This is a genomic window from Klebsiella sp. 141251 (genome assembly GCF_050600725.1).
GTDB lineage: Bacteria > Pseudomonadota > Gammaproteobacteria > Enterobacterales > Enterobacteriaceae > Klebsiella > Klebsiella aerogenes.
This window is the reverse complement of record NZ_JAQIRG010000008.1, coordinates 114,709-229,816: the sequence shown is the minus strand read 5'-3', so window position 1 is coordinate 229,816 and position 115,108 is coordinate 114,709. Positions and strand designations below refer to the sequence as shown.

The window sequence follows — 115,108 nt, the reverse complement described above, 5'->3', positions numbered from 1 at the left end:
TGTGAAGGCGTCGGTTAACGGGCGTCTGAAAGGCGCGCATATCGTGATGGATAAGGTCAGCGTAGGCGCGACCGTGACTATCATGAGCGCGGCGACGCTGGCTGAAGGCACGACCGTGATTGAAAACGCCGCGCGCGAGCCGGAAATCGTCGATACCGCCAACTTCCTTAACGCGCTGGGCGCAAAGATTACGGGTCAGGGTTCCGACCGTATCACCATTGAGGGCGTTGCGCGTCTGGGCGGCGGCGTTTATCGCGTGCTGCCGGACCGTATCGAAACCGGTACCTTCCTGGTCGCTGCGGCGATCTCCGGCGGTAAAATTATGTGCCGTCATGCGCAGCCTGATACCCTGGATGCGGTACTGGCTAAGCTGCGTGAAGCTGGCGCGGACATTGAAGTCGGTGAAGACTGGATTAGCCTCGATATGCACGGCAACCGTCCGAAAGCGGTCAACGTGCGTACCGCGCCGCACCCGGGTTTCCCAACCGACATGCAGGCGCAGTTCACCTTGCTGAACCTGGTGGCTGAAGGAACGGGTGTTATCACCGAAACCATCTTCGAGAACCGCTTCATGCACATTCCGGAACTGATCCGTATGGGCGCGCACGCGGAAATCGAAAGTAATACCGCGATTTGCCATGGTGTCGCGAAGCTGTCCGGCGCACAGGTCATGGCGACCGACCTGCGTGCATCTGCAAGCCTGGTGCTGGCGGGTTGTATTGCGGAAGGGACGACCATCGTCGACCGTATCTATCATATCGATCGCGGCTATGAGCGCATCGAAGATAAACTGCAGGCTCTGGGCGCGAATATCGAACGCGTCAAAGGCGAGTAATTCTGCTGCGGTAGCAGCCCTCTGACGTCCGTCCGGGGGCTGTTATCGATCTCTCCCTCACGTTAGGTCTTATTTCTCTTCTGACGCATCATCTGCGTTCTGTCGATGAACTGATGGGTAATGGGGTCGTGGTAACGCGATGGCCAGATAACCCACGGATCGGTTCCCAGCGCGTTCGCAATAATCAATTCGCCTTTAGGCCACGGACGGGTTAGCGCGTTGGCAAGCGTAGAAGAGCTTAATCCGTGACGTCGCGACTCAGCTGCGAGGGACGTCCCCTTTTTGCGAAGGCCGGCAATAATATCCGCTGAATGCCAGTCGATGAACTTATCCATAAATTCTCCCGGTGATAACTGTCTGCGCGTCAATACGGACGGCCGAAATACTATACCCTGGTTCTTATATGGTTTTAACAAGTTCCCGTATTGTTCTTGTACATTCAGAATATATTAAGGTTTCTGGCGTTATTTGAAGAATATTGGATTTTATTGGAACTCTCCCGCGCGGTGAGCACGGGAGAGAGGAGGGATTAGTGGTCGCGCTGAACGGCGATATGCGCAAGGCCGATGAGGGCATCGCGCCATGGCGTATCCGGCAGAACCTGCAGTGCGGCGATAGCTTTATCAGCTTCTTCTTCCGCACGTTTCTGCGTCCACTCCAGCGAACCGCAGGCCGCCATGGTTTCAAGTACCGCGTCAAGCAGATGACGCCCGTTACCCTGCTCGATAGCGCCGCGAATCATTGCCGCCTGATCCGGGGTACCGTGATGCATAGCGTGTAGCAGAGGCAGCGTTGGTTTGCCTTCGTTCAGGTCATCACCGACGTTTTTGCCAAGGCGTTCGCCATCGGAACTGTAATCCAGCAGATCGTCAATCAGCTGGAACGCGGTGCCGAGGTAACGGCCGTAATCCTGCAGCGCCTGTTCTTCTTCGGCGCTGCAACCAGCCAGGATACCGGAACACTGCGAAGCGGCTTCAAACAGACGGGCGGTCTTACTGTAGATGACCCGCATATAATTCTCTTCCGTGATATCCGGGTCGTTGACGTTCATCAACTGCAGGACTTCGCCTTCGGCAATGACGTTTACGGCTTCCGACATCACCTCCAGCACCTTCAGCGAACCGAGACGAGTCATCATCTGGAAGGCGCGGGTGTAGATAAAGTCGCCCACCAGTACGCTGGCGGCGTTACCGAACGCGGCGTTGGCCGTCGCTTTGCCGCGGCGCATATCGGACTCGTCGACGACGTCGTCATGCAGTAGGGTCGCGGTATGAATAAATTCGATCAGTGCGGCAATGTTGACGTGCGCATTCCCCTGATAGCCGACCGCGCGAGCTGCAAGCACGGCGATCATCGGACGAATACGTTTACCGCCTCCGCTGACGATGTAGTAGCCTAACTGATTGATAAGCTGTACATCTGAGTTGAGCTGCTCGAGGATTGCCGCATTGACACCCGCCATATCCTGCGCGGTTAACTCATTGATTTTTTCTAAATTCATCGCAAAAGCCGGGCCAAATGTCCTGTTACCGCGAATCCAGGTGGGATCACAGAAGGATTAAGATAGAATTAAAAGAAGATATGATTGTACTGAAAAATCAGCGCAGATAAACGTTAGCGTGAAAGTTGTGTTTTTTTTCTGCGTTGATCGATGATCGCTCTTGTCAAAGGGTCGCGTTTTGCGTAATATTCGCGCCCTATTGTGAATATTTATAGCGCACTCTGAATCACACGAAGAGGTGCGCGGAAGCGGAGTTTTATATGTACGCGGTTTTCCAAAGTGGTGGTAAACAACACCGAGTAAGCGAAGGTCAGACCGTTCGCCTGGAAAAGCTGGACATCGCAACTGGCGAAGCTGTTGAGTTCGCTGAAGTTCTGATGATCGCAAACGGTGAAGAAATCAAGATCGGCGTTCCTTTCGTTGAGGGCGGCGTAATCAAAGCTGAAGTTGTTGCTCACGGTCGTGGCGAGAAAGTTAAAATCGTTAAGTTTCGTCGTCGTAAACACTATCGTAAGCAAGCAGGCCACCGTCAGTGGTTCACTGATGTGAAAATCACTGGCATCAGCGCCTAAGACTTGAGGGAGTAGATTTAAATGGCACATAAAAAGGCTGGCGGCTCGACTCGTAACGGTCGCGATTCAGAAGCTAAACGTCTGGGCGTAAAACGTTTCGGCGGTGAAGCAGTTCTGGCAGGTAGCATCATCGTTCGTCAACGTGGTACTAAATTCCACGCTGGCACCAACGTTGGTTGCGGCCGTGACCACACTCTGTTCGCTTTGACTGACGGTAAAGTCAAGTTCGAAGTTAAAGGCCCGAAAAACCGTAAATTCATCAGCATCGTTGCTGAATAAGTTTTTCGCGTCCTGGTGACGGATGAAAGCCCCGCAACACGTTGCGGGGCTTTTTACATTAGAATCCCGGAAAAAATTTCTGCAGGGAAAACGGGCATCATGAAGCAGCAGGCCGGCATTGGCATTCTTTTGGCGCTAACCACCGCGATGTGTTGGGGAGCACTGCCAATTGCAATGAAGCAGGTTCTTGAAGTGATGGAGCCGCCAACGGTGGTCTTTTATCGCTTTTTGATGGCCAGTATTGGTCTTGGCGCGATCCTCGCCATCAAAGGCAAACTGCCGCCGCTGCGAATTTTTCGCAAGCCGCGCTGGTTGGTTTTATTAGCGATTGCTACCGGCGGTCTGTTCGGTAACTTCATTCTGTTCAGCTCTTCCCTGCAATATCTCAGTCCAACGGCCTCCCAGGTCATCGGCCAGCTATCGCCGGTCGGCATGATGGTGGCAAGCGTTGTGATTCTGAAAGAGCGCATGCGCGGTACCCAGGTTGTAGGGGCGCTGATGTTGCTCAGCGGGCTGGTGATGTTTTTCAACACCAGCCTGATTGAAATCTTTACCCGTCTCACGGACTACACGTGGGGGGTAATTTTTGGTGTCGCAGCGGCAACGGTGTGGGTAAGCTACGGGGTCGCGCAAAAGGTGTTATTGCGGCGCCTGGCATCACAGCAGATACTATTTTTGCTGTACACTTTATGTACTATCGCATTACTGCCACTCGCTAAACCGGGGGTAATATCCCAACTGAGCGACTGGCAACTGGCTTGCCTGATTTTTTGCGGGCTGAATACCCTGGTCGGCTACGGGGCGCTGGCGGAAGCCATGGCGCGCTGGCAGGCGGCGCAGGTCAGCGCGTTAATTACCTTAACGCCACTGTTTACGCTACTGTTTTCTGATTTATTATCAATGGCCTGGCCCGATGTTTTCGCCAGACCGATGTTAAACCTGATTGGTTATCTCGGTGCGTTTGTCGTGGTTGCGGGCGCGATGTATTCCGCCATTGGCCATCGTCTTTGGGGACGCTGGCGCAAGCGAGAAGCGGTTGTACCGCTGCCCCGCTCAGGCGAATGATTTACGGAGAGTAAAATGAAGTTTGTAGATGAAGCAACGATCCTGGTCGTAGCAGGTGACGGCGGCAATGGTTGCGTTAGCTTCCGCCGCGAAAAATATATTCCGCGAGGCGGCCCGGACGGCGGCGATGGCGGTGACGGCGGCGACGTTTGGCTGGAAGCTGACGAGAACCTCAACACCCTGATCGACTATCGATTCGAAAAATCTTTCCGCGCAGAACGCGGACAGAACGGTCAGAGCCGCGACTGCACCGGTAAACGCGGTAAAGATGTCACGGTGAAAGTGCCTGTAGGGACCCGCGTCATCGACCAGGGAACCGGCGAGACCATGGGCGATATGACCAAGCACGGTCAGCGTTTAATGGTCGCGAAAGGCGGATGGCACGGTCTTGGCAACACGCGCTTCAAATCATCCGTTAACCGTACCCCGCGTCAGAAAACTATGGGTACGCCGGGCGATAAGCGCGATCTGCAGCTCGAACTGATGCTGCTGGCCGACGTGGGGATGCTGGGGATGCCGAATGCCGGTAAATCCACCTTCATTCGCGCGGTCTCCGCGGCGAAGCCGAAAGTGGCCGACTATCCATTTACCACTCTGGTGCCGAGCCTGGGCGTGGTGCGTATGGATAACGAGAAGAGCTTTGTGGTCGCCGATATTCCGGGGCTGATTGAAGGCGCGGCGGAAGGCGCTGGCCTTGGTATTCGCTTCCTTAAGCACCTCGAGCGCTGCCGCGTGCTGCTGCACCTCATCGACATCGAGCCTATCGACGGTTCCGATCCGGTTGAGAATGCGCGCATTATCATCGGCGAACTGGAGAAATACAGCGAGAAGCTGGCCTCTAAACCGCGCTGGTTGGTCTTCAACAAGATTGACCTGATGGACAAAGCGGAGGCTGAAGCCAAAGCGAAGGCCATCGCCGAAGCGCTGGGTTGGGAAGATAAGTTCTATCTGATCTCCGCGGCCAGCCAGCAGGGCGTTAAAGAGCTGTGCTGGGACGTGATGACCTTTATCATCGAAAATCCAATCGTGCAGGCGGAAGAAGAGCAGAAGCCGGAGAAAGTCGAGTTCATGTGGGACGACTATCACCGTCAGCAGCTTGAAGAAGCCGAACTGGAAGAAGATGACGAAGACTGGGATGACGACTGGGACGAAGACGACGAAGAAGGCGTCGAATTCATCTACAAACGTTAATCCTGAGTAAAAAGGGCCGCATCATCTGATGCGGCCCTTTTGTTTTAGTTGTTCTGGTACAAATCTTTATACAGTCGACTTTCGAAGCGCACCAATGGTATGCGGCGGTTGCGCTGGTCGCCCGGCGGCACCGCATAGCCGGAGAGATACTGCACGAAGGCCATCTTTTGCCCGCTGGCGGTGGTAATGAAACCTGCCAGGTTATATACCCCCTGCAGCGAACCGGTCTTCGCCGAAACCTTACCGTCAACGCCCGCCTGATGAAGACCGGCGCGATACTGCAGCGAACCATCGTGTCCGGCAAGCGGCAACATCGAGATAAAGTTGAGCTCGTTATCGTGCTGAGCGATGTACTGCAATACCTGCATCATGGTTGCCGGCGCGATCAGGTTGTGCCGGGACAGGCCTGAGCCATCGGCGATAATCGTGTTACCGAGGTCAATACCCGCCTGCTGGCGCAGAATTTGCCGTACCGCGTCGGAGCCGGCGCGCCAGGTTCCCGGCACGCCCATTCGCGCGTGGCCGATAGTACGAAACACCGTATCGGCAATCATGTTGTCGGATTTCTTCAACATGATGCGCAGAAGATCGTGCAACGGCGCCGATTGGGTCGTCGCCAGCACGGTGCCCGGATCGTTGGCCAGCGTCTGGCGCAAGAGAGTGCCGCTGTAGGTGATACCCGCATCGGTGAGCTCAGCTTTCAGGATCGCGCCTGCGTAACCTGCACCGTCCTGAATGGCGAACGCCAGCGGCAGCGGCTCGCTGCGCTGCGGCAGGCAGCCGGTGAGGGTGTAGCGGTTGAGATCGCCTGGTACGACGTCCAGCTCGCAATACTGCGCCTCTGCGGAGCCGCGGGCGAGCGTCCGCACCTGGCTGAACATGGTGACCGGATAGTAAGAGGCCACGCGAATAAAGGCCAAATCGCCCGCTTTCTGTGCGCTATAGAGCGAGACGGAGAAACAGTTGCGATCAACGATCGCCGCCGCTGGCGGGGCGCTGAAGCACTGCGTCATATCGTTCCACGGCCAGCCGGGAGCCTTATCGTGGCTGGCGAAAACCGAGGTATCGATAAGCACATTGCCTTCAATACGCTGCACGCCGGCTTTTTTCAGCGACGCCACCATGTTGCGGATATCCTGACGCTTTAGCGTCGGATCGCCGCCGAAGCGGGCAATCAGGTCGCCTTTCAGCACACCGCCGTCAAGGGAGCCTTTGGTTTCCAGCGTCGTGGTGAAGCGGAAATCCGGCCCCAACTGCAGCAACGCGGCCAGCGCGGTGATCACCTTCTGGGTACTGGCAGGCAGCGCCATCTGCTGGCTGTGAAAGTCTATCTCCGGCGTCGGGGAGCCAACCTTCTGCGCCATAAAGGCAAGGTTCGCGCCGGCAGGAAGCTGGCTGATGTACTCGTCAATATTCGCGGCCTGAGCGCTAAGCGCTATACCGGCAGTCAATCCGATGATAAATCTGGGAAATCGCATAATCTCGCGCTAACAACCTGAAACCAAGCCGTCATACTACGGTGCATCACCCTGTAAAGTAAACGATGACCCATAGTGAACTTCAGGGTAAAATGCGTATCAAATTGAAAATTGCTGCTGACCTGGGGAGTGTTTCCCGGGTCGGTTTTCTTTTTGCTTCGGCCATGGCTAAGACGTGACCGATGGCGGAACGACTCCGTCCGTTCCATGAAGGAATGATAAAGAGGTATAACAAATGCAAGCTATTCCGATGACCTTACGTGGCGCAGAAAAACTGCGCGAAGAACTGGATTTCCTGAAGTCCGTACGTCGTCCAGAAATTATTGCTGCTATCGCTGAAGCGCGTGAGCACGGCGATCTGAAAGAGAACGCGGAATACCACGCGGCCCGCGAACAGCAGGGCTTCTGCGAAGGTCGTATCAAGGATATCGAAGCAAAACTGTCGAACGCGCAGGTTATCGATATCACTAAGATGCCGAATAATGGCCGCGTGATTTTTGGCGCCACGGTCAGCGTGCTGAACCTGGATAACGACGAAGAGCAGACTTACCGCATCGTGGGCGATGATGAAGCTGATTTTAAACAGAATCTCATCTCTGTGAATTCACCGATCGCCCGCGGCCTGATCGGCAAAGAGCAGGATGACGTCGTCACTATCCGTACCCCGGGTGGTGAAGTGGAATACGAAATTATCAAGGTTGAATACCTGTAAGGCGTATTTCCCGCTACGATGTTTATAGATTGTAAAGAAAGGAAAAAGGCCGCATAGCGGCCTTTTATCAACGTCAGGAGCATGGCATTTTGCTCGCCTGGCCACAGAAATCCCTCGTTTTACACAATGTTGTGTCGGGATTCAGGATATTCTTAGCGTGGCAGCGAGATTTTACGCTCTGGCGTTGGGCGGTACAGAACCAGCGTTTTACCGATGACCTGTACGTTACAGGCGCCGGTTTCACGCACGATGGCTTCCACGATCAAGGCTTTAGTTTCGCGATCTTCTGAGGCGATCTTCACCTTGATGAGCTCATGGTGCCCTAACGCTTGTTCGATCTCGGCCAGTACCCCTTCGGTCAAACCATTATTGCCAAGCATAACTACCGGCTTGAGCGGATGTGCCAGACCTTTCAGGTGCTGTTTTTGTTTAGTACTCAGATTCATCGTATTTTTTTGCTTACGTTGGGATTGAAAACGGGTCATTCTACCGCCATCTCCCATATATCGCCAAACTACCGCGTCGATTTTTACGCAGTAAAGTACGATGAACCCGAATGGGAATGTTAAATGACAGGTAAAAAGCGTTCTGCCAGCTCAAGCCGCTGGCTTCAGGAACACTTTAGCGATAAATATGTTCAACAGGCACAGAAAAAGGGGTTACGTTCCCGTGCCTGGTTTAAACTTGATGAAATACAGCAAAGTGACAAGATTTTTAAGCCGGGAATGACGATAGTCGATCTCGGCGCTGCTCCCGGTGGCTGGTCGCAGTACGCGGTTACGCAGATCGGAAACAGCGGCCGCATCATCGCTTGCGATCTTTTACCAATGGATCCAATCGTCGGTGTGGACTTCCTTCAGGGCGATTTTCGTGATGAATTAGTCCTGAAAGCGTTACTTGAGCGAGTAGGCGACAGTAAAGTACAAGTTGTCATGTCCGATATGGCGCCGAATATGTGCGGAACACCGGCGGTGGATATTCCCCGGGCCATGTATCTGGTAGAACTGGCGCTTGAAATGTCTCGTGATGTATTAGCGCCAGGTGGTAGTTTTGTAGTGAAGGTGTTCCAGGGCGAAGGCTTCGATGAGTATCTTAGAGAAATTCGCTCCCTGTTTACGAAGGTCAAAGTTCGTAAGCCGGACTCTTCCCGCGCTCGTTCGCGTGAAGTGTATATTGTAGCGACCGGGCGTAAACCATAACCGGTAGATTTCAAACGAAAGTTTGAAAGACGCTGGATATAGAGTATCCTGACGCTGTTTTTAACACAGTTGTAATAAGAGGTTAATCCCTTGAGTGACATGGCGAAAAACCTAATACTCTGGCTGGTCATTGCCGTTGTGCTGATGTCAGTATTCCAGAGCTTTGGGCCCAGCGAGTCGAATGGCCGCAAGGTGGATTATTCTACCTTCCTGCAAGAGGTCAATCAGGACCAGGTTCGCGAAGCGCGTATCAACGGACGTGAGATCAACGTTACCAAGAAAGATAGTAACCGTTACACGACTTACATTCCGGTTAACGATCCGAAGCTGCTCGACAACCTGTTGACTAAAAACGTCAAAGTGGTTGGCGAACCGCCGGAAGAACCGAGCCTGCTGGCTTCCATCTTCATTTCCTGGTTCCCGATGCTTCTACTGATCGGCGTCTGGATATTCTTTATGCGTCAGATGCAGGGCGGCGGCGGAAAGGGCGCGATGTCCTTCGGCAAGAGCAAGGCCCGAATGCTGACCGAAGACCAGATCAAAACCACCTTTGCTGACGTTGCCGGTTGCGACGAAGCGAAAGAGGAAGTGGGCGAGCTGGTTGAATATCTGCGCGAACCGAGCCGTTTCCAGAAGCTGGGCGGTAAAATCCCGAAAGGCGTCCTGATGGTCGGCCCTCCGGGTACCGGTAAAACGCTGCTGGCGAAAGCTATCGCCGGCGAAGCAAAAGTGCCGTTCTTTACTATTTCCGGTTCTGACTTCGTAGAAATGTTCGTCGGTGTCGGCGCGTCTCGTGTACGCGACATGTTCGAACAAGCTAAGAAAGCAGCGCCTTGCATCATCTTCATCGATGAAATCGACGCCGTCGGTCGTCAGCGTGGCGCCGGTCTTGGCGGTGGTCACGATGAGCGTGAGCAGACCCTGAACCAGATGCTGGTTGAGATGGATGGTTTCGAAGGTAACGAAGGTATCATCGTTATCGCCGCGACTAACCGTCCGGACGTTCTGGACCCGGCATTGCTGCGTCCAGGCCGCTTCGACCGTCAGGTTGTCGTTGGTCTGCCGGATGTTCGTGGTCGTGAGCAGATCCTGAAAGTTCATATGCGTCGCGTACCGCTGGCGCCGGATATCGATGCGGCAATCATTGCCCGTGGTACTCCTGGCTTCTCCGGTGCTGACCTCGCGAACCTGGTGAACGAAGCTGCCCTGTTTGCTGCCCGTGGTAACAAACGCGTCGTCTCGATGGTTGAGTTCGAAAAAGCGAAAGACAAAATCATGATGGGTGCGGAACGTCGCTCCATGGTGATGACGGAAGCGCAGAAAGAATCGACCGCGTACCACGAAGCGGGCCACGCGATTATCGGTCGTCTGGTTCCGGAACACGATCCGGTACACAAAGTGACGATTATCCCGCGCGGCCGTGCGCTGGGTGTGACCTTCTTCCTGCCGGAAGGCGATGCTATCAGCGCCAGCCGTCAGAAACTGGAAAGTCAGATCTCCACTCTGTACGGCGGCCGTCTGGCGGAAGAGATTATCTACGGTGCTGAACATGTTTCTACCGGCGCGTCCAACGATATTAAAGTTGCGACTAACCTGGCGCGTAACATGGTCACCCAGTGGGGCTTCTCCGACAAACTCGGCCCGCTGCTGTATGCCGAAGAAGAGGGCGAAGTGTTCCTCGGCCGTAGCGTCGCGAAAGCGAAGCATATGTCTGATGAAACTGCGCGTATTATCGACCAGGAAGTGAAATCACTGATTGAGCGTAACTACGGTCGTGCTCGCCAACTGCTGAACGACAACATGGATATTCTGCACGCGATGAAAGATGCGCTCATGAAATATGAGACCATCGATGCGCCGCAGATTGACGACCTGATGGCTCGTCGCGATGTTCGTCCGCCGGCGGGTTGGGAAGAACCAGGTTCTTCTAACAACTCAGGCAACAATGGCACCCCGACGGCGCCGCGTCCGGTTGATGAGCCGCGTACGCCTAACCCGGGCAATACCATGTCGGAACAGCTGGGCGACAAATAAGTCTCCACGCTTTGCTAAAGCGCTCTGACTAATAAGGGCCGCAGCCTAATCCGCTGCGGCCCTTTTGTTTTTATGCGTCCGTTTGCAGCGGTTGGCTATGAGATCCTCTTTCGGAACATAGCTATGACGATGGCGTGCTATCGTCCATCGCGTAAAATGTTTTCGGGATGGTGGCGGCTTCAACACGCGCGGATGCGCCGTCTGTCTGATAATATTCATTTTTTGAATATTTAAACGCCGGGGCTTCATTATCCTGTTGAGGAATTGAATGATGTCACCGCCAGAATCTCTAAGATGGTGCGGGCCGAGCCCTGTCCGTACTACAACTGTACAAAACCATAGCGGAAAGAAAACATGCAATTACACGCCCAGGGGTCAACGCTCGATCTCTCCCATCCGCATGTGATGGGGATCCTTAACGTCACGCCAGATTCCTTCTCCGATGGCGGCAGTCATAATTCGTTGATAGAGGCGGTTAAGCACGCCAATCTGATGATTAACGCCGGGGCGACTATTATTGATATCGGTGGTGAATCAACCCGTCCTGGGGCGGCGGATGTCAGCGTCGAGGAAGAGCTGGCGCGGGTGATCCCGGTGGTAGAAGCGATTGCACAGCGTTTTGAAGTTTGGATCTCGGTTGATACCTCGAAAGCCGAGGTAATCCGCGAATCCGCGCGCGCTGGCGCGCATATCATTAACGATATTCGCTCATTAACCGAGCCCGGCGCCCTGCAGGCCGCCGCGCAAACCGGGCTACCGGTGTGCCTGATGCATATGCAGGGGCAGCCGAAAACAATGCAGGAAGCGCCGAAGTACGAAGATGTTTTTGCCGAGGTTGACCGTTTTTTTGCTGAACACATTGTGCGCTGCGAACAGGCGGGGATCGCAAAAGAAAAATTGTTGCTCGACCCGGGATTCGGATTCGGTAAAAATCTTTCCCATAACTATGAACTGCTTGCCCGACTTGGGGAGTTCCATCATTTTGGCCTCCCGCTGCTGGTGGGGATGTCGCGTAAGTCGATGGTGGGTCAGCTGTTGAACGTGGGGCCGTCGGAACGGCTGAGCGGCAGCTTGTCCTGCGCAGTCATTGCTGCAATGCAGGGCGCGCAGATAATTCGCGTCCATGATGTCAAAGAAACGGTAGAAGCGCTGCGCGTGGTGGAAGCCACCCTGGCCGCTAAGGAAAATAAACGTTATGAGTAACCGCAAATATTTTGGCACCGATGGTATTCGTGGCCGCGTTGGCGACGCACCTATTACGCCTGAGTTCGTGCTGAAACTGGGTTGGGCTGCAGGCAAAGTGCTGGCGCGCCATGGCTCACGTAAAATTATTATCGGTAAAGACACGCGAATTTCTGGCTATATGCTGGAATCCGCGCTGGAAGCTGGCCTGGCGGCTGCGGGCTTGTCCGCCTCGTTTACCGGCCCTATGCCGACGCCGGCAATCGCCTATCTGACCCGCGCCTTCCGCGCTGAAGCGGGAATCGTCATCTCTGCCTCTCATAACCCTTTCTATGACAACGGTATTAAATTCTTCTCTATCGAAGGCACTAAGCTTCCGGATGACGTCGAAGAAGCGATTGAAGCAGAGATGGAAAAAGAGCTGACCTGCGTTGATTCCGCTGAGCTTGGGAAAGCCAGCCGTATCGTCGACGCCGCCGGCCGTTATATTGAGTTTTGCAAAGGCACCTTCCCGAATGAGCTGAGCCTCGGCTCGCTGAAGGTGGTGGTGGATTGCGCCCACGGCGCGACTTACCACATTGCGCCAAATGTATTCCGCGAATTGGGCGCGCAGGTTATCGCGATGGGCTGTGAACCTGATGGGCTGAACATTAACGAAGAGGTCGGCGCAACCGACGTACGCGCGCTGCAGGCTCGCGTGCTGGCGGAAAAAGCCGATCTGGGTATTGCCTATGACGGTGATGGCGATCGCGTCATTATGGTTGACCATGAAGGCAACAAAGTCGATGGCGATCAGATCCTCTATATTATCGCCCGTGAAGGCTTGCGCCAGGGCCAGCTGCGCGGCGGCGCAGTCGGCACGCTGATGAGCAACATGGGGCTTGAGCTGGCGCTGAAGCAGCTTGGCATTCCGTTTACCCGCGCGAAAGTGGGTGACCGTTACGTGCTGGAAAAACTGCAGGAAAAAGGCTGGCGCATTGGCGCGGAAAACTCCGGCCATGTGATTCTGCTGGACAAAACCACCACCGGCGATGGCATAGTCGCCAGCCTGCAGGTCGTGGCGGCGATGGTGCGCAATCATATGAGCCTGCACGATCTGTGCAGCGGAATGAAAATGTTCCCGCAGATTCTGGTCAATGTGCGCTTTACCGAAGGCAGCGGCAATCCGCTGGAGCATGAAAGCGTGAAAGCAGTGACTGCCGAAGTAGAAGCTGCGCTGGGGAACCGTGGACGCGTGCTGCTGCGTAAATCCGGTACTGAACCGCTGATCCGCGTGATGGTTGAAGGCGAGCATGAAGCGCAGGTGAAGGAATTTGCCCACCGTATCGCCGATGCGGTTAAAAGCGTATAACTATCGCAGCTAAGTGATTAAAAAGGCGGCTCTTGCTGCCTTTTTAAGCATATAAAAACGCTTTTTGCTGTTTTTTTCCGCAGTTGATACAATACGCCAAAATTGCCCTTGCGAAGGTTATTCGCTTTGGTTAGTATTCACACCCGCTTCAGTGGGAAATATTAAAACGTCCCGCTTTATTGGTGAAGCACTTGGTATGCGGCGAATCCGCAAGGAACAGGTTGATTATGTACGAAGCTCTTTTAGTAATTTTCCTTATTGTAGCGATTGCCCTTGTTGGCCTGATCATGCTGCAGCAAGGTAAAGGCGCTGACATGGGAGCCTCCTTCGGAGCAGGCGCTTCCGGCACGTTGTTTGGTTCTAGCGGTTCTGGTAACTTCATGACCCGTATGACCGGCATTCTGGCCGCGCTGTTCTTCATCATCAGTCTGGCGCTGGGTAATATCAACAGCAACAAGACCAATAAAGGAAGTGAGTGGGATAATCTGAGTGCGCCGAAGTCTGAGCAGACTCAGCCAACCGCACCGGCTCAGCCGGCCAGCGATATCCCGCACTAAGCATTCTGTACCGAGGTGGTGGAATTGGTAGACACGCTACCTTGAGGTGGTAGTGCCCTAACGGGCTTGTGGGTTCGAGTCCCATCCTCGGTACCAATATTCCAGAGAAAAGACGCTGAAAAGCGTCTTTTTTTGTTTTTGTTCCCTCTATGCGTTGTTTATTTATAAACAATACTCCGCTGGTTTTGATCCCCGAGAAATCGCTAAAGTCGCCCTCATCAATTTTGACGAGGTTCAGTGACGCCATGCGTACTTTAAAAGTAGTTATCATTGCCGGTGTATTGGGCCTGGCCGGATGCAGCAGTCATTCGTCGCCAGAAACAGTAGACACGTTGAATACCCTGCAGGTGCCGGTTATAAATAATTCCGCGGCCGCGCCGGAATCATCAACGGTCGTTAACTATTTTCAGGATAACAGCCTGCTTATCAGCAAGTTAAGTCAGTCGCTCAAAAGCAACTATTTACAGGATGTAGATAAACGGGATGTCTTTGATAAAGATAGCGAGGCGTATCAGGTTTACGGGGCGTTAACCAAACTTGAGCAAATGGCTTCGATGAACGACGTCTACCGTAAAGAGAACAATATTGCGGGCTTGCAGGAAATTAATAAACTGCTGAAAACCATACCATCTCTTGCATAAAAAGAGGGATTGCCGGCAGGCAATCCCGTTTGCCGCGCTTAGAAACGGAAATTGAAACCCGCATAGGCGCCATCCGCCAGGACGTTATCGCGGTGGTCATGTTTACCCGCCATATCGATATAGCGATAGCCCGCTTCGATGCTCATGGATTTGATGATATTGACGCGTAAGCCGGCATTGGCTTCGAGATATTCATCAACGCCGCTGGACATGGAATCCGGGGAATAATAAGCCTCACCGAACAAGGTAAAGAAATCGCCAAGCGGTAGTTGAGCACCGCCGCCGAGGGCAATCGCATAGCCTTCATCGCCATCGTTCGGATTCAGATATACCGCTTTACCGCCAGCCGTCAGCAGGAACGGACCGAGATCAAAGTTATAGCCCATGCCCAATCCCACCGTATCGCCATCGTTATCGCTATGCGCCCAGTTACCGTTAAAGGTCATTCCGGGAGCCTGCGGGTTAAAGCTGGCTGATAAGTTGGTGAATTCTGAACCGGCTTCACCGTGAAGATTAACGGAAGCGAAGGCGGCGCTGCTGGCGCTCAGGGCCGCGATAAGCAGGATGGATTTCAATCTGAACATGCTCATTATTCATATTCCTTCGGGTAAAAAAATGCCCGATACGAGCGCTCGGGCAAAATTAACGGGTTTCTGGTTTAATAGTTATGTGCAGAATAGAAGCATTTATCGCCCGCCGTTACCGTTTATATGTTTAATTTTAAACAATGGCCGAGGGCGATAAGTTGCTGGTCAAGCGGGGACTAAAACTTCTCAGGCAGGGAGGTGATACTCTGTAAATAACCACCGCGGGCAAACTCGATATAGCCGCCCTTTTTCAACGCTGATAACACATTCAGAATACTGCTGCGCGACAAATGTGTGCGGTCCTGAATATATTCCAGCATGGATACCCGCGAGCGGGTCTCTTCAGGAAGCAGTAACATTTCCATTAAATGATTACGTATGACCGAATAAGTCCGCTGTTGTAATACTAAATCGTCGCGATACACCAAATAAGAGGTGTGGTAAGCCAGCAGCCGGGTGACCTCTTCCCACATGTTATGCTCACTGAAGAGTTGCATGGCTTTATCGCTGTCAATCCGCAGGATTTCCGTATCGATTTCCGCACGAAGGCCGTGGCTACGGCTAGGCTGCAGCATCTCAGCTACGCCAAACAGGTGTGGTTCATAGACGGTGACCATGAGTAATCTGTCCGATGAGCGAAAAATGGATAACTCACCTTTCTTAAACAGATAGAGCTGGATTTTGCCTTTATATTCCCAGCTAAGCCTTTTCCTTGCGACCATATTTATTGGCGTGGCATGCGGTTCCAGCAACGCCATCAGACGATTGATCGCGTCTTGCGGCCGAACGGGAGGTTTAATATTCATTGCGATCCTCTCGGTATAAGAGTACAGGTATTCGATAAATTATAGATGGTGATTATTAAAAATAGTGATGTCATAAACTATAACGATAAAGCAGAGTTGTTATTTAGGATTTATTGCGGAAATAAAAAAGCCGGCGGGTTAGCGCCGGCTGGAGAGTTTGGCTTCGCGGTTTATTTATCGCGATTTTCCAGGTTTTCAACCTGTGGCAGACCGGTGGCGGAAGACGCGCTGAGTAGCCCGGATTGGGCATAGCCGAATAGCTTCTCACGGGTATCGGTAATGTCCAGGTTGCGCATGGTCAACTGGCCGATACGATCTTCAGCGGTAAACATGGAATCGCCTTTTTCCATAGTCAGACGCTCTGCTTTATAGGTCAGGTTGTCTGACACGGTATTCAGGATTGAGTAGTCGTTGCCGCGACGCAGTTCCAGAGTCACTTCGCCGGTGATCTGACTGGCGACCCAACGCTGCAGCGAATCGCGCAGCATCAGCGCCTGGGAATCGAACCAGCGACCCTGATAGAGCAGGCGACCCAACTGGCGGCCATGAGCATGATATTGCTCAATGGTATCTTCGTTGTGGATACCGGTCAGCAGGCGCTCGTAGGCGATATGCAGCAGTGCCATCCCCGGTGCTTCATAGATGCCGCGGCTTTTCGCTTCGATGATGCGGTTTTCAATCTGATCGCTCATGCCCAGACCGTGGCGACCGCCGATGCGGTTAGCTTCCAGCATCAGTTCGACGTCATCGCTGAACGTTTTGCCATTCAGCGCAACCGGATGACCCTGTTCAAAACGCACGGTCACTTCTTCAGCAGCGATTTTTACGCTTTCATCCCAGAACTTCACGCCCATAATCGGGTTGACGATTTTCACGCTGGAATTAAGGAATTCGAGATCTTTTGCTTCGTGCGTCGCGCCCAGCATGTTGGAATCGGTGGAATAGGCTTTCTCGACAGACATTTTGTAGTCGAATCCGCAGGCTATCATAAACTCGGACATTTCATGACGGCCGCCCAGTTCATCAATGAAATCGCTATCCAGCCACGGTTTGTAGATCTGCAGTTCCGCATTGGTCAGCAGGCCGTAGCGATAAAAACGCTCGATATCGTTGCCTTTATAGGTGCTACCGTCGCCCCAGATGTTGACGCCATCTTCTTTCATCGCTGCAACCAGCATGGTGCCGGTCACGGCTCGGCCCAGCGGCGTGGTGTTGAAATAGGTTAAGCCGCCGGTGGTGTTATGGAATGCGCCGCACTGAATCGCCGCGATGCCTTCCGCCACCAGTTGTTTGCGGCAATCAATCAGACGAGCGCCTTCAGCGCCATACTCTTTCGCACGACGCGGAATGGCCTCGTAGTCGTCTTCGTCAGGCTGGCCCAGGTTCGCGGTATATGCATAAGGAACCGCGCCTTTTTTACGCATCCACAGCAGGGCGGCGCTGGTATCCAGCCCACCGGAGAAAGCAATACCAATACGTTGACCAACCGGGAGATGCTTAAGAATCGTCGTCATAAAATAAAACCCTGCTAGATAGACTGTGGTGAGTTCGACTCAACAACAAATTTGCATTTTTATGCACTAATTGTGAGTTTTCATTTAATCATCTTTTGCTGGCGACAGGAAGAGCCTGATGGTGATTTTGCTAAAAAAGCCTGAAATGCCAGCATAAACGGCAAGCGGGTGGTGTAAAATGGATGTTGACAAAATATATGATTTATCGATACAATTCACCACGATTTTATGTCCCGTCCTCGGTACCAAATCCCAGCAGTATTTGCGTCTTTTACTCAGAAAGAGTAAAATATGCCACGTTTCAGGCGCGGGGTGGAGCAGCCTGGTAGCTCGTCGGGCTCATAACCCGAAGGTCGTCGGTTCAAATCCGGCCCCCGCAACCACTTTCCCATTAAGTACTTTTTCAAATATACTGTGAGGACTAGGTCCTTCGTAGCCGGATTTGAAAGAATTCTTCTGGAAGGTGTTCCAGATCGCAATTGCGGTCTCAGGGTTCAGTTATCTAAAGCCCCGATTTATCGGGGTTTTTTGTTATCTGACTTCAGAATAACTGGGCTATACGCCCTTTTTTTATGTCTTGGGGGTGGGTTTGTCCACATTAGAGCAAAAATTAACAGAGATGCTCACTGCGCCAGTTGAAGCGCTTGGCTTTGAGCTGGTCGGCATCGAATTTATTCGCGGTCGCACATCCACACTGCGCATCTATATTGATAGTGAAGATGGCATCAATGTTGATGATTGTGCTGATGTGAGCCACCAGGTCAGTGCTGTCATGGATGTCGAAGATCCAATCACCGTCGCTTACAACCTGGAAGTCTCTTCGCCTGGTCTCGACCGTCCGATGTTTACTGCTGAACACTATCAACGTTTCACCGGTGAAGAAGTTTCGCTGGTGCTACGTATGGCGGTACAGAACCGTCGTAAATGGCAGGGCATTATCAAAGCGGTAGACGGTGAGATGATCACGGTAACCGTCGAAGGCAAAGATGAAGTGTTCGCGCTGAGTAACATCCAGAAGGCGAACCTGGTTCCCCACTTTTAACAGTCTGGATTGAGGTGAAAGGCCCCGATGAACAAAGAAATTTTGGCTGTTGTTGAAGCCGTTTCCAACGAAAAAGCGCTGCCGCGCGAGAAGATTTTCGAAGCGTTGGAAAGCGCTCTGGCAACGGCGACCAAGAAAAAATACGAACAAGAGATCGACGTTCGCGTAGAAATCGACCGTAAAAGCGGTGATTTCGACACCTTCCGTCGCTGGCTGGTGGTTGAAGAGGTGACTCAACCGACTCGCGAGATCACGCTGGAAGCGGCGCGTTACGAAGATGAAAGCATGAACGTCGGCGACTACGTTGAAGATCAGATTGAATCTGTCACCTTCGACCGTATCACCACGCAGACCGCTAAACAGGTTATCGTACAGAAAGTACGTGAAGCTGAGCGCGCGATGGTTGTCGATCAGTTCCGCGAGCACGAAGGTGAGATCATCACCGGCGTGGTGAAAAAAGTAAACCGCGACAACATCACTCTGGATCTGGGCAGCAACGCTGAAGCCGTGATCCTGCGTGAAGATATGCTGCCGCGTGAAAACTTCCGTCCGGGCGACCGTATTCGCGGCGTGCTGTACGCCGTTCGTCCAGAAGCGCGCGGCGCGCAGCTGTTCGTGACTCGCTCCAAACCGGAGATGCTGGTCGAACTGTTCCGCATTGAAGTGCCGGAAATTGGCGAAGAAGTGCTGGAAATCAAAGCCGCAGCCCGCGATCCGGGTTCTCGTGCGAAAATCGCCGTGAAAACCAATGACAAGCGTATCGACCCGGTTGGCGCTTGCGTAGGTATGCGCGGCGCGCGCGTTCAGGCGGTTTCTACCGAGCTTGGTGGCGAGCGCATCGATATCGTCCTGTGGGATGATAACCCGGCGCAGTTCGTGATTAACGCCATGGCGCCGGCTGACGTCGCGTCCATCGTGGTGGATGAAGATAAACACACCATGGACATCGCGGTAGAAGCAGGCAACCTGGCGCAGGCGATCGGCCGTAACGGTCAGAACGTCCGCCTGGCATCGCAGCTCAGCGGCTGGGAACTCAACGTCATGACCGTTGATGACCTGCAGGCTAAGCACCAGGCTGAAGCCCATGCCGCTATCGATACCTTCACCAAATATCTCGATATTGATGAAGATTTCGCAACCGTACTGGTTGAAGAGGGCTTCTCCTCGCTGGAAGAACTGGCCTATGTGCCGATGAAAGAACTGCTGGAAATCGACGGCCTTGATGAAGCGACCGTTGAAGCACTTCGTGAGCGTGCGAAAAACGCACTGACTACACTGGCGCTGGCTCAGGAAGAAAGCCTGGGAGACAACAAACCTGCCGACGATTTATTGAATCTGGAAGGTTTGGACCGTGCTCTGGCGTTTAAGCTGGCTGCCCGTGGTGTTTGTACGCTGGAAGATCTCGCCGAACAGGGCGTTGATGACCTGGCTGATATCGAAGGTATGACCGACGAGAAAGCTGGTGAACTCATCATGGCTGCTCGCAACATTTGTTGGTTCGGCGACGAAGCGTAATAAACTGTAGCAGGAAGGAACAGCATGACAGATGTGACTATTAAAGCGCTGGCCTCAGAAATTCAGACCTCTGTGGATCGCCTGATACAGCAATTTGCTGATGCAGGCATTCGCAAATCGGCTGATGATTCTGTGACCGCGCAAGAGAAGCAAACCTTGTTAACGCACCTGAACCGTGAACACGGCTCGGCGCCTGACAAGCTGACGTTGCAGCGTAAAACGCGCAGCACGTTGAATATTCCAGGTACCGGTGGAAAGAGTAAATCGGTACAAATCGAAGTCCGCAAGAAACGCACCTTTGTGAAACGCGATCCGCAAGAGGCTGAACGCCTGGCCGCGGAAGAGCAGGCGCAGCGTGAAGCGGAAGAGCAAGCCCGTCGTGAAGCTGAAGAAGCAGCTAAGCGCGAGGCGCAATTAAAAGCTGAACGTGAGGCCGCAGAACAAGCTAAACGTGAAGTCGCTGAAAAAGCGAAACGTGAAGCCGCGGAAAAAGACAAAGTGAGCAATCAACATACCGACGAAATGACCAAGACCGCCCAGGCTGAAAAGATCCGCCGTGAGAACGAAGCAGCGGAGCTGAAGCGCAAATCGGAAGAAGAAGCACGCCGCAAACTTGAAGAAGAAGCGCGCCGTGTAGCGGAAGAAGCACGCCGTATGGCTGAAGAAAATGAAAAAAACTGGAGTGAAACTCCGGAAACCCCAGAAGAAACGACCGACTACCACGTAACCACCTCTCAGCATGCGCGTCAGGCTGAAGATGATAACGATCGTGAAGTTGAAGGCGGTCGCGGCCGTGGCCGTAACAGCAAAGCTGCGCGTCCGGCGAAGAAAGGCAACAAACACGCTGAATCCAAAGCTGACCGTGAAGAAGCCCGTGCGGCCGTTCGCGGCGGTAAAGGCGGCAAACATCGTAAAGGTTCTTCTCTGCAGCAGGGCTTCCAGAAGCCGGCTCAGGCCGTTAACCGTGATGTTGTGATCGGCGAAACCATCACCGTTGGCGAGCTGGCCAACAAGATGGCGGTCAAAGGCTCTCAGGTCATCAAAGCGATGATGAAACTGGGCGCGATGGCGACCATCAACCAGGTCATCGACCAGGAAACCGCACAGCTGGTTGCCGAAGAGATGGGCCACAAAGTTATCCTGCGTCGTGAAAACGAGCTGGAAGAAGCAGTAATGAGCGACCGTGACACCGGCGCTGCGGCTGAACCGCGCGCACCGGTAGTGACCATCATGGGTCACGTTGACCACGGTAAAACCTCTCTGCTGGACTACATTCGTTCTACTAAGGTTGCCTCCGGCGAAGCGGGTGGTATTACCCAGCACATCGGCGCGTACCACGTAGAAACCGACAACGGCATGATCACCTTCCTGGATACCCCGGGCCACGCCGCGTTTACCTCTATGCGTGCTCGTGGCGCGCAGGCGACGGATATCGTGGTTCTGGTGGTGGCGGCAGACGACGGCGTGATGCCGCAGACTGTGGAAGCTATCCAGCACGCCAAAGCGGCGCAGGTGCCGGTAGTGGTTGCAGTGAACAAGATCGATAAGCCGGAAGCGGATATGGATCGCGTGAAGAACGAACTCTCCCAGTACGGCGTGATGCCGGAAGAGTGGGGCGGTGAAGCGCAGTTCATCCCAGTATCAGCGAAAGTCGGTACCGGTATCGACGACCTGCTGAACGCAATCCTGCTGCAGGCTGAAGTTCTCGAACTGAAAGCGGTACGTAACGGTATGGCGAGCGGCGCGGTCATCGAATCCTTCCTGGATAAAGGTCGCGGTCCGGTAGCTACCGTTCTGGTTCGCGAAGGTACTCTGCATAAGGGCGATATCGTACTGTGTGGCTTTGAATATGGCCGCGTACGTGCGATGCGTGACGAACTGGGTCGCGAAGTGCTGGAAGCGGGTCCGTCCATTCCGGTGGAAATCCTCGGTCTGTCCGGCGTTCCGGCGGCGGGTGATGAAGTTACCGTTGTTCGTGACGAGAAAAAAGCTCGTGAAGTTGCGCTGTATCGTCAGGGTAAATTCCGTGAAGTTAAACTGGCTCGCCAGCAGAAATCTAAACTGGAAAACATGTTCGCTAACATGACCGAAGGCGAAGTTCACGAAGTGAACATCGTGCTGAAAGCGGACGTGCAGGGCTCTGTCGAAGCGATTTCCGATTCCTTACTGAAACTGTCTACCGACGAAGTTAAAGTGAAGATCATCGGTTCCGGCGTAGGTGGTATCACCGAAACCGACGCGACCCTGGCTGCCGCTTCCAACGCGATTCTGGTTGGCTTCAACGTTCGTGCCGATGCTTCCGCACGTAAAGTTATCGAGTCAGAAAGCCTGGATCTGCGTTACTACTCCGTCATCTATAACCTGATCGACGAAGTGAAAGCAGCGATGAGCGGCATGCTGTCTCCGGAACTGAAACAGCAGATCATCGGTCTGGCTGAAGTGCGTGATGTCTTCAAATCGCCGAAATTCGGCGCCATCGCGGGCTGTATGGTTACCGAAGGTACGATTAAACGTCACAACCCAATCCGCGTCCTGCGCGACAACGTGGTTATCTATGAAGGCGAGCTGGAATCCCTGCGCCGCTTCAAAGATGACGTTAACGAAGTCCGTAACGGCATGGAATGTGGTATCGGCGTGAAGAACTACAACGACGTTCGCGTTGGCGATATGATCGAAGTGTTCGAAATCATCGAAATCCAGCGTAGCATCGATTAATCGTCAGATAGCTATGCGAAGGCCGGGTAAGCGAAGCGCCACCCGGCAATAATTTTAAAAAGGGGCTTTTGGCCCCTTTTTTGTCTTTATTCTGGAGAATTTATTATGGCGAAAGAATTTGGTCGCCCGCAGCGCGTGGCCCAGGAGATGCAAAAAGAAATTGCCATCATCCTGCAGCGTGAAATCAAAGACCCGCGTCTGGGCATGATGACCACCGTTTCCGGCGTGGAAATGTCCCGTGACCTGGCCTATGCCAAAGTGTATGTCACCTTCCTCAACGACAAAGATGAAGCCGCGGTGAAAGCGGGCATCAAAGCGCTGCAGGAAGCCTCTGGCTTTATCCGCTCTCTGCTGGGCAAAGCGATGCGCCTGCGCATCGTGCCGGAACTGACTTTCTTCTACGACAACTCGCTGGTCGAAGGGATGCGCATGTCCAACCTGGTTACCAGCGTGGTGAAACACGACGATGAGCGTCGTGTTAACCCGGACGACAGCAAGGAGGACTAATGAGTCGTCCTCGTCGTCGCGGCCGCGACGTGCACGGCGTATTGCTGCTGGATAAGCCTCAGGGCGCCTCCAGCAACGATGTGCTGCAGAAAGTAAAACGTATTTATAACGCCAACCGCGCTGGGCATACCGGCGCGCTGGATCCGCTGGCGACCGGTATGCTGCCGGTTTGCCTTGGCGAAGCGACTAAGTTTTCCCAGTATCTGCTGGACTCCGATAAGCGTTATCGCGTGATCGCCAAACTTGGCCAGCGTACGGATACCTCCGACGCCGATGGTCAGGTGGTGGAAGAACGCCCGCTAACCTTTAGCGAAGAACAACTGGCGGCGGCGCTGGATAGCTTCCGCGGCGAGACTCAGCAGGTGCCGTCGATGTACTCGGCGCTGAAGTATCAGGGTAAAAAACTGTACGAATACGCTCGTCAGGGCATTGAGGTTCCGCGTGAAGCCCGGCCGATTACGGTCTATGAGCTGCTGTTTATTCGCCATGAAGGCGATGAACTGGAGCTTGAGATCCACTGCTCGAAAGGCACCTACATCCGTACGATTATCGATGATTTGGGTGAGAAACTTGGCTGCGGCGCGCACGTGATTTTCCTGCGTCGCCTGGCGGTGAGCAAATACCCGGTCGAGCGGATGGTGACCCTGGAGCAGCTGCAGGCGCTGGTCGAACAGGCGGCGGCGCAGGATATTCCTGCCGCGCAACTGCTTGATCCGCTACTGATGCCGATGGACAGCCCGGCTTCGGATTACCCGCTGGTTCATATTCCAGAAACTTCCGCGGTCTACTTTAAGAACGGTAATCCGGTTCGTCAGTCAGGCGCGCCGCTTAACGGGCTGGTGCGGGTGATGGAAAGCGAGTCCGGCAAGTTCCTCGGCATGGGCGAAATCGACGATGAAGGCCGCGTCGCGCCCCGTCGTCTGGTGGTGGAATACCCGCAGTGAGCGCTTTTGTTGCGATAAAAGCCTGCTACGAGTAGAATATCGCCGCTTAACGTCCGCTAAAGTGTTTTAACATTTTCGGGCGTTGCATCAGGGGTTGCTGAATTAGAGATCGGCACCCTTTCTTTACTTATAATTTTGGAGTTTGAAAATGTCTCTAAGCGTTGAAGCTAAAGCACAAATCGTTTCTGAGTTCGGTCGTGGCGCAAACGACAGCGGTTCTACTGAAGTTCAGGTTGCACTGCTGACTGCACAGATCAACCACCTGCAGGGTCACTTTGCAGAGCACAAAAAAGATCACCACAGCCGTCGTGGTCTGCTGCGCATGGTTTCTCAGCGTCGTAAACTGCTCGACTACCTGAAACGTAAAGATGTTGCACGTTACTCCGCGCTGATCGAGCGTCTGGGTCTGCGTCGCTAATTCTGCGAGTTTCAGAAAAAGGGGCCTCACGGCCCCTTTTTTCGACCGGGCGGCAGCAATTCATTAAAAACTCATGTATTGTTGCTATTAATGATCTTCATGCAGAGGTTCGCGCGGCTAATGAGAGGCTTCATCCGCAGGGGCGGGTAAAGGTTGTCATTAGTCGCGAGGATGCAGAGGATCGGGTCATCAGGCGCGATATCGTGGATATGGCGTCATTTTTAGATAAAAGGATAGAATTTTGCTTAATCCGATCGTTCGTAAATTCCAGTACGGCCAGCACACCGTAACCCTGGAAACCGGCATGATGGCGCGCCAGGCAACGGCCGCTGTGATGGTTAGCATGGATGACACCGCGGTATTCGTTACCGTTGTGGGTCAGAAAAAAGCGAAACCGGGCCAGGACTTCTTCCCGCTGACTGTTAACTACCAGGAGCGTACTTACGCTGCCGGTAAAATCCCGGGTGGCTTCTTCCGTCGTGAAGGCCGTCCAAGCGAAGGCGAAACCCTGATCGCGCGTCTGATTGACCGCCCGGTTCGTCCGCTGTTCCCGGAAGGCTTCGTTAACGAAGTTCAGGTTATCGCGACCGTTGTTTCCGTTAACCCGCAGGTTAACCCGGATATCGTCGCGATGATCGGCGCATCCGCCGCGCTGTCGCTGTCCGGTATTCCGTTCAATGGCCCAATCGGCGCCGCTCGCGTGGGTTACATCAACGACCAGTACGTACTGAACCCAACCCAGGAAGAGCTGAAGTCCAGCAAACTGGATCTGGTGGTTGCCGGTACCGAAGCGGCCGTACTGATGGTTGAATCCGAAGCTGAACTGCTGAGCGAAGACCAGATGCTGGGCGCGGTGGTCTTTGGCCACGAGCAGCAGCAGGTTGTTATTCAGAACATCAACGATCTGGTGAAAGAAGCCGGTAAACCACGTTGGGACTGGCAGCCGGAAGCCGTCAACGAAGCGCTGAACGCGCGCGTTGCTGCGCTGGCTGAATCCCGCCTGAGCGATGCTTACCGTATCACCGACAAACAAGAGCGTTACGCTCAGGTTGACGTCATCAAATCTGAAACCATCGCTACGCTGGTTGCCGAAGATGAAACCCTGGACGCCAACGAACTGGGTGAAATCCTGCACGCCATCGAGAAAAACGTTGTTCGTAGCCGCGTACTGGCAGGCGAGCCGCGTATCGATGGCCGCGAAAAAGACATGATCCGTGGTCTGGACGTTCGTACCGGCGTACTGCCGCGTACTCACGGTTCCGCACTGTTTACCCGCGGCGAAACTCAGGCGCTGGTTACCGCGACTCTGGGTACCGCACGCGACGCGCAGAACATCGACGAACTGATGGGCGAGCGCACGGACTCCTTCCTGTTCCACTACAACTTCCCTCCGTACTCCGTAGGCGAAACTGGCATGGTGGGTTCTCCGAAGCGTCGTGAAATCGGTCACGGTCGTCTGGCTAAGCGCGGCGTTCTGGCCGTAATGCCGACAATCGACGAATTCCCGTACACCGTTCGCGTGGTATCTGAGATCACCGAATCCAACGGTTCTTCTTCCATGGCTTCCGTCTGTGGCGCATCTCTGGCGCTGATGGACGCTGGCGTGCCGGTGAAAGCCGCCGTTGCGGGTATCGCAATGGGTCTGGTGAAAGAAGGCGACAACTTCGTCGTACTGTCCGACATTCTGGGTGACGAAGACCACCTTGGCGATATGGACTTCAAAGTTGCGGGTTCTCGCGACGGTATCTCTGCGCTGCAGATGGATATCAAAATTGAAGGTATCACCAAAGAAATCATGCAGGTTGCTCTGAACCAGGCTAAAGGTGCGCGTCTGCACATCCTGGGTGTGATGGAACAGGCGATTAACGCGCCGCGCGGCGATATCTCCGAATTCGCACCGCGTATCCACACCATCAAGATCAACCCGGACAAGATCAAAGACGTTATCGGTAAAGGCGGTTCTGTTATCCGTGCTCTGACCGAAGAAACCGGCACCACCATCGAAATCGAAGATGACGGTACCGTGAAGATCGCAGCGACCGACGGTGACAAAGCGCAGCACGCTATCCGCCGTATCGAAGAGATCACCGCTGAGATCGAAGTTGGCCGTATCTACAATGGTAAAGTGACCCGTATCGTTGACTTTGGCGCATTCGTTGCCATCGGCGGCGGTAAAGAAGGTCTGGTTCACATCTCTCAGATCGCTGACAAGCGCGTTGAGAAAGTGACTGATTACCTGCAGATGGGTCAGGAAGTACCGGTTAAGGTTCTGGAAGTTGACCGTCAGGGCCGCGTACGTCTGAGCATTAAAGAAGCAACTGAGCAGGCTCAGCCAGCTAACGCGCCGGAAGCTCCGGCCGCAGAGCAGGGCGAGTAAGGTTGCCGATTGCCCTCCGCTTCGGCGGAGGGTCTATTCCGGGCAGGATGCCTTTTTGCAGCCGGGGAACTGGACGTTCATCCAATCGTTGTCTTCGGGAGTGGGAAATGAAGCCTTTTCTGCGCTGGTGTTTCGTGGCGACAGCTCTCACGCTGGCAGGATGCAGCAACTCTGCCTGGCGTAAGGACGCCGTCCTCGCGGTACCATTGCAACCGACTTTGCAGCAAGAAGTGATTCTGGCGCGCATGGAACAAATTCTTGCCAGTCGGGCTTTAACCGATGACGAACGCGCACAGCTTTTATATGAGCGCGGAGTGTTGTATGATAGTCTCGGTCTGAGGGCATTAGCGCGAAATGATTTTTCACAAGCGCTGGCAATCCGACCCGATATGCCTGAAGTATTCAATTACTTAGGCATTTATTTAACGCAGGCAGGCAATTTTGATGCTGCCTATGAAGCGTTTGATTCTGTACTTGAGCTTGATCCAACTTACAACTACGCGCACTTAAACCGCGGCATCGCTCTGTATTACGGTGGCCGTGCTAAGTTAGCGCAAGATGATCTGCTGGCGTTTTATCAAGACGATCCCAATGATCCTTTCCGCAGTCTGTGGTTATACCTCGCCGAGCGTAAGCTTGATGAGAAGCAGGCGCTTGAAGCACTGAAACAGCGCTTCAACAAGTCGGATAAAGAGCAATGGGGATGGAACATTGTCGAGTTCTACCTTGGCGACATTAGCGAAAAAGAGCTGATGACCCGTCTGAAGGCAGACGCAACGGATAACACCTCGCTCGCTGAGCATCTCAGTGAAACCAACTTCTATTTAGGTAAGTACTACCTAAGTCTGGGGGACAAGGACAGCGCTACGGCACTGTTCAAACTGGCGGTCGCTAACAACGTTCATAACTACGTTGAGCACCGATACGCATTGTTGGAATTATCGCTCTTGGGCCAGGAGCAAGATGACCTGGCAGAATCGGACCAGCAATAGCTGACGAACACACATCAGCCCTTTTTTTGATTGCCATCACCTTCGCGGGTGAGGGCGTTGTTGTTCGTTAATACACCTACTTTGAGCCGGTTCACACTTTTCAATGAAAATTACTCTAAATTTTCACGATGAGTTATGTAGACTGGCCGCCATTAATTTTGAGGCACACGTACTACATGGCTGAATTCGAAACCACTTTTGCAGATCTGGGCCTGAAGGCTCCTATCCTTGAAGCGCTTAACGATCTGGGTTACGAAAAACCATCTCCGATCCAGGCTGAGTGCATTCCGCATCTGCTGGACGGCCGCGACGTTCTGGGTATGGCCCAGACCGGTAGCGGTAAGACCGCAGCGTTCTCTTTACCGCTGCTGAACAACATCGATCCTGAGCTGAGAGCACCACAGATTCTGGTGCTGGCGCCGACCCGCGAACTGGCGGTACAGGTTGCTGAAGCAATGACGGAATTCTCTAAACATATGCGCGGCGTAAACGTGGTTGCCCTGTACGGCGGCCAGCGTTATGACGTGCAGCTGCGCGCCCTGCGTCAGGGGCCGCAGATCGTCGTCGGTACCCCGGGTCGTCTGCTGGACCACCTGAAGCGCGGTACGCTGGATCTCTCTAAACTGAGCGGTCTGGTACTGGACGAAGCAGATGAAATGCTGCGCATGGGCTTTATCGAAGACGTAGAAACCATTATGGCGCAGATCCCGGAAGGTCATCAGACCGCTCTGTTCTCCGCCACTATGCCGGAAGCGATTCGTCGCATTACCCGCCGCTTCATGAAAGAGCCGCAGGAAGTTCGCATTCAGTCCAGCGTCACCACGCGCCCGGACATCAGCCAGAGCTACTGGACTGCTTACGGCATGCGTAAAAACGAAGCGCTGGTGCGTTTCCTGGAAGCGGAAGACTTTGATGCGGCGATTATCTTCGTGCGTACCAAAAACGCGACCCTGGAAGTGGCAGAAGCGCTGGAGCGTAGCGGTTATAACAGCGCCGCGCTGAACGGCGATATGAACCAGGCGCTGCGTGAGCAGACCCTGGAGCGCCTGAAAGACGGTCGTCTGGACATCCTGATCGCCACCGACGTTGCGGCCCGCGGCCTGGACGTTGAGCGCATCAGCCTGGTTGTTAACTATGACATCCCGATGGATTCCGAATCTTACGTTCACCGTATCGGTCGTACCGGTCGTGCGGGTCGTGCGGGTCGCGCGCTGCTGTTCGTTGAGAACCGTGAGCGTCGCCTGCTGCGTAACATCGAACGTACGATGAAGCTGACGATCCCTGAAGTAGAACTGCCGAACGCAGAACTGCTGGGCAAACGTCGCCTGGAGAAATTCGCCGCTAAAGTTCAGCAGCAGCTGGAAAGCAGCGATCTGGACCAGTACCGTGCGCTGCTGGCGAAAATCCAGCCGACCGCGGAAGGCGAAGAGCTGGACGTAGAAACGCTGGCCGCTGCGCTGCTGAAAATGGCCCAGGGCGAACGTTCTCTGATCGTTCCGCCGGATGCGCCGATGCGTCCGCGTCGTGAATTCCGCGATCGTGATGACCGTTTCGAACGCCGTGGCGACCGTAATGACCGCGGTCCGCGTGGCGATCGTGAAGATCGTCCGAAGCGTGAGCGCCGTGACGTGGGTGAGATGGAACTGTACCGCATTGAAGTGGGCCGTGATGACGGCGTTGAAGTTCGTCATATCGTTGGCGCGATCGCTAACGAAGGCGACATCAGCAGCCGTTACATCGGTAACATCAAGCTGTTCGGTTCTCACTCCACCATCGAACTGCCGAAAGGTATGCCGGGCGAAGTGCTGCAGCACTTTACTCGTACCCGCATCCTGAACAAGCCGATGAACATGCAGCTGCTGGGCGATGCGCAGCCGCGCACCGAACGTCGTGGCGGCGGCGAGCGTCGTGAAGGCGGTCGTGGCTTCGGCGGCGAGCGTCGTGAAGGCGGTCGTAGCTTCGGTGGCGAACGTCGTGAAGGCGGTCGTGGTGAAGGTCGTCGTTTCAGCGGCGAACGTCGTGAAGGCGGCCGCGCGCCGCGTCGTGACGATGCTTCCGCGCCGCGCCGTGATGATTCCGCGGGTCGTCGTCGTTTCGGTGGCGATGCGTAATAAGCGCAATCCGCTAGCGTAAAGTAAATAATACAGCCCCGATCGTCATGACTGGGGCTTTTTTTATTTCTTTTGTACTCGTGTACTGGTACAGTGCGTCATGCTCAACGTGAGCGAAGTATTTTCGACTGGAGATTTCGGCAAATGGCGACACTAACCACTACGGCCACCCGACCGTCTTTATTTGGCGGCGTGGTGATTATCGGCGGCACAATTATTGGCGCGGGCATGTTCTCGCTGCCGGTGGTTATGTCCGGCGCGTGGTTCTTCTGGTCGCTGGCGGCGCTGGTTTTTACCTGGTTCTGCATGCTGCACTCCGGTTTGATGATTCTGGAAGCCAACCTTAACTACCGGATTGGCTCCAGCTTCGACACCATTACCAAAGACCTGCTCGGCAAAGGCTGGAACCTGGTAAACGGCGTGTCGATCGCCTTTGTGCTGTATATCCTGACCTACGCCTATATTTCGGCGAGCGGTTCGATCCTGCACCACACCTTCAGTGAAATGTCGCTGAACGTACCCGCGCGCGCTGCGGGCTTCGGCTTCGCGCTGCTGGTGGCCTTTATCGTTTGGATGAGCACGAAAGCGGTAAGCCGCATGACGGCTATCGTACTGGGCGCTAAGGTGATTACCTTCTTTCTGACCTTCGGCAGCCTGCTGGGGCACGTCGAGCCGACGACGCTGTTTAACGTCGTGGAGAAGAATGCCTCCTATGCGCCATACCTGCTGATGACGCTGCCGTTCTGCCTGGCCTCGTTTGGCTATCACGGTAACGTGCCGAGCCTGATGAAATATTATGGTAAGGATCCGCGTACCATTACCCGCTGTCTGATTTACGGTACGCTGCTGGCGCTGGGTCTGTATGTGGTCTGGCTGCTGGTGACGATGGGTAATATCCCTCGTCCGCAGTTTATCGGTATCGCCCAGAAGGGCGGCAACATTGATGTGCTGGTGCAGGCGCTGAGCGGCGTGCTGAATAGCCGCGGTCTGGATCTGCTGCTGGTGGTGTTCTCCAACTTTGCCGTCGCCAGTTCCTTCCTCGGCGTGACGCTGGGGCTGTTCGATTATCTCGCGGATCTGTTTGGCTTTGACGATAGCGCGATGGGACGCTTTAAAACCGCGCTGTTGACCTTTATCCCGCCGATGATCGGCGGGCTGGTGAAACCAGATGGCTTCCTTTACGCCATCGGCTATGCCGGTCTGGCGGCGACGGTATGGGCGGCGATTGTGCCGGCGCTGCTGGCCCGCGCTTCGCGTAAACGCTTCGGTAGCCCACAGTTCCGCGTTTGGGGCGGAAAACCGATGATTACGCTGATCCTGCTGTTCGGGCTCGGCAACGCGGTGGTGCATTTCCTGTCGAGCTTTAATCTGTTGCCGGTTTATCAATAACCGCATCGCCCGGTGGCGTGACGCGCACCGGGCTTACCGCGTCACTAACCTAACAACTCCTCTTTCACCTGCATCGCTAAATCAAAGGAATGCAGGCGCGCCTGGTGGTCGAAGATCTGGCCGTTAACCATGATTTCGTCCGCTTCCGTTTCGCGAAGAATCGACGCTAACCCGTGGCGAACTTTGGTTTTATCGCCAACCAGCGACATGCTTAATGCCTGCTGCACACCATACTGCTCGGACGCTGACCACAGCTGATGCATATTTTCCACCGGCGGCGGCAACTGCCCGGTTTCGCCGCGGCGCAGCTTAACGAAGGCCTGCTGCATCGAAGTAAAGAGGAACTCCGCGTCGCGATTGCTATCGGCGGCGATAATATTGATGCATACCATCGCGTACGGTTTTTCGAGCCGCGCCGAAGGTTTGAAATTGCTGCGATAAAGATGCAGCGCCTGGAATAACATGTCCGGCGCGAAGTGAGAGGCGAAAGCAAACGGCAGACCAAGCTGCGCCGCCAGCTGCGCGCTGTACAGGCTTGAGCCCAGTAGCCACACCGGAATTCGTTCGCCATAGCCGGGAACCGGGCGCACCTGCGGATGAGCATCGCGGGCGTCAAACCAGTCCACCAGCTCCGCCACATCGCGCGGGAAATTATCGACATCGCCGCTCATATGGCGACGCAGCGCGCGCATGGTCGGCTGATCGCTGCCCGGCGCGCGGCCAAGGCCGAGATCGATACGTCCGGGATACAGCGTATTCAGGGTGCCGAACTGTTCGGCGATCACCAGCGGCGAATGGTTTGGCAACATCACGCCTCCGGAGCCCAGATGCAGGGTGGTGGTATTGGCGGCAAGATAGCCAATCAACACCGAAGTCGCCGCGCTGGCAATGCCCACCATATTATGGTGCTCAGCCAGCCAGTAACGGTGGTAGCCGCGGGATTCCGCCAGCCGGGCGAGAGCGAGAGAGTGGGAAAAGGCTTCTTTAGCCGAAGATCCCTGCGGGATCGGCGCCAGATCGAGCACCGAGAACGGAATGGTTTTATCAGTCATAACAGCTCACTTTGTCGACGGTGAATCTTTTAATAGTGCATTAAAAATTAATAACCGTTGTTAACAAAGTGAGCTTTTACACTTCACCTTACGCCTGCAGCTCCAGCCCGGCCAGCCGTTTCCAGTAGCCGTTGCAATCGCTGTTGGCGGTGAGATCCAGCGGCGCAGCGCCATTTTCGTTGGCGCGGAAGGCGTCGAGCATGGCGAAGGTCTCGCTGCCCATCGGCGACAGGCGCACCATATCCACCAGACCGTGCATCGAGGTTAACTCGTTGCCAAGGTTATAGACGTAGCCGCTCATCGTCTGAATGCCGTTAAGCACAAACACCTGCTGGTTCTCCTGCGACAGCATGCTGCGCCCGGTTGGGTACTTGATGCAGCAGGTTTCGCATTCGTCTTTTGGCCGGTCTTCCGAGCGGGCGGTAAAGCAGCGCGCGGAATAAGCCAGCGGCAGATGGCCGTAGCTCAGCACTTCGACTTCAAACTGGTTGCGAATGCCCAGTTCTTCGCACTGGGTCAGCAAATTAGCCAGCCAGTCGCGGGAAAGCTCCACTGGCATGCACCAGCGCGTCATGCCCTGCTTCAGCAGGAGGCGCAAAGTGACGGCGTTGTAGCAGTTCAGCGCATGACCGGCGACGAAGGGCAGCTTGCGTTCGGCGCAGAGGTTGACCACGCCGAGGTCACTGGCTTCAATCAGGAATTCGCCGTTCTCGACATAGCGCTTCAGCTCGCCCAGTTCGGAGGAGGCCTGCACCAGCGCGAGGGTGGAGAGCACCACCTGCTTGCCGCTACCGGCCAGCGCTTTCGCCATTTCGATCCAATCGCCGACTTTAGTGGCGCGGCGCTTGCTGCACACCGCCTCGCCCAGATAAATGGTGTCAGCGCTACTGTTTGCCGCCTGCTGGTAAAAATCTTCCAGCGTCTCTTTTGGCCAGTAGTACAGCACCGGCCCTAATGAATATTTCATGTTTCTCACTGCCATTTACGGTGATAGGCGCCAAGGGTGGTTTGCGTTCCTTCGGACATCGAACCAAGGGTTTCCATCCATGCGGATTGCGGCACGAAATTCTGCGGATCGGCTTTACAGCGGTCGATCGCCTGACGCCAGACTTTCGCTACCTGGGTGACGTATGCCGGGCTGCGCTGACGGCCTTCGATTTTTACCGAGGCGATATTGGCGGCCATCAGTTCTGGCAACAGCTCCAGGGTATTGAGGCTGGTGGGTTCTTCCAGCGCGTGGTAGCGCTCGCCGTCGACCAGGTAGCGGCCTTTGCACAGCGTCGGATAACCGGCATTCTCGCCATCCTGATAGCGATCGATCAGCACTTCGTTAAGGCGTGACTCCAGCCCCTGCGGCGTTTGCTGCCAGCGGACGAAGCGCGCGGGCGAACAGGCGCCGACGGTATTTGGCGATTCGCCGGTGAGATACGACGAGAGATAGCAGCGGCCTTCCGCCATGATGCATAAGCTACCGAAGGCGAAGACTTCCAGCGGCACCGGCGTGGCGCGGGCTAACTGTTTCACCTGGTGAATGGATAACACCCGCGGCAGTACGACACGGGCAACGTCAAAGTTGCGGTGATAAAAACGCACCGCCTCTTCGTTAGTAGCGGACGCCTGCACTGAAACGTGACGTTCAATGTGCGGATAGCGTTCCGCGGCGTACTCCAGCATGGCGATATCGGCGAGGATAAGCGCGTCGGCGCCCAATTGCGCGGCCATATCCACAGCACGCTGCCAGCGGGCATAACCGTCGGGATGGGCGAAGGTGTTAATCGCGATATGTAGCTTACGGCGATGCTGGTGCACAAAGCTGACGGCTTCCTGCAATTTCTTTTCGGTGAAATTAAGGCCGGCAAAGTGGCGGGCATTGGTGTCATCTTTCAGCCCGATATACACGGCATCGGCGCCGTTTTCGATGGCCGCCTTAAGTGCCGGGAGGTTACCGGCGGGGCAGAGCAGCTCCATAATTTTTCCTGAAAAACGCGGCCGGTCAGGGACGCAAAATGGTTAACGAGCTGGGATTTTAGTTAACCTTCTGGTGACAATTTTTGATTTGAGGCAGTTAAAAGCGTATTGGTGGGCTCAATAGCTGGCGACCATCATCGCGATTTTGTTGATTTACGCCGCTATGTCGTTTATTTGATATGGCACAATAGCGAAACTATTGCATGCATGGAGTGAAGCTTGTGTTGGATGAACTGCGTTCCCGGCTGGTCCGTTTTGGCCCGTCTTTAATGAGCGTGCCGGTTAAGCTGGCGCCTTTTGCCCTCAAGCGCCAGGTGCTGGAACAAGTATTGAGCTGGCAATTTCGCCAGGCGCTGGCGGATGGAGAACTGGAGTTTCTCGAAGGTCGCTGGTTAAGTATTAATGTGCGCGATATTGGCCTGCTGTGGTATACCTCGGTAGTCGATGGTCGCCTGGTGGTCAGCCAGCAGGCTGACGCCGACGTCAGCTTTAGCGCCGATGCCAGCGATCTGCTGATGATTGCCGCGCGTAAACAGGATCCGGATACGCTATTCTTCCAGCGTCGTCTGGTGATTGAAGGTGATACTGAGCTGGGTCTATACGTGAAGAACCTGATGGATGCCATCGAGCTGGAGCAGATGCCGAAAGCACTGCGGGTCATGCTGCTGCAGATGGCGGATTTTGTCGAAGCAGGCCTGAAGAGCCCGCAGAAACCTGAACAGACATCGGTAGGTGAGGCATGCTGATTCGAGTGGAAATTGGGATTGATGCGCCGGGTATCGACGCGCTGCTGCGCCGTACGTTCGGCAGCGACGCGGAAGCGAAGCTGGTGCACGATCTGCGTGAAGATGGTTTGATCACGCTGGGCTTAGTCGCCACTGACGATGAAGGCCAGGTGGTGGGCTACGTTGCCTTTAGCCCGGTCACCGTCGAAGGCGAAGAGCTGCAGTGGGTAGGTCTGGCGCCATTGGCGGTAGATGAAAGCTATCGCGGCCAGGGTATTGGCCGACAGCTGGTCTACGAAGGGCTGGATTCATTAAATGAATTTGGCTACGCCGCGGTGGTTACGCTGGGCGAACCGGCGCTGTATGGCCGTTTAGGCTTTGAACCCGCCGCCGCGTTCGATTTACGCTGCCGCTGGCCGGACACCGCGGAAGCCTTCCAGGTGCACCGTCTGGCGGATGACGCGCTGCAGGGCGTACACGGTCTGGTCGAGTACAGCGATCATTTCAATCGCTTCTGAGCCCCTCCAGCAGGGTCTCGAACGAACCATCCCCGGCAACGAGGCGCTCTTTCTGGCGCTTCGTTAGCTGCTTGATGCGATACTCCAGCCGCAGAGCGAGTGAGTGGTCACCAACTTTCTGACTAAACGCCAGCGCCAGTTCGCCTTTGCCGCGCAGCGCTTTCGCTCCTTTGCCTTCCTGATGCTGAAGAAAGCGGCGCGGAACATCGGTGGTAATGCCGGTATACAGGCGGTTATCAGCGGTTCGAATAAGATAGAGAAACCAGCACACGGTAATAACGTCAGTCTGTTAGGGTGTGTGCACCATAGCATAATGGAGAATAAAGATGGATACGCTTGCCGCGATTAGCCGCTGGCTGGGTAAACAACACGTCATCACCTGGTGCGTCGCACGTGATGACGAGCTGTGGTGCGCCAATGCGTTTTACGTTTACGATCCGGATAACGTCGTTTTTTATCTGCTGAGCGACGAAAAAACCCGTCACGGCCAGATGACCGGCGAACGCGCGAAGGTCGCCGGGACGGTCAACGGCCAGCCAAAGACCGTTGCCTTAATCCGCGGCGTGCAGTTTAAGGGGGAGATCCGCCGCCTTCACGGTGACGAAGAGGCTGAGATGCGAAAACGCTACGTTAAACGCTTTCCGGTCGCCCGCATGTTGTCGGCGCCGGTGTGGGAGATCCGTCCCGACGAGCTTAAATTTACCGACAACACGCTGGGTTTTGGCAAAAAGCTATATTGGCTGCGCGACTCAAGCTCCGAGCAGGCGTAGCGCCTCGCGATTGAACGCCGGAAGATCGTCCGGGGTTCTGCTGGTGACTAACTGATCGTTATCAAGCACCACTTCCTGATCGTAAAACTCACCGCCGGCGTTTTTCACGTCGACCACGATGGGTTTAACCGCCGTGAGCTTACGCCCGCGAATGACGTCTGCGCTGATGAGTAACTGCGGGCCGTGACAAATGGCAAAGACCGGTTTACCGCTATTCACGAAGTCGCGAGTAAAAGTGACGAAGCGCTCATCACCCCGCAACTGGTCCGGTGAATAGCCGCCAGGCAGCAACAGGGCGTCAAACTGCGCCGGCGTCACGTCATCAATCGCTTTGTCGATCGCCACTTCAGCCTCGCCTTGCTTCCCTTTTACCGTTTTTCCTGCCTGTTTCTCAATTGTCACGACCTGATGCCCGGCAAGTTTAAAAGCCTCGGCAGGTGAGGTGAATTCAGAATCTTCGAAGTCGTCGGTGATTAGTACGGCAATCTTTTTACTCATTCTTCCTCCGATCTTTTGGCAGTGAATGAGGCATTTCCATGATGATGGTGGATACTTACCTCGTAAGCTATTAAGCCTGGAACATGTGGGGCAAAGTGCAAGGCAGACAATTCTGCAAAGGAGATTTGATGAGTCAGGTATTATTAACCGGCGCGACTGGCTTAGTTGGTGGGTACTTACTTCGGCTACTACAGAGTGAGCCGCGTATTAGCGCGATTGCTGCGCCAACGCGCCGTCCGCTTGCTCCGGCGGAGGGGATATTCAATCCACACGATCCGCAGTTGACCGATGCACTGGCGCAGGTGGTTGATCCTGTCGATATCGTATTCTGCTGCCTGGGCACCACGCGACGGGAAGCGGGGAGTAAAGAAGCGTTTGTGCATGCTGACTATACGCTGGTGGTGGATACGGCGCTGGTCGGGAAGCGCCTCGGGGCGCAACATATGCTGGTGGTCAGCGCGATGGGCGCCAATTCGCATTCGCCCTTCTTCTATAACCGCGTGAAAGGAGAAATGGAAGAGGCGCTGATTGCGCAGGAGTGGCCGCGACTGACCATTGCCCGTCCTTCGATGTTACTGGGCGATCGGGAGCATAAACGCGCCAATGAAACGCTCTTTGCACCGCTATTTCGTTTTCTGCCTGGAGACTGGAAAGCTATTCAGGCCCGCGATGTGGCGACGGCCCTGCTGGCCGAGGCGCTGGCGCCGAGCCATGAAGGTGTCCAGATCCTGACCTCGTCTCAGCTACGGGAACGCGCCGCCAGGCAGGCGGATTAATCATTTTCAAATTTGGACGGCAGGCGTAGTATTCACCTCCTTATTTATTATCTCTTCTCCCTGGGGAATGCTATGGCTGGTCAGTCTTCATCTCAGGCGGCATCACCATTTCAATGGTGGAAACCCGCGCTGTTCTTTCTCGTCGTTATCGTTGGCCTGTGGTACGTCAAATGGCAGCCGTATTACGGTAAAGCCTTTACGGCCGCGGAAACCCACAGTATCGGTAAATCTATTCTCGCCCAGGCTGATGTAAACCCGCTGCAGGCGGCATGGGATTACGCGATGGTTTACTTCCTCGCGGTCTGGAAAGCGGCGGCGCTCGGCGTGCTGCTCGGTTCGCTTATTCAGGTGCTGATCCCCCGCGACTGGCTGCTGCGCACGCTTGGGCAATCTCGTTTTCAGGGCACGCTGCTGGGAGCGATTTTTTCGCTACCGGGGATGATGTGTACCTGCTGCGCCGCGCCGGTTGCCGCCGGAATGCGTAAACAGCAGGTGTCGATGGGCGGGGCGCTGGCGTTCTGGATGGGCAACCCGCTGCTGAACCCGGCGACGCTGGTTTTTATGGGTTTCGTGCTTGGCTGGCAGTTTGCTCTGATCCGGCTGGTGGCCGGGCTGGCGACGGTGCTGGTGGTGGCGACGCTGGTGCAAAAATGGGTAAAAGAGGCGGCGACGCAGCCGGTAGCGGCGGAAGACGTTAGCCAACTGAAGAATGATGAGGGCAGTTTTATCAACCGCTGGCTGCGCGCGCTGTGGTCGCTGTTCTGGAGTACGATCCCGGTTTACATCCTCGCGGTGCTGGTACTGGGCGCGGCGCGGGTCTGGTTGTTCCCGCACGCCGAGGGCGCGGTCGATAACACGCTGTTCTGGGTGATCGCAATGGCGATAGCCGGTTGTCTGTTCGTTATCCCGACGGCGGCGGAAATCCCGATTGTGCAGACGATGATGCTGGCTGGAATGGGCACCGCGCCGGCGCTGGCGCTGCTGATTACCTTGCCTGCGGTGAGCGTACCGTCGCTGGTTATGTTGCGTAAGGCGTTTCCGGCTAAAGCGCTGTGGCTAACCGGCGGGCTGGTGGCGTTGTGCGGGGCGATCGTCGGCGCGCTGGCGCTGGTGTAATTTATCCGGAGCGGGGCTGCGGACCCGTTCCGGATTTTGTGCCGGGTGGCGGCTGCGCCTTACCCGGCCTACGGTCAGTGCGGCCTGCCTTTAATTTATACTGCCGGTGTTGGGGGCCTCAAAATCCCGGTGGCGCGGGGCTACAGCATAATGCTATTTGGTAGCCCGGCTTAGCGAAGCGCCAGCCGGGTTAGATCACGTTTATTTAAGATAGGTAAACGCGGTGGTGACGCGGCTCACGCCGCTTACCCGGCTGGCGATATCTGCCGCCGCGCGGCCTTCACGGTCGGTGACCAGGCCCATCAGGAACACTTCGCTGTTTTCGGTCGTCACTTTCACGTTGGAAGACTTCACCTGATCGCTGCCCAGCAGTTGGGAACGAACTTTGGTGGTGATCCAGGTATCCGACGACGCGGTGCCTAAGCCAATCGGCTGGCCTTGACGCACTTCATTGAAGACTTCGGTAGTCCCTTCAACTCCCATCGCGATTTGTTTGGCGCGAGAGGATAGATCGGCGGTCGGCGACTGGCCGGTCAGCAGGACCTTGCCCTGATAAGCGGTGACGTTAATACGCGCTTCTTTCTTAATCTGTTCATCTTTCCCTAAGGCGCTGTTAACGCGTAGCTCCAGGGTGCTGTCATCAACCTGCGTACCCACCGTACGCGGGTCCGTTGCCGCTTTGGTGCCGACGGCTGCCGTACCGACTACCGCTGCGGCGACGCAGCCCTGTAGCAGTAGCGCAGAAAGCAGGATGGCGAGGGGCGAGAGAGCCTTCATGTGTTCTCCTTATTCGTCCTGGTGTGGAAAAAGCGTGTTATCAATCAAATCGCACAGACAATTGACGGTAAGCATGTGCATTTCCTGGATCCGCGCGCTGCGGTGCGAAGGAATGCGGATTTCAACGTCCTGCTGACCTAACAGGCCAGCCAGCTCGCCGCCGTCGTAACCGGTTAACGCCACGATAGTCATATCGCGGGTGACCGCCGCTTCCACGGCTTTCACGATATCCCGGCTATTGCCGCGCGTAGAAATCGCCAACAGTACGTCGCCGGCGTGACCCAGCGCGCGCACCTGTTTAGCGTAGATTTCATCATGCAGGCGATCGTTGGCGATTGCGGTTAAGACCACATTATCGGTATTTAGTGCAATGGCGGGTAAACCAGGGCGCTCTGTTTCGAAACGATTGATCATGCTGGCAGCAAAATGCTGTGCGTTGGCGGCGGAGGTGCCATTACCACAACAGAGGATTTTGTTGCCGTTAAGCAGCGACTGAACGAGCGTCATAGCCGCGCGCGAGATGGCGTCCGGGAGCGCTTCCGCGGCGGCGATTTGGGTTTGAATGCTTTCGGTAAAGCAGGCTTTAATTCTGTCGAGCACGGGATCCCTTAAATCTGATAATACGCTATTCGCCAAAGGCGTTTTTCAGCCATTGGATGTCGTTGCCGGTGAAGGCTACCACATCGAAACGGCAATCCACAGTATCAAAACTCCCATTCTGCCGGGAGAGCCACAGACGAGCAGCCTTGAGAAGACGTTGTTGCTTTTGCGGCGTGACGCTGGCGGCGGCATCGCCGTAGCTGGCGCTGCGCCGGTAGCGCACTTCGACGAACACGATAACCGCGCCGTCGCGCATAATAAGATCGATCTCGCCGCCGCGCTCGCGGGCGTTGGCGGCGATAAAACGCAGTCCATGCCGTTCTAACCACCGACGCGCCTGGCTTTCCCAGGCGTCGCCGGTCTGTTTGCTTAGTTGGCTGCGACGATTTGTCCCTGTTGGTACTTGAGCCATGATAACTTCCTGTTGATCACGCAGTCCGGCGTGGCCGTCAGATCGCCCGTATTGCCGTTCAGCTCGTAACCTGGGCTCTGGCGCATTTGCGCGAAATGATTCGCCAGCGACCAGGCGTCGGCGCCCATCGCATACAGACGCGCCAGCGAGTAGTCGTTACGCACGGCGGAGAGCGCCTGCTGCATCAGCGCCGGGTTACTGCCAGCCAGCATCGGGATTTCGCTATATTGCAGGCCTTCCATCTCCAGACGGAAATCCGGGCCGGAGGTGCCCTGGGCGCTGCGGGAGCTGGCGTACAGGGTGACGTTGCTCTGGCTGCCGTTGCGCATGGCGATCAGCGGCTTGATATAGCCAATTTGTTCCGGGGTAGCGACGATATAGGCGGCATCGATGCTGCCGCCGCTGCTGACCGGAACGTCGCCTGGGCTGCCGAGCGAGCTATCCACAGATGACGGCAGCGTCGATACCGGGCTGCCGGTCAGCGAGATGCCGCCACCGTTGACGCCGGATTTCAGCTCCGCCGTCGATCCCAGACGTTGCTGCAGCACCGTACCGCCGCCCAGTTTCAGCCACTCGTCGGCGAACGCGCTGACCACGCGGTCACCAAGCGCGCCGCGCGGCACCAGTAGTAACGGCGTTTGCTTGCCCTGATCGTGAATATGACGCGCCGCGTCGCGGGCTTCATCTTCCGGGGAGAGCGCGAAGTAGCACAGATTCGGACGGTTCTCGACTTTGCCCGGCTGATTAAGGGCGAGCACGTTCAGCGAGGTGTTGCTTTTCATCACCTCTTCGACGTTTTCTTTCAGCAGCGGGCCGACCACGAGGGTGGCGCCGTCCTGCTGTACCTGCGCCAGCAGCTGGCTCATCGGCTGGCTGGTGGTATCGTAAATTTTCAGTTCAGCGGCAGGATTGGCGGTGGTCGCCACCGCGGGCTGCGGCTGCGCGGCTGGCGCGCTCACCGGTTGTGCTACCGGTTGTGCTGCCGGCGTTGCGGTAACCGGGGCGGATAGCGGAGCGGCTGCTGGTTTCGCGGCAGGCGCGGCCTGCGTCTCCGCTGGCGCCTGCACCGGCGCGGCCTGCGTCTCCGCTGGCGCCTGCACCGGCGCGGCCTGGCTGCCGGTGGCGGTGAGATCGCCGACTTCCGCCTGCGAAGGGCTCACCACATCGTTATTGCCGGCAACATTCGCCGCCTGGGCGACCTGCGCCGGCACTGCGCTACCCTGGACCGCTGGGGCGCCATTCTTCGCCGCTTCAAAACCCTGCTGGATAGTGCGGCCGAAAATCGCCGCCTGGCCGTTCAGAGGCAGCAGCAGGGCGATTTTATTGGTCGAGGCCGGTTTATAGTTTTGCATATTCACCAGCGCAGTGGGCAGCATCTGCGCCCCCGGGTTCTGCGGATAACGGATTTGCCAGTCTTTGACGCCCGCTTTCAGCATTGCCGGATCGTTGCGGTTGTCGAACCACATCCGCTGCAGATCCAGCCAGCCCTGCAGCACGTTTTCGTCGGCATTGATTACCAGCGCGTTGGCCTGCTGTGGGGTCATCGCCGTTAGCGCTTTCCATGTGGCGTCGATATTTTGTTGTTTTTGCTTCGTCTGGTTTAGCAGGGGCTGCTGGGCAATCAGCGCACGCAGCAATGCCAGAGACGGCTGTCCCTGGCTGGCGTCAATTTGCGCCTGCCAGTAGCGCGGCTGCTGATTTTTCTCAAAACTGAGAGGATCGAGTTTGCTCAGCAATGCCTTCGCGCTCTGGTAATCGCCTTGCGCCAGTTTGACTTCCACCGCCAGCAGCGACTGTTCGCGGGCCTGCGTGCTGTTCAGGTTCGACGGCAGTTGGTTGTACAGGTCGATAGCCTGCTGCTTCTTACCTTCCTGCAGCAGTGCACGAATGGCGAGTAATTGCCAGTTGGTCTTGCTATCATTCGTGCTTTGCTGCATCTGCTGTAGGTAGAAACTGGAGTTGGCCTGCGACGTACCCTGCATAAACGCCGTGCTTTGATCCTGCGTGTGGGTGCCGCAGCCAGCAAAAAGAAGAGTAGCCAGCAATACGGGCAGACAGCGCGCGGGCTTAGAACGAAGAAATGTTGACGGTACCATATGTATCCAGTGATATTTTTTTGGCTCAATGCTCAATATTAAATCGGCAATACGGACGAGACAATGAAACAACACGAATCAGCGGATAATTCTCAGGGGCAACTGTACATTGTGCCCACTCCGATAGGGAATCTGTCTGATATCACGCAGCGCGCACTGGAAGTGTTGCAAGCTGTTGATTTAATTGCTGCGGAGGATACCCGCCATACCGGTTTGCTGCTGCAGCATTTTGCGATTAACGCCCGTTTATTTGCCCTTCACGACCATAACGAGCAGCAAAAGGCCGAAACACTTTTAGCGAAATTAAAAGAGGGGCAGAACATCGCGCTGGTGTCCGATGCCGGCACGCCGCTGATTAACGATCCCGGCTACCATCTGGTGCGTACCTGTCGTGAAGCCAATATTCGCGTCGTGCCGCTACCGGGCCCTTGTGCAGCGATTGCCGCTCTGAGCGCCGCCGGTTTGCCGTCCGATCGTTTCTGCTATGAAGGTTTCCTGCCGGCGAAATCGAAAGGCCGCCGCGATACCCTGAAGGCGCTGGAAGAAGAGCCGCGCACCATTATCTTTTATGAGTCAACGCACCGTCTGGTGGAGAGCCTGGAGGATATCTGCGCGGTTCTGGGCGAATCCCGTTACGTAGTGTTGGCACGCGAGCTGACCAAAACCTGGGAGTCTATCCACGGCGCGCCGATTGGCGAGCTGGTGGCGTGGGTGAAGGAAGACGAAAATCGCCGCAAAGGCGAGATGGTGCTGATCGTCGAAGGTTTTAAGGCCCAGGAAGAGGCGCTGCCGGCAGCCGCGCTGCGGACTCTGGCGCTGCTACAGGCGGAACTACCGTTGAAGAAAGCCGCCGCGCTGGCCGCGGAAATTCACGGCGTGAAGAAGAACGCTCTGTATAAATACGCGCTGGAGCAGCAGGGATAACCACTGCGCCCGGGGTTAACCGGGCGCGGCTGACTATTTTACCGGCGTCGCTTCGAAAACCAGCGTTTGTAAGGGTTGTAGCGTAACAATAACCGCTTGCTGGTAATCAGCTGGGAAGGTCGTGTTACTACCGTAAACGCTTTTTAACGTAAACCGCGATGTCTCTCCCTGCGGTATCTCGAACGCTTTTGCGAGATCCAGGAAATACTGTTGCGGTTTATCTGATGGGTTACGTAGGCCTAATATCGCCTTATCTTTCTTCCATGAAGCCCAGCCGTAAACTTCCAGCGCGGTAGGATCGCCGCCGACCCAATGGGTATCCACCAGCACATCCGCATTTGCCCTCGACCATTTTGCCGCCTGCGCCAGGGTATCCCACTTCGCTTTGTTAAGCATCGATGGTGTGATGTATAGCTCCTGTAATTGCGTACCCGTCGCGAAATAGCTCCAGACCTGATCGGCGAAATCGCCATCGGTTTGCGGTTTTTCCAGCCCGTAATAGGCATTTTCAGCACTGACAATACCATGATACATCAGTGAGTTAAGCGGGAAGAGCGGTCCTTTACGCACAATTGAGCGATAAGTCTCGGCATCCCGATAGGTCATCCATTGCTGTACTGGCGTTCCAGGGCCATAAAGATTGATATCGTCTCCCTGGCGCCAGATAGCGTCAGCATAAAAGAGCCAGGAAGGACTGGCGTTGGTCCCGGTGGTTAAATTAATAAATTGATTAGGATTGGCGCTGCGCATGTTATGCAATAAAGCGATAGATGCATCAAAATCGGAAGCAAACTGACTACCCGCAATATGCGAATTTGCGTTGCCCATACCATCAAGCTTAAAAGAGGTAATATGCTCGTCTTTAATCAGCTTAATAATTTGTTGATTGAAGTTGTTGAAATAGTGCGGTCCGGATAGCGCGAATTTGCCATCGACCGTTTCAAAGCCATACTCTTTGGCGTGGGAGACGCGAATATCTCTGGGCTTGTTATAACCTCCCCAAGGGGAAAGCCACAGCCCTACAGAACTATGCATGCTGGCCGCTTTTTCTCGTACTTTGCTGAATCCCTGGCTGAAGGCGGGGCCAAAGAGCCATCTGCCGGTACGATCGTCCCAACCGTCATCCAGAAGAAAGGCATCTAATGTGACGCCGCGACCGGAAATAAACTCTTTATTCCATTCATCCATCCGGCTTAGCACATCCTGTTCGCTATAGGTGGTAAAGAAACCAATATCCATCCAGCTGTTATAGTGTAGATAGGGTTTATAGGGGCGTGGACGCACGGCATCAATAAAGATATTCACGCTGCGACGAAGTTGATTGGTTTCCGGAAAAGTGCCGAAGTAGGTCGTATAGCTGAGTGGTGCGGCGGGGTCGATGGCTGTTTTTAATTCTACATTCAGATTCGTGGTCGCCTCATATGCCCAGGTATTTACGATAGGTTTATCGGGCAATATAAAAAAGGTATCAGCCACAATCGGTGAACTATTGATTGCGCCATCGACATACGGTGCTTGCGATTGTTTTTTAGTCGGGAAAAAAGTTATTTTTGCCACGTCTCGCGATTGACCTACCGCCGCGATGGTGTAATCAATACTCGCGTAGTTTCCCTTTATCAGGTTCATCTTTACCGTGACGTTAAAATCGGGGCGGGTATAATCGATAATAATAGAGTCGCTATTTTTCTCGACATTCTTTACTTTAAAATCAGCGGTGTGGATGATGGTTTCATCTGGTAGCGTGAGAAAAAACAGTTCTTGCGGTGAAAGTTGATGGGCCGATTTTTCATCTTTTACCATTGTTGCTGAGTTCGCATCGTTAAATGAAAGCGCCATCGATGCGTTATTTAATGTGTATTCAGCGGCCGCCGCGCTTTGCGAAACCAGTAGGGCCAGTAACGAAACAGTGAGCACTTTTTTCATTAGAAAGATCCTTGCTGTCGTTATATCAGAGGTTAATAACGTTAGCCCTCTCGGGCTAACGTTTTGTCATTGTATGGTGTTCAAGCTTCTGCGGCCTGTAATAGTCGGTTAGCGGAACCGCACACGCTAATTTTACTTTTTACAACTTCTTTCATCGCATCCATGCCGACACGCATGTAATAACGTGGGTCGTTACCTTGCGGATTGTCAGCAAACCATTTTTTCACCGCGGCGGCGAAGGCGATTTTGAGTTCTGTGGCGACATTGACCTTGCAAATTCCCAACGTGATAGCACGACGGACGTAGTCATCCGGTACATCGCTTGCGCCATGCAGCACCAGAGGGATATCGACCACTTCCCTGATTTCCGCCAGCCGTTGGAAATCAATCTTAGGCGTTTTTTGATATAGCCCATGAGCGGTACCGATCGCCACGGCGAGACTGTCGATACCGGTCAATTCGACAAAGCGTTTAGCCTCTTGCGGGTCGGTGAGAAAGGCGCTTTCCGCGTCAACGTTAAGATCGTCCTCCATTCCGCCAAGCCGTCCCAATTCCGCCTCGACGCTACAATCCAGCGCGTGGCAAAAATCGACGACTGATTTCACCAGCTTCACATTCTCATCAAACGGAAAATGGCTGCCATCAATCATTGCGCTGCGGACCCCGGCATTGACCTTACGACGAATATCCGCCAGCGACTCATGATGGTCGAGATGTAGCGCAATTGGCATCGCGTAGGTGGCGGAGTAGGCGTGGCAGAGCGCGTAAATTTCCTCCAGCGCGATATGCTTAAAGGTTCCCGGCGTGCCGGCAAGGATCACCGGCGATCGCATTTCACTGCATGCTTCCAGGATCGCCTGGATCGTCTCGGCGTTATGAATGTTAAATGCAGGAACCGCATAACCTTTACTCTGGGCATCCTGCAGAAGATATTTGGTGGAAATAATGCTCATGGCGCGCTCCTTTTAAGCCTGCCAGGGATGAATAACGACACCTTGTACGACGCGGTTAACGGTACCGCTGGCGGAAGGCGTATCCGGGGTGTTGCCCACGGCGAGAGATTGGTTAAGCGCGAAAATCTGGGCGTACATCAGGAAGCTGAATGCCAGTTCGACATCGTTGAAGTGTCGTGATGGCGGGAGAATGATATGCGGGCCTGCTTCAATAACAGGATCGGAACCTGCGGCGATGGCTACTATCCGCATAGCCTGGCGATCGCGACGCAACTCAGCGAGAAGATCCAGATCGTACTGGCGGGTATAGTGATGGTTGGAGACAAACATCACCACCAGCGTTTCGTTATTCACCAGTGACTTAGGCCCGTGACGGAAGCCGGTAGGCGAGTCATAAAACGCGGCCAGCTTACCTGCCGTGAGCTCAAGCACTTTCAGGGCGGATTCGCGCGCGGCGCCCTGCAACCCGCCGCTACCGAGGTAAACGATCCGTTTCCACGCTCCGTTGCCGAAAACCCCAGCGTTAATATCGCTCAACGAGTTAAGAATCGTCTGGCAGCAGTCAGCGACATCGCTGAATGTCTGGCTATTAATGAGGTTGGGTGCGAACACTGCAAGGCAACTGGCCATCATCGTGGTAATACTACTGGTCATCGCAAAGCCGCGATCGTGGGTTTCTGGCGGCATCAACAGCGGCAGAGCATTGTCGCTATCCAGCGCGGTTTGATACAGGCTGCCTGCTTCGTTGCAGGTAATGGGTAGGTGATAACACTCTGTAACAAACTGGTTCGCTAGTTCCACTGCGGCCACGCTCTCCGGGCTATTGCCTGAACGGGCAAACGAAACCAGCAGTAGTGGATGTGCGGGATCCAGATAATCCATCGGGTTGGTTACAAGGTCGGTGGTTGGAACGGCGCTAAAGTTTTTACCACTATGGCGGGACAGCCAGGGCGCGATTATCTCGCCGATAAATGCAGAAGTGCCGGCGCCGGTCAGGACGATACGGAGATCGTTTTTTCGTAGCAACGGCGTGAGAAAACCATCAATCTCCGATCGCAAACAATCGATATTCTTTAAAGATTGTATCCAACTGCCTGGTTGCTGGCGGATCTCTTCTTCGGTCCAGGTACCAGTGGTTGATGGCGCGGGGGTATATCTTTCTGACATAACGCAATCCTTATGGTGATGATTTCCGCTTTCGGTGTGGGCTAATGCAGTTCTTTCGTTTCGTTTCACTTTGACTTGCTTTTAATGTATTAAAATTTACATGAAAGAAATCGAAAGCTCAATAATATGATTGACAATAAAACGAAAATAGCCGCGTTCTGGGATTATTTTTTACATAACAAATTGAAATAATATGGTTTTTATTTGAACCGATTGCGAATCCAAAAAGAAAGGAAAAGAAAGGTCTGCAGGCAGGCTGCAGACCTGAGGAGAGAAGTGGGCTTAAAGCGAAAACGTTTCACCGCGGATCCAGATATTTTCCAGTCGCAGTTCGTTATCTACTGCAATGATGTCGGCCATTTTTCCCGGTTGTAACGATCCTAATTGTCGATCCAGCCCTAATAGCCGCGCCGGGTGAAGAGAAGCCATATGAATAGCCTGTTCAGCCGTCATACCGGGTAATGAACTGACGGCACGCACGGCGGAATCGAGTGAAAGGGTACTTCCCGCCAGACTTCCATTTAGCGTACGGACGATACCATCACGCATTTCTACTGTTTCGCCACATAGGGTGTAATTGCCGTCAGGCATACCCGCCGCCTGCATCGCGTCGGTTATCAGTATGATGCGATCTCCGGCGCAACGGCAACATAGCTGCATTGCCGCGGGATGTACGTGATGGCCGTCGGCAATGAGTTCAAGCCAGGCGCGGTTATCGGTTAATCCTGCGCCGACCATTCCCGGTTCGCGATGATGCAATCCACTCATACCGTTGTAGCAATGTACCAGGCCATCCGCGCCGGCATCAAAGGCGGCACAGGTTTGTTGCCAGGTTGCCGCGCTATGGCCCAACATGACCCGCACGCCTTGCCGTTTAAGATGACGGATTGCCTGTAGCGCCCCCTCTTTTTCCGGGGCAAGGGCGACGACGCGTAGCGTCTCGCGAGAAACCGCAATCAACCGATCGAATTCGGCAAGATCCAGTTCCCTGAACCACTGTTCCGGATGGGCGCCTTTGTGCGGCGGCGTAAAGTAAGGGCCTTCAAGATAGCTGCCAAGAATTTGCGCCCCTGGACCGCCTGCGTGAACGCGCCGCGCAATACGTTCCAGCGCCGCATGGATTGCCGCTAACGGCGCGGTGACGGTGGTCGGCAACCAGCTGGCGACCCCCTCACGCGCTTTGTGTTTCGCCAGCAGATCTAACGTATCCGGCGCGTCATCCATGACATCTACGCCTGCGCCGCCGTGGACATGAATATCGATATAAGCAGGACACAGCAGCTCGGCATCGCGAGTGAGGACACCCGCGGGAATCGGCTCCAGCGCCACGATAACGTCATTTTCAATCCGTAGCTGATGGTCATCAAGCCATCCTTGCTCTGTGAGTAAGCGCCTGGCGCGCAGTATGCGGCTCATATGCCTTCCTCAACAGCATGATCTTCCCGACAGCGTCCCAGTTCGTCGACCAGACACGTTAACCCGCGGTGACCGCATTCCAGCGCCTGAAGACGAAAGGCTTCGCTGGTTAATCCTTCGCGTTCCAGCACCATCTCCAACAATAGCTGCAGGTTAGTGCCGGTAATCACTTCCCGGCCGCGTTTTTGCATCGCCAGCGTGGAGGCGATGCGAAACGGCGTGCCGCCGAGTAAGTCAGTCAGAAAAACAATGTCTTCTTCACCGTCCAGTTCATTGACCGCCTGTTCCAGCTGTGCGGTTAGCAGGGCGGTGGTGGATGATTCAGGGAAATCTATCGCAATGAATTGCGACTGTTCGCCCAGAATCTGTTTCATTGCCTTTTCCATCCCGCTGGCAAACCCGCCATGGCCGGTCAAAATGATTCCTAACATCGAAAACCTCTTAGCGTTACAGGAAGTGACAGAATTTACCTACGATACCCAGCGCGACCGTGATGCCGATAAGACGGAGAGGGCTCCAGCCGCGGCGTACCAGCCAGTACATCGCCAGGGTATAAACCAGCGGTAAAAAGGCGGGCATCAGCTTATCGATGACATCGGTTTGCAGTTTAACCACGGCGTCGCCGGCAGTGATTTCAAGCGTGGTGCTTAGACGAACATAGGTCGCTACCAGCGCGCCAATCACCGTCATCCCGACGATGGAAGCGGCATGACCGACTTTTTTGGTATTGGCTTTGATGAGCGGGATCGCCGCTACCCCCATCCGGTAAGCGTAATGCGCCAGGCCGAAACGCAGGCCGAGATGGACCACATTAAACAGGACGATAAAAACGACGGCCCCGAGAATCGAACCCTGAAGCGCCAGGCTGGCGCCAATGCCGCCGCAAATCGGCAGTAACGTTAGCCAGAACATGGCATCGCCGATACCGCCGAGCGGCGCGCCAACGGCGATTTTGGTGTTCTGGATGCTGTTAACATCCTGCTTCGAGCGCTCCATCGCCAGGATGATGCCGATGACAAAGGTCACGAGGAAAGGATGAGTGTTAAAAAACCCCATATGTCCTTTCATCGCCCGCGCCAGATCGCGCGGATTGGTGTGGATTTTCTTCAATGCCGGCAGCAGTCCATATAACCAGCCGGAAGCTTGCATACGTTCATAGTTAAATGATGCCTGTAAAAGCATCGAGCGCCAGGCCACCCGGTTAATGTCTTTTCGCGTCAGGTCGGCCCCAATGCTTTGATCTTCATAAACGTTTTCGTTGACGCCTGTGAGTAACGTTGTTTCACTTTCTGCCACATTGGGCAGCGTATGTTGATTAGATGCCATCTTCGAATTCCTCTTTAGGCGCCGCAGATTGAGTCGGTTCGGGGGATTTACGTAGCAGGTCGATAAGCGCCATAGCCAGCGCGGCGGCGGCAATGGCTAGCACGGGGAGCTTGAGCCAGGCCGCAGCAACGAACCCGATGATGAAATAGGGGATGTAGACATTTTTCATCATGATTTTGAGCAGTACGGCAAAACCGATTGCTGGCATGATGCCGCCCGCGACGCCCAAACCATCGATCAAGCGCTCAGGGAGTACATCGATCGCGGTTTTGGCGTGCTCTGCGCCAAAGTAGATGGGCAGAAAGGCACAGAGAAAATAAAAAGCGCCTAACGCCAGCAACGCCAGGTAATTCACGCGCTCAATGCCGCGGGTATCGGCATTTGCCGCCATGCGATCGCAGCGCGACATAACACCGGACATTACCGAGAAAAGGAATGTTATCCCCATCTGAACCGCGACGGCGAAGGGAACCGCAACGCCGACGGCGACATCGGGTTTAACGCCGGTGGTAATGGCAAAGGTGGTACCGACGATGGTCCCAATAATCACGTTTGGAGGTTGCGCGCCGGCCAGCGGCGCCAGCCCCATCCACACCAGCTCCAGCGTGCCGCCGGTTAATATACCGGTATGAAGATCGCCGAGGATCAGACCCACCAGAGGGCCAAGCACCACCGGACGATGCATATGGGTTAATCCGTTGAACATATCCAGGCCGGCGATAAAGGCAAGGATACCCAATGCAATGGCTTGAAAAAGCGAAATTTCCATGGCGAGCCCCTTAGAGCAGTTTATAAAGATCCATTGCCGGTTCTGTCGGAACTCCTTGAATGAAGCACTCAACGCCGGCGGATTTCAGACCGTTAAAGGCAGCAATATCATTGCCGTCGACAGAGACGGTTTTGGCAATTTGTCGTTTCCCGTCGGCGTAGTGCATATTGCCGACGTTGATGCGCGATACCGGCACCCCGCCGGAAACCAGTGTCAGAAAATCGGCGGGCGATTTACATACCAGCAATATTTTTTGCCGATCGGCGGCGCGATGAATGTTGTCGATGACTTTCTGCAGCGACCAGAAGCGCACGGCAATTCCCTCTGCCAATACCATTTCCATTAAATTCTGTTGCACAGGGTCTTCAGCGACCTCGTCATTGGCAACCAGAACCAGATTCGCGCCTGCAAACCCGACCCACTGCACGCCAACCTGGCCGTGGATTAAGCGTTCATCAATACGACTTAAAACAATATTTGGCATCGCCGTTTCCTCTTCGTTGTTATCCGTTATGAGATGTCATGCCCTGACAGGCGTCATGGTATTGCTGCAATATGTCCTGGACGTGGCTAATGATGAGTTCATGCGGCGTAGCGCTGAGCGCCCCCTCGCGAACTTTTACATACTGTAAAGGCAGATACTGGCTAATGAGCGGAAGCGGAATGGCCTCATCGGCCAGATTGCGCACCAGATGCGCTAAAGCGGTGTCTATCTGGCTGTCCGGCCAGTAGTAGCGAACGCGATCGGAATAGCTGTAGCCGCGTGCTAACCGCTGCGCGTGGCCATCGCCGTGGTAGTGGCTTTGCCAGTATTCCGGGCGATCGAGCATGACGTTTTCCAGTACCTGGCGTAGCCCTGAACAGGCTTTTGCAGGCACGATTTCTTCTTCAATCGCTGCTAAAGCGAACAGCGCTTCACGTAACGCGAAAGTCAACGCCGGGCCGACTTTCAAAATCGCAAAATGATCGACCACCAGTTGGCGTAGCGCATGCGGCGTCTGATAATCCGTGGAATGCGCCTCGAAGAGCAGCGTGGCGTAATCCTCTACCATTGCGCTAAGAGGTTTTGAGTTTTTTGATTTATAATCAATAACTTGTGTGTGATCAAATTCAACGCCAGGCTGTACTACGAGTGCAATAATTCGCGGCCAGAGATCTTCAAGCCCTTGTCTGGCAAAGGCTCTTTTGTGTGCGTCGAGAGTCGCTCGTGCGGCATTGGGGGTCGTGACCTGCAATGTGTTTAACGTTTCATGCGCGCCGCCCGGAACCGGAACCTCAGTGCCTATCACGTAGACAAGATCGGAGTCGCCTCCCCGGGCAATGCAGCTTTCTTCCGCGATTTTCGCCAACCTTGCGGCGCGTTCAGCAACGATGTCATCGGTTAAGGGAATAGGATCGTCTTTACAGGACATGCTGCAATCGAGGTGGATTTTTTTAAATCCGGCGGTGACATAGCTTTTGATCAGGTCGTCGGCATGGGCCATGGCTTGTGCTGCCGGTAGATGTTGCCAGCGGTTTGGCCCCAGGTGATCGCCGCCGAGGATGAGATCGTCGCGGGGGAAACCCAGTGAATCGGCAAGATGATAGATAAAGCCGCAGAAATCGGCGGGGGTCATACCGGTATAACCGCCAAACTGATCAACCTGATTGGAAGTCGCTTCAACGAGCAGCGGCGTGTGGTTTGCCTGAGCAAACCGAATGGCGGATTGCAGCACCAGCGGATGCGCGGAGCACACCGCGTAGATCCCGTTAGCCTCACCCTGTTTGTGTCGCACCACCAATTGTGTAAGATGTTTCACTTTCCTCTCCGGGTCAGATGTTGACGATTTTAATCTTTCGTTTTGTTTCGCTTTATAGTGCTTCAGCGTGCTTTAAAAATAAAACGAAAGATAATAGTTTTCCGATCTGTTTCACAAAAGAAACATAATGAAAGATTTCAACGCGGGGAGAACCTCTGTTTCCTGACCCGATAGCGCTTGCATTCTGCTAAAAGAAAGGCGTTAATAGTCAAAACGAAATGAAACGAAAGATTCAACCAAGGATATAGTTATGAACAGCAGCGAGTCATCTGCCGAAAAGCGCATTTCCGGGACAAGTGAAAGGCGTGAGCAGATCATCCAGCGGTTGCGACAGCAGGGAAGCGTTCAGGTTAATGACCTGGCGGAGGCGTATGGTGTATCGACGGTCACAATACGCAACGATCTGGCGTTTCTGGAAAAGCAGGGTATTGCGGTGCGAGCTTATGGCGGCGCGCTGATTTGCGATAGCCATACACCTGGCATCGAACCGTCAGTGGAAGACAAAAGCGCGCTGAATACAGCCATCAAACGCCAAATCGCCAGCGCCGCCGTTGAAATGATAAAACCGGGGCACCGTATTATTCTCGACTCGGGCACGACTACCTGTGAAATCGCTCGTCAGCTAAGACAACATCAGGATGTCATCGCGATGACCAATGGAATAAATGTCGCCAACGCGTTGTTAGAAGCAGAAGGGGTGGAGTTACTGATGACGGGAGGGCATCTACGCCGTCAGTCGCAGTCTTTTTATGGCGATCAGGCTGAGCAATCCCTGCAGAATTACCACTTTGATATGCTTTTTCTGGGGGTGGATGCGATGGATCTGGAGCGCGGGATCAGCACCCATAATGAGGACGAAGCCCGCCTGAACCGTAAAATGTGCGAGGTCGCAGAGCGCATTATCGTTGTGACAGATTCCAGTAAATTCAATCGCTCCAGTTTGCATAAGATTATCGATACGCAGCGTATTGATACCATTATTGTCGATGATGCGATCCCGCAAGAGAGTCTCGAGGGGCTACGTAAGGGTGGGATTGAAGTTATCCTGGTCAAATCATAACTCTCTTCCCAGCCGGGATATTCTGTATAACCCGGCTGGTGATACGCGCTCTGTTCGGGATCACGTCACCGGCGCCGGGTTAAATACCGCCAGCTGGTTATGCAGACCCCATTGATCGGAGAAGGTTTTCTTACGCCCGCTGGCGACGTCAAGAATGAACTCAAACAGCTTCTGCCCGACTTCCTCAATTGTCTCTTCGCCGGTCGCGATGGTACCGGCATTGATATCCATTAAGTCGTACCAGCGGTTGGCAAGCTCGGTACGGGTCGCCATTTTAATCACCGGCACCGCCATCAGGCCGTAAGGGGTGCCGCGCCCGGTGGTGAACACCTGAACGGTAATGCCGGAAGCCACCTGTTGAGTGCCGCAGACAAAATCGCTGGCCGGCGTCGCGGCATAGATAAGCCCGCGTTTCGTCGGGCGCTGACCCGGTGAAAGGACTTCGACGATGGCGCTTTTGCCAGATTTGGCAATCGAACCCAGCGCTTTTTCCACCACGTTCGCCAGACCGCCTTTCTTATTACCCGGCGACGGATTGGCGCTGCGGTCGGTTTTTCCCAGCTCCAGATAGTTATCGTACCAGGCCATCTCTTCCAGCAGTCGTTTGCCAACTTCTTCGTTGATAGCGCGCGGGGTTAACAGATGGATAGCATCACGCACTTCGGTGACTTCCGAGAACATCACCGTCGCGCCGCAGCGCACCAGCAGGTCGGACGCATAACCCACCGCCGGGTTGGCGGTCACGCCGGAGAAGGCGTCACTGCCGCCGCACTGCATACCGACCACTAATTCCGAAGCCGGGCAGGTCTCACGTTGGCGGGCGTTCAGCTTCGTCAGGTGGCGCTCGGCAACCTGCAGGATATCATCGACCATCGATTTAAAACCGACATGCTGTTCATCCTGCAAACGCACTACGCTTGCGCTATCGACGGCGATCGGCTGCACGTCTTCGGTGCCCTGCAGCAGACGTTCCGGCTGCAGCTTTTCACAGCCAAGGCCAATCACCATTACCTCGCCGCCAAAGTTAGGGTTCAGCGCGATATTGTGGATGGTGCGAATCGGCACGATGGCCGCCGGGGCGTTAATCGCCACGCCGCAGCCGTAGAGGTGGTTTAATCCCACTACGCCGTCGACGTTGGGATATTTTGGCAGCAGGTCGCGTTCAATGATCTTGACCACATAATCCACCACGCCGGCGACGCAGTGCACGCTGGTGCTGATCCCCAGCAAATTTTTGGTGCCCACGCTGCCATCGGCATTGCGATAGCCTTCAAAGGTGTATCCTTCCAGCGGCGGCAGCGGCGCGGGGACTTTAGTCGCCAGCGGTAAGGTATTGAGAGGCGGCGCGGTTGGCAGTTCGACCAGCGACTCATCAATCCAGCTTCCCTTTGGTATATCGCGAACGGCGAAGCCAATCACTTCGCCGTAGCGGATGATTTCACCATGGGCAGGGATATCGACAAGGGCGACTTTATGGCCTTGCGGGATATGTTCAACGAGGGTCAGGCCATCCGGAAAACGCGTTCCGGCGGTTAAACCGCGATCGTTAACAATAATCGCCACATTATCGGTAGGGTGTACTTTTATATAAAAAGCCGTCGGTGACTGTTGTCGAATTTCAATGTCAGCCATTGTCCAGTGATCTCCAAACCGGTGCTAATAATAAAATAATTCGTTAATTAAATTACTGCTTAACAAAATGATGAAATAAAGAATGTCAGGAGTTATAGCGTTAGGTTGTGATCTACGTCACTCCTTGCCGCGACGACCGTTGCACATAGATGGGTAATCCTGAGAAGTGTGGATTAGCGCCCACGTTCTCTGGCATTTGCATAACGAAAATGATTATTGAGGCGTTTATATTGTGATTGTGCATAGTGTCTGGCAACGGTGGGATGATTATACTGAGCCATGTTTTGCGGTGTTCGATATGCGAATAAATAGCTCGCTTAAAAAATAATAAAGGACATTCGGTGTCAGAAAAATATCTAAATGATCCTGGATAAGAGAAAATAGGTAGCGGTTCGCTTTTTAATTCTGCTGTTTATATTTGTGATTGACGATATTAAACGGATTGAATGACAGCAGTAAGCAACGATTAACCCAAGGTAAAAATCATGGATAACGCAATTTTCCCGAACAAATTCAAAGCCGCGTTGGCGGCCCACCAGGTACAAATCGGCTGCTGGTGCGCCCTGGCGAATCCGATTAGCACCGAGGTATTAGGGCTTGCTGGTTTCGATTGGCTGGTGCTCGACGCGGAGCATGCGCCCAATGATGTGACCACGCTTATCCCGCAATTAATGGCGCTGAAGGGCAGCCACAGCGCGCCGGTCGTGCGCGTGCCGACCAACGAACCGATTATCATCAAGCGTATGCTGGACATCGGTTTCTACAACTTCCTGGTGCCGTTTGTCGAAACCGCTGAACAGGCGGCTCAGGCGGTGGCATCAACCCGCTATCCGCCGCAAGGGATCCGCGGTGTTTCGGTTTCACATCGCGGCAATATGTTCGGCACCGTAGCGGACTACTTCACTCAGTCTAATAACAACATCGCCATTCTGGTGCAGATTGAGAGTCAAACCGGAGTGGACAACGTCGACGCGATCGCTGCGACCGATGGCGTTGATGGCCTGTTCGTCGGTCCGAGCGATCTTGCCGCGGCGTTGGGCCATCTGGGCAATGCCGCCCATCCTGAGGTTCAGCGTGCTATCCAGCATATTTTCTCCAGCGCCAGGAAACAAGGTAAGCCGAGCGGCATTCTTGCACCGGTAGAAGCCGATGCGCGTCGCTATCTGGAGTGGGGCGCGACCTTCGTCGCCGTCGGTAGCGATTTAGGCGTCTTCCGTTCAGCAACCCAGAAACTTGCTGATTCTTTTAAATAATAATCACCAGGATTAAGAGAGAAGATTATGACTATCAAAGTGGGTTTTATTGGTCTTGGCATCATGGGCAAGCCGATGAGCAAAAATTTGCTGAAGGCGGGTTATTCGCTGGTGGTATCCGACCGTAACCCTGAAGCCATTGCTGATGTGATTGCCGCGGGCGCAGAAACCGCGAGCACAGCGAAATCCATTGCTGAGCAGTGCGATGTAATTATCACCATGCTGCCAAACTCTCCGCACGTGAAAGACGTTGCGTTGGGGGAAAACGGCATTATCGAAGGTGCGAAACCGGGCACCGTGGTAATCGATATGAGCTCTATCGCGCCGCTGGCGAGCCGTGAAATTAGCGAAGCGTTGAAGGCCAAAGGCATCGATATGCTGGATGCGCCGGTAAGCGGCGGCGAACCTAAAGCGATCGATGGTACCCTGTCGGTGATGGTTGGCGGTGACAAGGCGATTTTCGATAAATACTACGACCTGATGAAAGCGATGGCGGGATCCGTGGTTCATACCGGCGATATTGGCGCAGGTAACGTCACCAAATTGGCCAACCAGGTGATTGTGGCGCTGAACATCGCGGCCATGTCGGAAGCGTTAACTCTGGCCACCAAAGCCGGCGTTAACCCGGACCTGGTGTATCAGGCGATTCGCGGCGGCCTGGCGGGCAGCACCGTGCTTGATGCTAAAGCGCCGATGGTGATGGATCGCAACTTCAAGCCGGGTTTCCGCATCGATCTGCATATCAAAGATCTGGCCAATGCGCTGGATACATCTCACGGCGTCGGCGCCCAGCTACCGCTGACGGCGGCGGTAATGGAGATGATGCAGGCGCTGCGCGCGGATGGTCTGGGTACCGCGGACCATAGCGCTCTGGCGTGTTACTACGAAAAACTGGCGAAAGTGGAAGTGACTCGCTAACAAGATGGGCGTGTGCCTGCGCCCTGTTATGTTTACTTTTCGCAGCGCCGTCAGGCTACATCACCATGAACATTTTTTCGTCCCTGGCTCTGATAAACAAAGCCTTTCTGCCGGCGAGGGGAGGGTGAAAGCCATGATTGCCGCGACGCTTGCGAGCGGAATGCGCTGTGCGGGGTGACAAAGGCGCGCGAACCCTCTATACTTCGCGCCGAAGCTGACCAGACAGTCGCCGCTTCGTCGTCGTCCTCTTAGGGGGAGACGGGCGGAGGGGAGGAAAGTCCGGGCTCCATAGGGCAAGGTGCCAGGTAACGCCTGGGGGGTGTCACAGCCCACGACCAGTGCAACAGAGAGCAAACCGCCGATGGCCCGCGCAAGCGGGATCAGGTAAGGGTGAAAGGGTGCGGTAAGAGCGCACCGCGCGGCTGGTAACAGTCCGCGGCACGGTAAACTCCACCCGGAGCAAGGCCAAATAGGGGTTCATAAGGTACGGCCCGTACTGAACCCGGGTAGGCTGCTTGAGCCAGTGAGCGATTGCTGGCCTAGATGAATGACTGTCCACGACAGAACCCGGCTTATCGGTCAGTTTCACCTCTTTAATGTAAAAACCCCGCTCCGGCGGGGTTTTTGCTATCCGGAGGTTGGAACAAAGATGAATGACTGTCCACGACGCTATACCAGAAAGAAAGCGGCTTATCGGTCAGTTTCACCTCTTTACGTAAAAACCCCGCTCCGGCGGGGTTTTTACTATCCGGAGGGTGGAACAAAGATGAATGACTGTCCACGACGCTATACCAGAAAGAAAGCGGCTTATCGGTCAGTTTCACTTCTTTAATGTAAAAACCCCGCTCCGGCGGGGTTTTTGCTATCCGGAGGGTGGAACAAAGATGAATGACTGTCCACGACGCTATACCAGAAAGAAAGCGGCTTATCGGTCAGTTTCACCTCTTTAACGTAAAAACCCCGCTCCGGCGGGGTTTTTGCTATCCGGAAGATGGAACAAAGATGAATGACTGTCCACGACGCTATACCAGAAAGAAAGCGGCTTATCGGTCAGTTTCACCTCTTCAATGTAAAAACCCCGCTTCGGCGGGGTTTTTACTATCTGGAACTCAATCCCATTTCGTTTTTTTGATTTCAGCCCATTACAAACCTGTATTGCCGGATATCCATTTTTAAACAGCTTTCTGGCTGCATTGCAGGCCGCGCGCATTGATACTGTCACGCTTCGAAATTGTATCTTCTATCCATTAATCTCAATCCCTCATTTGCAGCGGTCTTCATTCAGCTTAATGGATAGCAGGTTTTACGTGTTATCCTGACAGGAGCGGTTGTCGTGAAAAATGTAGTTTTATTCCCCCAAATTAAAGCGGCGCTCGCCTGGCTTGTCGGCCATGGCGATACAATTATGCAGTTTGCGTGGAATATCGCGGCAGCGCTGATCATTTTGTTTGTTGGTAAGCTGATTTCGAAACTACTCGGCAAAACTCTCGAGAAAATTCTGCTGCGACGCAACGTAGATGCGACAATCGTCCACTTCTTCGCCGCGTTGGTGCGCTATATCACCATGGCTTTTGCGATTATCGCCGCGTTAGGCCGGGTAGGGATTGAAACCTCATCCATTATCGCCGTCCTTGGCGCGGCAGGTCTGGCCATTGGCCTGGCGCTGCAGGGCTCGCTGTCAAATTTTGCCGCAGGCGTATTGCTGGTGACGTTACGTCCCTTCCGTGCGGGTAACTTTGTGCAGGTGGGGGCGGTAGCCGGGCTGGTACAATCGGTACATGTTTTTTCTACGACGTTGCTGACTGTAGATAATAAAGAAGTCATTATCCCGAACGGTAAAATTATAGCCGATAGCATCGTTAACTATTCCCGCCATCCCTATCGCCGCATCGATCTCACGCTTGGGGTAGCATGTCATAGCCAGATATCGCACGTTAAACAGGTGATCCAGACGCTCATCGATGATGAAAAGCGCATCGATCACTCTCGCGGTACCACGGTTCGCCTGATCGAGTTGGCTCCCGGCTCGCTTAATTTTACCATTCGCGTATGGGTGAAAAATGCGGAGTATTGGGATACCTATTTTGATTTTCTGGAAAATATCAAAAATGCGCTCGATGAAAATAACATTATGCTGGCCGCGCCGCGCATGGATATTAATTTAACATCACCGGATTTAGTGCGGATTTAATAGATATAATGAATTTTATGTTTTATGCGATTGGTTTGGTGAATATATTGCCTGGATATTTACACTGGTGAACATGCTTTTTTACACATCGTCATTATTGTTCAGGGAATAATAGGGCGTCTTATCACTACGTACTTATTCAGGATAACAAAATGAACAAACTTTCTCGGATGGTATTAATGACGGCTGCAGCCGCAGGATTCTCCATGGCGGCACAGGCCGCTGAGGTTGCCGCCGCGCCGGCGCCGGCTCAGGATCCTATCGTTCAGCATTTAAAATTGAGCCAGGATCAGGTCGCTAAAATTAAGAGCCTGCATCAGGAAATGGAAAAGAACGTCCAACAGGTTTCGCAGAAAGATATTAAAGATGGCGTGTTATTTGACGTGATCGATTCCGGGAAATGGAATGAAAAAGCGGTGAAAGATCAGCTTGCGGCTTTCAGCAAGGTTGAGCAGCAGGTGCGCTATTATCGTGTGAAGTACTATTTCGGTGTTAATCAGGTACTGACGCCGGAACAGCGTACTCAGGTGAAAAAAGATCTCTCTCAGGCGCTGAGCGAGTAATAAAGTCGGCCCCGTTATGGGGCCGATTTCTTCAGGCGGCGTTATCTTCGTCCTGCAACCGCGTTTGCGCATCTTCCACGATGGCTTCCAGTTCACTCAGCATCTCTTCATAGCCAAAGCCGATTGGGCTCATGGCTTCCGGAGTAACTGGCAGGTCTAACGGTTTCGCTTTTTTGCTCTTCTTCTTGCTCACTCACAAACTCCCGGCTTCCTTGTTACACCGGTAAATCTATCAGCAAAGCGCGCAGCGGCGTATCGGCGACGAGGGTAATGTTAGCTTCGTCACGAATAAAAGCGCCATCACCGCAGGTTAATGCCTGTTTCTCTTCCTTTTTTGCCACGGCATGTACCGTACCGTGAATCGACTGCAGATAGGCGCGCGGCCCGTGCAGTTGAACGTTGATCTCTTCGCCCTTTGCCAGCTGCAGATGATGGATCCACACCTGCTGGCGCAGCTGTAAGCTGTCGCCGCTGCCGTCCGGAGAGGCTAATAGCTGAATCGGCGAATCGCCAACCGTCATTTTCTGTACCAGCGGGTTTTCGCGCTCAGGGCAGGCATCCAGCCACAGCTGCATGCGCGTCAATGACTGCTCTTTACTGAGATTATGCTCGCTGTAGCTGACCCCCGGTTGAGTGGAGAGCAGCAGAGCTTCGCCAGCCTTTGCCTGTACGTGGTTGCCGTCGCTATCGCGGTATTCCGCTTCACCTTCCAGAATCAGATTCAGGATATCGACCTTTGGGTAGGTACGCGGCTGAAATGACGCGCCTGGCGCCAGCACTTCTTGATTGAGTACGCGCAGCGAGGCGTAACCCAGCAATTTAGGGTCGAAGTAGTGGCCAAAGGAAAAGGTGTAGCGGGCCTGCAGCCAGCCGAAGTCTGCTTGACCGCATTGTTTGGCTGTTCGGGTTGTAATCATTTTCTTGACCTCTCTTTACACTAAATCAATGGTAAAGGTATGGACGCTGTATTGTTAGCCAGATATTCTGCCCGGTATGTTCAAAATTCCTGAATGAGAGCGAAATGGCGAAAGAGAGAGCATTAACGCTGGAAGCGTTACGCGTAATGGATGCGATAGACCGACGCGGGAGCTTTGCCGCTGCGGCTGACGAGCTGGGTCGCGTGCCTTCGGCCCTAAGCTACACCATGCAAAAACTGGAAGAAGAACTGGATGTGGTGCTGTTTGACCGTTCCGGCCATCGCACAAAATTTACGAACGTTGGCCGCATGCTGCTGGAACGCGGGCGCGTGCTGCTGGAAGCGGCGGACAAGCTGACCACCGACGCCGAAGCGCTGTCGCGCGGCTGGGAAACTCACCTGACCATTGTTACCGAAGCCTTGGTTCCGACCACCGATCTGTTTCCGCTGATTGAGAAGCTGGCGACCAAATCTAATACCCAGCTGTCGATTATTACCGAAGTGCTGGCCGGCGCCTGGGAAAGGCTGGAGCAGGGGCGTGCTGATATTGTCGTCGCGCCGGATATGCATTTTCGTTCATCGTCAGAAATTAACTCGCGTAAGCTCTATTCGGTGTTAAGCGTTTACGTTGCCGCGCCGGATCACCCGATTCATCAGGAGCCAGAACCGCTTTCCGAGGTGACTCGAGTGAAATATCGCGGCGTCGCGGTGGCGGATACCGCGCGAGAGCGTCCGGTACTGACGGTGCAACTGCTGGATAAGCAGCCGCGCCTAACCGTCAGCACTATTGAAGATAAACGCCAGGCGCTGCTGGCGGGACTTGGCGTGGCGACCATGCCGTATCCGTTGGTTGAGAAAGATATTGCTGAAGGGCGCCTGCGGGTTGTGAGTCCTGAATACACCAACGAAATTGATATTATTATGGCCTGGCGCCGCGACAGCATGGGCGAAGCCAAATCCTGGTGTCTTCGGGAGATCCCGAAACTGTTTGCCGGCAGATAACGGGAAGATGCGCTCCTCGGCCCGAGGAGCGCGTAAATCAGTAGGAGTAGGGTTTTGGATTTGGCCCAAAGCGATTATTGCCGGGCGTGCCGTTCTGGCAATTGAAAATCAAAATCACCAGCCAGCCGATGACCGGGATCAGCAGCAGCAGTAGCCACCACGCCGAGCGATCGGTGTCATGCAGGCGACGAAACTGCACCGCCCACCAGGGTAAAAAAACCAGCACGCCGTAAATGGTCGTCAGGATGCCTTCACCCCCTGCACGTTGCCAGCCGAGCATCTTATCGATGATGCTGAGCACTGCGGTGAGAATGATGTTGACCAGAATAAACATCCAGTACTCTTTGCGCCGGGCGCGACCGCCAAAGCCAATATAGTTTCGTAATACTTTTAGATACCAGTCCATTTTCTCACGCCTTAGTTAATCATTAATCACTTGTTTTCAAAGCGATCAAAATAATCATAGGCATGAATATCAAACTGGTAAATATCCGTAATCTGAATAAAAGGCGCCCGTAGGCGCCTTATCGATCAGCGGGAAAAGCGATCCCGCCCGTGCGGCTCGTTGAGATCCTGCTGCGGACCAACGGAGATGATCCCCGTCGGGTTGATGGTTTTGTGGCTGCGATAATAGTGATTGCGGATATGCGGGAAATTCACCGTTTCCGCAATCCCCGGCATCTGGTAGATATCGCGCAGGAAACCGTACAGGTTGAGATAGTCGCTGATGCGGCGCTTATCGCATTTAAAGTGGGTGACATACACCGGGTCAAAACGAACCAGCGTTGTCCACAGGCGGATATCCGCTTCCGTTAACTGGTTTCCGGTCAGATAGCGGTGCTGACCGAGGATCTGCTCAAGGCGTTCGAGCGAGGTAAACAGCGCGTCGACGGCTTCATCATAGGCCTGCTGGCTGGTGGCGAAACCGGCTTTATACACCCCGTTGTTAACGTTGTCGTAGATCCAGCTATTCAGATCGTCGATTTTGTCCCGCAACGCCGGCGGATAATAGTCGCCTGCGCGCGCGCCCAGACCATCAAACGCGGTATTGAACATGCGGATGATTTCAGCCGACTCATTGCTGACGATGGTCTGTTGTTTTTTATCCCACAGCACCGGAACGGTCACCCGGCCGGTGTAATGCGGATCGGCCTGCAGATAAAGTTGATAGAGGAACTGATGATGATAGAGCTGGTCGCCGGTCGCATCCGGGAAATCGTCGGCGAAGGTCCAGCCGTTTTCCAGCATCAGCGGATGAACAACCGAGACGGATATAAAGGGCTCTAATCCTTTCAGCTTGCGCAAAATCAGGGTGCGATGCGCCCACGGGCAGGCCAGTGAAACGTACAGATGATAGCGGTCTTTCTCTGCGGCGAAGCCGCCTTCGCCCGCGGGACCCGGCGCGCCATCGGCGGTGAGCCAGTTGCGGAAGGCTGAAACGGAACGCTTGAACCGTCCTCCGGTGGATTTGGTGTCATACCAGGTATCTTGCCAGACGCCGTCGACTAATTGTCCCATTACTTCCTCCTTCAGATAGCAAAAGCGAGGAGATAGCCCCTCGCTTTTTTAGATTTTTACTCAGTATAGTGCGCTTACCACTTTTTATTCAGCACGCGGTCGATGCTGAATGCGCCCGGACCCGTCACGGCCAGCAGCAGATAACCACCAGCGATGGTCAGGTTTTTCATGAACATCAGCGAGTTCACGCCTTCAGCAAAGTTGCTGTGGAACAGGAACGCGGTCAGCAGGGTGAAGCCTGCGGTGAACAGCGCGGTAGTGCGAGTCAGGAAACCGAACAGAATCGCCAGACCGCCGCCAAACTCAAGCAGAATAGTCAGCGGCAGGAGCGCTCCCGGAACACCCATCGCTTCCATATACTGCTGCGTACCTGCATACCCGGTGATTTTTCCCCAACCAGCGGTAATGAACAGAATCGGCATCAGAATACGCGCTACCAGAACACCAACATCTTCTAATTTTTTCATTTCTTACTCCAGAAAACCCAAAGGGCGGCGATTTCGTTTTTTAGTGCAATCCTGCGTGGTTACGCGGGCTTGCTGTCGATGGAGAGGATATTAGCGAGCTTGAGAGGGGATTGTTAGCAAGGAAAACTGTAGTTCTTTTTCAAACTTTCTGAGCAATTGGTGCGATCGGCGAAAATATTTTCCGAGGCGCCTCGCAGCGTGCGTGGCTATTGATTGTTTTATCACCAGAGGCATCTTATCCTTGCCCGTTCCGGCCATTTGACCAGCCCTGGCAGATTTTTTCGTCAACTGGCGCAGGGAATGCCTGAACATAAGGAGCAACTGATGACATTAGCAGAATGGTTTGAAGAGCGGGGGCGCACAAAGGGAAGAAAACAGGGGCGTGAAGAAGGTAGAGAAGAAGGCGAACGTCAGGCGACGCGTAAAATAGCCCTCGCGATGCTTCATAACGGCGTTGATAGCGCGCTGGTCAGTAAAAGCACCGGTAAGCGAGCAAGAGCTCAGCGCGCTGGCGCACTGAGCGCGTAATTAACGCGATGCTGACTGGCGCAGGATCCCTTTGACCATCCGCCAGGTGCTCCAGATGCCGAGGCCGCGTTTGCCCCAGCGGATTAAAAAGCGCGGATGGCGCACCGACCAGATAGCCATTACCCCGCTGCCGACCATCGCCCATGAACGCAGATGTTTCAGCGTTTGCCAGCCGCGATCGATAGGTGAGGTGGCTTCCAGCCAGTGACGATGGCTGGCGGCCAAATCCAGCCGCTGTTGCTGGATTTGGCGCAGCAGCAGCGCTTTTCGCTGGTCGCGTTCCTGTTGGCTGCTCATCGACAATCGTCCTCAAGCAGCGCGCGATCGTTCGCCAGCTCGTCGCGGGTATGGCGTAAAAACGTTGAACGGCGAGCTTTCCTGAGGGTCCAGATTCCCCCTATCAGCGAGGCGAGCAGCAGGACGCTGGTGGTCGCGATCATCACATGCAGGCGGTACTGTGGATCGACGGCCCAGATGATCAGCACCAGCAGGCTCATCAGCCCAAAAGCGGCGAATAACAGCGTTAGCCCGAGCATCAGCAACAGCTGGAAGAGGTTCGCTTTCTCCTCTTCCAGCTCCACGACGACCAGGCGCAAACGCGTCTCCACCATTTCGACCAGCAGCGTGATAATCCGCTGGCCGATGCCGAATACGCTCTGTCCCGGGCCCTGCGTGTGTTGAGAGTTTGCCATAATTAACGGCGCGACAGCAGTACGCCGACAACCAGCCCGACGGCTGCGCCAATGCCCACTCCGGTCCATGGATTTTCGCGGACGTACTCATCGGCGCGAGCGGCGGTTTCACGCGTCTGCTTGACGATGGCATCGCTGGTGTCGCTGAGACGCACACGGCTGTCTTTCAGTACGCTTTCCGCTTTGCTACGCAGTTTGCCGAGCTCTTCTTTCGATTTGTCGGTGGAGGAGTTCAGAACTTCTTCCAGCGTGTCAGCCAGATTTTTCAGCTCAGCGCGTAGATCTTCTGCAACGTTATCTTTAGCCATCTTGTTCTCCTGTAGCGTTTACCAATTAATAATCGCGTGACTCAAGCGCTTTCAGTTCCTGCTGCGCTTCATCCAGTTTACGTTCCCGTTTGCTAATTTTGTCCGCATCGCCTTTCTGCTTCGCCTCGCTCAGATCGCGCTGACGTTCGGCAACTTCGGCCTTCTGTTTGGCGATTTTCTGCTGATGTTCAGCCCTGACCTTGCTGTCGCTGCAGTTAGCGCGAACTTCCTGCAGCGCTTTGTTCAGGCCGTCAATGCGATGCTGATTATGGTGTTTTTCGGCATAGCTGATCTCCCGTTGGATACTTTGTTCTTTTTCCTGACAAGGAGAGGCTGCGAAGGCGCTGGCGCTAAGTGAGGTCAGAGCCAGTAATAGTGCGATGCGGTAATTCATGGATTCTACCTTCCATTGTGTGAGGGTATATCGACGATACACCCAATCCAGTCAACAATACGAGCCAGGCGGTTCCCGCAGTTTTAATAATAGACACGAAAGCGGGACTTCACCAAACCGTGCGAAAAGATTCGGAATTTTTGACGCGTTATCCAAAACGGCGCGGAGCATCGCGCAGGCGGGATAACCAGGCGGTGGCCGAATTTTCTTCATCCACCAGAGCAATAATATAACCGTGAGGCAGAGCTCGGCCCAATACTTCTTTTGCCGCGGCGCCCTGAGCGTTGGAGTCGAATTTGATCAGCAGGCCGTCTTTTTGCGGCGTGATGCTCTTAAAACGGATGCCGTTGGCGTCAAGATGATGCCAGACGGAAAAACCGTCCGGCATGGCGACGCCCTGGCTGACGGGACGGATGGCCAGAGTGGATTCATGCTGACTGACGGTCAGCCACAGCCAGACGACGGCGCAGAGCAGCAGTGAGCCGCCCAGCATCCACCGCATCTGGCGCCAGGAAGGACGTTTGATGACCATGCTTAGCTCCGACTACTGTGTTTTTTCTTCCACAGTACAACCAGGGAGCCGATCAGACCAAAGACCAGCAGCGCAACCGGTAGCAGCATCAGACATGACATCAGCTGATCTTCATACTTCAGGAACACCGGTGTTTTACCCAGCAGATAGCCGAGAGAGGTAAGAATCAGCACCCACAGCAGGCCGCTCATCCAGTTAAAGAACTGGAAACGCGCGTTATTCAGACCTGAGATACCGGCAATTGTTGGCAGCAGCGTACGTACGAAGGCGATAAAGCGGCCAATCAGCAGCGCTGACAACCCATGCTTGTGGAACAGGTGATGGGCTCGCTGGTGATAATGCGAGGGTAAATGCGAGAGCCAGTTTTGCACGATCCGCGTATTGCCCAGCCATCGGCCCTGGATATAGCTTACCCAGCAACCAAGGCTCGCCGCCGCCGTCAGCAGCAGTAAGGTTTCCGGGAAGCCCATCGCCCCTTTGGCGATCAAAACGCCGACCAGCACCAGCAGGCTGTCGCCTGGTAAAAACGCCGCCGGCAGTAAACCGTTCTCAAGGAACAAAATCATAAATAAGACAAAATAGAGCATGCCAATCATGGAGGGATTAGCGAGGGTTTCGTAATCCTGGGCCCATAAGGCATTCAGTAATTGGGTTAGTAGTTCCATTCACGATTCCTGGTACATCGGTTAACGGTACGTCTGAACGCGGTGTATTCATTAGCCATCGGGTATAGCGACTAAATTATTATGAGAGTATGGCCGCTGTTAATACGTTCTGATCGAATCCTTGATTAAACAGTAAGTAAACACTTACCTGCAGAACGGTAAAATGCATCTAATTGTAACAAACTAGCTGACTTCACGTCATAGAAATTGCAGTTTGTTGCTGATTGATTTTGCGGGTTGCGGGGATGAGTAGCGAGAGGATTTACACAGGCTGACACTATATATGCTTTGCTTACCCTGTCGGGCTTGCGGGCAGAAAAAGAGGTTCTGCCCGTGAAAGGGATAATACGTTATTTTGCCCCGTTCGCCGCGGTATCGAGATGAACCACCGGATTTTCGGCAAACAGATAGCGATCGGCATTGAATTCAAAGTCATCGCTGGTTTCGTTAAACAGCATCAGCTTGGTATTTTCCAGATGCTGCCACATTGCCAGCTTCGCCGCGTGAGGGTCTTTACGAATGAGCGCTTTGAGGATTTGGTCATGATCGTCGCACCAGTTGTCGACGGTGCGCAGGTCGATATGATCGTGTAGTTTTTTCCAGTACGGGTTATGTACACGCTGGGTCCACATCTTCTCTACGATGGCGGCAAGCGCCGTGTTCTGGGTGGCCAGCGCGACCTGGACATGGAACTGCAGGTCCCATTCGGAATCGCGGAAGCACTTCTCGTTGCGGGCTTTCTCCTGAATTTCCATTAGCTTCATGATGTCCTGTTTGGTCACCTGAGTCGCGGCGAATTCAGCGATATTGCTCTCAATTAACTGACGGGCCTGGAGTAATTCAAACGGACCATAGTTGGCGAACTCCAGCGATTCATCCACCACCTGTTGGTATTTCGGGTGGTTGGAAATAACGTGGATGCCGGAGCCTTTGCGGACTTCAACATAGCCTTCGACTTCCAGCATGATGATGGCTTCGCGAACCACGGTGCGGCTGACGCTTTTTTCATCGGCGATAAAGCGCTCTGCGGGCAGCTTATCCCCTACAAGGTAGACGCCTTGTTCGATACGCGTCTTTAGCTCAGCGGCAAGCTGCTGATAGAGACGGCGCGGTTCACTGATTTCCATATTCGCTCCCGGAAGATGGCGACAATATTCGATTTGTTATACCACTTTTACGCGCTTTCCACCACTGGAAGGCATAAAAAAAGCCGCCTCAAAAAGGCGGCTTAGTCGGTGCAAAATCATCTGGCAGTCTAGCTTTGCGTCACCGGTTTCGTGGTATTGAGCGGCGTCGAGTCATCGTCGGCCGATTTGTTTTTCAGTACCGTCCAGATAACCAGCGCGCCGAGTAAGTCGAAGACCGCCAGCACCGCGAACAGCGGGCTGAAGCCGATGGTATCCGCCAGCGCGCCGACGACCAGCGCGAACATGGTGCTGGCCAGCCACGCCGCCATCCCGGTCAGGCCGTTGGCGGTGGCCACTTCGTTACGACCAAAGACGTCGGAAGAGAGGGTGATCAGCGCGCCGGACAAGGCCTGGTGAGCAAAACCGCCGACGCACAGCAGCGCAATCGCCACATACGGGCTGGTGAACAGGCCAATCATGCCAGGACCAATCATCAGCAGGGCGCCCATCGTCACGACCATTTTACGTGAGACAATAAGATTCACGCCAAACCAGCGCTGGAACAGCGGCGGCAGGTAGCCGCCGACGATGCAGCCGAGGTCGGCGAACAGCATCGGCATCCAGGCGAACATAGCGATCTCTTTCAGGTTAAAGCCGTAAACTTTAAACATGAACAGCGGGATCCAGGCGTTGAAGGTACCCCAGGCTGGTTCTGCGAGGAAGCGCGGCAGCGCAATACCCCAGAACTGACGGTTACGCAGGATCTGCCACGGCGACATTTTCTTCGCGTTATTGGTCTGATGCTGAGATTCCTGGCCGCCGATGATGTAGTCACGTTCTTCATCGGTGAGTTTTTTCTGATCGCGCGGGTGTTTGTAGAAAATCAGCCAGGCCATCGCCCAGGCGAAGCTCAGAACCCCGGAAATAATAAATGCCATCTGCCAGCTATGCATGACAATCGCCCATACCACCAGCGGCGGAGCAATCATCGCGCCGATAGAAGAGCCGACGTTGAAGTAGCCGACAGCGATGGAACGCTCTTTCGCCGGGAACCATTCGGAGCTGGCTTTCAGACCGGCAGGGATCATCGCCGCTTCCGCTGCGCCGACCGCGCCGCGGGCCAGCGCCAGGCCGCCCCAGCTACCTGCCAGCGCCGTTGAACCGCAGAACACCGCCCAGGCGATAGCAAAGAAGGCGTAGCCAATTTTGGTGCCGAGCACATCAAGCACATAGCCGGCAACCGGCTGCATAACGGTATATGCAGCGGAGTAGGCGGCGATGATATAAGAATATTGTTGGGTTGAAATGTGCAACTCTTCCATCAGCGTCGGCGCAGCCGCCGCTACGGTGTTACGAGTCAGGTAACCCAGCACGGTGCCCAGCGTCACCAGTGCGATCATATACCAACGTAACCCTTTAATTTTACGCATGTAAAACCTCATCGTTGTTGTCTCTCCGCAGCATCTGCGGCCATCTTTCATCCCGCCAGGGGAGGAGGATGGGGAAACGGAGGGTTCAGGACGTGAACTGAACCTTGCCATCAGTGGTTAAAGTGAAACCGGCATCCCTACCGTTTAATCCGATGTCATTCACATCGGTAATGCATTCCGTCGGTTTATATGTTGCGACGGCAGAAAGATAACTTGTCATACAACTTTAAAAGTTGAGTACTGTCACAAAAGTGGGAAAGTTTGTAGGGACATTAATCGCGTCAATTAAAGCCAGGGCTGGCGCGGCTTGCAGCGATGTTTACTCCTTTGGTGGTGCTTTTTTTGTCGACGTTTATTGATCTAACTCACGAAAAATACTTCGGCCTGTAGAAATTGGTGTGATAACTTTGTCAGCATTAGAGTCAATCATCTGATGGGCTCCTTGATGGGGCGAAGAGGACACGACAATGACACCGTTTATGACCGAAGATTTTCTGCTTGATACCGAGTTTGCCCGCCGTCTGTACCACGATTACGCCAAAGATCAGCCGATTTTCGACTACCACTGCCACCTTCCGCCGCAGCAGGTTGCCGAAAATTACCGTTTTAAAAATCTGTATGACATCTGGCTGAAAGGCGACCATTACAAATGGCGCGCGATGCGCACCAACGGCGTGGCGGAGCGCTTGTGTACCGGCGATGCTTCCGATCGCGAGAAATTTGACGCCTGGGCGGCGACCGTACCTCATACCATCGGTAACCCGCTATATCACTGGACGCATTTAGAGCTGCGCCGTCCTTTTGGTATTACAGGTAAGTTGTTGTCGCCAGCCACGGCGGATGAAATCTGGGACCAGTGTAATGAGTTGCTGGCTCAGGAATCCTTCTCAGCCCGTGGAATCATGAAGCAGATGAATGTGAAGATGGTGGGGACGACCGACGATCCGATAGATTCACTGGAGCATCATGCGACGGTCGCCAAAGACAGTACCTTTGATATCAAAGTGTTGCCGAGCTGGCGTCCGGATAAAGCGTTCAACATCGAGCAGGCCACTTTTAACGATTATATGAACAAGCTTGGCGAAGTCTCCGATACCGAGATTCGCCGCTTCGCCGACCTGCAAAGCGCGCTGACTAAGCGTCTGGATCACTTTGCCGCTCACGGCTGTAAAGTTTCCGACCACGCGCTGGACGTGGTGCTGTTCGCTGAAGCTAGCGATAACGAACTGGATAGCATTCTCGCGCGCCGTCTGGCGGGCGAAACGCTCAGCGAGCATGAAGTCGCGCAGTTCAAAACGGCGGTGCTGGTATTCCTCGGCGCGGAATACGCGCGCCGCGGCTGGGTACAGCAGTACCACATCGGCGCGCTGCGTAATAACAACCTGCGTCAGTTCAAACTGTTAGGGCCGGATGTGGGGTTCGATTCCATCAACGACCGTCCGATGGCCGAAGAACTGTCAAAGCTGCTGAGCAAACAGAACGAAGAAAACCTGCTGCCGAAAACTATTCTGTACTGCCTGAACCCACGCGATAACGAAGTGCTGGGCACCATGATCGGTAACTTCCAGGGCGAAGGCATGCCGGGCAAGATGCAGTTCGGTTCCGGTTGGTGGTTCAACGATCAGAAAGACGGCATGGAACGTCAGATGACCCAGCTGGCGCAGCTTGGCCTGCTGAGCCGCTTTGTCGGCATGCTGACCGACAGCCGCAGCTTCCTCTCCTACACTCGCCACGAGTACTTCCGCCGTATTCTCTGCCAGATGATCGGCCGCTGGGTGGCTGCTGGCGAAGCGCCTGCGGATATCGCTCTGCTGGGCGAGATGGTGAAAAACATCTGCTTTAACAATGCGCGTGATTACTTCGCCATTGAATTGAACTAAGGCCTGAGGTCGGTTGATATGCAATACATTAAAATCCATTCGCAGGATAACGTCGCGGTGGCGCTGGCGGATATGGCGTCAGGCAGCGTGGTGACGATAGATAACGATACCGTCACCCTCAGCCAGGATGTTGTCCGCGGTCATAAGTTCGCGCTGCGGGCCATTGCGAAAGGTGAAAACGTCATTAAGTACGGGTTGCCGATTGGTCATGCGCTGGCGGATATCGCGCCGGGCGAGCATGTTCATGCGCATAATACGCGTACCAATCTGAGCGATCTCGACGCGTATCGCTATCAACCTGACCTGGTTGAACAACCGGCGCAGCCTGCGGATCGCGACGTTGAGATTTATCGTCGCGCCAGCGGTGAAGTCGGCGTGCGTAACGAGTTGTGGATCCTGCCGACCGTGGGCTGCGTCAACGGTATCGCCCGGCAGATCCAGAACCGTTTCCTGAAAGAGACCAACGACGCGGAGGGCACCGACGGCGTCTTCCTTTTCAGCCACACCTACGGCTGCTCGCAGTTGGGAGATGACCACATCAACACCCGTACCATGCTGCAAAACATGGTCCGTCACCCGAATGCCGGGGCGGTGCTGGTGATTGGCCTCGGCTGCGAGAACAACCAGGTGGATGCCTTCCGTGAAACGCTGGGGGATTTTGACCCGGAACGCGTACACTTCATGATTTGCCAGCATCAGGAAGATGAAGTGGAAGCAGGAATTGAGCATCTTCACCAGCTCTATGAAGTGATGCGCCATGATAAACGCGAAGCGGGTAAACTGAGCGAACTGAAGTTTGGCCTTGAGTGCGGCGGCTCGGACGGCCTGTCCGGCATTACCGCTAACCCAATGCTGGGGCGTTTTTCTGACTACCTGATTGCGAACGGCGGCACCACGGTGTTGACCGAAGTGCCGGAAATGTTCGGCGCCGAGCAGCTGCTGATGAGCCACTGTCGCGACGAAGAGACCTTCGGCAAACTGGTCACTATGGTCAATGATTTTAAACAGTATTTTATCGCCCACGACCAGCCTATCTACGAGAACCCGTCGCCGGGTAACAAAGCGGGCGGTATCACGACGCTGGAAGATAAGTCGCTTGGCTGCACGCAGAAAGCGGGTTCCAGCCAGGTGGTGGACGTTCTGCGCTACGGTGAACGGTTGAAAGTCCACGGGTTGAATCTGTTGAGCGCGCCGGGTAACGATGCGGTGGCGACCAGCGCGCTGGCGGGCGCCGGCTGCCATATGGTGCTGTTCAGTACCGGTCGCGGCACCCCTTATGGCGGTTTCGTACCGACGGTAAAAATCGCTACCAACAGCGAGCTGGCGGCGAAGAAAAAGCACTGGATTGATTTCGATGCCGGGCAGTTGATTCACGGGAAAGCGATGCCGCAGGTGCTGGAGGAGTTTGTCGATCTGATCGTTGATATCGCCAACGGCAAGCAGACCTGCAACGAACGCAATGATTTCCGCGAACTGGCAATCTTTAAAAGCGGCGTCACGCTGTAACGACAGTGACTACCGCTGTGTTTGAAAGGTCGGATAAGCGTAGCGTCATCCGACAAAATAATGGCGCGGCCATTGAACTCTCCCCGGTTGCGCTTACGCTTACCGGGGCTACCAACTGAATACCGGACCGTAGGTCGGATAAGCGTAGCGCCATCCGACAAAATAATGGCGCCGCCATTGAACGCTCCCCGGTTGCGCTTACGCTTACCGGGGCTACCAACGAATACCGGACCGTAGGTCGGATAAACGCAGCGCCATCCGACAAAATAACGGCGCGGCCATTGAACGCTCCCCGGTTGCGCTTACGCTTACCGGGGCTACCAACGAATACCGGACCGTAGGCCTGATAAGCGTAGCGCCATCAGGCAATGCTTTAACTACGCAGGGCGTTCTTCGCCAGCTGTTCGTCTTCAGCCATACAGGCCGCGGCGGTGAACAGCGCATCGGTGGACGAGTTGAGCGCCGTTTCGCAGGAATCCTGCAGCACGCCGATAATAAAGCCGACGGCGACAACCTGCATGGCGACATCGTTCGGAATACCGAACATATTACAGGCCAGCGGGATCAGCAGCAGCGAACCACCTGCCACTCCGGAAGCGCCGCAGGCGCACAGTGAAGCCACAACGCTCAGCAGCAGCGCTGTCGGCAGGTCCACCGGAATATTCAACGTATGCACCGCCGCCAGCGTCAGCACGGTGATAGTAATCGCCGCGCCCGCCATATTGATGGTCGCCCCCAGCGGGATAGATACCGAGTAGGTATCGCGATCCAGATTCAGCTTCTCGCACAGCGCCATATTCACCGGAATGTTGGCGGCGGAGCTGCGGGTAAAGAAGGCGTAGACGCCGCTTTCACGCAGGCAGGTCAGCACCAGCGGATACGGGTTACGGCGGATTTTCCAGAATACCAGCAGCGGGTTAATCACCAGCGCCACCAGCAGCATGCAGCCGACCAGCACCAGCAGCAGCTGGGCGTAGCCCCACAGGGTATCGAAACCGGTCGTCGCCAGCGTCGAGGAGACCAGGCCAAAAATACCCAGCGGCGCAAAGCGGATCACCAGCTTGACGATAAAGGTCACCGCGTGCGAGACGTCGTTAATCAGGTTTTTGGTGCTGTCGTTACCGTGGCGCAGCGCGAAGCCCAGCCCCACCGCCCACACCAGAATCCCGATATAGTTGGCGTTCAGCAGCGCGTCGATAGGGTTCGCCACCATGCTCATCAGCAGTCCGCGCAGCACCTCTACAATCCCCGACGGCGGGGTGATGCTGTCCGCCGCGCTGGTCAGATGCAGCGTAGAAGGGAAAACAAAACTAAACAGCACCGCGGTGAGCGCCGCGCTGAAGGTGCCCAGCAGATAAAGAAACAGAATCGGGCGGATACTGGTTTTTTGTCCGTGCTGATGGTTCGCGATCGACGCCATCACCAGCATTAATACCAGCACCGGCGCAACGGCTTTCAGCGCGCCGACGAACAGCGTTCCCAGCAATCCCACGGCGATGGCCGCCGGTTTTGAGACCAGCGCCAGTACCACGCCAAGTACCAGTCCCAACAGGATTTGTTTCACCAGACTGCCCTGCGCCAGGCGCTGCAGCAGCCCCGACGGGCGGGTTTGTGTTGTCATAAATCATTCCTTCCAGTGATGTAGCAGTCCATCCCGGCGACGTATTATTTGTTACGTTTATGTCCGGATGTAAATGAATGTTTGCATGGTCGAGTATACGGAAAGAACGCGAGGGAGGAAGCGTATTCTACTGTTTCTTGCACGCCGATCTTGTTTTTTAACTATATATTAACGTTTTTGTGACATGCATAGAGATTATGCGCGGGAAACCTAAAGCCGTGCGGCGTATTCCGGCCAGATACGCGATATCTGGCCGGGGGGAGGGGGTTTATTGCAGCTGTTTCTTCTTATCGTTCTGTCTGTTCACCCAGGCGTTAATCAGCAGCGTCGCCGCCAGAATACCGCCCACCACGCCGAGGGAAACGGCGATCGGAATGTGGTAGAAATCGACGATCAGCATCTTGATACCGATAAACACCAGGATCACCGACAGACCATATTTCAGCATCGAGAAGCGTTCCGCCACGCCTGCCAGCAGGAAGTACATCGCACGCAGGCCGAGAATCGCAAACAGGTTAGAGGTCAGCACGATGAACGGGTCGGTGGTCACCGCGAAAATCGCCGGGATGCTATCAACGGCGAAAATCACGTCGCTCAGCTCAACCAGGATCAGCACCAGCAGCAGCGGCGTGGCGAACAGCACGCCATTTTTACGGGTGAAGAAGCGCTCGCTCTCGATTTTATCCGTCATGCGCAGATGGCTGCGGATCCAACGCACCAGCGGCTTATCGCCGATCCCGGAATCATCTTCTTTCGCCAGCGCCATTTTCACCCCGGTAAACAGCAGGAAGGCGCCGAACACGTACAGTAGCCATTCGAACTGCGAAATCAGCCAGCTGCCGGTGAAGATCATAATGGTACGCAGGACAATCGCGCCGAGGACGCCATACACCAGTACCCGGCGCTGTAGCGCAGGCGGCACGGCAAAGTAGCTAAAGAGCATTAACCAGACGAAGACGTTATCGACCGCCAGTGATTTTTCGATCAGATAACCGGTGAGGAAGGCTAAAGCCTGCGGATCGGCGACGGCGCGGCCCTGCGTTTGCACCAAATACCACCAGAAAGCGGCGTTAAACAGCAGGGAGAGGGTGACCCACAGAATGGACCAACCGGCGGCCTGCTTCATGGTCATGGTATGCGCACCGCGCCTTCCCTGAAGCAGTAAATCGATTGCCAGCATGATGACCACGACTACAGCGAATCCGCCCCATAACAACGGCGTGCCGACACTATTCATTGCGTTATTCCTTACATAAAAACAAAACGGCTGTCGTCGGAAGACGGCAGCCGCTGCGCTTTTATGCATAGACCTCGCCTTCCGGCAAGGTCTCACTTACAACAAGAGCGGACATGGATCCTTGATCTTGTTGCCCGGCGACCGGATGCGGTTTTGCACGCATCGTAATGACGATCGACCGGCCAGGAAGTTACTCCCCTTTGCACGTAACAAAGTATTACAAGTTATAAAGGGCGTCAATGGAGGTCGAGGGCCCATTTACACTCCTTTACTCCACAGGCTGAGTATCCGCCGGGAAGATCACGCCGGTTTGGCGACGGATTTCGCTAAGCAGTTTTGCCGTAATGCGGCTGACTTCAAGCCCTGGATGAGCGACGTCGTTGGTTTCCACCAGCCGCGCGAACGCTTCCGCTTCATACAGCATAGTATTGATGTGCTGAGGCTGGGTGAGATCCTGCGCTTTGCCGCCGCGTGGAATAAAGGCTACCTTCTGGCATTCGGAGATTTTCTCAATCACCAGCGCGCCTTCTTCGCCCTGGATTTCGCTGGGGATAGTGGAGTCGCTGACCTTCGAGTGGTGCAGGGTGACATCGAAATCGCCGTAGCTCAGCACCACCGTGCCCTGGCCATCAACGCCGCTCGCCAGCAGGCTGGCGCTGGCATGGACCGCTTGCGGTTCGCCCCACAGCGCGACCGCCGAGGCGAGGCAGTAAAAACCGATATCCATAATCGAGCCATTGGAAAAGGCCGGGTTGAAAGTATTCGGGTTTTCGCCGTCGAGATAGCGCTGGTAGCGCGATGAGTACTGACAGTAGTTGATGAAGGCTTTGCGCAGTTTGCCCACTTTATCGAGCGCTTCGCGCAGCAGCAGGAAGTTTGGCAGGCTGGCGGTTTTGAAGGCTTCAAACAGCACCACGTTGTTTTCTTTAGCCACGGCAATCGCCGCTTCGACTTCCTGCAGGTTCGATGCCAGCGGCTTTTCGCAAATCACGTGTTTTTTATGGCTCAGGAACAGGCGGGTTTGCGGGAAGTGTAGCGAGTTCGGGCTGGCAATATAGACCGCGTCAACGTCAGGGCTCTGCGCCAGTTCATCGAGCGAGGTAAACAGATGCTCGACCGGGTAATCATTAGCGAAAGCTTGCGCCTGTTCAAGGCTGCGGGAATAAATCGCGGTGAGTTTAAATTTACCGGTTTCATGGGCGGCATCGACAAACTGCTTAGTAATCCAGTTTGTGCCAACAACTGCGAAACGTATCATAAACGTTGACGAACTCCGTTAAAGGGGACCTTTCGTCACTCTAGCACGCCATGATGACAAAACGAGTGCGCTATCACGCAGAACGGTTTAACGAAAGGTGCGTCAGCCACAGGCGGGTATCAAACTCTAGCTGGTGATACTGCGGCTCCATATGACAGCACAGCTGATAGAAGGCTTTGTTGTGATCCTTCTCTTTTAAATGCGCCAGTTCATGAACTACGATCATCCGCAGAAACGCTTCCGGCGCGTCGCGAAACACCGTCGCTACGCGAATTTCCGCTTTAGCTTTCAGTTTGCCGCCCTGAACGCGGGAAATGGCGGTATGCAGGCCAAGCGCGTTCTTCAGAACGTGGATTTTACTGTCGTACATCACCTTATTGATCGGCGCCGCCCCGCGCAGATAGCGGGCCTTCAGATCCTGGGTGTATTGATATAACGCCTTATCGCTGTTGACATCATGCCCCTGCGGATAGCGCTTTTGCAGCACCTCGCCGAGGCGACCTTGCTCGATTAAGGTCGTCACCTGCGACAGCAGCGATTCGGGGTAGCCCTGAAGGTAAGGTAGCGTGTTCATGGTGAAAAAAGTTTACTTCTCCGGAGAATTGAGCGATAACACGCGCGAATTTTAGCATTTCGGAGGGGCGATGAGCCAGGTAGAGTTAAACGGTGAGTTATTCACATTAGAGCGGTTCCCACCTAACGCTGAAGAAGAAGCGCTTCAGGCATGGGAAGCGGCGGATGAATATCTGCTGCAACAGGTGAATGACGTCGACGGCCTGACGCTCATCTTCAACGACGGCTTCGGCGCGCTCTCCTGCGCGCTGGCGGAGCGCAACCCGGTCAGCATCAACGACTCCTTTATTTCCGAGCTGGCGACCCGCCACAACCTGCGGATGAACGGTATCGATGAAGAGAGCGTGCGCTTTCAGGATAGCCTGAGCCCGCTGCCGGCCTCGCCGGCGCTGGTGCTGATTAAGGTGCCAAAACAGCTGGCGCTGCTGGAACAGCAGCTGCGCGCGCTGCGCGAAGTGGTGACGCCGGAAACTCGCATTATCGCCGCGGCGAAAGCCCGTGACGTACACAACTCGACGCTGGCGCTGTTTGAAAAAATCCTCGGTACCACCACCACCTCGCTGGCGTGGAAAAAAGCGCGTCTGATCCACTGCGTTTTCACCGCCCCTAAGCTTGCCGATGCGCCGCAAACCTACAGCTGGAAGCTGGACGGCACGCCGTGGACCATCCATAACCACGCCAACGTTTTTGCCCGCAGCGGACTGGATATCGGCGCGCGTTTCTTCCTGCAGCATTTACCGTCTGATTTAGAAGGCGAGATCGCCGATCTTGGCTGCGGCAATGGGGTGATTGGCCTGCAGGCGCTGGCGCAAAACCCAAACGCCAGCGTGATGTTCACCGATGAGTCGCACATGGCGGTGGCTTCCAGCCGTTTGAACGTCGAGCGCAACCTGCCGGACGATATCGAACGCTGTGAATTCATGGTCAACAATTCGCTTTCCGGCATAGAGCCCGACCGCTTTACGGCGATTCTGTGTAATCCGCCGTTCCATCAGCAGCATGCCATTACCGACCATATCGCCTGGCAGATGTTTAACGATGCCCGCCGCAGCCTGAAATACGGCGGCGAGCTGTACGTCGTCGGCAACCGCCACCTCGATTATTTCCGTAAACTGAAGCGCGCTTTTGGTAATTGCACGACGATTGCGACGAACAATAAGTTTGTCATTTTGAAAGCAACGAAGGTGCGTAAGCAGCGCTGATTGTTGTCGCTGCTTCCCCCGGCTACCGACTGTCGCCTTAGCCGGGCTACCTTTCGGGATTATCGTGGTAGCCCGGGGAAGGTGCATCGCGCCGCCCCCGGGACACGGCTAAATCGCCAGCGCCAGTTTTGTGCCCTGGGCAATCGCCCGGCGCGCATCCAGCTCCGCCGCCACGTCACAACCGCCGATGAGATGCACCGTTTTCCCCGCCGCGCGCAGCGGATCCGCCAGCTCGCGGCGCGGTTCCTGACCGGCGCAGATAATTACCTGATCGACCGCCAACAGCTGGCGCTCGCCGCCGATAGTGACGTGTAATCCTTCATCATCGATCTTTTCATAACTGACCGCCGGGATCATTTTCACGCCGCGCGCCAGCAGCGTCGCGCGGTGGATCCAACCGGTGGTTTTGCCGAGCCCTTCGCCCGGTTTGCTGGCTTTGCGCTGCAGCATCACAATCTGTCGCGGGCTTTTACTCAACTGCGGGCCTTCAGGACTCAGCCCTCCCGCCGATTGCAGGCTGGTATCGATACCCCATTCGCGGCAGAACTCGCCGATATCCTGGCTGGTGGCCGCGCCCGACTGGCTTAAATACATCGCGGTATCGAAGCCGATGCCGCCGCAGCCGATAATCGCCACCTTCGCGCCAACCGGCGCTTTATCGCGCAAGACATCCAGATAGCTCAGCACCTTGGGATGATCGATCCCGGCGATCGCCGGCAGGCGCGGGGCGATACCGGTGGCGAGGATCGTCTCATCGAACGTCAGCAGATCGTCTGCCGTGACTCGGGTGTTCAGGCGTAGATCGACACCATGAAGATCGAGCATGGTGCGGTAGTAACGCAGCGTCTCGTGAAACTCCTCTTTGCCGGGGATCTGTTTGGCGATATTAAACTGGCCGCCGATCTCCGGGAGCGCATCGAACAGCGTGACCTGATGGCCGCGGGCGGCGGCGTTAACGGAGAAGGCCAGACCGGCAGGCCCGGCGCCGACTACCGCCAGCCGTTTAGGCGCGTTGGCAGGCAGGACCGGCATCAGGGTTTCATGGCAGGCGCGCGGGTTGACCAGACAGGAGGTGACTTTGCCGACGAAGATCCGATCGAGACACGCCTGGTTGCAACCGATGCAGGTGTTGATCTGATCGGCACGATCGTTCTGCGCTTTCGACATAAATTCGGCGTCGGCGAGGAACGGGCGGGCCATCGATACCATATCGGCATCGCCGTGGGCGAGAATATCCTCCGCGACCTGCGGATCGTTGATGCGGTTGGTGGTAATCAGCGGGATCGACACCGCGCCTTTCAGCTTGCGGGTGACCCAGCTGAAAGCCCCTCGCGGTACCGGCGTGGCGATGGTCGGAATGCGCGCTTCGTGCCAGCCGATGCCGGTATTAATGATTGTCGCCCCTGCCGCTTCGATGGCTTGGGCCAGTTCGGTGACCTCCGCCAGCGTGCTGCCGCCGTTGACCAGATCGAGCATCGACAGACGGTAGATGATAATGAAATCGTGGCCGGCGCGCTGGCGCACCGCCTTAACCACTTCAATGGCGAAACGCATGCGCCTGGCATAATCGCCGCCCCATTGGTCGTCGCGCTGGTTGGTGCGCGCGGCGAGAAATTCGTTAATCAGATAGCCCTCAGAGCCCATCACTTCGACGCCGTCATAGCCCGCTTCGCGCGCCAGCTGGGCGCAGTGGGCAAAATCATCGATAAGCGTAAGGATCTCATCGTGGCTCAGTTCATGGGGCGTAAAACGGTTGATCGGCGCCTGTAGCGCCGAGGGGGCGACCAGCGCGGGCTGATAGCTGTAGCGCCCGGTGTGCAGGATCTGCAGGGCGATTTTGCCGCCTTCCTGGTGTACCGCGTCGGTAATATGGCGATGGTGCGCCAGATGGCTGGCATCATTGAGTACCGCGCCGCCGGCCATGGTGACGCCAGAGGGCGCCGGGGCGATGCCGCCGGTGACGATCAGCGCCACGCCGTGGCGGGCGCGCTCGGCGTAAAAGGCCGCCAGCCGCTGCGCGCCATCCGGCAGCTCTTCCAGCCCGGTGTGCATTGAGCCCATCAACACGCGGTTTTTGAGCGTTGTGAAGCCCAGCTCAAGCGGGGCGAAAAGCGACGGATAGCGGCTCATAGTGGCTTCCAATGTAAAATTATTGTTATGTGGTCGGATGAGTTACTAATTTAGCCGTCGCGGAGAAAAAGGGAAAAGGGGAGTGCGGTGATTGTGATGGAATTCAAAGAACGGAACACGTTGTCCCTCACCCCGACCCTCTCCCAAAGGGAGAGGGAGAAAGGCGGACCGGCACCGATATTCAACGCTAGTGCCGAACGGTTCCCTCACCCAAAGGGCGAGGGGGAAAGGCGGATCGGCATCGGTATTCAAGGCTAGTGCCGAACGGTTCCCTCACCCAAAGGGCGAGGGGGAAAGGCGGATCGGCATCGGTATTCAAGGCTAGTGCCGAACGGTTCCCTCTCCCAAAGGGCGAGGGGGAAAGGCGGATCGGCATCGGTATTCAAGGCTAGTGCCGAACGGTTCCCTCACCCAAAGGGCGAGGGGGAAAGGCGGACCGGCACCGGTATTCAAGGCTAGTGCCGAACGGTTCCCTCACCCAAAGAGCGAGGGGGAAAGGCGGATCGGCATCGGTATTCAAGGCCTGCGCCGAACGGTTCCCTCTCCCAAAGGGCGAGGGGGAAAGGCGGATCGGCATCGGTATTCAAGGCCTGCGCCGAACGGTTCCCTCATCCAAAGGGCAAGGGGAAAGGCGGACCGGCACCGGTATTCAAGGCCTGCGCCGAACGGTTCCCTCTCCCAAAGGGCGAGGGGGAAAGGCGGATCGGCACCGGTATTCAAGGCCTGCGCCGAACGGTTTCCTCTCCCAAAGGGCGAGGGGGAAAGGCGGACCGGCACCGATATTCAATGCTAGTGCCGAACGGTTCCCTCTCCCACCGGGAGAGGGTTAGGGTGAGGGGACTACGCGCTGGCGGCGCTCCAGACCCGGCGCTTGCCACATCGACGTTGTCAGCCCGCTATCCACCAGACCCAACTGATCGGCGTACACCGTTTGCCACTTGCTCATCATCTCCTGATACAGCTCGCGATGCTGCGGATTAGGGGTGAACTCGCGATGCCAGCTCACTAACCGCTCTCCGGTACTGGCCATATCGCCATACAGTCCGGCGCCGGTTCCGGCGGCGATGGCGCAGCCCAGAGCGGTGGCTTCGCGGACCACCGGCACCCGCACCGGCAGGCCGGTGACGTCGCTGAGGATTTGGCTCCACAGCGCGCCTTTAGAGCCGCCGCCGGCAAACACCAGGCTCTCGAATGTCACGCCGGAGAACTGCGAAATCTGCGCCAGGTTGCAGGCGGAGACAATCGCCGCGTTCTCCTCCAGCGCGCGGAACAGGGTCGCTTTGTTGCACTTCTCCGGATCGATGGAGAGGTTAATAAACGACGGCGCGGCGTGGTACCACTGCTTAAAGTGCATAGCGTCGGAAAAAATAGGCATCACGCCGTGGGATCCGGCGGGCACGCGGCTGGCCATCTCCTCCAGCAGCGAATAGGCATCAACGCCGAGCCGCTCGGCAATCAGTTTTTCTTCAGCGCAGAAGGCGTCGCGGAACCAGCGCATGGTCAGCCCGGTAAAGAAGCTGATCGATTCCGCCTGCGCCATGCCGGGAATGACATGAGGATTAACGCGAATATTCATCTGCGGATCGGTACGCACCTGCGGCAGGTTGACCACCTGCTGCCAGAAGGTGCCGCCGAGTACTGCGGTTTGCCCAGCACGTACCACCCCAAGGCCCAGGCAGCCGAGCTGGACGTCGCCGCCGCCCATCACCACCGGTGTCCCGGCGCGCAGGCCGCTCTGCTGCGCCGCCGCTTCGGTGACGGCGCCCAGCAGGGTACCGGTCTCTTTGACCGGCGACAGCATATCGGCGCGCAGTCCGGCCATATCCAGCAGCGCCGGACGCCAGTCGCGGCTGAACAGATCGAGCATGCCGGTGGTGCCGGCGTTTGACGGGTCGACCGCCAGCTCGCCGGAAAGCTTCGCCGCCAGCCAGTCGCTGATCATGGTGATGGTCGCCGCTTTGCGGTAGATATCGGGGCGGTGGTGCGCCAGCCACAGCAGGCGCGGCATGGCGCTTAGCGCCAGGGTTTGTCCCGAGACCTCGTACACCTCGGATTCAAACCGATAGTCGTGGATCTCCTTAAGCTCCGCCACTTCACGGCTGGCGCGGGCATCAACGTTGGCGCAGGCCCAGATGGCTTCGCCGTTGCGGTCATAGAGGACGATCCCTTCGCGCATCGAACAGCAGGCGACGGACTGAATATCGGCGGCAGAGAGCCGGGCGGCATCGAGCGCCTGGCGAATGCACTGGCAGGCCAGCTGCCAGTTGGTAGCAAGGTCGAACTCCATCGAGCCGGGGACGTTATCAACGCTCAGGTGTTTCCATTCGGCCTGGCCTACCGCCAGCTGGCGGCCATTAAGATCGAAAATGACCGCCCGAATGCTGCCGGTCCCGGCATCTAACGCTAACAGGTAACTCATGACATGCGCCTCGCTGTTGTCGCGCGGCGCCAGGCCGTCAGGAGGCCAGTGCGAGCACCGCGCGTGCTGTTGTCTCTTCCGTTACCAGGCCATTAATGCGCTTGCCAATCAGAGCGGCATGAATCGCCTGCGCTTTTTGTTCTCCCCCAGCGACGCCGACGATGGTGGGCAGCTGCGCCAGCTCATCAAGGGTTACGCCGAGGAGTTCCCGATGGATCTCCAGTCCTTCTACCGGCCGGCCGTCGGCCTGCAGGAAATAACCTAAAATGTCGCCGACCGCGCCTTTGCGCGCGTACATCAGCTGTTCGCCCTCGCTGATATAGCCGGAGCGTAAAATGGTGGCGTCGCGCCGCTGATCGATGGCGCCAATGCCAACCACCGCCGCGTCCGCCGCCATCGCCGCCAGCATCACGTCGCGCACGCTCGACTCGCGGCGCAGGATCTCGGCGACCTCCGCCGAAGAGACCCGCAGCGGCGCCGGAATAATGCTGACGCTGCAGGCGGCATCAAGCTGGCCGATGCCGGTCATATAAGGGCCGACGCCGCCGGAGAGGGTCACCAGCCGCACCTGCTGCGAGCCAATAAATCCGCTGAGATGCTGCAGGCAGCTCATGGTGGCTTCGCCGAACCCGACCGCCAGTAGTTGACCCGGTTGCAGAATGCCCATCAGCGACTGCGCCGCGCCGATCCCCAGCCGGGTATTCATCGGCGGGGTATTGAGCGCCGGCAGCACGCGGGCAAGCTTGAGGCCAAAACGCTGCTGGAGTTCGCTTTCCAGCGCCAGGCAGCCCTCATAGCGCGAGTTGATCTGCACGCGGATCACTCCGGACTGGCGGCCTTTCTCCAGCAGGCGGGAAATTTTCAGCCGTGGCAGCCCCAAACGCTCGCCGATGTCATTTTGCGTCAGGCCGTCGTGGTAGTAACACCACGCCACCCGCGCCACCAGCTCTTCCTCGGCTAACGCCAGCCCGGCGTAGCGGTTCTCTTCCGTAATGCGTTTTTCGCTCATAAATTGAACTCTTATAAAAATTTAGATCATATGTTCGCTATTGCGCGGTCGGAAAGTGTGAGCCGACTGGCAAAACGGATCTTTCATCGCTGGCGCATTTATTCCTGACGATCTAAAGCACCAAAGTGTGATCTTCGCACGGTTGTAAATATAGTTCACCGTCTACGCTTTTGAACATTATTAAATTTAAAAATCATTTGTTCAATTGGGGCGTGATGATGAAGCCACTGTTTGAAGCTCGTCAGATTTGCAAACAGTTCTCCGGCGTTGCGGTGCTGAAGGGCATCGATTTCACGCTATGCGCGGGCCAGGTGCATGCGCTGATGGGCGGCAACGGCGCGGGTAAATCAACGCTGATGAAGATCATCGCTGGCGTTGAAACGCCGGACAGCGGTGAACTGACGCTCGGCGACCGCGCGTTTGCGCGTCTCAATCCGGCGCTGGCGCACCAGCTGGGCATCTATCTGGTGCCGCAGGAGCCGATGCTGTTTCCCAACCTCAGCGTGCGCGAGAACATTCTCTTCCGCCTGCCGAAGCGGGCGGACACCGCCGCGCGGTTGCAGGACAAACTGCAGCAGTTGAACTGCCAGATCAATCTCGACGCCAGCGCCAGCACGCTCGAGGTAGCCGATCAACAGATGGTCGAGATCCTGCGCGGGCTGATGCGCGAGGCCAGGATCCTGATCCTGGATGAACCCACCGCCTCTTTAACGCCGGGTGAAACCGAGAGACTGTTTAGCCAGATCCGCGCGTTACAGGCGCTGGACGTTGGGATCGTCTTTATCTCACACAAATTGCCCGAAATCCGCCAGCTTGCCAGCCATATTTCGGTGATGCGCGATGGCGCGGTAGTGCTGAGCGGCGAGACCGCGGCTTATCGCGATGAGCAACTGATTAACGCTATGACGCCGGCCAGCCGCGACCATGCGCTGAGCGACACGCAAAAGCTGTGGCTGGCGCTACCGGGCAACCGGCGTACTCAACCGCAGGACTTTCCCGTGCTACGGGTGGAGGATCTCACCGGAGAAGGTTTTATCGATCTCAATCTGGAGATCCGCGCCGGAGAGATCGTCGGTCTGGCCGGGCTGGTGGGATCCGGGCGCACCGAATTTGCTGAAACCCTATACGGCCTGCGTCCACCGCGCGCCGGGCGGATCTGGCTGGAGAATCGCGAGATCGGCCGCGATAGTATCCGCGCCAGGCTAGCCAGCGGGCTGGTCTATCTGCCGGAAGACCGCCAGGTCTCGGGGCTGTTTCTCGATGCGCCGGTGCGCTGGAACACGGTGATGTTCAATCAGCCGTCGTGGTGGCAGCAGGGGAAACGGGAGGCGGCGGTGGTTGAGCGCTATCACCGTGCGCTGGGGATCAAGCTGGCCGATGGCGATCAGCCGGTGCGCACTCTCTCTGGCGGTAACCAGCAGAAGGTACTGCTGGCGCGCTGTCTGGAAGCCAATCCGTTACTGCTGATTGTCGATGAGCCGACGCGCGGCGTGGATGTCTCCGCCCGCGCCGATATCTATCAACTGCTAAAAAGCGTTGCCGCGCAAAACGTGGCGGTGTTGATGATCTCCAGCGATCTGGATGAGTTCGTTGGCCTGGCCGACCGGGTGCTGGTGATGCATCAGGGCCGCTACAGTGGCGAATTGGCGCGGCAGGCGGTGACCGTCGATCGCATGATGACCCTGGCCTTCGGAGGGCAGGCATGAAAACGTTACTGAAGAATCGCGAACTGAGCGCCTTCTTTGCCATCGTGGCGCTCTTTGTTGTGCTGGTGGCGCTCAATCCAGCCTATTTCAGCCTGCAGACCCTGGCGATGATTTTCGCCAGCTCGCAGATCCTCTGCCTGCTGGCATTAGGCGCGACGCTGGTGATGCTGACCCGCAATATTGATGTGTCGGTAGGCTCGACCGTTGGGCTGTGCGCCATCGCCGTCGGCGTGGCGCTGAACAACGGTTACGGGCTGGCGACGGCTATCGCCTTCGCGCTGGCGATTGGCGCGCTGGCCGGGGCTTTTAACGGCCTGCTGGTCGTGGGACTGCGCATTCCGGCGATTGTCGCGACGCTCGGTACGCTGGGGTTGTATCGCGGAGTGATGCTGCTGTGGACCGGCGGGAAATGGATCGAGGGCTTGCCCGACAGCCTGAAATCGCTCTCGGAGCCCGCGTTTATTGGCGTGTCGCCGCTGGGCTGGCTGGTGCTGGCGCTGCTGCTGGCGGGCGGCTGGCTGCTATCGCGCACCGCCTTTGGTCGTGATTTTTACGCCGTTGGCGATAATCTCGCCGCCGCGCGTCAGCTGGGCGTGGCGGTCAACCGCGCGCGGATGCTGGCCTTTACCCTCAACGGCATGCTGGCGGCCTGCGCCGGGATCGTCTTCGCCGCGCAAATTGGTTTTGTGCCTAATCAGACCGGCAGCGGGCTGGAGATGAAAGCCATCGCCGCCTGCGTACTGGGCGGGATCTCGCTGCTCGGCGGTACCGGCACGCTGCTCGGCGCGTTTCTCGGCGCCTTTTTCCTCACCCAAATCGACACCGTGCTGGTGCTGTTCCGCCTTCCCGCCTGGTGGAATGACTTTATCGCCGGCCTGGTGCTGCTCGGGGTGCTGGTGCTTGATGGCCGCCTGCGCCAGGCGCTGGCCCGCCATCAACGGGCGCTAAAGTACAGCCGTTTCCAGCCCGGTAATAAAGGGGGCAAACAGGTTGCCCGCTTTCCCGAACGCAAAAGCAAAGAGGTGGCTTAAATGAAGCTGAAGCTTAACTGGGAAAGCGCGCTGCTGGCGTTGCTGATCGCGGAAATCCTGCTATTCGGCGCGTTGAATCCGCGCATGCTGGATCTCAATATGCTGCTCTTTAGCACCAGCGACTTTATCTGCATCGGCATCGTCGCGCTGCCGCTGACGCTGGTGATCATCAGCGGCGGGATCGATATTTCGCTGGGCTCGACCATCGGCCTGTGCGCTATCGCCCTCGGCGTAATGACCCAGGCGGGCTGGCCGCTGTGGCTGGCGGTATCGCTGACGTTGCTATTGGGGCTGCTGTGCGGGTTATTTAACGCCGCGCTGATTCACTACACCGGCATCAGCCCGCTGGTGATCACCCTCGGGACGCTGTATCTGTACGGTGGCGGCGCGCTGCTGCTTTCCGGCATGGCCGGCGCGACCGGTTACGAGGGGATTGGCGGCTTTCCCGATAGCTTCACCGCCTTCGCCAATTTAACCCTCGCAGGGCTGCCGCTACCGTTGGTGCTGTTCGCGATTATCACCTTTCTCTTCTGGTTGCTGGCCCATCGCGGGCGCTTTGGCCGCCACCTCTTTTTACTCGGGCAAAACCCGCGCGCCGCGCGCTATGCCGCGCTGTCGGTGAACGGCATCCCGTACGTGCTGTATGGCCTGGTTGGCGTCGCCTCGGCGGTCGCAGCGCTGGTGATGGTCTCCTATTTCGGCTCGGCGCGTTCGGATTTAGGCCGCGACCTGCTGATGCCGGCGCTGACCGCGGCGGTGCTCGGCGGGGCCAATATTTACGGCGGCTCGGGATCGATACTGGGTACCGCGCTGGCGGCGTTGCTGGTGGGGTATCTGCAACAGGGTTTACAGATGGTCGGCATCCCCAACCAGGTGTCGAGCGCGCTGTCAGGGGCGCTGTTGGTTGTGGTGGTGATGGGGCGTTCGCTGAGCCTGCACCGTGAATGGGTGCGCGCAACCTGGCGGCGTCTTTTCTCGCATAAAACAATCGGAGCATAAAATGAAATTAAAACTGATCGTGCTGGCGCTGACGATGAGCGTGGTTACCGCGCAGGCGGCGGACCGCATCGCCTTTATTCCGAAGCTGGTTGGCGTCGGCTTCTTTACCAGCGGCGGCAACGGCGCGAAAGAGGCGGGGAAAGCGCTGGGCGTTGATGTCACCTATGACGGCCCGACCGAGCCCAGCGTCTCCGGCCAGGTGCAGCTTATCAACAACTTCGTCAACCAGGGCTACAACGCGATTATCGTCTCCGCCGTCTCGCCGGACGGCCTGTGCCCGGCGCTGAAGCGGGCGATGCAGCGTGGGGTGAAAGTCCTGACCTGGGATTCCGATACCAAACCGGAGTGCCGCAGCATCTATATCAACCAGGGCACGCCGCAGCAGCTCGGCGGCCTGCTGGTGGAGATGGCGGAAAAGCAGCTCAGCAAACCAGCCGCCAAAGTGGCGTTTTTCTACTCCAGCCCGACGGTGACCGACCAGAACCAGTGGGTGAAGGAAGCCAAAGCCAAAATCGAAAAAGAGCATCCGCAGTGGCAAATCGTCACCACCCAGTTTGGCTATAACGATGCCACCAAATCGCTGCAAACCGCCGAGGGGATCTTAAAAGCCTATCCGGATCTCGACGCCATTATCGCGCCGGATGCCAATGCGCTGCCGGCGGCGGCGCAGGCGGCGGAGAACCTCAAGCGTCAGGGCGTGGCGATTGTCGGCTTTAGTACTCCGAACGTGATGCGCCCGTACGTTGAGCGCGGCACGGTGAAAGCGTTCGGCCTGTGGGATGTGGTTCAGCAGGGCAAAATTGCGGTTAACGTCGCCGATAGATTGCTGAAAAAGGGCGATCTTAACGTAGGTGATAGCGTTGAGGTGAAAGATATCGGCTCGCTGAAGGTCGAACCGAATAGCGTGCAGGGCTACCAGTATGAAGCGAAGGGCAACGGTATCGTGCTGCTGCCGGAGCGTGTGGTGTTCAGCAAAGAGAATATCAACAACTACGACTTCTGACGGAGGATGAGATGGCTGATTTAGACGACATCAAAGAGGGTAAGGACTTCGGTATCGACCGCCCGCAGCAGAACACGCTGTATACCCTGAAAGGCTGCGGCTCGCTGGATTGGGGCATGCAGTCGCGGCTGGCGCGCATCTTTAATCCGCACAGCAACCGCACGGTGATGCTGGCCTTCGATCACGGCTACTTCCAGGGGCCAACGACCGGGCTTGAGCGTATCGACCTGTCGATTGCGCCGCTGTTTGCCGACACCGATGTGCTGATGTGCACCCGCGGCGTACTGCGCAGCCAGGTACCGGCGGCCACCAATAAGCCGGTGGTGCTGCGCGCCTCCGGCGGTAATTCGATTTTGAGCGAACTCTCTAACGAATGCGTGGCGGTGGCGATGGAAGACGCGCTGCGTCTCAACGTTTGCGCGGTGGCGGCGCAGGTCTATATCGGCAGCGAATACGAACATCAGTCGATCAATAACATCATCAAACTGGTGGATGCCGGCAATCGCTACGGTATGCCGGTACTGGCGGTTACCGGCGTCGGCAAAGAGATGGCCCGCGATGCGCGCTATTTCTCGCTGGCCAGCAGGATTGCCGCCGAAATGGGGGCGCAGTTTGTGAAGACCTATTTCGTTGAGGAAGGTTTTGAAAAAGTAACCGCTAGCTGTCCGGTGCCGATCGTCATCGCCGGCGGTAAAAAACTGCCGGAGCATGAGGCGCTGGAGATGTGCTGGCGGGCGATCGACCAGGGGGCGTCCGGGGTGGATATGGGGCGCAATATCTTCCAGTCCAGTGCCCCGCGCGCGATGCTGAAGGCGGTGAAAAAGGTGGTGCATGAGAATCTGAACGCGCGCGAAGCGTATCAGTTCTGGCAGGAAGAAAAACAGGGAGAGCTGAAATGAACGTAACGCTGGTGGAGATCAATATTAAACCCGAGCGGGTGGATGAGTTTCTCGAGGTGTTTCGCGCCAACCACGAAGGCGCGCTGCGGGAACCGGGCAACCTGCGCTTTGATGTCCTGCAGGATCCAGAGGTGAAAACCCGCTTTTTTATCTACGAAGCCTATAAAGACGATGAGGCGGTGCTGGCGCATAAGAAGACGCCGCACTATTTAGCCTGCGTCGAAAAGCTGGAGGAGATGATGTCGCAGCCGCGGCAGAAGCGCAGCTTTATCGGCCTATTGCCGGCGGTGTGAGACGAGCCCTCACCCCGACCCTCTCCCGAGGGGAGAGGGAGAAAAGCGGGCCGGAGCAGTGAATAAAAACGGCATCGAACGGTTCCCTCTCTCCAGTGGGAGAGGGAGAAAAGCGGGCCGGGGCAGTGAATAAAAACGGCATCGAACGGTTCCCTCTCTCCAGTGGGAGAGGGAGAAAAGCGGGCCGGAGCAGTGAATAAAAACGGCATCGAACGGTTCCCTCTCTCCAGTGGGAGAGTGAGAAAAGCGGGCCGGGGCATTGAATAAAAACGGCATCGGACGGTTCCCTCTCCCCTGTGGGGAGAGGGTTAGGGTGAGGGGAATTACGGCTTACGGAAAAACTCGTTATACAACATATATAAATGCGCCGCGCTCCACGAGAAGTTGGGCGCCCCCTGCTGGGCGCCGGTCAGCGGATTGTAGTTCTCCTGAATAGGGCCATCGGCGGTTAAGCCTTTGGCGTGCTGGAAGAAGGCGTCCGCCAGCTTCAGCGCCTCATCGCGATGACCGTAGCGCTCCATTCCCTTCAGGCCGAACCAGAACTGATCCACCCACACTCGTCCGCGCCAGTAAATATCGGCGCCAAAGGCCGGGTTGGTCAGCGCGGCGGTACCCAGCGGCACAAAGGTGTTGAACTCTTTCGGGTCGAGCATCACCGAAACCACATCGTCAGCATGTTGCTGCGTCGCTGCGCCGTTAAACAGCGGCGACCAGCCTTCCGGCCCTTTGCCCCGCTCGACGATCGGTTTCCCGGCGCAGCCGTTGGCCAGCGGTTGTTCCTCGATACGAATGTCGTAATAGAAGCGGGTCTGCGGGTCGAACATGCAGGTATTGATATAATCCGCCAGCTTCGCCGCCAGCGCCTGATAGCGCTTTGCCTCTTCCGCTTTGCCAAGAATGGTCGCCATCTGCGCCAGGTAGTGGTTATCGCTGTACATATAGCTGGCCTGATCGACCGACTCCTGAAGCAGCGAATACCCCAGCAGGTTGCCGTTGCGGTCGCGGTTTTCGGCGAATTTCACCGTCCAGTCGCTGCGTTTGCCGCCGTTGGCGACGTATTTATCCAGCTGTTCTTTATCGATAAAACCAAATACTGCCGCATCGTCGCGCCCGGATTCCCACGATGCCGCTACCTGCGCCGGAATTTCGAGGCTGTCGTAATCGCCTTTGGCCGTCACCTGCTCGTAGGCGCTAAGGCCGGAAAGCGTCTGCTCGGTTTGCCCTTTTTTCACCGTGAACAGCATGGCGCCGTCGGCGGTGTTGTGCGCCTTATCGCGGGTTGCGCCATATTCCGGCACGCCGTTACCGTTATGGTCGCGGTTGCGTAGCCACCAGTCGTGATAGGCCACCAGCTTCGGATACATCTCTTCCAGCCACGCTTTATCTTTGGTGACGTTATACACCTCCATTACCGACCAGGCCGCGAGGCTTGGCTTGGTGTTGCGTTCGTTCCAGTTGCCGCCATCGCCGCCGCGCTCGGGGCTCAGGTTCCAGGCAATCAGATCGGGCACAAATCCGGCATCCTGCGGGCGCACCTTATCATTGGCTTTAATCTGCCAGGAGAAGACGGCGCGGATATTCTCTTTGGCGATATCCGGGTTGAAGTGGGCCATGGCGTAGGCCTGTTTCCAGGTATCCCACGGCCAGGTCTGGTTGCCGGAGAACCAGCGGCCGGTCACGGATGGGGTGACGGTGTGGTAATGCACCGCGCCGCCCGGCGCGCGCCAGTTGCCGTTGAGCGTCTCAATGGCTTTCACCGCCACGCGGGTCTGTTCAGCGGTAGCTTCTGGATTGCTGAGCCCTTTTTGCAGATAGCCGTCCCAGCGCTGTTCGGAGGCGGTGAGATAGTAAGCCGGGCGCGCCAGAATATCGCGGATCTGCGCTTTTTCCCGTCGCGCTTGCTCCGCGGTGAGCAGGTGCGAATAAGTGGTGTAGAGGGTGGTGGAGCCGCGGATCTCCGCGCTGCTGGTGAAGCGGTGACCGTCGATACGGGTCTCGGTTGCCAGCGAACGGTGGATCTGATACTGCGATTCGCCGGAAGTCATCAGGTCAGAGGCGGCGCGAACTTTGCCAAAGCTGACTGTCAGGCCGTCGGGCGTGGCGCTCAGACGGCGCTGATAGTCCGGGAAGGCTTGATCAATGGTTTTGCCCGACAGCGCTTTACCCTCTTTGGCGGCCAGTTTTTCCAGCAGTTCGCCATCCCATACCAGCTTCAGTGGAGTGTTGCTGGTGATTTTGGTCTCCACTAGCGAGGTATGGGCGCTGGCGAAGCGCAGCGTCATCTCCACCTTCACGCCGGGGGCGGTCAGCGTTTGTTTCAGCGCGCCGGGCAGGCTCCAGGCCTGCAGGGTGAAATCGACCTTTTTGCCGTTCTGATACACCGTCAGGCGATCGAAGTTGGTGGCCATAAAGTTGATGTACTCTTCGGTCAGCAGCGCCGGTCCGGGGAAACCGCCCATGGTCGCCGGGCCGTCGGGCAGCAGGTGGCCGTGCCACGCCCCGAGGTCGAAAAAGGGGTTGAACCGCTGGTGGTCATCGGCGTCGAAATCCTGCATATACTGCGGCGCGCCGCTACGATCGATGACGTTTTTAAACGCCTGCGCGGTGACGGCGTGGGCGGAAAAACTCAGCATCAGCGCGCAGGCCAGCGGCGTCAGCGTAGTGGTGAGGTTCATGGTATCTCGGCTCCTTGTTACCAGTAGAAGTATTGCATCAGGAAAATTTTGTCGCTCGGGTCGCCGCTGGCGTTGCTGGTATAGAAACGGCTGTCAGCGGCGGTGGCGAAACGCCCGCCGCCGTATTCGTACCAGATGCCAAATTGCATAAACGCGGTGGTTTCATCAGCGGCGTGGTCCGGGCGGTGTTTGGCGTAGCTGTATGCGGTGGAGAAGTAGAGCCCGCTTAAGGCTTCATACATGGCGCTGGCCATAAAGCCGGTTTCACTGCCGGGAACATCCAGCCCTTTGGCGCGGCCGGTATGGTGCCAGGCGCGGAAGGCCAGATTGGGCGACAGAACGCCGGTCAGGAATAGCTGTCCGGTGCCGTCGGTCACTTCAAGGCCGTTCATCCAGGTGACATCTTTGACGATGTCGTACTGCACGTAGCCGTTGACCATTGCCGGGTAGGTGTACTTATCGTCATAGCGATCATATTTGCCGAAGTGCAGCCAGGCCTTGCTTTCATCGTGATGACCGGCCGGCGTGGCGGTGACGCTATAGCGGAAATCGCCGCTGCGGTTTTGTACCTTCAGCGCGTACATGATGTCGCGGGTATTGGGGATCACATAACCCAGATCGGGGGTAAAGTCGCCCCACCACTGCAGGTCGTCCAGCGACGAGTCCTGGCGCAGGCTGAGCATGATCTCGGTGTTGTTATCGGTTTTATAGCCGCCATAGAGGCGGTTAAGGCCGCCTTCCACGCCGCCCCAGCTGTGGCCGGGCGTCCAGGCATTGCCCTGGCTATCGGCCTGTACCGTCCAGGCTTCGCCGTAAATCAGCCCGAACCAGTGGCCGTTTTTGACCTCCAGCCCGCCCTCGATATAGGTGCCATCGCTGTATTTATGTTTGTCCTCGCCTTCTAAATCCATATATCCGCCAGCCCCCAACTCGCCGTAAAAGCGGTAGGAGGTGGTGGTTAATTCCGGCGTTTTGGTATCGTCGTGCTCGGCCGGATGGACGGTCTCAGCGGCCGCCGCAGGGGCGCAAAAAGCCAGGGCAACGAGTGCCCCGTATAAGTAAGGGTTAGTTTTCATTTTTTTAAGGTATTTAAGAGGTATGGGAAGCCGGAGCCGCTTCTATTTGTTGTTGTTCCTGGGTTAATCCTTTGACGTATCTGCTGTATTTCCACCACGCGAAGCCAAGGAAAATCACGATCCCGCCAACGTTGTAGAAAATAATGGTCAGGATGTTGCCGCCGGTTGGGAAGGTTGAGGCGACGAAGCCGATGGCGAAAATCACAATCAGCATGGATACCACCACGATGCCGGTGGTACGCGAGCCCATGCGGAAATCGCGCGGCAGATGGTCGAGTTTGCGGCGCAGGTTGAGGTAGGCCAGCATGATGAACAGCGGCGGCAGCATGGAAGCGGCGGCGGTCATGTTGATGATGGTGTTCATCAGATCCTGCACGGTGTTGGAGCCCAGCGTCGGGATGATCATCAGCGGAATAACGATCAGATACTGGATCCAGGCCGCGCGCGCCGGGACGCCGTTCTCATTGAGCTCGACGGTTTTTTTACCAAAGATGCCGGAGGGAATTTCCGAGAAGAAAATTTTAACCGGGGTGGCGGTCCACATCAGCAGCGAGCCAAACATCGCGGTAAACGAAACGAGGCCGACGAAGCGGTTCATCAGCATTTCCGGCAGGCCAAAGTAAGCCGCCAGGCCGTGGAACACCTGCACCGATCCGCCGGTAAACTTCAGCTCTTTGCTGCTGACGAAGACGTTGATCAGCACGGAGGAGATCGAGTACAGCACGCCGATGAAGATCCCGGCGAGGATGATCACTTTAACGAAGGATTTCGAGCCGCCTTTCACATCGTTGACGTACACCGCCACCGATTCCGCGCCGCCCGCCGCCATAAAGATCCACGTGGTAATACCGAGGAACGCCCAGTTGAAGTTAGGGATCATCGCCTCGACGGTGATCGGATCCGCTGGCTGCACGCCGCCCACCAGCGCGGTACCGGCCAGCAGAATATAAGAGAGCGTCAGCAGCAGCATCAGCGATGAGGTGACGGAGGTGATAGGCCCCAGCATTTTCGCGCCGTTGGTGGAGATCCAGGTGGAGAAAGCGAACAGCGCCATGCTCAACACGGTGGTGGCGAACGGCGTCAGAATGTATTCGTAGCCGAGGAAGGCGTAAGAGGCATAGGCGATCACGCGCGGCAGCAGCGAGGTGAAGAAAAACAGGTTTACGAACCAGTAGGTATAGGCGGTGATAAACGCCCAACGGCCGCCGAGCGAACTCTTCACCCAGGCGTAAACCCCGGCCTCGGAGTTTTTATTCAGCGACACGAACTCGGCGATAATCAGGCAAAACGGAATGAAGTAGAACAGGGTGGCGAGGAAGAACATCGGCGCCGACGCCAGCCCCAGTTCGATATTGTTGTTGATGACGTTATTGAAACTGTAAACGGCGGCAAAGGTCAGCGATAGCAGGCCGAACTTGCCGATGGTATTACGTTTAGTATCAGACATAACACATCTCCACACATTGTCCTTCAGAGGGTCGCTGAAGGGGGTTGTGTTGTTTGTAGGGTAGAGGTAGTTAAGAATTAATGTCGATTTTAGTAAAAGTTTTAGTAAATAGAAGTAAAGAAAACGAATAGCTTTAACTCGATCACGAAAAAGGTTGAGTAATACGTAATCAGGCGGGGTTAAAAAAATCCCGCCAGCCGACGAGGGGCTGACGGGACGACAGGAACGTTATTTACCGGCGGCGGCAGCGTTAACCGGCGCCGCGGCGCGCAGACGTTGCTGCTTTTTTTCAAAGCGGGTGATCCACCACCACGCCAGGCCGGAGAAGACTGCGGTCATAAAGACGTTGATAAAGAAAGCGTTAACCAGATCGACGCCCGGCGGGAAAGCCGAAGCAGTCATGCTGATGACGAAAATAACCATCAACATGGTGACCACGCTCATGCCCACTTTTCTTGAGCCCATACGGAAATCGCGCGGCGTGTCATCGTGTTTCCAGCGGAAGACGAAGTAGGCGGCCATGATGAACAGCGGCGGCAGCATGGCGGTGCCGGCGGTGAGATTAATGGCGGTGTTCATCATCTGCTGCACGCTGGCGGAGCCGAAGCCGTTAACAATCAACATCAGGAAAACGAACAGGAACTGCCACCAGGCGGCGCGTACCGGCACGCCGTGGGCGTTCAGCTCGGTGGTTTTCTGGCCGTAGATACCTTTCGGGATTTCCGAGAAGTGGATTTTGACCGGCGCGGCGGTCCACATCATCATGCTGCCGAAGATAGCGATAAACAGGATGATGCCGACGAAGCGGCCCATCAGCGCTTCAGAAATGTGGAAGTAGGCGCCGAGACCGGTAAAGATTTCCACCATTCCGCCGGCGTAGGTCAGGTTTTCACGGGCGACAAAGACGTTAACCAGCAGCGAACCTAAGGCGTACATACCGCCAATCAGCACCCCGGCGGTGATGATGACTTTAATAAAGGATTTCTGCCCGCCCTTGGTGTCGTTGAGGTAGGCGGCAACGGTTTCCGCGCCGCCCGCGGCCTGGAAAATCCAGCACATGATACCGAGCGTCGCCCAGTTGATGGTCGGCTCCATCGCCGCCAGGGTAATCGGCTGCGCCGGGACGTGACCGGAACCCAGCGCGGTCAGCGCGCCGACGACGTAAATCGCGAACAAAGCGAACACGCCGTAGGCTACGCATTCGGAAATTTTACCCAGCCAGGTCGCCCCTTTGGTGGATATATGGGTAGCCATGGCGAACAGCACGATGGAGATAAGCGAGGTCACCATCGGCGAGAAGGGGATCGCGTAACCGGTGATCGCATACGAGGCGTAGGCCACCACGTTCGGCAACAGCGAGAGGAAAAAGAACAGGTTCACAAACCAGTAGAGGAAGGAACCAAGATAGGCGGCGCGGGTGCCCAGCGGCTGCTTCAGCCACGCGTACATCCCGGATTCGGAGTGTTTGTTGGCCGAGACGAATTCGGCGATGATAAACACGAACGGGATAAAGTAAACGATAGTGGCGAATAAGAAGATAGGCGCGGAACTGAGGCCTAACTCAATGTTATTATTGACGATATTTCGCACGTTAAAGACGGCGGTAAAGGCCATCGATAGCAGCGCGAACTTGCCGATTTTGGCACGTACAGATTCGGACATACGTCCTCCAATCATTCATCTACCCGCCGCAGCGGGCTGGAACCGAAAGGCCAACGGGCGTACCCGTTGACCTCCCTTGTCGCTTAACGCGGGTTTACTTATTGAGGAAGTATCCGTCTTCAACCGTGACTCGCAGCACCACTTTTTTTACCGGCGCATCGCAGATAAAGCGGTAGGCTTCGTCGATATCGCAAATCACCATCTGCCCTTCGTGAACCTTCACCGTTTCACCGATCCCTTTCAGGTATTCGCGATCGGTTTCGTCGCGGTAGCAGGCGACGGTTTGCAGATTTTCTTTGGCGGCAAACTCGATTTTCTGCTGCCCCTGCAGGTAATAGTGCACCTCAAAGTAGCGGCGGTTGCCGACAAATAGCGCGTCGGTCGTACTATCGTTTTCCACCCGATAGGAGAGCGAATCACCAATGGAATGCGCCACACCCGGGCGGATGTTGTCGATGTTATTGATGGCTTCCACGCAGCGCTGCCATTTGCGGCCGCTATGATAAACCTGCTTAAACTGTTCTAAATTATCGAGAATTCTCATTGTTCAGCCTCGCTGTGTGCAACGGGGGAAAAGAAACCAGCGCCGAAGCTATGGTTCGCCAGTACCTGCGAGGTGCCGCATCCGCCCTCCAGCGGCAGCAGCGTAAAGCCATAGTTGAAGGTGTTAAGCCAGACGCGCCAGCTATCCAGCACTTCGCTGCCCCAGGAGTTGGAGCCGAGACCGAGCAGTTGCGCATCGATATTCAGGGTGATGTCATCGCTGCGCTGCAGTTCGTTGCAGTGCTGGGCGGCGTGCAGATTTTCTGCCGTATAATGCCAGGCGCTGACGTTGAGCGGATTGCGCGGAACGACCAGCAGACCGCTGCCGTGGCGGTCGCTGAACGATGCCCAGCGCACGTGCTGACGGTTACCGTTGTTCTGCGGGAACGGATAATTGACGAACATATCGTCGACGGTGGTATGCCAGATATCAATGATGTTGCTTTGCTGGCTGTCGGCGTAGTTCTCGCCCGGCCCGCGGCCATAGTAGTTCACCTGGTCGAACTCACCGTTAATGCCCAGCATAAAGCCGATGCACGGGACGATATGCGGATAGTCGCCGTAGCGCTCGCCGGCCAGCTCAATGTTGATGTGGCCCTGTGGGGTAATCTGCCAGCGATAGGTACAACGCATACCGAAGTCGAACACCGGCGGCGCAATCACGCTGCGGGTGGTGATCACCACCGTTTCGCCCTCTATTTCAGCGCTGAATTCGCGCAGATGCTCCTGCATTATCTGCAGGTGGGCCGGCTGCCACAGTCCTTCGTATTCCTGTTTATGGTTATCAATCATTGGCTTGAAGAAGTTAATCTTCGGCTCGCGGGTTACCTGGTCGACGCCGTTGACCTGCCATTCGCTCAGTTTGCCGCTGACCTTGCTGAACACCACGCGGAAGTTATGGCCGCAGATGGTGTAGCTGAGGCGTTCATCGACAATCTGCAGCGGCGTGGCGCTGGCGTTTAACAGCGGCGTTCGCGCGGCGGTTCGCGCTTTAAGTGGGAACTGATAGACGGCGATATCGTGATTGGCTTCGCTATACGGGGTACGCGAATCTTTGGTCACCATGATGTTGACGAAAGCCTCACGCTCGTCGAGCTGCGGCAGGGCGATTTGCAGGTCGCGGCCGCTGTTCGGCGCCAGGTCTTGCACTTTCAGCAACTGACTCGAGAGCGTTTCGCCTTCGGCGCGCACTTCAACGCGCAGGGTGTAGTCATCGAGAGTGGAGAACCACAGTTTGTTTTCCACCCGCAGTTCGCCGCGGCAGATATCCCGTGCCTGTACTTTCACCGGGGCGATGACCTGTTTGTATTCGCGCAGGCCCGGCCCCGGCGTCTGGTCGGAGAAAATCAGACCATCGAGGCAGAAGTTGTAGTTGTTCGGGTAGTCGCCATAATCGCCGCCGAATTTGTACCACACCGCGCCGTTATCGTCGCTGGCCTGAATACCGTGATCGCACCATTCCCACACGTAGTGGCCCTGGATGCAGTCGTGCTGGTAAAAAACATTCTGATATTCAGTTAATCCGCCGGGACCGTTGCCCATCGCATGGGCGTACTCACAGATAATGCGTGGTTTTTCATGCGGATGCTCGCCAAATTCGTTCATCAGCGGCACGCGGGTGTACATGGTGGAGATGATATCCACCACCTCGGCGTCGCGATCCTCTTCGTAGTGCACCAGCCGGGTATCATCCAGCGCTTTGGTGGCGTGGTACATGGCGCGGATGTTGCAGCCATAGCCGGATTCGTTACCCAGCGACCAGATGACGATCGACGGATGGTTTTTCTGCGCGTGCACGTGGCGCACGATGCGCTCAACGTAGATGTGTTCCCAAGCCGGGTCGTCGGTGATGGCGCTGAGGTTGCCGACGTTGGCGAAACCGTGGGACTCCACGTCGGTTTCCGCCATCACGAACAGCCCATAAATGTCGCACATTTCATAGAAACGCGGGTCGTTCGGGTAGTGGGCGGTGCGCACCGAGTTGATGTTGTGCTGCTTCATCAGCAGCAGATCTTTTTCCACGCGATCCATGCCGACCGCGCGGCCTTTCAGATGGTCGTTATCGTGGCGGTTCACGCCGTGCAGCATTACGTAGCGGTTATTGATATAGAACAGGCCGTCACGCACTTTGATATCGCGGAAACCGACGCGCTGCGGGATGATTTCCAGCACCTCGCCGGCGGCGTTCTTTAACGTCAGCACCAGATGATAAAGATACGGGCTTTCCGCCGACCACTGCTGCGGCGCGCTCACATCAATCGTGAAGCCGGTGTTCAGCTGCTGACTGACCTGCAGTTGACCGACGTTGCCCGAATAAAGCGCTTTTTCGCCGTCGAACAGGGTATATTCCAGCGTCGCCGCCGCCGTCTGCGGAGCCAGGTTTTCCAGCGTCAGCTGGCAGGAGAGGGTCGCGTCGATGTAGTCATCGTTAAAATCGGTGCGCACGGTGAAATCCTGCACGTGCAGCGGATTTTTCCCCACCAGATAGACGTCGCGGAAAATGCCCGCCGACCACCACATGTCCTGATCTTCAATATAGGTGGAGTCCGCCCACTGCATCACGCGCACGCACAGCAGGTTGTCGCCGGTTTGCACCGCCGCGCTGATATCGAACTCGGCGGTCAGGCGGCTGCCTTTGCTAAAGCCGATGTATTGGCCGTTAACGTAGACTTCGAAATAGGTTTCGACGCCATCGAATTTGATGATGGTTTGTTTGCCCTGCCAGCCGTCGCCGAGGGTAAACAGGCGCTGGTAGGCGCCGGTCGGGTTATCGGTCGGGACATAGGGCACGTCGATGGGGAAGGGGAAACCTTCGTCGGTGTACTGCAGCTGGCCGTGGCCTTCCATCTGCCACATACCCGGTACGGTAATCGGCCCCCACTCGTTCTGATAGCATGAGGTAAAGCTCTCCGGTACCAGCAGCGGGTTGGTGAAAAAGCGGAAGTTCCACTGCCCGCTGAGGGACAGGAAGCGGCTGCTGGTTTCGCGGGCGAAGGTCCGCGCCTGGGCCAGTGAGTCGTAAGAGAAGAAATACGCCCGCGGCGGCAGCCTGTTTTCATGAGTGAGTTGAAGGTTTTCCCAGCGATTCATATCGCCTCCCTGAACGGCTTAATAAGATAAAACTCATTTTAGTAAAACTTTTACTAAATAAAATCGCCAGGGATGATTTACTTTAACTTGATCACAAAATGAGCCGCTTTGTGCCGGGTGGCGGCTTCGCCTTACCCGGCCTACAGAATGGCGTTCCGGCCAGGACCGGTAGCCCGGCTAAGCGGAGCGCCGCCGGGGAACTGGATGGGGGATGAAGCCGCTTTGCGCCGGGTGGCGGCTGCGCCTTACCCGGCCTACAGAATGGCGTTCCGGGCAGGACCGGTAGCCCGGCTAAGCGAAGCGCCGCCGGGGAACTGGATGGGGGATGAGGCCGTTTTGTGCCGGGGGGCGGCTGCGCCTTATCCGGCCTACAGAATGGCGTTCCGGCCAGGACCGGTAGCCCGGCCAGGCGCAGCGCCGCCGGGTAACAGGATGGGGGATGAGGCCGTTTTGTGCCGGGTGGCGGCTGCGCCTTACCCGGCCTACAGAATGGCGTTCTGGCCAGGACCGGTAGCCCGGCTAAGCGGAGCGCCGCCGGGATGGGGTTGGATTAACGGGTGGTGCCGCGCAGCTTCAACACGCTGGGAACAAAAACGTTAAGCGGCAGGGCGCGGCCATCGCGGGCCTTCTCGATCAGCAGGTTCACCCCCTGACTACCCATCATTTCGGAGTGGATCCGCACCGTCGACAGCGGCGGGAAGGTAAAGCGCGCGGTGGGGATATCGTTGACGCTAATCAGCGAAATATCTTCCGGGATCGCCAGCCCGCGTTCGTGAATGGCGCGCAGCACGCCAATGGCGATGGAGTCCGAGGCGACAAACAGCGCCCGCGGAAATTCCGCTTGCGCCAGCATCTGCTTCGCCAGCTCATAACCGGACGAGCTGGAAAAACCGCCGCGCCAGATATCATCGGCTGAAACCACGCCCTTCAACTGGCCGTACTCCACAAACGCCACTTCGCGAATATCGGCCTTGCCGGGCTGGTCCTGGCCGCCGATAAATCCAATACGCGACGCGCCCTGCTGGATAAAGAAGTCGACCACCTCTTTAGCGATACGTACCAGGTCGATATCCACCGCATCGTACGGGCTGCCGGCTTCGTGGAAATCAATAAAGCAGATATTGTCGGTCAGCGCGCTGGCGGTTTCGCGCAGCTCGCGCGTCGGCTGGCCGATAATCAATACGCCGGTGACCTTTTTCAGCTCGGGCAGGGTGTTATTGAGATAGCAGTTGGTGAGCTCGATGGCCAGCTTTTCACACTGGGTTTCAATACCGTGGCGAATGGCGAGATAGTAAGGGTCGTTAATTTCCAGCTCTTGCTGGTAGCTGTACAGCGCCAGGATATGATGGTGGCCGACGGGTAGGACCTGCGTTTTACGCGCGCTGCTGCTTTTATACTCCAGCTTCTCCGCAATCTCGAGAATGCGATGCTTGGTCTCTTCTTTCACGTTCAGGGTGGGATCGTCGTTTAACACCCGGGAAACCGTCGCCAGCGAAACACCCGCTTCGGTCGCAATGTCTTTTAGCGTTGCCATCTTTTTCCTTTATCGGACGTTGCCCATGTTTGCTCATCCATTGTAAAGCAAGCGTCGCGTCCTGCACCTTATTTCAGTAAAAAACGCCTGCGCGCGAGGGCTGTTTTCCCCGGCGATAGCGTGACAGAAGTAGCATTATTCTCAGCATTATGCAGACGAACGGCAAAAACTTGCTATCTTTTAGTAAAAATTTACTGGAGGTGAGAGATGGATACCGTAGCTTACGCTGATTTTGCCAAACTGGAGATGCGCGTCGGCAAGATTGTCGAGGTGAAGCGCCATGACAATGCCGACAAACTGTACATTGCGCGGATTGATGTCGGCGACCGCACGCTGCAGACGGTCACCAGCCTGGTGCCCTACTACAGCGAAGAGGAGCTGCTGGGGAAAACGGTGGTGGTGCTGTGTAATCTGGCGAAAGCCAAAATGCGTGGTGAAACTTCTGAGTGCATGCTGTTATGCGCGGAAACCGAGGATGAAAGCGAAAGCGTGCTGTTGACGCCGGAGCGCGCCATGCCGGCAGGCGTGCGGGTGGTATAACGCGAAAATACCCTCTCCCGGCGGGAGAGGGTCGGGTGTGAATTATGTCTCTTCGACCGAAACGCGCAGTGCCGCCAGCGCCTTGCGCGCCGCCTTCAGCACCTGTTCGCACTGTTCGAGGGTGAGCGTCAGCGGCGGTTCAACGCGGATCGTCTTGGCGTTGTTTAACGTCCCGGCGACCAGCACCCGCTGTCTGAACATCTCGCTGGCAAAGTTATAGCCAATCTCGTTATCGACAAACTCAATGGCCATCAGCATGCCTTTCCCACGGACTTCATTCACCAGATCCGGATATTCGCGCGCCAGTTGACGGAAGCCGTCCAGCAACAGATCGCCTTTTTGCTCCGCCTGCGCCGGCAGGTTCTGCGAGAGCAAGACGTTGATCGTCGCCAGCGCCGCCGCGCAGGCCAGCGGGTTGCCGCCGAAGGTGGTGGTGTGCAGGAATGGGTTATCGAACAGCACCGAGAAGACCTCTTCCGTCGCCACCGTCGCGCCGATCGGCATTACGCCGCCGCCGAGCGCTTTAGCCAGACATAGAATATCCGGCTGCACGTTTTCATGCTCGCAGGCGAACATCTTGCCGGTGCGGCCCATGCCGGTCTGTACTTCGTCGAGGATCAGCAACGCGCCAAACTCGTCGCACAGTTTACGGACCGCCGGTAAGTAACCCGCCGGCGGCAGGATCACGCCGCCTTCGCCCTGGATAGGCTCAAGGATCACCGCCGCGACGTCATCACCGGTTTTCTTGCATTCGCTCAGAATGGAACGCATGGCGTTGATATCGCCGAACGGCACGTGGCGGAAGCCCGGCAGCAGCGGCATAAACGGTTTACGGAAGGTCGATTTCGCGGTGGCCGACAGCGCACCCAGCGATTTACCGTGGAACGCGCCGCTGGTGGCGACGAAGGTAAACTTGCCGCGCGGAGACTGATAGGCTTTTGCCAGCTTCAGCGCCGCTTCCACCGATTCCGTGCCGCTATTGCAGAAGAAACTGTATTTGAGCTTGCCGGGCGTTAAGGCCGCCAGCGTTTTCGCCAGCATCGCCCTCAGCGGGTCCAGCAGCTCCTGGCTGTGAAGCGGTTGTTTCGCGAGTTGATTTTCGACGGCGGATACCACAACTGGATTACGGTGCCCTACATTGAAGATGCCAAACCCACCAAGGCAGTCGATAAACTCCTGTCCCTGGGTGTCGACAAGCGTATTTAACCCTCCCGCTTGCCACTCTACGGCTCCGTAATCCCCGCCGGCTGTGACCGATTTTCTATACTCCAGAAACCCCGGGTTCACATGTTCTTTAAAGTATTCTCTCACCTCCTGGTTCAGTGCTTTCATTTCGTCATGGGAGAGCGATTGCTTCTCGATGAGATTCAGTGCGTGCGCGCTGCAGGCCAGAGCCGATGCGCTGGAAGGTAACCTGTTCAAAATGTGCTCCTGGGGGGGGCGTATCACATGATACTGAATTAAGTATTGCAGGGATTACGCCAGCCTGGCAGCGACGATGAAAATCGGGATAAACGCAAAGTTAAGGCGCAAATGTGCAAAATTTAATCTCATAACTTAATTATTGGCACGTTTTATTCCTGAGGCTGCAAGATAAACTGCCGTTGGGGTGTGAAGCGGTATGAATTGGGGTGGTGCAGGCTGCCGCGTGATGGAGCAGCCTGGGAACTATTGTGGTGCGAGAGGTTAATCGAGCTGGGAGATTTCCATCGCCGCGCGGTCAATCACGCCGATGATCTGTTTCAATTGAGCGTCGCTGATGCTCTGCTGGTTGACCTTCAGGTCCAGCACCGCTTTAAAGTTCTCCAGCGCGCGTTTCATCTGCGGATTTTTGCGCAATTCGCAGCCGACCATGCGTTCCTGCAGGCGCGTCTGAATTTGGCTTAACAGCTCGCCGCTTTCGGCGCGCAGGCGGCGCCCCTCTTCAGTGATAACGATTTTTTTACGCCCATTCTCCTCTTCTACGCTAATCAATCCCTGATCCTGCAGCAGGTCGAGCGTCGGATAGATGACGCCGGGGCTGGGGCTGTAATTGCCCTGCGTCAGCGCCTCAATCTCTTTAATCAGCTCATAGCCGTGGCTGGCGTTGCGCGAAAGGATATCGAGGATCACCAGGCGCAATTCGCCGTGGCCAAAGAAACGCTGGCGGCGTCCGCCGCCGCGACGGACCTGTTCGCCGTGGCCCTCTTCGTGATGATGTCGCATCGATGCCTCCTGTCTTTTTGATATATCTAATTTATATCTAAAAAATAATAAATGACAACGGTTTATTTTTAATTGATTGATATAATTGAATTTGTTTTTGATTTTGGCTTTATTGTGACTTTCTCTCGCTTTATATCAAAAAAAACTTGCCATTTTCACTAATGGCAATCATTATCATTTGCACTGAGTTTAGATATATCTATTTACCCTTCACCAAGGCGACGACGGATGACCACAATTAAACAAGCAAAATATCCGCAGCGCGTGCGTAACGAACTACGTTTTCGCGAATTAAGCGTGCTGCGCGTTGAGCGTATCGGCCAGGCGTTCCAGCGGATTGTGCTGGGCGGCGAGGCGCTGGATGGCTTTGTTTCCCAGGGTTTTGACGACCACACTAAACTGTTTTTCCCGCAGGCGGGCAGCGTATTTACGCCGCCGGAAGTGACCGACGAAGGCATTAACTGGGGCGAGGGCGTGCGCCCGGCGACCCGCGACTACACGCCGCTGTACGATGCCGAACGCCACGAGCTGGCTTACGATTTTTATATCCACGATGGCGGTATTGCCAGCCGCTGGGCGCTGGAAGCCAACGTCGGCGATAAGCTGGTGATCGGCGGGCCGCGCGGTTCGCTGGTGGTGCCGGAAGATTACGCCTGGCAGCTTTATGTCTGTGACGAGTCGGGAATGCCGGCGCTGCGCCGCCGCCTGCTGGGATTGCGCCAGCTGCCGGTGACGCCGCAGGTGACGGCCATCGTCTCTATTGCGGATGCTTCGTATAAAGATTATCTGGCGGATCTCGACGGCTTTAATATCGAATGGGTGGTAGGCCACAACCCGGCGTTCGTCGCCGAGCGCCTGGCGCAGGTTAACGTGCCATCAGACGATTATTTTATCTGGCTGACCGGAGAAGGCGGCGTGGTGAAATCGCTGCTGGCGCGCTTTGAGGAGCCGAGTATCGATCAGCAGCTGGTGCGTTCGCAGGCGTACTGGCACAGTAAATAATCGGCAGTGTGGTAAACCCGGACGGCGGCGCGTTGCGCCTTATCCGGGCTTTTATTCGGCGGTGTTACGTCGCTCCGGTAAGCGCAGCGCCACCGGGGGAGGTTTAGCGCTCAGCCAGCGCCTTAAACACCATCGCCACCGCGTGGGCGCCGGGGTCCATGTTGCCGAGCAGGCTCTCGCTATTGAGATAGGAGGCGCGTCCGGCGCCGGCTTTGCTCGACTGGCAGGTGCGATCCGCGCCGGCCTGCGCCGCGACAAAAGCGGCCTGCAGGTTACCCGGCTCGGCCAGCAGCGCCGCCAGCGCCGGCTGTAGAGCATCAATCATCGTCCGGTCTCCCTCATCGGCGCCGCCGTAAAATTTCATCTGCCCCAGACCGGCGTTCAGCGCTTCCGCCATGCTGGCGCCTTGCTCCAGCTTCTGCCCGGCGGCGGTGAAGAAAATCGACATCAAGACGCCGCTGGAGCCGCCCATCACCACCGTCAGGCGTTCGCCAATTAGCGCGAACAGCGTGGGTAAATCATTGAGCGGCAGTTGTTGGCGTTGCAATAGAGCGGTAATCTCACGCGAGCCGGCGGCGAAAGTGGAGCCGGTATCGCCGTCGCCCACTTTGGCGTCAAGCGCGTTGAGATGGGTTTCGAGGCCGGAGAGGGTGCTGGTCACCTGCGCCACGAAATCGCCAACCTGCGGGTTGGCCGATGGCGTAAAGGCGACGCGTGCGCTGGCGAGCGCGGACGGCATGATATTAACAGCCCTCGGCTGCACCGGCTTCTGCCAACTGGCGGTTTCGACATCCGACAGCAGCGCCTTTTCGATGCTCTCTTCCAGCACGATAGTGGTCAGCGAGAAGCCTTTCATATCCAGCGCCGTTACCAGCGAAGCCGGGCCAATCAACCAGTCAACGCGTGCATGGAGTGGGGTATTGGCCAGCTCGCGGGTCAGAATCGCCATCTCGGCCACCGACACGCCGCCGAGATTATTGAGCATCACCGCCAGGCGGCCGGTTTCAGGTAGGGCGGCGGTTAGCTTCTCTACCATAATCTGCATGATTTCCGCGCTGTTATGGGTCGCGATCGTCGAAGCTCCCGGCTCGCCGTGGATGCCCATCCCCAGCTCGGCGTGGCCAGGCTGATGGCGCGGCGCGCTTTCCGCTTCCTGCGGCAGGTGACAGCTGGCCAGCGCCACCCCGATGCTGGCGGTATGGTTGGCGGCGTATTGCGCTTCGCGCAGGACGGTGGCGAGGTTGAAGCCGCGCTCGGCGAAATAGCCCGCCACTTTATGCACCAGAATGGTCCCGGCGATACCGCGCGGCTGTTTGTTATCCGGCAGCGAAATATCGTCGCCGACGATCAGCATCTCCACGTTGTAGCCAAGACGGCGCGCTTTCTCCGCCGCGAGGCCGAAGTTAAGCCGATCGCCGGTGTAGTTTTTAACGATCAGCAGACAGCCCGCCTCGCCGGTCACCGCCTGAATCGCGGTGAGTACCGCATCGACGCTCGGCGAGGCGAACAGATCGCCGCAGACCGCGGCGGTCAGCATGCCTTTACCAATAAAGCCGACGTGCGCTGGTTCATGGCCGGAGCCGCCGCCGGAAATCACCGCCACGTTGTTTTTATTCAGATCGCGGCGCACCACTACGCGGATCGCCGGGTCGCTCTCCAGCCTGGCGAGGTTGTTCCACGGGCTGGCAATAATGGTTCCCTCGATCACGTCGTTAACGAGGCTGGCGCGCTGGTTAAAAAAGAATTGAGACATAGTGGTTCCTGAAGAGTAAGCGAAAACTCACCCTCCGGAGGCGGGCCTCCGGAGTGGTAACGGTCAAAGTAGATTTAGCGACGAATAAGACGTTGCTGATGCATATCGAGCGTGATGGCTTCGCCAGGCTGAATATCATTCAGCGCGTTGCCCTGCTGGCATAACCAGGCGATCCCCGCCGCGCGGGCGATAATCGCGCCGTGGGCCTGTTCGCTGCCGTCGCGCAGGCACAGGCCGGTGACCTTGCTGGCATCCAGTTGGAGTACGGTCGAGGGATAAATATTGTCGGCGATAATAATCGTCGGCTCACTGGCGAATGGCAGCGTCTCCTTAATACCCTGCAGATGGCGTAGCGTGCGCTGCAGAATATCTTCGATATCGATATAGCGCGCCTGCAGGTAGGCGTCATCCAGCTGGCGATACTGTTGGCTGAGCTCCATCAGCACCTGATGCCACGCCCATTCCGCCGAGCACTGTTCGGTGAGCAGACGATCGTTGGCGGCATCAAACAGATCTTCATCGTCGAGTAAAGTGTGATGACCGGCGAAGATCGCCGCGATATCGGCGTTAAATTTGTTTTCCGCCAGCTCGGTGAGCGCATTGAGATCGGCCAGCGTCTGGTCGATCGCCTGGCGCAGGCGCTGCTGCTCGCGAGCAACGTCGGCGGCGGCGGGGAGCGCCGGTTGGATCGGCGCCAGCGGATAAAGCAGCGCCGCGCCTTCAACACGCGCAGGTATGGCGGGTTCCGCAGTCGGCTGCGCCTCCGGCGACTCGCCGAAGTTATCGGCGGCCAGCGCCTGAAACGCCGCCAGCGCCGCATCGGCGTCCGGACCGCGAGCCAGCAGGCGCAGCTTATCGTGGCGGCGCACCTGCAGCAGAGCGATTTGATTCAGACTGTCCGGGGTAACGCATTTGCCGTTTTTCTCCAGCACCAGGTCGGCGTTAAAACCCGCCAGCGCGGCGACCAGCTTCGATGCCGGACGCACGTGCAGGCCGTTGTGATTGTTAATAATGACTGAAACCGATTTAGCGTCGCCGTCGTCAGCAAGCGTTGGGGCGGCGGCGTCAGGCGTGTGCGAGGGTAAACCCAGCTGAACCCGCTTGGCTTCCAGGGCGTTCATGGCATCGGCGATAACCTTGTCGATCCCGGCGCCGGAGGCGGCGCTGACGGTGGCCGCCAGCGTCCCTTCGACCAGCGGCGCGGCGCACAGCCGCACCTTTGCCGCAATCGCCGGATCGAGCAGATCGAGGGCGGTTTCGGCGCTGAGCAGGGCGCTGCCGATATCCATCATCACCAGTACATGGTCGGTATCGGCGACGGATTCAATCGCCTCCATGACTTTAATCGGATCGGTGCCGATCGGGCTGTCGGGATCGTCGATCCCGGCGGCGATCGCCAGCTTACAGCCATCGTTCATTAACATCTGCCGGGCCAGTTCTCCGACACCTTCGCCCAGCCGGGCGCTATGAGAAACAATAACCAGGTTTACCATCGCGATTTCCTTACTCTTTGGCGGCGGCAGCCAGCATCTGAACCATAAACAGCACCGAGGTCGCGCCGGGATCCTGATGCCCGATGCTGCGCTCGCCGAGATAGCTGGCGCGGCCTTTACGCGCCTGCATGGTGATGGTGGCGTGGGCGGCGCGCTCGGCCACTTCGCAGGCGGCATCCAGCGCGGCGGGGATAGACAAATGCTGCTCGCTGGAATGACGCAGGGATTCCACTACCGGCAGCCAGACGTCGCACATCGTCTTATCGCCCGGTTCCGCTTTACCACGGTTGACGACGCCGTCCGCGCCTTCGCGGATCATCTGATAAAGCTCGTCGAGGGTCAGGCTCTGATGCGCCTGGGTGACCTGGGCGGCGCGGATAAAAAAGGTGCCGAACAGCGGGCCGCTGGCGCCGCCGACGTTGGAAAGCAGCGTCATCCCGGTATTCTTGAGAATAAAACCGATGTCTTTATCGGCGATCGACGGCAGCTTTTCGACGACTTTGCTGAAGCCGCGATGCATATTGAGGCCGTGGTCGGCGTCGCCGATCTCTTTATCAAGGCCGGTGAGAAAATCGCTCTGTTTGGTGAAAATATCGCCGCAGCGGTATAGCCAGTCGACGATTTGCGTTCTGTTCAGTGACATGTCGTGCTCCTTATTTTCCCCAGTTCAGCGCCGGGGTATGGACCGGGGCGTCCCATAACGCCAGCGTGTCATCATCCGCTTTCAGCAGGGTGATGGAGAAACCTGCCATATCCAGCGAGGTGCAGTAGCTGCCGATGAGGTTGCGTTCAATCACAATGCCGGACGCTTCGCAGCGCTGGGCGAGGCGGTTGTAAACGCCATACAGTTCGGAAAGCGGCGTGGCGCCGAGGTTATTGACCAGCGCGATAACCCGATCGCCGTTTTGCAGCGCGGTTTTGCTCTGTTTCACTTCCTGCCACGCCCCCTTGACGTTATCCCACTGGCGCAGCGTGCGGCTGTATGCGCCGTTTTCCAGCAGGGTATCGAACATCTCATCGACGGTTTGGTCGAGTGAGCTGAAGCGGCGGCGGTCGATACCCGGCTCGCCATGGATGCCGACGCCGAACTCCATCTCGTCATCTTTCAGAGTAAAGGAGGGTTGTCCGGCGGCCGGTACGGTGCAGGCGCCCAGCGCGATACCAATCGAGTGACCAAGGTTATTTAAACGGCGGCCCAGTTCGGCGCAGGCTTCCAGCGAGTCGCCGCGTTCGGCGGCGGCGCCGACCAGTTTTTCAATCAGCACGGTATTGGCGACGCCGCGGCGTCCGGCGGTGTAGAGGCTATCTTTTACCGCCACGTCGTCATCCACCACGACGGTGGTGACCTTAACGCCGCTTTCGTGCAGCAGCTCGGTGGCGGTCTCAAAATTCAGGATGTCGCCGGTATAGTTTTTGATAATCAGCAGGACGCCTTCGCCGCCGTCAATCTGCATCGCGCATTCGAACATTTTGTCCGGCGTCGGCGAGGTGAAAATTTCCCCCGGGCAGGCGCCGGAGAGCATGCCCTGGCCGATGTAGCCGCAGTGCATCGGTTCGTGTCCGCTGCCGCCGCCGGAGAGCAGCGCCACTTTGCCGGCGACCGGCGCATCGGCGCGGGTGACATAGACCGGGTCCTGGTGCAGCGTCAGTTCAGGATGCGCTTTCGCCAGGCCGACGAGTTGTTCGCTGAGTACATCTTCCACACGGTTAATCAGTTTTTTCATTGTTTATGCTCCGTAGGGTAGGGGAGGTCGCCTGTCTATAAGGGTAGCCCGGCGATGTAATGATTCTGGCTGAGCGGGCGCAAAATAAAACGCTGTCAAAATGAGTTCCATAACGGAACGTAGAAAATGATTTTTGTTCCTTTATGGAACGTTATTCGCCGATAAACAGAAAAATTGCGAGCCAGCGCTAATAATGTGGCCGTTTTTTTCTGCTATCAGAGATGAGGCTATGATGATTTTTTTCGCCATTGTGCCGCATTGAGGCGATTTTATGCGTTAAAGAGGGGGGGCGATAATGGCTTTTTAGCCAAAATGAGCCGATCGCGATCGCAATCCCATCGCTTTCTCAGTCATGTTGTTTCAATGTGGAACGTATTATTTTTTTATCTGTTTCAGAACAGAACAAAAAAGGGAAAAATTTTTTTCGCTTTTGCTCGCCCTACAGTGGATGCATCGCTCCGGCAGCGTGGCTGTAGGCGCCATTGATACCAGGCGCCGCGGCATGACGGCCAGGGCTCACGTGTCAACACATGCACTTATTTGAGGGTGAAAGGAATGCTAAAAGTTATTCAATCTCCAGCCAAATATCTCCAGGGACCTGATGCCGCCATGCTGTTCGGCGAATACGCTAAAAACCTGGCCGACAGCTTTTTTGTTATCGCCGATGACTTCGTGATGAAGCTGGCGGGCGACAAAGTATTGAACGGCCTGCATAGCCACAATATTAGCTGCCATGCGGAACGGTTTAACGGCGAGTGCAGCCATGCGGAAATCAACCGCCTGATCGCTATTCTTAAGCAGCACGGCTGCCGCGGCGTGGTGGGTATTGGCGGCGGGAAAACCCTCGATACCGCGAAGGCTATCGGCTATTACCAGAAGCTGCCGGTGGTGGTGATCCCGACAATTGCCTCAACCGATGCGCCGACCAGCGCGCTGTCGGTTATCTACACCGAGGCGGGCGAATTTGAAGAGTATCTGATCTACCCGAAAAACCCGGATATGGTGGTGATGGACACGGCGATTATCGCCAAAGCGCCGGTACGCTTGCTGGTGGCCGGGATGGGCGATGCGCTCTCCACCTGGTTTGAAGCCAAGGCCTGCTTCGATGCGCGAGCCACCAGCATGGCGGGCGGGCAGTCCACGGCGGCGGCCTTGAGCCTGGCGCGCCTGTGCTATGATACGCTGCTGGCGGAAGGCGAAAAAGCACGCCTGGCGGCTCAGGCTGGAGTGGTGACCGATGCGCTGGAGCGCATTGTCGAAGCCAACACCTATCTGAGCGGTATTGGCTTTGAGAGCAGCGGCCTGGCCGGCGCGCACGCGATTCACAACGGTTTCACCATTCTTGAAGAGTGCCACCATCTGTATCACGGCGAAAAAGTCGCTTTCGGCACCCTGGCGCAGCTGGTGCTGCAAAACAGCCCGCTGGAAGAGATCGAAACCGTGATGGGCTTCTGTGAAAAAGTCGGCCTGCCGATCACCCTTGCGCAGATGGGCGTGAAAGAGGGTATTGAAAGCAAAATCCACGCGGTCGCGAAAGCCACCTGCGCGGAAGGCGAAACCATCCACAATATGCCGTTCCCGGTCACCGCGGATAGCGTCTACGCCGCCATCCTTACCGCGGACCTGCTTGGGCAGCAGTGGCTGGCGCGTTAATTCGTTTTCGCCTGACCGAGACGCCGCAGCATAATGCGGCATGAACTTTCCCCTCCGGCAGCCGCTGCCGGAGGGTTTTGTCGTTTTAACTGTGTTAACTACAGCGGAAAAGGGATATGACAGCTCAGACTCAGGGCGCGGAAAATGAAGTTTCAGCCGTTATCAGCCAGTCGTGGCATCGCTGCAGCAAATTTATGCAGCGGGAAACCTGGCAGGCGCCGCATCAGGCGCAGGGGCTGACCTTTGAATCGATCTGCCGTCGCAAAACCGCGCTGCTGACCATCGGTCAGGCGGCGCTGGAAGATGCGTGGGAGTTTATGGCCAACCGCCCCTGCGCGCTGTTCATCCTTGATGAGTCGGCCTGCATTCTGAGCCGCTGTGGTAACCCGCAGACACTGGAACAGCTGGCGGAACTGGGATTTCGCGACGGCAGCTACTGCGCGGAGAGCATTATCGGCACCTGCGCGCTGTCGCTGGCTTCGATGCTCGGACAGCCGGTCAACACCGCGGGCGACGAGCACTTTAAGCAGGCTCTGCGGCGCTGGTCGTTCAGTTCGACGCCGGTGTTCGATAACCATGGCCGCCTGTTTGGATCGATTTCGCTATGCTGCCTGCGCGAAGAATGGGCCCCGGCGGATCTGTCGCTGACCTTGGCCATCGCCCGCGAAGTGGGTAACTCGCTGCTTACCGACAGCTTGCTGGCGGAATCTAACCGTCACCTTAATCAAATGTACGGCCTGCTGGAAAGTATGGACGACGGGGTGATGGCGTGGAACGAGCAGGGAGTGCTGCAGTTTCTCAACGTGCAGGCGGCCACGCTGCTGCATCTCGATACCCAGGCCAGCCAGGGGCGAAATATCAACGAACTGCTGACCCTGCCGGCGTTGCTGCGCCGCGCGATTAAACAGGCCCGCGGCCTTAATCATGTGGAAGTGACCTTCGAGAGCCAGCATCAGTTTATCGACGCGGTGATCACCCTGAAGCCTATCGTGGAGGAGCAGGGCAATAGCTTCATTTTACTGCTCCACCCGGTGGAGCAGATGCGTCAATTAATGACCAGCCAATTAGGCAAAGTGAGTCATACCTTCGAACAGATGTCGGCGGATGACCCGGAAACCCGCAGGCTGATCCACTTTGGCCGCCAGGCGGCGCGCGGCGCTTTCCCGGTGCTGCTGTGCGGCGAGGAAGGGGTGGGTAAAGAATTACTGAGCCAGGCTATCCATAACGAAAGCGAGCGGGCGCCGGGCCCGTATATTTCGGTTAACTGCCAGCTGTACGCCGACAGCGTACTGGGACAGGATTTTATGGGCAGCGCGCCAACCGACGATGAAAATGGCCGCCTCAGCCGACTCGAACTGGCTAACGGCGGCACGCTGTTCCTGGAAAAAATAGAGTATCTGGCCCCCGAACTGCAGTCGGCGCTGCTGCAGGTGATAAAACAGGGCGTGCTGACGCGTCTTGATGCCCGACGGCTGATTCCGGTAGATGTGAAAGTGATCGCCACCACCACCGTCGACCTCGCCAACCTGGTGGAGCAGAACCGCTTTAGCCGCCAGCTGTACTATGCGCTGCATTCGTTTGAGATAGTCATTCCGCCGCTGCGGGCGCGGCGCGGCAGCATTCCTTCGCTGGTGCATAGCCGTCTGCGTC

General features: G+C 56.0%; 108 protein-coding genes, 2 tRNA genes and 1 other RNA gene (2 of these 111 running past the window's edge). 52 read left to right on the top strand and 59 right to left on the bottom strand.

Annotation, left to right across the window (positions count from 1 at the left end; translation table 11 throughout):
• Positions 1-835 carry the 3' portion of a UDP-N-acetylglucosamine 1-carboxyvinyltransferase gene (gene murA / locus PGR09_RS18870; protein ID WP_015369505.1) on the top strand. The gene continues 425 nt to the left of window position 1, outside the view, so 835 of the gene's 1,260 nt are visible here — the last part of the coding sequence; the start codon falls outside the window, past its left edge; its stop codon occupies positions 833-835.
• 62 nt (positions 836-897) lie between these two features.
• Here murA and sfsB read toward each other — a convergent pair whose 3' ends face one another.
• Together sfsB and ispB are read right to left on the bottom strand one after the other, a co-directional pair.
• A complete protein-coding gene (gene sfsB, locus PGR09_RS18865) occupies positions 898-1,170 on the bottom strand; it encodes a DNA-binding transcriptional regulator SfsB (RefSeq protein WP_015369506.1) in 273 nt (90 codons plus the stop codon).
• A gap of 194 nt (positions 1,171-1,364) precedes the next feature.
• Positions 1,365-2,336: an octaprenyl diphosphate synthase gene (gene ispB, locus PGR09_RS18860; RefSeq protein WP_015369507.1), complete on the bottom strand. Its 972-nt coding sequence runs from the start codon at positions 2,334-2,336 to the stop codon at positions 1,365-1,367.
• Positions 2,337-2,596: 260 nt separating this feature from the next.
• Here ispB and rplU point away from each other — a divergent pair, with 260 nt between their 5' ends.
• The 4 genes from rplU (at position 2,597) to cgtA (ending at position 5,443) form a co-directional block, all read left to right on the top strand.
• Positions 2,597-2,908, top strand: a complete 312-nt coding sequence (rplU, locus tag PGR09_RS18855; protein WP_015703604.1) for a 50S ribosomal protein L21 — start codon at positions 2,597-2,599, stop codon at positions 2,906-2,908.
• Positions 2,909-2,929: 21 nt separating this feature from the next.
• Complete coding sequence (rpmA, locus tag PGR09_RS18850) at positions 2,930-3,187, top strand: 50S ribosomal protein L27 (RefSeq protein ID WP_002434222.1); 258 nt, start codon at positions 2,930-2,932, stop codon at positions 3,185-3,187.
• A 99-nt stretch (positions 3,188-3,286) separates the two neighbouring features.
• Complete coding sequence (locus PGR09_RS18845; protein ID WP_015369509.1) at positions 3,287-4,252, top strand: DMT family transporter; 966 nt, start codon at positions 3,287-3,289, stop codon at positions 4,250-4,252.
• 15 nt (positions 4,253-4,267) lie between these two features.
• On the top strand, positions 4,268-5,443 hold the full coding sequence (gene cgtA / locus PGR09_RS18840; RefSeq protein ID WP_015369510.1) for an Obg family GTPase CgtA: 1,176 nt from the start codon (positions 4,268-4,270) through the stop codon (positions 5,441-5,443).
• A gap of 44 nt (positions 5,444-5,487) precedes the next feature.
• Here the strand turns inward: cgtA and dacB are convergent, their stop codons facing one another.
• Positions 5,488-6,921, bottom strand: coding sequence for a serine-type D-Ala-D-Ala carboxypeptidase (gene dacB / locus PGR09_RS18835; RefSeq protein ID WP_045414234.1), 1,434 nt, complete (start codon positions 6,919-6,921; stop codon positions 5,488-5,490).
• Positions 6,922-7,156: 235 nt separating this feature from the next.
• Between dacB and greA the strand changes: the two genes are divergently transcribed.
• Positions 7,157-7,633: a transcription elongation factor GreA gene (gene greA / locus PGR09_RS18830; RefSeq protein WP_015369513.1), complete on the top strand. Its 477-nt coding sequence runs from the start codon at positions 7,157-7,159 to the stop codon at positions 7,631-7,633.
• A 152-nt stretch (positions 7,634-7,785) separates the two neighbouring features.
• Here greA and yhbY read toward each other — a convergent pair whose 3' ends face one another.
• Positions 7,786-8,079, bottom strand: a complete 294-nt coding sequence (gene yhbY, locus PGR09_RS18825; RefSeq protein ID WP_002918374.1) for a ribosome assembly RNA-binding protein YhbY — start codon at positions 8,077-8,079, stop codon at positions 7,786-7,788.
• Positions 8,080-8,202: 123 nt separating this feature from the next.
• Between yhbY and rlmE the strand changes: the two genes are divergently transcribed.
• From rlmE to PGR09_RS18790, 7 genes are all read left to right on the top strand, one after another.
• On the top strand, positions 8,203-8,832 hold the full coding sequence (rlmE, locus tag PGR09_RS18820) for a 23S rRNA (uridine(2552)-2'-O)-methyltransferase RlmE (RefSeq protein WP_008806638.1): 630 nt from the start codon (positions 8,203-8,205) through the stop codon (positions 8,830-8,832).
• Between the two features lie 99 nt (positions 8,833-8,931).
• Complete coding sequence (gene ftsH / locus PGR09_RS18815) at positions 8,932-10,866, top strand: ATP-dependent zinc metalloprotease FtsH (protein ID WP_015369514.1); 1,935 nt, start codon at positions 8,932-8,934, stop codon at positions 10,864-10,866.
• A 354-nt stretch (positions 10,867-11,220) separates the two neighbouring features.
• Positions 11,221-12,069, top strand: a complete 849-nt coding sequence (folP, locus tag PGR09_RS18810) for a dihydropteroate synthase (RefSeq protein ID WP_032709247.1) — start codon at positions 11,221-11,223, stop codon at positions 12,067-12,069.
• Positions 12,062-13,399, top strand: coding sequence for a phosphoglucosamine mutase (glmM, locus tag PGR09_RS18805; protein WP_032712585.1), 1,338 nt, complete (start codon positions 12,062-12,064; stop codon positions 13,397-13,399). Before folP ends, glmM begins: the two co-directional genes overlap by 8 nt.
• A 227-nt stretch (positions 13,400-13,626) precedes the next feature.
• Positions 13,627-13,956: a preprotein translocase subunit SecG gene (gene secG, locus PGR09_RS18800; RefSeq protein ID WP_015369517.1), complete on the top strand. Its 330-nt coding sequence runs from the start codon at positions 13,627-13,629 to the stop codon at positions 13,954-13,956.
• Between the two features lie 9 nt (positions 13,957-13,965).
• A tRNA-Leu gene (locus PGR09_RS18795) sits at positions 13,966-14,052 on the top strand.
• 260 nt (positions 14,053-14,312) lie between these two features.
• Positions 14,313-14,597 (top strand): hypothetical protein, encoded by a 285-nt coding sequence (locus tag PGR09_RS18790; RefSeq protein WP_370429547.1) that lies wholly within the window; start codon positions 14,313-14,315, stop codon positions 14,595-14,597.
• A gap of 38 nt (positions 14,598-14,635) precedes the next feature.
• Here the strand turns inward: PGR09_RS18790 and PGR09_RS18785 are convergent, their stop codons facing one another.
• The 3 genes from PGR09_RS18785 to argG all read right to left on the bottom strand — a co-directional run bounded on the left by PGR09_RS18785 (position 14,636) and on the right by argG (position 17,504).
• Positions 14,636-15,187: a YfaZ family outer membrane protein gene (locus PGR09_RS18785; RefSeq protein ID WP_015369519.1), complete on the bottom strand. Its 552-nt coding sequence runs from the start codon at positions 15,185-15,187 to the stop codon at positions 14,636-14,638.
• A 173-nt stretch (positions 15,188-15,360) separates the two neighbouring features.
• The gene (locus tag PGR09_RS18780) at positions 15,361-15,990 is read right to left on the bottom strand and encodes a winged helix-turn-helix transcriptional regulator (protein WP_032712584.1); all 630 of its coding nucleotides are present in this window, start codon (positions 15,988-15,990) and stop codon (positions 15,361-15,363) included.
• Between the two features lie 170 nt (positions 15,991-16,160).
• Complete coding sequence (gene argG, locus PGR09_RS18775) at positions 16,161-17,504, bottom strand: argininosuccinate synthase (protein WP_015369521.1); 1,344 nt, start codon at positions 17,502-17,504, stop codon at positions 16,161-16,163.
• 306 nt (positions 17,505-17,810) lie between these two features.
• Between argG and PGR09_RS18770 the strand changes: the two genes are divergently transcribed.
• The 12 genes from PGR09_RS18770 (at position 17,811) to mtr (ending at position 31,514) form a co-directional block, all read left to right on the top strand.
• Positions 17,811-17,887 (top strand) — tRNA-Met (locus PGR09_RS18770).
• 206 nt (positions 17,888-18,093) lie between these two features.
• Positions 18,094-18,546 carry a ribosome maturation factor RimP gene (rimP, locus tag PGR09_RS18765; RefSeq protein ID WP_015703598.1) on the top strand — a complete coding sequence of 151 codons (453 nt, stop codon included), beginning with the start codon at positions 18,094-18,096 and terminating at the stop codon, positions 18,544-18,546.
• 27 nt (positions 18,547-18,573) lie between these two features.
• Positions 18,574-20,061: a transcription termination factor NusA gene (gene nusA, locus PGR09_RS18760; protein WP_015369524.1), complete on the top strand. Its 1,488-nt coding sequence runs from the start codon at positions 18,574-18,576 to the stop codon at positions 20,059-20,061.
• 24 nt (positions 20,062-20,085) lie between these two features.
• A complete protein-coding gene (gene infB, locus PGR09_RS18755; RefSeq protein ID WP_047466505.1) occupies positions 20,086-22,776 on the top strand; it encodes a translation initiation factor IF-2 in 2,691 nt (896 codons plus the stop codon).
• Between the two features lie 105 nt (positions 22,777-22,881).
• Positions 22,882-23,283: a 30S ribosome-binding factor RbfA gene (gene rbfA, locus PGR09_RS18750; RefSeq protein ID WP_002918248.1), complete on the top strand. Its 402-nt coding sequence runs from the start codon at positions 22,882-22,884 to the stop codon at positions 23,281-23,283.
• Entirely contained in the window at positions 23,283-24,227 is a 945-nt protein-coding gene (gene truB / locus PGR09_RS18745; RefSeq protein WP_045394942.1) for a tRNA pseudouridine(55) synthase TruB, read from the top strand. Before rbfA ends, truB begins: the two co-directional genes overlap by 1 nt.
• 148 nt (positions 24,228-24,375) lie before the next feature.
• Complete coding sequence (gene rpsO / locus PGR09_RS18740; protein ID WP_045394940.1) at positions 24,376-24,645, top strand: 30S ribosomal protein S15; 270 nt, start codon at positions 24,376-24,378, stop codon at positions 24,643-24,645.
• Positions 24,646-24,886: 241 nt separating this feature from the next.
• A complete protein-coding gene (pnp, locus tag PGR09_RS18735) occupies positions 24,887-27,022 on the top strand; it encodes a polyribonucleotide nucleotidyltransferase (RefSeq protein ID WP_020077840.1) in 2,136 nt (711 codons plus the stop codon).
• Between the two features lie 107 nt (positions 27,023-27,129).
• Positions 27,130-28,014 carry a lipoprotein NlpI gene (gene nlpI, locus PGR09_RS18730; protein ID WP_020077841.1) on the top strand — a complete coding sequence of 295 codons (885 nt, stop codon included), beginning with the start codon at positions 27,130-27,132 and terminating at the stop codon, positions 28,012-28,014.
• Positions 28,015-28,117: 103 nt separating this feature from the next.
• Entirely contained in the window at positions 28,118-28,198 is an 81-nt protein-coding gene (gene yrbN, locus PGR09_RS18725; RefSeq protein WP_086538083.1) for a protein YrbN, read from the top strand.
• Positions 28,191-30,125, top strand: coding sequence for a DEAD/DEAH family ATP-dependent RNA helicase (locus PGR09_RS18720; RefSeq protein WP_015369531.1), 1,935 nt, complete (start codon positions 28,191-28,193; stop codon positions 30,123-30,125). Before yrbN ends, PGR09_RS18720 begins: the two co-directional genes overlap by 8 nt.
• A gap of 144 nt (positions 30,126-30,269) precedes the next feature.
• Positions 30,270-31,514 carry a tryptophan permease gene (mtr, locus tag PGR09_RS18715; protein ID WP_045394937.1) on the top strand — a complete coding sequence of 415 codons (1,245 nt, stop codon included), beginning with the start codon at positions 30,270-30,272 and terminating at the stop codon, positions 31,512-31,514.
• 44 nt (positions 31,515-31,558) lie between these two features.
• Here the strand turns inward: mtr and PGR09_RS18710 are convergent, their stop codons facing one another.
• The 3 genes from PGR09_RS18710 to ubiU all read right to left on the bottom strand — a co-directional run bounded on the left by PGR09_RS18710 (position 31,559) and on the right by ubiU (position 34,534).
• The gene (locus PGR09_RS18710) at positions 31,559-32,566 is read right to left on the bottom strand and encodes a luciferase-like monooxygenase (RefSeq protein WP_045394935.1); all 1,008 of its coding nucleotides are present in this window, start codon (positions 32,564-32,566) and stop codon (positions 31,559-31,561) included.
• A gap of 88 nt (positions 32,567-32,654) precedes the next feature.
• On the bottom strand, positions 32,655-33,533 hold the full coding sequence (locus PGR09_RS18705; protein WP_047044826.1) for a U32 family peptidase: 879 nt from the start codon (positions 33,531-33,533) through the stop codon (positions 32,655-32,657).
• 5 nt (positions 33,534-33,538) lie between these two features.
• Positions 33,539-34,534: a ubiquinone anaerobic biosynthesis protein UbiU gene (gene ubiU, locus PGR09_RS18700; protein WP_045377933.1), complete on the bottom strand. Its 996-nt coding sequence runs from the start codon at positions 34,532-34,534 to the stop codon at positions 33,539-33,541.
• A 221-nt stretch (positions 34,535-34,755) separates the two neighbouring features.
• Between ubiU and ubiT the strand changes: the two genes are divergently transcribed.
• The gene (ubiT, locus tag PGR09_RS18695) at positions 34,756-35,280 is read left to right on the top strand and encodes a ubiquinone anaerobic biosynthesis accessory factor UbiT (protein WP_015369536.1); all 525 of its coding nucleotides are present in this window, start codon (positions 34,756-34,758) and stop codon (positions 35,278-35,280) included.
• Positions 35,274-35,777, top strand: coding sequence for a GNAT family N-acetyltransferase (locus PGR09_RS18690; RefSeq protein ID WP_015703593.1), 504 nt, complete (start codon positions 35,274-35,276; stop codon positions 35,775-35,777). Before ubiT ends, PGR09_RS18690 begins: the two co-directional genes overlap by 7 nt.
• Here PGR09_RS18690 and PGR09_RS18685 read toward each other — a convergent pair.
• Positions 35,764-36,054 carry a GIY-YIG nuclease family protein gene (locus PGR09_RS18685; RefSeq protein ID WP_026612209.1) on the bottom strand — a complete coding sequence of 97 codons (291 nt, stop codon included), beginning with the start codon at positions 36,052-36,054 and terminating at the stop codon, positions 35,764-35,766. The genes PGR09_RS18690 and PGR09_RS18685 overlap by 14 nt on opposite strands.
• Before the next feature lie 49 nt (positions 36,055-36,103).
• Here PGR09_RS18685 and PGR09_RS18680 point away from each other — a divergent pair, with 49 nt between their 5' ends.
• Positions 36,104-36,547, top strand: coding sequence for a YhbP family protein (locus PGR09_RS18680; protein WP_047044733.1), 444 nt, complete (start codon positions 36,104-36,106; stop codon positions 36,545-36,547).
• On the opposite strand, the gene PGR09_RS18675 is transcribed toward PGR09_RS18680, so the two are convergent.
• Positions 36,527-37,045 (bottom strand): type 1 glutamine amidotransferase domain-containing protein, encoded by a 519-nt coding sequence (locus tag PGR09_RS18675; protein ID WP_015703592.1) that lies wholly within the window; start codon positions 37,043-37,045, stop codon positions 36,527-36,529. The two genes, PGR09_RS18680 and PGR09_RS18675, sit on opposite strands and share 21 nt — an antisense overlap.
• A 128-nt stretch (positions 37,046-37,173) precedes the next feature.
• On the opposite strand from PGR09_RS18675, the gene PGR09_RS18670 reads away from it, so the two are divergent.
• Positions 37,174-37,821 carry an NAD(P)H-binding protein gene (locus PGR09_RS18670; protein WP_430916412.1) on the top strand — a complete coding sequence of 216 codons (648 nt, stop codon included), beginning with the start codon at positions 37,174-37,176 and terminating at the stop codon, positions 37,819-37,821.
• A gap of 72 nt (positions 37,822-37,893) precedes the next feature.
• Positions 37,894-38,937: a permease gene (locus tag PGR09_RS18665; RefSeq protein ID WP_045394930.1), complete on the top strand. Its 1,044-nt coding sequence runs from the start codon at positions 37,894-37,896 to the stop codon at positions 38,935-38,937.
• A gap of 201 nt (positions 38,938-39,138) precedes the next feature.
• Here the strand turns inward: PGR09_RS18665 and dolP are convergent, their stop codons facing one another.
• From dolP to PGR09_RS18645, 4 genes are read right to left on the bottom strand one after another with little or no spacing between them, the layout of a single operon-like run.
• Positions 39,139-39,714, bottom strand: coding sequence for a division/outer membrane stress-associated lipid-binding lipoprotein (gene dolP / locus PGR09_RS18660; RefSeq protein WP_045394929.1), 576 nt, complete (start codon positions 39,712-39,714; stop codon positions 39,139-39,141).
• 9 nt (positions 39,715-39,723) lie between these two features.
• Complete coding sequence (gene diaA, locus PGR09_RS18655) at positions 39,724-40,314, bottom strand: DnaA initiator-associating protein DiaA (RefSeq protein ID WP_015369544.1); 591 nt, start codon at positions 40,312-40,314, stop codon at positions 39,724-39,726.
• Between the two features lie 25 nt (positions 40,315-40,339).
• Positions 40,340-40,726, bottom strand: coding sequence for a YraN family protein (locus tag PGR09_RS18650; protein WP_045394928.1), 387 nt, complete (start codon positions 40,724-40,726; stop codon positions 40,340-40,342).
• Positions 40,684-42,822, bottom strand: coding sequence for a penicillin-binding protein activator (locus PGR09_RS18645; protein ID WP_430916410.1), 2,139 nt, complete (start codon positions 42,820-42,822; stop codon positions 40,684-40,686). Before PGR09_RS18645 ends, PGR09_RS18650 begins: the two co-directional genes overlap by 43 nt.
• A gap of 63 nt (positions 42,823-42,885) precedes the next feature.
• Between PGR09_RS18645 and rsmI the strand changes: the two genes are divergently transcribed.
• Positions 42,886-43,746 carry a 16S rRNA (cytidine(1402)-2'-O)-methyltransferase gene (rsmI, locus tag PGR09_RS18640; RefSeq protein ID WP_045394926.1) on the top strand — a complete coding sequence of 287 codons (861 nt, stop codon included), beginning with the start codon at positions 42,886-42,888 and terminating at the stop codon, positions 43,744-43,746.
• Between the two features lie 33 nt (positions 43,747-43,779).
• Here the strand turns inward: rsmI and PGR09_RS18635 are convergent, their stop codons facing one another.
• From PGR09_RS18635 to kbaZ, 9 genes are all read right to left on the bottom strand, one after another.
• Complete coding sequence (locus tag PGR09_RS18635) at positions 43,780-45,669, bottom strand: enterotoxin (protein ID WP_047077794.1); 1,890 nt, start codon at positions 45,667-45,669, stop codon at positions 43,780-43,782.
• A gap of 80 nt (positions 45,670-45,749) precedes the next feature.
• On the bottom strand, positions 45,750-46,622 hold the full coding sequence (gene kbaY, locus PGR09_RS18630) for a tagatose-bisphosphate aldolase subunit KbaY (protein ID WP_045394923.1): 873 nt from the start codon (positions 46,620-46,622) through the stop codon (positions 45,750-45,752).
• Between the two features lie 12 nt (positions 46,623-46,634).
• On the bottom strand, positions 46,635-47,789 hold the full coding sequence (locus PGR09_RS18625; RefSeq protein ID WP_315711591.1) for an SIS domain-containing protein: 1,155 nt from the start codon (positions 47,787-47,789) through the stop codon (positions 46,635-46,637).
• A 282-nt stretch (positions 47,790-48,071) separates the two neighbouring features.
• The gene (gene nagA / locus PGR09_RS18620) at positions 48,072-49,205 is read right to left on the bottom strand and encodes an N-acetylglucosamine-6-phosphate deacetylase (RefSeq protein WP_045394921.1); all 1,134 of its coding nucleotides are present in this window, start codon (positions 49,203-49,205) and stop codon (positions 48,072-48,074) included.
• Entirely contained in the window at positions 49,202-49,636 is a 435-nt protein-coding gene (agaF, locus tag PGR09_RS18615; protein WP_045394920.1) for a PTS galactosamine/N-acetylgalactosamine transporter subunit IIA, read from the bottom strand. Before agaF ends, nagA begins: the two co-directional genes overlap by 4 nt.
• Positions 49,637-49,652: 16 nt before the next feature.
• A complete protein-coding gene (gene agaE / locus PGR09_RS18610) occupies positions 49,653-50,531 on the bottom strand; it encodes a PTS N-acetylgalactosamine transporter subunit IID (RefSeq protein WP_045394919.1) in 879 nt (292 codons plus the stop codon).
• Positions 50,521-51,300: a PTS N-acetylgalactosamine transporter subunit IIC gene (gene agaW / locus PGR09_RS18605; RefSeq protein WP_045394918.1), complete on the bottom strand. Its 780-nt coding sequence runs from the start codon at positions 51,298-51,300 to the stop codon at positions 50,521-50,523. The genes agaE and agaW overlap by 11 nt, the downstream gene beginning before the upstream one ends.
• Positions 51,301-51,310: 10 nt before the next feature.
• Positions 51,311-51,784, bottom strand: a complete 474-nt coding sequence (gene agaV, locus PGR09_RS18600) for a PTS N-acetylgalactosamine transporter subunit IIB (protein ID WP_015369555.1) — start codon at positions 51,782-51,784, stop codon at positions 51,311-51,313.
• Between the two features lie 19 nt (positions 51,785-51,803).
• Positions 51,804-53,099: a tagatose-bisphosphate aldolase subunit KbaZ gene (gene kbaZ, locus PGR09_RS18595; protein WP_045394917.1), complete on the bottom strand. Its 1,296-nt coding sequence runs from the start codon at positions 53,097-53,099 to the stop codon at positions 51,804-51,806.
• A 250-nt stretch (positions 53,100-53,349) separates the two neighbouring features.
• On the opposite strand from kbaZ, the gene PGR09_RS18590 reads away from it, so the two are divergent.
• Entirely contained in the window at positions 53,350-54,159 is an 810-nt protein-coding gene (locus PGR09_RS18590; protein WP_045394916.1) for a DeoR family transcriptional regulator, read from the top strand.
• 60 nt (positions 54,160-54,219) lie between these two features.
• On the opposite strand, the gene garD is transcribed toward PGR09_RS18590, so the two are convergent.
• A complete protein-coding gene (gene garD, locus PGR09_RS18585; protein WP_430916409.1) occupies positions 54,220-55,791 on the bottom strand; it encodes a galactarate dehydratase in 1,572 nt (523 codons plus the stop codon).
• A gap of 485 nt (positions 55,792-56,276) precedes the next feature.
• Between garD and garL the strand changes: the two genes are divergently transcribed.
• The 5 genes from garL (at position 56,277) to PGR09_RS18560 (ending at position 60,716) form a co-directional block, all read left to right on the top strand.
• Positions 56,277-57,044, top strand: a complete 768-nt coding sequence (gene garL / locus PGR09_RS18580) for a 2-dehydro-3-deoxyglucarate aldolase (protein ID WP_380378441.1) — start codon at positions 56,277-56,279, stop codon at positions 57,042-57,044.
• 27 nt (positions 57,045-57,071) lie between these two features.
• Positions 57,072-57,962 carry a 2-hydroxy-3-oxopropionate reductase gene (garR, locus tag PGR09_RS18575; RefSeq protein ID WP_047077798.1) on the top strand — a complete coding sequence of 297 codons (891 nt, stop codon included), beginning with the start codon at positions 57,072-57,074 and terminating at the stop codon, positions 57,960-57,962.
• 210 nt (positions 57,963-58,172) lie between these two features.
• An RNA gene (rnpB, locus tag PGR09_RS18570) (RNase P RNA component class A) lies at positions 58,173-58,553 on the top strand.
• Between the two features lie 742 nt (positions 58,554-59,295).
• Complete coding sequence (locus tag PGR09_RS18565) at positions 59,296-60,153, top strand: mechanosensitive ion channel domain-containing protein (protein WP_047044790.1); 858 nt, start codon at positions 59,296-59,298, stop codon at positions 60,151-60,153.
• 152 nt (positions 60,154-60,305) lie between these two features.
• On the top strand, positions 60,306-60,716 hold the full coding sequence (locus PGR09_RS18560; RefSeq protein WP_045394911.1) for a Spy/CpxP family protein refolding chaperone: 411 nt from the start codon (positions 60,306-60,308) through the stop codon (positions 60,714-60,716).
• A gap of 31 nt (positions 60,717-60,747) precedes the next feature.
• Here the strand turns inward: PGR09_RS18560 and PGR09_RS18555 are convergent, their stop codons facing one another.
• Both PGR09_RS18555 and PGR09_RS18550 read right to left on the bottom strand, forming a co-directional pair.
• The gene (locus tag PGR09_RS18555) at positions 60,748-60,909 is read right to left on the bottom strand and encodes a hypothetical protein (RefSeq protein ID WP_072251530.1); all 162 of its coding nucleotides are present in this window, start codon (positions 60,907-60,909) and stop codon (positions 60,748-60,750) included.
• A 22-nt stretch (positions 60,910-60,931) separates the two neighbouring features.
• Complete coding sequence (locus tag PGR09_RS18550) at positions 60,932-61,633, bottom strand: pirin family protein (RefSeq protein WP_032715877.1); 702 nt, start codon at positions 61,631-61,633, stop codon at positions 60,932-60,934.
• A 104-nt stretch (positions 61,634-61,737) separates the two neighbouring features.
• Here PGR09_RS18550 and PGR09_RS18545 point away from each other — a divergent pair, with 104 nt between their 5' ends.
• Complete coding sequence (locus tag PGR09_RS18545) at positions 61,738-62,634, top strand: LysR family transcriptional regulator (protein ID WP_045377888.1); 897 nt, start codon at positions 61,738-61,740, stop codon at positions 62,632-62,634.
• Between the two features lie 37 nt (positions 62,635-62,671).
• Here PGR09_RS18545 and PGR09_RS18540 read toward each other — a convergent pair whose 3' ends face one another.
• From PGR09_RS18540 to PGR09_RS18530, 3 genes are all read right to left on the bottom strand, one after another.
• Positions 62,672-63,040, bottom strand: a complete 369-nt coding sequence (locus PGR09_RS18540) for a DUF805 domain-containing protein (protein WP_015369567.1) — start codon at positions 63,038-63,040, stop codon at positions 62,672-62,674.
• 125 nt (positions 63,041-63,165) lie between these two features.
• Positions 63,166-64,152 carry a glutathione S-transferase family protein gene (locus PGR09_RS18535; RefSeq protein ID WP_430916408.1) on the bottom strand — a complete coding sequence of 329 codons (987 nt, stop codon included), beginning with the start codon at positions 64,150-64,152 and terminating at the stop codon, positions 63,166-63,168.
• Positions 64,153-64,226: 74 nt separating this feature from the next.
• Positions 64,227-64,619 (bottom strand): DoxX family protein, encoded by a 393-nt coding sequence (locus PGR09_RS18530; protein ID WP_015703571.1) that lies wholly within the window; start codon positions 64,617-64,619, stop codon positions 64,227-64,229.
• Positions 64,620-64,943: 324 nt separating this feature from the next.
• Here PGR09_RS18530 and PGR09_RS18525 point away from each other — a divergent pair, with 324 nt between their 5' ends.
• Complete coding sequence (locus PGR09_RS18525; protein ID WP_430916407.1) at positions 64,944-65,147, top strand: hypothetical protein; 204 nt, start codon at positions 64,944-64,946, stop codon at positions 65,145-65,147.
• Here PGR09_RS18525 and PGR09_RS18520 read toward each other — a convergent pair whose 3' ends face one another.
• The 8 genes from PGR09_RS18520 to PGR09_RS18485 all read right to left on the bottom strand — a co-directional run bounded on the left by PGR09_RS18520 (position 65,148) and on the right by PGR09_RS18485 (position 70,295).
• Entirely contained in the window at positions 65,148-65,444 is a 297-nt protein-coding gene (locus tag PGR09_RS18520) for a YqjK-like family protein (protein ID WP_430916405.1), read from the bottom strand.
• Complete coding sequence (locus tag PGR09_RS18515) at positions 65,441-65,839, bottom strand: phage holin family protein (RefSeq protein ID WP_430916404.1); 399 nt, start codon at positions 65,837-65,839, stop codon at positions 65,441-65,443. The genes PGR09_RS18520 and PGR09_RS18515 overlap by 4 nt, the downstream gene beginning before the upstream one ends.
• Positions 65,840-65,841: 2 nt before the next feature.
• A complete protein-coding gene (locus tag PGR09_RS18510; RefSeq protein WP_015369573.1) occupies positions 65,842-66,147 on the bottom strand; it encodes a DUF883 family protein in 306 nt (101 codons plus the stop codon).
• 25 nt (positions 66,148-66,172) lie between these two features.
• Entirely contained in the window at positions 66,173-66,541 is a 369-nt protein-coding gene (locus PGR09_RS18505; RefSeq protein WP_047044796.1) for a DUF1090 domain-containing protein, read from the bottom strand.
• 148 nt (positions 66,542-66,689) lie between these two features.
• Positions 66,690-67,067: an EnvZ/OmpR regulon moderator MzrA gene (mzrA, locus tag PGR09_RS18500; RefSeq protein ID WP_162184075.1), complete on the bottom strand. Its 378-nt coding sequence runs from the start codon at positions 67,065-67,067 to the stop codon at positions 66,690-66,692.
• Between the two features lie 8 nt (positions 67,068-67,075).
• The gene (gene yqjA, locus PGR09_RS18495; RefSeq protein WP_015369576.1) at positions 67,076-67,738 is read right to left on the bottom strand and encodes a DedA family general envelope maintenance protein YqjA; all 663 of its coding nucleotides are present in this window, start codon (positions 67,736-67,738) and stop codon (positions 67,076-67,078) included.
• Positions 67,739-68,088: 350 nt separating this feature from the next.
• Positions 68,089-68,865 carry a transcriptional regulator ExuR gene (gene exuR / locus PGR09_RS18490; RefSeq protein ID WP_015369577.1) on the bottom strand — a complete coding sequence of 259 codons (777 nt, stop codon included), beginning with the start codon at positions 68,863-68,865 and terminating at the stop codon, positions 68,089-68,091.
• 128 nt (positions 68,866-68,993) lie between these two features.
• A complete protein-coding gene (locus PGR09_RS18485; protein ID WP_045394906.1) occupies positions 68,994-70,295 on the bottom strand; it encodes an MFS transporter in 1,302 nt (433 codons plus the stop codon).
• Positions 70,296-70,762: 467 nt separating this feature from the next.
• Here PGR09_RS18485 and uxaC point away from each other — a divergent pair, with 467 nt between their 5' ends.
• Positions 70,763-72,175, top strand: a complete 1,413-nt coding sequence (gene uxaC, locus PGR09_RS18480) for a glucuronate isomerase (protein ID WP_045394905.1) — start codon at positions 70,763-70,765, stop codon at positions 72,173-72,175.
• Positions 72,176-72,193: 18 nt separating this feature from the next.
• Positions 72,194-73,681, top strand: a complete 1,488-nt coding sequence (locus PGR09_RS18475; protein ID WP_047077802.1) for a UxaA family hydrolase — start codon at positions 72,194-72,196, stop codon at positions 73,679-73,681.
• A gap of 373 nt (positions 73,682-74,054) precedes the next feature.
• Here PGR09_RS18475 and sstT read toward each other — a convergent pair whose 3' ends face one another.
• The 4 genes from sstT to PGR09_RS18455 all read right to left on the bottom strand — a co-directional run bounded on the left by sstT (position 74,055) and on the right by PGR09_RS18455 (position 78,371).
• Entirely contained in the window at positions 74,055-75,302 is a 1,248-nt protein-coding gene (gene sstT, locus PGR09_RS18470) for a serine/threonine transporter SstT (protein WP_015369581.1), read from the bottom strand.
• Positions 75,303-75,570: 268 nt separating this feature from the next.
• Positions 75,571-76,539 carry a TerC family protein gene (locus PGR09_RS18465; protein WP_045394902.1) on the bottom strand — a complete coding sequence of 323 codons (969 nt, stop codon included), beginning with the start codon at positions 76,537-76,539 and terminating at the stop codon, positions 75,571-75,573.
• A 268-nt stretch (positions 76,540-76,807) separates the two neighbouring features.
• Entirely contained in the window at positions 76,808-77,797 is a 990-nt protein-coding gene (locus tag PGR09_RS18460) for a Gfo/Idh/MocA family protein (RefSeq protein WP_047044803.1), read from the bottom strand.
• Between the two features lie 73 nt (positions 77,798-77,870).
• Positions 77,871-78,371 carry a M48 metallopeptidase family protein gene (locus PGR09_RS18455; protein ID WP_045394898.1) on the bottom strand — a complete coding sequence of 167 codons (501 nt, stop codon included), beginning with the start codon at positions 78,369-78,371 and terminating at the stop codon, positions 77,871-77,873.
• 70 nt (positions 78,372-78,441) lie between these two features.
• Between PGR09_RS18455 and rlmG the strand changes: the two genes are divergently transcribed.
• Complete coding sequence (rlmG, locus tag PGR09_RS18450; RefSeq protein ID WP_047044810.1) at positions 78,442-79,572, top strand: 23S rRNA (guanine(1835)-N(2))-methyltransferase RlmG; 1,131 nt, start codon at positions 78,442-78,444, stop codon at positions 79,570-79,572.
• Positions 79,573-79,680: 108 nt separating this feature from the next.
• Here rlmG and PGR09_RS18445 read toward each other — a convergent pair whose 3' ends face one another.
• From PGR09_RS18445 to lsrR, 3 genes are all read right to left on the bottom strand, one after another.
• Entirely contained in the window at positions 79,681-81,702 is a 2,022-nt protein-coding gene (locus PGR09_RS18445) for an FAD-dependent oxidoreductase (protein WP_430916403.1), read from the bottom strand.
• Between the two features lie 826 nt (positions 81,703-82,528).
• Positions 82,529-84,121: an autoinducer-2 kinase gene (lsrK, locus tag PGR09_RS18440; protein ID WP_348876399.1), complete on the bottom strand. Its 1,593-nt coding sequence runs from the start codon at positions 84,119-84,121 to the stop codon at positions 82,529-82,531.
• A gap of 37 nt (positions 84,122-84,158) precedes the next feature.
• Positions 84,159-85,130: a transcriptional regulator LsrR gene (lsrR, locus tag PGR09_RS18435; RefSeq protein WP_045392282.1), complete on the bottom strand. Its 972-nt coding sequence runs from the start codon at positions 85,128-85,130 to the stop codon at positions 84,159-84,161.
• Between the two features lie 218 nt (positions 85,131-85,348).
• On the opposite strand from lsrR, the gene lsrA reads away from it, so the two are divergent.
• The 6 genes from lsrA to lsrG are packed head-to-tail and all read left to right on the top strand — an operon-like array spanning position 85,349 to position 91,061.
• Positions 85,349-86,836, top strand: coding sequence for an autoinducer 2 ABC transporter ATP-binding protein LsrA (lsrA, locus tag PGR09_RS18430; RefSeq protein ID WP_047044829.1), 1,488 nt, complete (start codon positions 85,349-85,351; stop codon positions 86,834-86,836).
• Entirely contained in the window at positions 86,833-87,867 is a 1,035-nt protein-coding gene (gene lsrC, locus PGR09_RS18425; RefSeq protein WP_087847294.1) for an autoinducer 2 ABC transporter permease LsrC, read from the top strand. Before lsrA ends, lsrC begins: the two co-directional genes overlap by 4 nt.
• Positions 87,868-88,866, top strand: coding sequence for an autoinducer 2 ABC transporter permease LsrD (gene lsrD, locus PGR09_RS18420; RefSeq protein ID WP_042946686.1), 999 nt, complete (start codon positions 87,868-87,870; stop codon positions 88,864-88,866).
• Position 88,867: 1 nt separating this feature from the next.
• Positions 88,868-89,869 carry an autoinducer 2 ABC transporter substrate-binding protein LsrB gene (gene lsrB / locus PGR09_RS18415; RefSeq protein ID WP_047044820.1) on the top strand — a complete coding sequence of 334 codons (1,002 nt, stop codon included), beginning with the start codon at positions 88,868-88,870 and terminating at the stop codon, positions 89,867-89,869.
• 11 nt (positions 89,870-89,880) lie between these two features.
• A complete protein-coding gene (gene lsrF / locus PGR09_RS18410) occupies positions 89,881-90,768 on the top strand; it encodes a 3-hydroxy-5-phosphonooxypentane-2,4-dione thiolase (protein WP_032733837.1) in 888 nt (295 codons plus the stop codon).
• Positions 90,765-91,061, top strand: coding sequence for a (4S)-4-hydroxy-5-phosphonooxypentane-2,3-dione isomerase (lsrG, locus tag PGR09_RS18405; protein ID WP_045392277.1), 297 nt, complete (start codon positions 90,765-90,767; stop codon positions 91,059-91,061). Before lsrF ends, lsrG begins: the two co-directional genes overlap by 4 nt.
• A gap of 323 nt (positions 91,062-91,384) precedes the next feature.
• Here the strand turns inward: lsrG and ygjK are convergent, their stop codons facing one another.
• The 7 genes from ygjK to ebgR all read right to left on the bottom strand — a co-directional run bounded on the left by ygjK (position 91,385) and on the right by ebgR (position 103,088).
• Complete coding sequence (gene ygjK, locus PGR09_RS18400; RefSeq protein ID WP_430916402.1) at positions 91,385-93,736, bottom strand: alpha-glucosidase; 2,352 nt, start codon at positions 93,734-93,736, stop codon at positions 91,385-91,387.
• 17 nt (positions 93,737-93,753) lie between these two features.
• Positions 93,754-94,812, bottom strand: a complete 1,059-nt coding sequence (gene ygjJ / locus PGR09_RS18395; protein ID WP_430916401.1) for a protein YgjJ — start codon at positions 94,810-94,812, stop codon at positions 93,754-93,756.
• 13 nt (positions 94,813-94,825) lie between these two features.
• Positions 94,826-96,259 carry an amino acid permease gene (locus PGR09_RS18390; RefSeq protein ID WP_047065572.1) on the bottom strand — a complete coding sequence of 478 codons (1,434 nt, stop codon included), beginning with the start codon at positions 96,257-96,259 and terminating at the stop codon, positions 94,826-94,828.
• A gap of 228 nt (positions 96,260-96,487) precedes the next feature.
• Entirely contained in the window at positions 96,488-97,921 is a 1,434-nt protein-coding gene (locus tag PGR09_RS18385) for an amino acid permease (protein WP_047043183.1), read from the bottom strand.
• Positions 97,922-98,015: 94 nt separating this feature from the next.
• Complete coding sequence (locus PGR09_RS18380; protein WP_047077812.1) at positions 98,016-98,465, bottom strand: beta-galactosidase subunit beta; 450 nt, start codon at positions 98,463-98,465, stop codon at positions 98,016-98,018.
• On the bottom strand, positions 98,462-101,554 hold the full coding sequence (gene ebgA / locus PGR09_RS18375) for a beta-galactosidase subunit alpha (RefSeq protein ID WP_430916399.1): 3,093 nt from the start codon (positions 101,552-101,554) through the stop codon (positions 98,462-98,464). Before ebgA ends, PGR09_RS18380 begins: the two co-directional genes overlap by 4 nt.
• 550 nt (positions 101,555-102,104) lie before the next feature.
• Positions 102,105-103,088, bottom strand: a complete 984-nt coding sequence (gene ebgR, locus PGR09_RS18370; RefSeq protein WP_009485173.1) for a transcriptional regulator EbgR — start codon at positions 103,086-103,088, stop codon at positions 102,105-102,107.
• Between the two features lie 207 nt (positions 103,089-103,295).
• On the opposite strand from ebgR, the gene PGR09_RS18365 reads away from it, so the two are divergent.
• Positions 103,296-103,628, top strand: coding sequence for a tRNA-binding protein (locus tag PGR09_RS18365; RefSeq protein ID WP_047043178.1), 333 nt, complete (start codon positions 103,296-103,298; stop codon positions 103,626-103,628).
• A 42-nt stretch (positions 103,629-103,670) separates the two neighbouring features.
• On the opposite strand, the gene ygjG is transcribed toward PGR09_RS18365, so the two are convergent.
• Positions 103,671-105,050 (bottom strand): putrescine aminotransferase, encoded by a 1,380-nt coding sequence (ygjG, locus tag PGR09_RS18360; protein ID WP_047043175.1) that lies wholly within the window; start codon positions 105,048-105,050, stop codon positions 103,671-103,673.
• Positions 105,051-105,314: 264 nt separating this feature from the next.
• On the bottom strand, positions 105,315-105,833 hold the full coding sequence (locus PGR09_RS18355; protein WP_315711554.1) for a PadR family transcriptional regulator: 519 nt from the start codon (positions 105,831-105,833) through the stop codon (positions 105,315-105,317).
• 228 nt (positions 105,834-106,061) lie between these two features.
• Here PGR09_RS18355 and PGR09_RS18350 point away from each other — a divergent pair, with 228 nt between their 5' ends.
• Entirely contained in the window at positions 106,062-106,835 is a 774-nt protein-coding gene (locus PGR09_RS18350) for a siderophore-interacting protein (RefSeq protein ID WP_315711553.1), read from the top strand.
• 103 nt (positions 106,836-106,938) lie between these two features.
• Here the strand turns inward: PGR09_RS18350 and PGR09_RS18345 are convergent, their stop codons facing one another.
• The 4 genes from PGR09_RS18345 to dhaK form a co-directional block, all read right to left on the bottom strand.
• Positions 106,939-108,588 (bottom strand): glycerone kinase, encoded by a 1,650-nt coding sequence (locus PGR09_RS18345; protein WP_430916398.1) that lies wholly within the window; start codon positions 108,586-108,588, stop codon positions 106,939-106,941.
• 74 nt (positions 108,589-108,662) lie between these two features.
• A complete protein-coding gene (gene dhaM / locus PGR09_RS18340) occupies positions 108,663-110,081 on the bottom strand; it encodes a dihydroxyacetone kinase phosphoryl donor subunit DhaM (RefSeq protein WP_063416559.1) in 1,419 nt (472 codons plus the stop codon).
• 10 nt (positions 110,082-110,091) lie between these two features.
• Positions 110,092-110,724, bottom strand: a complete 633-nt coding sequence (gene dhaL, locus PGR09_RS18335) for a dihydroxyacetone kinase subunit DhaL (protein WP_007372179.1) — start codon at positions 110,722-110,724, stop codon at positions 110,092-110,094.
• 10 nt (positions 110,725-110,734) lie between these two features.
• Positions 110,735-111,805, bottom strand: a complete 1,071-nt coding sequence (gene dhaK, locus PGR09_RS18330) for a dihydroxyacetone kinase subunit DhaK (protein WP_047039461.1) — start codon at positions 111,803-111,805, stop codon at positions 110,735-110,737.
• A gap of 555 nt (positions 111,806-112,360) precedes the next feature.
• On the opposite strand from dhaK, the gene PGR09_RS18325 reads away from it, so the two are divergent.
• The gene (locus PGR09_RS18325; protein WP_007372182.1) at positions 112,361-113,458 is read left to right on the top strand and encodes a glycerol dehydrogenase; all 1,098 of its coding nucleotides are present in this window, start codon (positions 112,361-112,363) and stop codon (positions 113,456-113,458) included.
• A 116-nt stretch (positions 113,459-113,574) separates the two neighbouring features.
• Positions 113,575-115,108, top strand: the 5' portion of a protein-coding gene (dhaR, locus tag PGR09_RS18320; RefSeq protein WP_063416557.1) for a dihydroxyacetone kinase operon transcriptional regulator DhaR. 398 nt of this gene lie beyond the right edge of the window; 1,534 of the gene's 1,932 nt are visible here — the first part of the coding sequence; its start codon is at positions 113,575-113,577; its stop codon lies off the right edge, out of view.

Bases quoted from the DNA above. Each gene is read 5' to 3' on its own strand.
- ubiU (WP_045377933.1), bottom strand. From the start codon at position 34,534: ATGGAGCTGCTCTGCCCCGCCGGTAACCTCCCGGCACTTAAGGCGGCC.
- mtr (WP_045394937.1), top strand. From the start codon at position 30,270: ATGGCGACACTAACCACTACGGCCACCCGACCGTCTTTATTTGGCGGC.
- sfsB (WP_015369506.1), bottom strand. From the start codon at position 1,170: ATGGATAAGTTCATCGACTGGCATTCAGCGGATATTATTGCCGGCCTT.
- lsrD (WP_042946686.1), top strand. From the start codon at position 87,868: ATGAAGCTGAAGCTTAACTGGGAAAGCGCGCTGCTGGCGTTGCTGATC.
- PGR09_RS18625 (WP_315711591.1), bottom strand. From the start codon at position 47,789: ATGTCAGAAAGATATACCCCCGCGCCATCAACCACTGGTACCTGGACC.
- lsrB (WP_047044820.1), top strand. From the start codon at position 88,868: ATGAAATTAAAACTGATCGTGCTGGCGCTGACGATGAGCGTGGTTACC.
- PGR09_RS18390 (WP_047065572.1), bottom strand. From the start codon at position 96,259: ATGTCTGATACTAAACGTAATACCATCGGCAAGTTCGGCCTGCTATCG.
- PGR09_RS18525 (WP_430916407.1), top strand. From the start codon at position 64,944: ATGACATTAGCAGAATGGTTTGAAGAGCGGGGGCGCACAAAGGGAAGA.
- PGR09_RS18785 (WP_015369519.1), bottom strand. From the start codon at position 15,187: ATGAGCATGTTCAGATTGAAATCCATCCTGCTTATCGCGGCCCTGAGC.
- PGR09_RS18635 (WP_047077794.1), bottom strand. From the start codon at position 45,669: ATGAAAAAAGTGCTCACTGTTTCGTTACTGGCCCTACTGGTTTCGCAA.
- lsrR (WP_045392282.1), bottom strand. From the start codon at position 85,130: ATGAGCGAAAAACGCATTACGGAAGAGAACCGCTACGCCGGGCTGGCG.
- ispB (WP_015369507.1), bottom strand. From the start codon at position 2,336: ATGAATTTAGAAAAAATCAATGAGTTAACCGCGCAGGATATGGCGGGT.
- yrbN (WP_086538083.1), top strand. From the start codon at position 28,118: ATGAAAATTACTCTAAATTTTCACGATGAGTTATGTAGACTGGCCGCC.
- exuR (WP_015369577.1), bottom strand. From the start codon at position 68,865: ATGGAAATCAGTGAACCGCGCCGTCTCTATCAGCAGCTTGCCGCTGAG.
- greA (WP_015369513.1), top strand. From the start codon at position 7,157: ATGCAAGCTATTCCGATGACCTTACGTGGCGCAGAAAAACTGCGCGAA.
- dhaK (WP_047039461.1), bottom strand. From the start codon at position 111,805: ATGAAAAAACTGATTAACCGTGTGGAAGATGTACTCAGCGAACAACTC.
- yqjA (WP_015369576.1), bottom strand. From the start codon at position 67,738: ATGGAACTACTAACCCAATTACTGAATGCCTTATGGGCCCAGGATTAC.
- folP (WP_032709247.1), top strand. From the start codon at position 11,221: ATGCAATTACACGCCCAGGGGTCAACGCTCGATCTCTCCCATCCGCAT.
- rbfA (WP_002918248.1), top strand. From the start codon at position 22,882: ATGGCGAAAGAATTTGGTCGCCCGCAGCGCGTGGCCCAGGAGATGCAA.
- PGR09_RS18720 (WP_015369531.1), top strand. From the start codon at position 28,191: ATGGCTGAATTCGAAACCACTTTTGCAGATCTGGGCCTGAAGGCTCCT.
- rpsO (WP_045394940.1), top strand. From the start codon at position 24,376: ATGTCTCTAAGCGTTGAAGCTAAAGCACAAATCGTTTCTGAGTTCGGT.
- PGR09_RS18325 (WP_007372182.1), top strand. From the start codon at position 112,361: ATGCTAAAAGTTATTCAATCTCCAGCCAAATATCTCCAGGGACCTGAT.
- PGR09_RS18540 (WP_015369567.1), bottom strand. From the start codon at position 63,040: ATGGACTGGTATCTAAAAGTATTACGAAACTATATTGGCTTTGGCGGT.
- PGR09_RS18445 (WP_430916403.1), bottom strand. From the start codon at position 81,702: ATGAGCCGCTATCCGTCGCTTTTCGCCCCGCTTGAGCTGGGCTTCACA.
- ygjK (WP_430916402.1), bottom strand. From the start codon at position 93,736: ATGAACCTCACCACTACGCTGACGCCGCTGGCCTGCGCGCTGATGCTG.
- PGR09_RS18520 (WP_430916405.1), bottom strand. From the start codon at position 65,444: ATGAGCAGCCAACAGGAACGCGACCAGCGAAAAGCGCTGCTGCTGCGC.
- PGR09_RS18485 (WP_045394906.1), bottom strand. From the start codon at position 70,295: ATGCGTAAAATTAAAGGGTTACGTTGGTATATGATCGCACTGGTGACG.
- lsrC (WP_087847294.1), top strand. From the start codon at position 86,833: ATGAAAACGTTACTGAAGAATCGCGAACTGAGCGCCTTCTTTGCCATC.
- agaE (WP_045394919.1), bottom strand. From the start codon at position 50,531: ATGGCATCTAATCAACATACGCTGCCCAATGTGGCAGAAAGTGAAACA.
- PGR09_RS18590 (WP_045394916.1), top strand. From the start codon at position 53,350: ATGAACAGCAGCGAGTCATCTGCCGAAAAGCGCATTTCCGGGACAAGT.
- PGR09_RS18675 (WP_015703592.1), bottom strand. From the start codon at position 37,045: ATGAGTAAAAAGATTGCCGTACTAATCACCGACGACTTCGAAGATTCT.
- garR (WP_047077798.1), top strand. From the start codon at position 57,072: ATGACTATCAAAGTGGGTTTTATTGGTCTTGGCATCATGGGCAAGCCG.
- rpmA (WP_002434222.1), top strand. From the start codon at position 2,930: ATGGCACATAAAAAGGCTGGCGGCTCGACTCGTAACGGTCGCGATTCA.
- PGR09_RS18380 (WP_047077812.1), bottom strand. From the start codon at position 98,465: ATGAGAATTCTCGATAATTTAGAACAGTTTAAGCAGGTTTATCATAGC.
- glmM (WP_032712585.1), top strand. From the start codon at position 12,062: ATGAGTAACCGCAAATATTTTGGCACCGATGGTATTCGTGGCCGCGTT.
- sstT (WP_015369581.1), bottom strand. From the start codon at position 75,302: ATGACAACACAAACCCGCCCGTCGGGGCTGCTGCAGCGCCTGGCGCAG.
- lsrF (WP_032733837.1), top strand. From the start codon at position 89,881: ATGGCTGATTTAGACGACATCAAAGAGGGTAAGGACTTCGGTATCGAC.
- garD (WP_430916409.1), bottom strand. From the start codon at position 55,791: ATGGCTGACATTGAAATTCGACAACAGTCACCGACGGCTTTTTATATA.
- nlpI (WP_020077841.1), top strand. From the start codon at position 27,130: ATGAAGCCTTTTCTGCGCTGGTGTTTCGTGGCGACAGCTCTCACGCTG.
- dhaL (WP_007372179.1), bottom strand. From the start codon at position 110,724: ATGTCACTGAACAGAACGCAAATCGTCGACTGGCTATACCGCTGCGGC.
- PGR09_RS18545 (WP_045377888.1), top strand. From the start codon at position 61,738: ATGGCGAAAGAGAGAGCATTAACGCTGGAAGCGTTACGCGTAATGGAT.
- rplU (WP_015703604.1), top strand. From the start codon at position 2,597: ATGTACGCGGTTTTCCAAAGTGGTGGTAAACAACACCGAGTAAGCGAA.
- PGR09_RS18670 (WP_430916412.1), top strand. From the start codon at position 37,174: ATGAGTCAGGTATTATTAACCGGCGCGACTGGCTTAGTTGGTGGGTAC.
- PGR09_RS18650 (WP_045394928.1), bottom strand. From the start codon at position 40,726: ATGGCTCAAGTACCAACAGGGACAAATCGTCGCAGCCAACTAAGCAAA.
- PGR09_RS18550 (WP_032715877.1), bottom strand. From the start codon at position 61,633: ATGATTACAACCCGAACAGCCAAACAATGCGGTCAAGCAGACTTCGGC.
- PGR09_RS18465 (WP_045394902.1), bottom strand. From the start codon at position 76,539: ATGAATAGTGTCGGCACGCCGTTGTTATGGGGCGGATTCGCTGTAGTC.
- kbaY (WP_045394923.1), bottom strand. From the start codon at position 46,622: ATGAGCATTATTTCCACCAAATATCTTCTGCAGGATGCCCAGAGTAAA.
- PGR09_RS18505 (WP_047044796.1), bottom strand. From the start codon at position 66,541: ATGAATTACCGCATCGCACTATTACTGGCTCTGACCTCACTTAGCGCC.
- PGR09_RS18345 (WP_430916398.1), bottom strand. From the start codon at position 108,588: ATGTCTCAATTCTTTTTTAACCAGCGCGCCAGCCTCGTTAACGACGTG.
- rsmI (WP_045394926.1), top strand. From the start codon at position 42,886: ATGAAACAACACGAATCAGCGGATAATTCTCAGGGGCAACTGTACATT.
- lsrG (WP_045392277.1), top strand. From the start codon at position 90,765: ATGAACGTAACGCTGGTGGAGATCAATATTAAACCCGAGCGGGTGGAT.
- dolP (WP_045394929.1), bottom strand. From the start codon at position 39,714: ATGAAGGCTCTCTCGCCCCTCGCCATCCTGCTTTCTGCGCTACTGCTA.
- PGR09_RS18710 (WP_045394935.1), bottom strand. From the start codon at position 32,566: ATGACTGATAAAACCATTCCGTTCTCGGTGCTCGATCTGGCGCCGATC.
- nusA (WP_015369524.1), top strand. From the start codon at position 18,574: ATGAACAAAGAAATTTTGGCTGTTGTTGAAGCCGTTTCCAACGAAAAA.
- PGR09_RS18845 (WP_015369509.1), top strand. From the start codon at position 3,287: ATGAAGCAGCAGGCCGGCATTGGCATTCTTTTGGCGCTAACCACCGCG.
- PGR09_RS18665 (WP_045394930.1), top strand. From the start codon at position 37,894: ATGGCTGGTCAGTCTTCATCTCAGGCGGCATCACCATTTCAATGGTGG.
- PGR09_RS18350 (WP_315711553.1), top strand. From the start codon at position 106,062: ATGACCACAATTAAACAAGCAAAATATCCGCAGCGCGTGCGTAACGAA.
- ftsH (WP_015369514.1), top strand. From the start codon at position 8,932: ATGGCGAAAAACCTAATACTCTGGCTGGTCATTGCCGTTGTGCTGATG.
- truB (WP_045394942.1), top strand. From the start codon at position 23,283: ATGAGTCGTCCTCGTCGTCGCGGCCGCGACGTGCACGGCGTATTGCTG.
- agaV (WP_015369555.1), bottom strand. From the start codon at position 51,784: ATGCCAAATATTGTTTTAAGTCGTATTGATGAACGCTTAATCCACGGC.
- PGR09_RS18365 (WP_047043178.1), top strand. From the start codon at position 103,296: ATGGATACCGTAGCTTACGCTGATTTTGCCAAACTGGAGATGCGCGTC.
- rlmG (WP_047044810.1), top strand. From the start codon at position 78,442: ATGAGCCAGGTAGAGTTAAACGGTGAGTTATTCACATTAGAGCGGTTC.
- PGR09_RS18460 (WP_047044803.1), bottom strand. From the start codon at position 77,797: ATGATACGTTTCGCAGTTGTTGGCACAAACTGGATTACTAAGCAGTTT.
- lsrA (WP_047044829.1), top strand. From the start codon at position 85,349: ATGAAGCCACTGTTTGAAGCTCGTCAGATTTGCAAACAGTTCTCCGGC.
- PGR09_RS18475 (WP_047077802.1), top strand. From the start codon at position 72,194: ATGCAATACATTAAAATCCATTCGCAGGATAACGTCGCGGTGGCGCTG.
- uxaC (WP_045394905.1), top strand. From the start codon at position 70,763: ATGACACCGTTTATGACCGAAGATTTTCTGCTTGATACCGAGTTTGCC.
- PGR09_RS18455 (WP_045394898.1), bottom strand. From the start codon at position 78,371: ATGAACACGCTACCTTACCTTCAGGGCTACCCCGAATCGCTGCTGTCG.
- PGR09_RS18530 (WP_015703571.1), bottom strand. From the start codon at position 64,619: ATGAAAAAATTAGAAGATGTTGGTGTTCTGGTAGCGCGTATTCTGATG.
- ygjJ (WP_430916401.1), bottom strand. From the start codon at position 94,812: ATGAAAACTAACCCTTACTTATACGGGGCACTCGTTGCCCTGGCTTTT.
- secG (WP_015369517.1), top strand. From the start codon at position 13,627: ATGTACGAAGCTCTTTTAGTAATTTTCCTTATTGTAGCGATTGCCCTT.
- nagA (WP_045394921.1), bottom strand. From the start codon at position 49,205: ATGAGCCGCATACTGCGCGCCAGGCGCTTACTCACAGAGCAAGGATGG.
- PGR09_RS18690 (WP_015703593.1), top strand. From the start codon at position 35,274: ATGCTGATTCGAGTGGAAATTGGGATTGATGCGCCGGGTATCGACGCG.
- dhaM (WP_063416559.1), bottom strand. From the start codon at position 110,081: ATGGTAAACCTGGTTATTGTTTCTCATAGCGCCCGGCTGGGCGAAGGT.
- PGR09_RS18535 (WP_430916408.1), bottom strand. From the start codon at position 64,152: ATGGGACAATTAGTCGACGGCGTCTGGCAAGATACCTGGTATGACACC.
- ebgA (WP_430916399.1), bottom strand. From the start codon at position 101,554: ATGAATCGCTGGGAAAACCTTCAACTCACTCATGAAAACAGGCTGCCG.
- argG (WP_015369521.1), bottom strand. From the start codon at position 17,504: ATGACGACGATTCTTAAGCATCTCCCGGTTGGTCAACGTATTGGTATT.
- infB (WP_047466505.1), top strand. From the start codon at position 20,086: ATGACAGATGTGACTATTAAAGCGCTGGCCTCAGAAATTCAGACCTCT.
- agaF (WP_045394920.1), bottom strand. From the start codon at position 49,636: ATGTTAGGAATCATTTTGACCGGCCATGGCGGGTTTGCCAGCGGGATG.
- PGR09_RS18515 (WP_430916404.1), bottom strand. From the start codon at position 65,839: ATGGCAAACTCTCAACACACGCAGGGCCCGGGACAGAGCGTATTCGGC.
- yhbY (WP_002918374.1), bottom strand. From the start codon at position 8,079: ATGAATCTGAGTACTAAACAAAAACAGCACCTGAAAGGTCTGGCACAT.
- PGR09_RS18385 (WP_047043183.1), bottom strand. From the start codon at position 97,921: ATGTCCGAATCTGTACGTGCCAAAATCGGCAAGTTCGCGCTGCTATCG.
- PGR09_RS18680 (WP_047044733.1), top strand. From the start codon at position 36,104: ATGGATACGCTTGCCGCGATTAGCCGCTGGCTGGGTAAACAACACGTC.
- cgtA (WP_015369510.1), top strand. From the start codon at position 4,268: ATGAAGTTTGTAGATGAAGCAACGATCCTGGTCGTAGCAGGTGACGGC.
- PGR09_RS18355 (WP_315711554.1), bottom strand. From the start codon at position 105,833: ATGCGACATCATCACGAAGAGGGCCACGGCGAACAGGTCCGTCGCGGC.
- PGR09_RS18560 (WP_045394911.1), top strand. From the start codon at position 60,306: ATGAACAAACTTTCTCGGATGGTATTAATGACGGCTGCAGCCGCAGGA.
- garL (WP_380378441.1), top strand. From the start codon at position 56,277: ATGGATAACGCAATTTTCCCGAACAAATTCAAAGCCGCGTTGGCGGCC.
- lsrK (WP_348876399.1), bottom strand. From the start codon at position 84,121: ATGAGTTACCTGTTAGCGTTAGATGCCGGGACCGGCAGCATTCGGGCG.
- agaW (WP_045394918.1), bottom strand. From the start codon at position 51,300: ATGGAAATTTCGCTTTTTCAAGCCATTGCATTGGGTATCCTTGCCTTT.
- dacB (WP_045414234.1), bottom strand. From the start codon at position 6,921: ATGCGATTTCCCAGATTTATCATCGGATTGACTGCCGGTATAGCGCTT.
- PGR09_RS18645 (WP_430916410.1), bottom strand. From the start codon at position 42,822: ATGGTACCGTCAACATTTCTTCGTTCTAAGCCCGCGCGCTGTCTGCCC.
- ebgR (WP_009485173.1), bottom strand. From the start codon at position 103,088: ATGGCAACGCTAAAAGACATTGCGACCGAAGCGGGTGTTTCGCTGGCG.
- PGR09_RS18780 (WP_032712584.1), bottom strand. From the start codon at position 15,990: ATGAATATTAAACCTCCCGTTCGGCCGCAAGACGCGATCAATCGTCTG.
- PGR09_RS18705 (WP_047044826.1), bottom strand. From the start codon at position 33,533: ATGAAATATTCATTAGGGCCGGTGCTGTACTACTGGCCAAAAGAGACG.
- PGR09_RS18510 (WP_015369573.1), bottom strand. From the start codon at position 66,147: ATGGCTAAAGATAACGTTGCAGAAGATCTACGCGCTGAGCTGAAAAAT.
- rlmE (WP_008806638.1), top strand. From the start codon at position 8,203: ATGACAGGTAAAAAGCGTTCTGCCAGCTCAAGCCGCTGGCTTCAGGAA.